Annotated in this window: 111 protein-coding genes, 4 tRNA genes and 1 pseudogene (1 of these 116 cut by a window edge); 83 read left to right on the top strand and 33 right to left on the bottom strand. The window is 61.5% G+C overall.

Annotated elements, in window-relative coordinates; all coding sequences use genetic code 11:
* From nuoG to K6M89_RS03200, 15 genes are all read left to right on the top strand, one after another.
* A protein-coding gene (gene nuoG, locus K6M89_RS03270) for an NADH-quinone oxidoreductase subunit NuoG (RefSeq protein WP_222138416.1) crosses the window boundary here: on the top strand, window positions 1-70 show its 3' portion. Its footprint begins 2,012 nt before the window's first position; 70 of the gene's 2,082 nt are visible here — the last part of the coding sequence; its start codon lies beyond the left edge, outside the window; the stop codon is at window positions 68-70.
* A gap of 12 nt (window positions 71-82) precedes the next feature.
* On the top strand, window positions 83-1,126 hold the full coding sequence (gene nuoH / locus K6M89_RS03265; RefSeq protein WP_222138415.1) for an NADH-quinone oxidoreductase subunit NuoH: 1,044 nt from the start codon (window positions 83-85) through the stop codon (window positions 1,124-1,126).
* Between the two features lie 40 nt (window positions 1,127-1,166).
* Complete coding sequence (nuoI, locus tag K6M89_RS03260) at window positions 1,167-1,658, top strand: NADH-quinone oxidoreductase subunit NuoI (RefSeq protein ID WP_003573902.1); 492 nt, start codon at window positions 1,167-1,169, stop codon at window positions 1,656-1,658.
* A 140-nt stretch (window positions 1,659-1,798) separates the two neighbouring features.
* Window positions 1,799-2,413, top strand: a complete 615-nt coding sequence (locus tag K6M89_RS03255; protein WP_222138414.1) for an NADH-quinone oxidoreductase subunit J — start codon at window positions 1,799-1,801, stop codon at window positions 2,411-2,413.
* A 23-nt stretch (window positions 2,414-2,436) separates the two neighbouring features.
* Window positions 2,437-2,745, top strand: a complete 309-nt coding sequence (gene nuoK, locus K6M89_RS03250) for an NADH-quinone oxidoreductase subunit NuoK (RefSeq protein WP_012483438.1) — start codon at window positions 2,437-2,439, stop codon at window positions 2,743-2,745.
* Window positions 2,746-2,752: 7 nt separating this feature from the next.
* The gene (nuoL, locus tag K6M89_RS03245; protein WP_097581593.1) at window positions 2,753-4,753 is read left to right on the top strand and encodes an NADH-quinone oxidoreductase subunit L; all 2,001 of its coding nucleotides are present in this window, start codon (window positions 2,753-2,755) and stop codon (window positions 4,751-4,753) included.
* On the top strand, window positions 4,753-6,264 hold the full coding sequence (locus K6M89_RS03240; protein WP_097581592.1) for an NADH-quinone oxidoreductase subunit M: 1,512 nt from the start codon (window positions 4,753-4,755) through the stop codon (window positions 6,262-6,264). The genes nuoL and K6M89_RS03240 overlap by 1 nt, the downstream gene beginning before the upstream one ends.
* Before the next feature lie 18 nt (window positions 6,265-6,282).
* The gene (gene nuoN / locus K6M89_RS03235) at window positions 6,283-7,728 is read left to right on the top strand and encodes an NADH-quinone oxidoreductase subunit NuoN (protein ID WP_097606482.1); all 1,446 of its coding nucleotides are present in this window, start codon (window positions 6,283-6,285) and stop codon (window positions 7,726-7,728) included.
* Entirely contained in the window at window positions 7,728-8,492 is a 765-nt protein-coding gene (locus K6M89_RS03230) for a biotin--[acetyl-CoA-carboxylase] ligase (RefSeq protein WP_222138413.1), read from the top strand. The genes nuoN and K6M89_RS03230 overlap by 1 nt, the downstream gene beginning before the upstream one ends.
* A 17-nt stretch (window positions 8,493-8,509) precedes the next feature.
* Window positions 8,510-10,180 carry a ribonuclease J gene (locus tag K6M89_RS03225; RefSeq protein WP_097581587.1) on the top strand — a complete coding sequence of 557 codons (1,671 nt, stop codon included), beginning with the start codon at window positions 8,510-8,512 and terminating at the stop codon, window positions 10,178-10,180.
* A 2-nt stretch (window positions 10,181-10,182) separates the two neighbouring features.
* Window positions 10,183-10,587 carry a methylmalonyl-CoA epimerase gene (gene mce, locus K6M89_RS03220; RefSeq protein WP_097581586.1) on the top strand — a complete coding sequence of 135 codons (405 nt, stop codon included), beginning with the start codon at window positions 10,183-10,185 and terminating at the stop codon, window positions 10,585-10,587.
* Between the two features lie 162 nt (window positions 10,588-10,749).
* Window positions 10,750-11,025 carry a DUF1467 family protein gene (locus K6M89_RS03215; RefSeq protein ID WP_004668399.1) on the top strand — a complete coding sequence of 92 codons (276 nt, stop codon included), beginning with the start codon at window positions 10,750-10,752 and terminating at the stop codon, window positions 11,023-11,025.
* A 589-nt stretch (window positions 11,026-11,614) separates the two neighbouring features.
* Window positions 11,615-12,937, top strand: coding sequence for a proline--tRNA ligase (gene proS, locus K6M89_RS03210; protein ID WP_222138412.1), 1,323 nt, complete (start codon window positions 11,615-11,617; stop codon window positions 12,935-12,937).
* A 15-nt stretch (window positions 12,938-12,952) separates the two neighbouring features.
* Window positions 12,953-14,257 carry a lipoprotein-releasing ABC transporter permease subunit gene (locus K6M89_RS03205; RefSeq protein WP_222138411.1) on the top strand — a complete coding sequence of 435 codons (1,305 nt, stop codon included), beginning with the start codon at window positions 12,953-12,955 and terminating at the stop codon, window positions 14,255-14,257.
* Window positions 14,258-14,271: 14 nt separating this feature from the next.
* Entirely contained in the window at window positions 14,272-14,955 is a 684-nt protein-coding gene (locus tag K6M89_RS03200; RefSeq protein WP_097581582.1) for an ABC transporter ATP-binding protein, read from the top strand.
* 93 nt (window positions 14,956-15,048) lie between these two features.
* Here the strand turns inward: K6M89_RS03200 and K6M89_RS03195 are convergent, their stop codons facing one another.
* A complete protein-coding gene (locus K6M89_RS03195; protein ID WP_222138410.1) occupies window positions 15,049-15,513 on the bottom strand; it encodes a DUF5680 domain-containing protein in 465 nt (154 codons plus the stop codon).
* A gap of 473 nt (window positions 15,514-15,986) precedes the next feature.
* Here K6M89_RS03195 and dnaE point away from each other — a divergent pair, with 473 nt between their 5' ends.
* On the top strand, window positions 15,987-19,484 hold the full coding sequence (gene dnaE, locus K6M89_RS03190; protein WP_222138409.1) for a DNA polymerase III subunit alpha: 3,498 nt from the start codon (window positions 15,987-15,989) through the stop codon (window positions 19,482-19,484).
* A gap of 128 nt (window positions 19,485-19,612) precedes the next feature.
* On the opposite strand, the gene K6M89_RS03185 is transcribed toward dnaE, so the two are convergent.
* A complete protein-coding gene (locus K6M89_RS03185; protein WP_222138408.1) occupies window positions 19,613-20,869 on the bottom strand; it encodes a L,D-transpeptidase family protein in 1,257 nt (418 codons plus the stop codon).
* 92 nt (window positions 20,870-20,961) lie between these two features.
* On the bottom strand, window positions 20,962-22,248 hold the full coding sequence (locus K6M89_RS03180; protein WP_097581721.1) for a DNA polymerase IV: 1,287 nt from the start codon (window positions 22,246-22,248) through the stop codon (window positions 20,962-20,964).
* Window positions 22,249-22,323: 75 nt separating this feature from the next.
* Between K6M89_RS03180 and K6M89_RS03175 the strand changes: the two genes are divergently transcribed.
* Window positions 22,324-22,911: a GNAT family N-acetyltransferase gene (locus K6M89_RS03175; protein WP_222138407.1), complete on the top strand. Its 588-nt coding sequence runs from the start codon at window positions 22,324-22,326 to the stop codon at window positions 22,909-22,911.
* Here K6M89_RS03175 and K6M89_RS03170 read toward each other — a convergent pair.
* The gene (locus K6M89_RS03170; RefSeq protein WP_438826578.1) at window positions 22,886-23,554 is read right to left on the bottom strand and encodes a hypothetical protein; all 669 of its coding nucleotides are present in this window, start codon (window positions 23,552-23,554) and stop codon (window positions 22,886-22,888) included. The genes K6M89_RS03175 and K6M89_RS03170 overlap by 26 nt on opposite strands.
* Before the next feature lie 2 nt (window positions 23,555-23,556).
* Window positions 23,557-23,865 (bottom strand): DUF3572 domain-containing protein, encoded by a 309-nt coding sequence (locus tag K6M89_RS03165; protein WP_097581575.1) that lies wholly within the window; start codon window positions 23,863-23,865, stop codon window positions 23,557-23,559.
* Window positions 23,866-23,998: 133 nt separating this feature from the next.
* Here K6M89_RS03165 and K6M89_RS03160 point away from each other — a divergent pair, with 133 nt between their 5' ends.
* Together K6M89_RS03160 and K6M89_RS03155 are read left to right on the top strand one after the other, a co-directional pair.
* On the top strand, window positions 23,999-24,370 hold the full coding sequence (locus K6M89_RS03160) for a response regulator (protein ID WP_003547430.1): 372 nt from the start codon (window positions 23,999-24,001) through the stop codon (window positions 24,368-24,370).
* 18 nt (window positions 24,371-24,388) lie between these two features.
* Entirely contained in the window at window positions 24,389-25,762 is a 1,374-nt protein-coding gene (locus K6M89_RS03155; RefSeq protein WP_222138406.1) for a PleD family two-component system response regulator, read from the top strand.
* Between the two features lie 750 nt (window positions 25,763-26,512).
* Here K6M89_RS03155 and rpmG read toward each other — a convergent pair.
* The 9 genes from rpmG to K6M89_RS03110 all read right to left on the bottom strand — a co-directional run bounded on the left by rpmG (window position 26,513) and on the right by K6M89_RS03110 (window position 38,060).
* On the bottom strand, window positions 26,513-26,680 hold the full coding sequence (rpmG, locus tag K6M89_RS03150) for a 50S ribosomal protein L33 (RefSeq protein ID WP_003587245.1): 168 nt from the start codon (window positions 26,678-26,680) through the stop codon (window positions 26,513-26,515).
* A 93-nt stretch (window positions 26,681-26,773) separates the two neighbouring features.
* On the bottom strand, window positions 26,774-27,958 hold the full coding sequence (locus K6M89_RS03145; protein WP_097581573.1) for an MFS transporter: 1,185 nt from the start codon (window positions 27,956-27,958) through the stop codon (window positions 26,774-26,776).
* 255 nt (window positions 27,959-28,213) lie between these two features.
* Complete coding sequence (locus tag K6M89_RS03140; protein WP_222138405.1) at window positions 28,214-28,666, bottom strand: DUF983 domain-containing protein; 453 nt, start codon at window positions 28,664-28,666, stop codon at window positions 28,214-28,216.
* Window positions 28,667-28,730: 64 nt separating this feature from the next.
* On the bottom strand, window positions 28,731-31,103 hold the full coding sequence (gene rnr / locus K6M89_RS03135; protein WP_097581572.1) for a ribonuclease R: 2,373 nt from the start codon (window positions 31,101-31,103) through the stop codon (window positions 28,731-28,733).
* Window position 31,104: 1 nt separating this feature from the next.
* Entirely contained in the window at window positions 31,105-33,759 is a 2,655-nt protein-coding gene (topA, locus tag K6M89_RS03130; protein WP_222138404.1) for a type I DNA topoisomerase, read from the bottom strand.
* Window positions 33,760-34,008: 249 nt separating this feature from the next.
* The gene (gene dprA, locus K6M89_RS03125; protein WP_222138403.1) at window positions 34,009-35,151 is read right to left on the bottom strand and encodes a DNA-processing protein DprA; all 1,143 of its coding nucleotides are present in this window, start codon (window positions 35,149-35,151) and stop codon (window positions 34,009-34,011) included.
* Window positions 35,151-35,771: a glycerol-3-phosphate 1-O-acyltransferase PlsY gene (plsY, locus tag K6M89_RS03120; RefSeq protein ID WP_009993607.1), complete on the bottom strand. Its 621-nt coding sequence runs from the start codon at window positions 35,769-35,771 to the stop codon at window positions 35,151-35,153. Before plsY ends, dprA begins: the two co-directional genes overlap by 1 nt.
* Window positions 35,772-35,817: 46 nt before the next feature.
* A complete protein-coding gene (locus tag K6M89_RS03115; protein ID WP_222138402.1) occupies window positions 35,818-37,107 on the bottom strand; it encodes a dihydroorotase in 1,290 nt (429 codons plus the stop codon).
* Entirely contained in the window at window positions 37,104-38,060 is a 957-nt protein-coding gene (locus K6M89_RS03110) for an aspartate carbamoyltransferase catalytic subunit (protein ID WP_010032928.1), read from the bottom strand. Before K6M89_RS03110 ends, K6M89_RS03115 begins: the two co-directional genes overlap by 4 nt.
* A gap of 179 nt (window positions 38,061-38,239) precedes the next feature.
* Here K6M89_RS03110 and K6M89_RS03105 point away from each other — a divergent pair, with 179 nt between their 5' ends.
* Complete coding sequence (locus K6M89_RS03105; RefSeq protein WP_222138401.1) at window positions 38,240-39,898, top strand: acyl-CoA dehydrogenase family protein; 1,659 nt, start codon at window positions 38,240-38,242, stop codon at window positions 39,896-39,898.
* A gap of 401 nt (window positions 39,899-40,299) precedes the next feature.
* Here K6M89_RS03105 and K6M89_RS03100 read toward each other — a convergent pair whose 3' ends face one another.
* Window positions 40,300-43,176 (bottom strand): Rne/Rng family ribonuclease, encoded by a 2,877-nt coding sequence (locus tag K6M89_RS03100; RefSeq protein WP_222138400.1) that lies wholly within the window; start codon window positions 43,174-43,176, stop codon window positions 40,300-40,302.
* Between the two features lie 625 nt (window positions 43,177-43,801).
* Here K6M89_RS03100 and K6M89_RS03095 point away from each other — a divergent pair.
* From K6M89_RS03095 to prfB, 3 genes are all read left to right on the top strand, one after another.
* Window positions 43,802-45,076, top strand: a complete 1,275-nt coding sequence (locus K6M89_RS03095) for an N-acetylmuramoyl-L-alanine amidase (protein ID WP_222138399.1) — start codon at window positions 43,802-43,804, stop codon at window positions 45,074-45,076.
* A 406-nt stretch (window positions 45,077-45,482) separates the two neighbouring features.
* Entirely contained in the window at window positions 45,483-47,942 is a 2,460-nt protein-coding gene (locus tag K6M89_RS03090; RefSeq protein ID WP_222138398.1) for a penicillin-binding protein 1A, read from the top strand.
* Between the two features lie 99 nt (window positions 47,943-48,041).
* Window positions 48,042-49,173 (top strand): peptide chain release factor 2 gene (prfB, locus tag K6M89_RS03085; RefSeq protein ID WP_097581562.1). Its coding sequence is split into 2 segments (ribosomal slippage): window positions 48,042-48,110 and window positions 48,112-49,173, totalling 1,131 coding nucleotides; the frame shifts between segments, so codons are not numbered across the junction.
* A 55-nt stretch (window positions 49,174-49,228) separates the two neighbouring features.
* Here the strand turns inward: prfB and K6M89_RS03080 are convergent.
* The 3 genes from K6M89_RS03080 to K6M89_RS03070 are packed head-to-tail and all read right to left on the bottom strand — an operon-like array spanning window position 49,229 to window position 51,562.
* Window positions 49,229-50,248 carry an alpha/beta hydrolase family protein gene (locus K6M89_RS03080; protein WP_222138706.1) on the bottom strand — a complete coding sequence of 340 codons (1,020 nt, stop codon included), beginning with the start codon at window positions 50,246-50,248 and terminating at the stop codon, window positions 49,229-49,231.
* Between the two features lie 32 nt (window positions 50,249-50,280).
* Window positions 50,281-50,784: a hypothetical protein gene (locus tag K6M89_RS03075; protein WP_222138397.1), complete on the bottom strand. Its 504-nt coding sequence runs from the start codon at window positions 50,782-50,784 to the stop codon at window positions 50,281-50,283.
* Between the two features lie 4 nt (window positions 50,785-50,788).
* On the bottom strand, window positions 50,789-51,562 hold the full coding sequence (locus K6M89_RS03070; protein WP_010059525.1) for an NAD kinase: 774 nt from the start codon (window positions 51,560-51,562) through the stop codon (window positions 50,789-50,791).
* Window positions 51,563-51,718: 156 nt separating this feature from the next.
* Here K6M89_RS03070 and K6M89_RS03065 point away from each other — a divergent pair.
* Together K6M89_RS03065 and K6M89_RS03060 are read left to right on the top strand one after the other, a co-directional pair.
* Window positions 51,719-51,794: transfer RNA gene (locus tag K6M89_RS03065), tRNA-Thr, on the top strand.
* 110 nt (window positions 51,795-51,904) lie between these two features.
* Window positions 51,905-52,237 carry a hypothetical protein gene (locus tag K6M89_RS03060; RefSeq protein ID WP_222138396.1) on the top strand — a complete coding sequence of 111 codons (333 nt, stop codon included), beginning with the start codon at window positions 51,905-51,907 and terminating at the stop codon, window positions 52,235-52,237.
* Window positions 52,238-52,267: 30 nt separating this feature from the next.
* Here the strand turns inward: K6M89_RS03060 and K6M89_RS03055 are convergent, their stop codons facing one another.
* From K6M89_RS03055 to rlmB, 4 genes and pseudogenes are all read right to left on the bottom strand, one after another.
* Window positions 52,268-52,405: a hypothetical protein gene (locus K6M89_RS03055; RefSeq protein ID WP_010028938.1), complete on the bottom strand. Its 138-nt coding sequence runs from the start codon at window positions 52,403-52,405 to the stop codon at window positions 52,268-52,270.
* A gap of 63 nt (window positions 52,406-52,468) precedes the next feature.
* Complete coding sequence (locus K6M89_RS03050) at window positions 52,469-52,627, bottom strand: hypothetical protein (RefSeq protein ID WP_222138395.1); 159 nt, start codon at window positions 52,625-52,627, stop codon at window positions 52,469-52,471.
* 166 nt (window positions 52,628-52,793) lie between these two features.
* Window positions 52,794-52,916, bottom strand: a pseudogene (locus K6M89_RS03045) (metalloprotease); the annotation flags it as partial.
* A gap of 22 nt (window positions 52,917-52,938) precedes the next feature.
* Window positions 52,939-53,829 (bottom strand): 23S rRNA (guanosine(2251)-2'-O)-methyltransferase RlmB, encoded by an 891-nt coding sequence (gene rlmB, locus K6M89_RS03040; RefSeq protein WP_222138394.1) that lies wholly within the window; start codon window positions 53,827-53,829, stop codon window positions 52,939-52,941.
* 201 nt (window positions 53,830-54,030) lie between these two features.
* Here rlmB and K6M89_RS03035 point away from each other — a divergent pair.
* The 14 genes from K6M89_RS03035 to rpoC all read left to right on the top strand — a co-directional run bounded on the left by K6M89_RS03035 (window position 54,031) and on the right by rpoC (window position 69,707).
* A tRNA-Tyr gene (locus tag K6M89_RS03035) sits at window positions 54,031-54,115 on the top strand.
* Between the two features lie 24 nt (window positions 54,116-54,139).
* Window positions 54,140-54,213, top strand: a tRNA-Gly gene (locus K6M89_RS03030).
* A gap of 335 nt (window positions 54,214-54,548) precedes the next feature.
* On the top strand, window positions 54,549-55,724 hold the full coding sequence (tuf, locus tag K6M89_RS03025; RefSeq protein ID WP_092844923.1) for an elongation factor Tu: 1,176 nt from the start codon (window positions 54,549-54,551) through the stop codon (window positions 55,722-55,724).
* A 205-nt stretch (window positions 55,725-55,929) separates the two neighbouring features.
* On the top strand, window positions 55,930-56,064 hold the full coding sequence (locus K6M89_RS31450) for a hypothetical protein (protein WP_009996098.1): 135 nt from the start codon (window positions 55,930-55,932) through the stop codon (window positions 56,062-56,064).
* A gap of 167 nt (window positions 56,065-56,231) precedes the next feature.
* Window positions 56,232-57,125 carry an NAD-dependent epimerase/dehydratase family protein gene (locus tag K6M89_RS03020; RefSeq protein WP_222138393.1) on the top strand — a complete coding sequence of 298 codons (894 nt, stop codon included), beginning with the start codon at window positions 56,232-56,234 and terminating at the stop codon, window positions 57,123-57,125.
* Window positions 57,126-57,292: 167 nt separating this feature from the next.
* Window positions 57,293-57,368, top strand: a tRNA-Trp gene (locus K6M89_RS03015).
* A gap of 194 nt (window positions 57,369-57,562) precedes the next feature.
* A complete protein-coding gene (gene secE / locus K6M89_RS03010; RefSeq protein WP_003573826.1) occupies window positions 57,563-57,763 on the top strand; it encodes a preprotein translocase subunit SecE in 201 nt (66 codons plus the stop codon).
* Window positions 57,764-57,780: 17 nt separating this feature from the next.
* Entirely contained in the window at window positions 57,781-58,311 is a 531-nt protein-coding gene (nusG, locus tag K6M89_RS03005; RefSeq protein WP_004669067.1) for a transcription termination/antitermination protein NusG, read from the top strand.
* A gap of 177 nt (window positions 58,312-58,488) precedes the next feature.
* Entirely contained in the window at window positions 58,489-58,920 is a 432-nt protein-coding gene (gene rplK, locus K6M89_RS03000; RefSeq protein WP_003547518.1) for a 50S ribosomal protein L11, read from the top strand.
* 4 nt (window positions 58,921-58,924) lie between these two features.
* A complete protein-coding gene (rplA, locus tag K6M89_RS02995) occupies window positions 58,925-59,623 on the top strand; it encodes a 50S ribosomal protein L1 (protein ID WP_222138392.1) in 699 nt (232 codons plus the stop codon).
* A gap of 328 nt (window positions 59,624-59,951) precedes the next feature.
* Window positions 59,952-60,470: a 50S ribosomal protein L10 gene (gene rplJ, locus K6M89_RS02990; protein WP_009994537.1), complete on the top strand. Its 519-nt coding sequence runs from the start codon at window positions 59,952-59,954 to the stop codon at window positions 60,468-60,470.
* 58 nt (window positions 60,471-60,528) lie between these two features.
* A complete protein-coding gene (gene rplL / locus K6M89_RS02985; protein WP_009994538.1) occupies window positions 60,529-60,909 on the top strand; it encodes a 50S ribosomal protein L7/L12 in 381 nt (126 codons plus the stop codon).
* 261 nt (window positions 60,910-61,170) lie between these two features.
* Window positions 61,171-65,310 (top strand): DNA-directed RNA polymerase subunit beta, encoded by a 4,140-nt coding sequence (rpoB, locus tag K6M89_RS02980; RefSeq protein WP_097584903.1) that lies wholly within the window; start codon window positions 61,171-61,173, stop codon window positions 65,308-65,310.
* Window positions 65,311-65,498: 188 nt separating this feature from the next.
* Entirely contained in the window at window positions 65,499-69,707 is a 4,209-nt protein-coding gene (rpoC, locus tag K6M89_RS02975; protein ID WP_097584905.1) for a DNA-directed RNA polymerase subunit beta', read from the top strand.
* A 178-nt stretch (window positions 69,708-69,885) separates the two neighbouring features.
* Here rpoC and K6M89_RS02970 read toward each other — a convergent pair whose 3' ends face one another.
* The gene (locus K6M89_RS02970) at window positions 69,886-70,179 is read right to left on the bottom strand and encodes a hypothetical protein (RefSeq protein WP_009992164.1); all 294 of its coding nucleotides are present in this window, start codon (window positions 70,177-70,179) and stop codon (window positions 69,886-69,888) included.
* A gap of 500 nt (window positions 70,180-70,679) precedes the next feature.
* On the opposite strand from K6M89_RS02970, the gene rpsL reads away from it, so the two are divergent.
* From rpsL to K6M89_RS02805, 33 genes are all read left to right on the top strand, one after another.
* Window positions 70,680-71,051 carry a 30S ribosomal protein S12 gene (gene rpsL, locus K6M89_RS02965; RefSeq protein ID WP_003547537.1) on the top strand — a complete coding sequence of 124 codons (372 nt, stop codon included), beginning with the start codon at window positions 70,680-70,682 and terminating at the stop codon, window positions 71,049-71,051.
* A gap of 77 nt (window positions 71,052-71,128) precedes the next feature.
* Window positions 71,129-71,599, top strand: a complete 471-nt coding sequence (rpsG, locus tag K6M89_RS02960) for a 30S ribosomal protein S7 (protein WP_004669085.1) — start codon at window positions 71,129-71,131, stop codon at window positions 71,597-71,599.
* Window positions 71,600-71,628: 29 nt separating this feature from the next.
* Window positions 71,629-73,728: an elongation factor G gene (gene fusA, locus K6M89_RS02955; protein ID WP_038688280.1), complete on the top strand. Its 2,100-nt coding sequence runs from the start codon at window positions 71,629-71,631 to the stop codon at window positions 73,726-73,728.
* Window positions 73,729-73,796: 68 nt separating this feature from the next.
* On the top strand, window positions 73,797-74,972 hold the full coding sequence (tuf, locus tag K6M89_RS02950; RefSeq protein ID WP_092844923.1) for an elongation factor Tu: 1,176 nt from the start codon (window positions 73,797-73,799) through the stop codon (window positions 74,970-74,972).
* Window positions 74,973-75,275: 303 nt separating this feature from the next.
* Entirely contained in the window at window positions 75,276-75,584 is a 309-nt protein-coding gene (rpsJ, locus tag K6M89_RS02945; RefSeq protein WP_003547547.1) for a 30S ribosomal protein S10, read from the top strand.
* A gap of 33 nt (window positions 75,585-75,617) precedes the next feature.
* Window positions 75,618-76,259: a 50S ribosomal protein L3 gene (gene rplC, locus K6M89_RS02940; RefSeq protein ID WP_016734008.1), complete on the top strand. Its 642-nt coding sequence runs from the start codon at window positions 75,618-75,620 to the stop codon at window positions 76,257-76,259.
* 13 nt (window positions 76,260-76,272) lie between these two features.
* Window positions 76,273-76,893, top strand: a complete 621-nt coding sequence (gene rplD, locus K6M89_RS02935) for a 50S ribosomal protein L4 (protein ID WP_047619855.1) — start codon at window positions 76,273-76,275, stop codon at window positions 76,891-76,893.
* On the top strand, window positions 76,890-77,183 hold the full coding sequence (locus tag K6M89_RS02930) for a 50S ribosomal protein L23 (RefSeq protein ID WP_003547550.1): 294 nt from the start codon (window positions 76,890-76,892) through the stop codon (window positions 77,181-77,183). Before rplD ends, K6M89_RS02930 begins: the two co-directional genes overlap by 4 nt.
* An 11-nt stretch (window positions 77,184-77,194) precedes the next feature.
* The gene (gene rplB / locus K6M89_RS02925; protein ID WP_097584701.1) at window positions 77,195-78,031 is read left to right on the top strand and encodes a 50S ribosomal protein L2; all 837 of its coding nucleotides are present in this window, start codon (window positions 77,195-77,197) and stop codon (window positions 78,029-78,031) included.
* A 15-nt stretch (window positions 78,032-78,046) separates the two neighbouring features.
* Window positions 78,047-78,325 carry a 30S ribosomal protein S19 gene (gene rpsS, locus K6M89_RS02920; RefSeq protein WP_003573797.1) on the top strand — a complete coding sequence of 93 codons (279 nt, stop codon included), beginning with the start codon at window positions 78,047-78,049 and terminating at the stop codon, window positions 78,323-78,325.
* A gap of 2 nt (window positions 78,326-78,327) precedes the next feature.
* The gene (rplV, locus tag K6M89_RS02915; protein ID WP_004674922.1) at window positions 78,328-78,717 is read left to right on the top strand and encodes a 50S ribosomal protein L22; all 390 of its coding nucleotides are present in this window, start codon (window positions 78,328-78,330) and stop codon (window positions 78,715-78,717) included.
* Window positions 78,717-79,451, top strand: coding sequence for a 30S ribosomal protein S3 (gene rpsC / locus K6M89_RS02910; protein ID WP_003573793.1), 735 nt, complete (start codon window positions 78,717-78,719; stop codon window positions 79,449-79,451). The genes rplV and rpsC overlap by 1 nt, the downstream gene beginning before the upstream one ends.
* Before the next feature lie 38 nt (window positions 79,452-79,489).
* Complete coding sequence (gene rplP / locus K6M89_RS02905) at window positions 79,490-79,903, top strand: 50S ribosomal protein L16 (protein WP_003573792.1); 414 nt, start codon at window positions 79,490-79,492, stop codon at window positions 79,901-79,903.
* 11 nt (window positions 79,904-79,914) lie between these two features.
* The gene (rpmC, locus tag K6M89_RS02900; protein ID WP_004674925.1) at window positions 79,915-80,115 is read left to right on the top strand and encodes a 50S ribosomal protein L29; all 201 of its coding nucleotides are present in this window, start codon (window positions 79,915-79,917) and stop codon (window positions 80,113-80,115) included.
* A 12-nt stretch (window positions 80,116-80,127) separates the two neighbouring features.
* Window positions 80,128-80,367: a 30S ribosomal protein S17 gene (rpsQ, locus tag K6M89_RS02895; protein WP_004674926.1), complete on the top strand. Its 240-nt coding sequence runs from the start codon at window positions 80,128-80,130 to the stop codon at window positions 80,365-80,367.
* 263 nt (window positions 80,368-80,630) lie between these two features.
* Window positions 80,631-80,999, top strand: a complete 369-nt coding sequence (gene rplN, locus K6M89_RS02890) for a 50S ribosomal protein L14 (RefSeq protein WP_003573790.1) — start codon at window positions 80,631-80,633, stop codon at window positions 80,997-80,999.
* Between the two features lie 12 nt (window positions 81,000-81,011).
* Entirely contained in the window at window positions 81,012-81,320 is a 309-nt protein-coding gene (gene rplX / locus K6M89_RS02885; protein ID WP_004674929.1) for a 50S ribosomal protein L24, read from the top strand.
* Window positions 81,313-81,870 carry a 50S ribosomal protein L5 gene (rplE, locus tag K6M89_RS02880; protein ID WP_003573788.1) on the top strand — a complete coding sequence of 186 codons (558 nt, stop codon included), beginning with the start codon at window positions 81,313-81,315 and terminating at the stop codon, window positions 81,868-81,870. The genes rplX and rplE overlap by 8 nt, the downstream gene beginning before the upstream one ends.
* Before the next feature lie 32 nt (window positions 81,871-81,902).
* Window positions 81,903-82,208: a 30S ribosomal protein S14 gene (gene rpsN, locus K6M89_RS02875; RefSeq protein ID WP_003573787.1), complete on the top strand. Its 306-nt coding sequence runs from the start codon at window positions 81,903-81,905 to the stop codon at window positions 82,206-82,208.
* A 12-nt stretch (window positions 82,209-82,220) separates the two neighbouring features.
* Entirely contained in the window at window positions 82,221-82,619 is a 399-nt protein-coding gene (gene rpsH / locus K6M89_RS02870; RefSeq protein ID WP_003547562.1) for a 30S ribosomal protein S8, read from the top strand.
* Between the two features lie 42 nt (window positions 82,620-82,661).
* Window positions 82,662-83,195, top strand: a complete 534-nt coding sequence (gene rplF, locus K6M89_RS02865) for a 50S ribosomal protein L6 (RefSeq protein WP_008521309.1) — start codon at window positions 82,662-82,664, stop codon at window positions 83,193-83,195.
* Between the two features lie 12 nt (window positions 83,196-83,207).
* Window positions 83,208-83,570 (top strand): 50S ribosomal protein L18, encoded by a 363-nt coding sequence (gene rplR, locus K6M89_RS02860; RefSeq protein ID WP_097584703.1) that lies wholly within the window; start codon window positions 83,208-83,210, stop codon window positions 83,568-83,570.
* 132 nt (window positions 83,571-83,702) lie between these two features.
* On the top strand, window positions 83,703-84,272 hold the full coding sequence (gene rpsE, locus K6M89_RS02855; RefSeq protein WP_003573784.1) for a 30S ribosomal protein S5: 570 nt from the start codon (window positions 83,703-83,705) through the stop codon (window positions 84,270-84,272).
* Window positions 84,273-84,285: 13 nt separating this feature from the next.
* Window positions 84,286-84,495, top strand: coding sequence for a 50S ribosomal protein L30 (gene rpmD, locus K6M89_RS02850; RefSeq protein ID WP_003573781.1), 210 nt, complete (start codon window positions 84,286-84,288; stop codon window positions 84,493-84,495).
* A 16-nt stretch (window positions 84,496-84,511) separates the two neighbouring features.
* Complete coding sequence (gene rplO / locus K6M89_RS02845) at window positions 84,512-84,988, top strand: 50S ribosomal protein L15 (protein WP_038688291.1); 477 nt, start codon at window positions 84,512-84,514, stop codon at window positions 84,986-84,988.
* A gap of 237 nt (window positions 84,989-85,225) precedes the next feature.
* Window positions 85,226-86,566: a preprotein translocase subunit SecY gene (gene secY / locus K6M89_RS02840; protein WP_222138391.1), complete on the top strand. Its 1,341-nt coding sequence runs from the start codon at window positions 85,226-85,228 to the stop codon at window positions 86,564-86,566.
* On the top strand, window positions 86,563-87,213 hold the full coding sequence (locus tag K6M89_RS02835) for an adenylate kinase (RefSeq protein WP_010031330.1): 651 nt from the start codon (window positions 86,563-86,565) through the stop codon (window positions 87,211-87,213). Before secY ends, K6M89_RS02835 begins: the two co-directional genes overlap by 4 nt.
* A 221-nt stretch (window positions 87,214-87,434) precedes the next feature.
* Window positions 87,435-87,803, top strand: coding sequence for a 30S ribosomal protein S13 (gene rpsM / locus K6M89_RS02830; RefSeq protein WP_003573772.1), 369 nt, complete (start codon window positions 87,435-87,437; stop codon window positions 87,801-87,803).
* A 133-nt stretch (window positions 87,804-87,936) separates the two neighbouring features.
* The gene (rpsK, locus tag K6M89_RS02825) at window positions 87,937-88,326 is read left to right on the top strand and encodes a 30S ribosomal protein S11 (protein ID WP_003547577.1); all 390 of its coding nucleotides are present in this window, start codon (window positions 87,937-87,939) and stop codon (window positions 88,324-88,326) included.
* A gap of 97 nt (window positions 88,327-88,423) precedes the next feature.
* Complete coding sequence (locus K6M89_RS02820; protein WP_003547579.1) at window positions 88,424-89,434, top strand: DNA-directed RNA polymerase subunit alpha; 1,011 nt, start codon at window positions 88,424-88,426, stop codon at window positions 89,432-89,434.
* A 123-nt stretch (window positions 89,435-89,557) separates the two neighbouring features.
* Window positions 89,558-89,980: a 50S ribosomal protein L17 gene (gene rplQ, locus K6M89_RS02815; RefSeq protein ID WP_003573769.1), complete on the top strand. Its 423-nt coding sequence runs from the start codon at window positions 89,558-89,560 to the stop codon at window positions 89,978-89,980.
* A gap of 87 nt (window positions 89,981-90,067) precedes the next feature.
* The gene (locus tag K6M89_RS02810; protein WP_222138390.1) at window positions 90,068-90,451 is read left to right on the top strand and encodes a VOC family protein; all 384 of its coding nucleotides are present in this window, start codon (window positions 90,068-90,070) and stop codon (window positions 90,449-90,451) included.
* 29 nt (window positions 90,452-90,480) lie between these two features.
* Window positions 90,481-90,885 carry a ribosomal maturation YjgA family protein gene (locus K6M89_RS02805; RefSeq protein WP_222138389.1) on the top strand — a complete coding sequence of 135 codons (405 nt, stop codon included), beginning with the start codon at window positions 90,481-90,483 and terminating at the stop codon, window positions 90,883-90,885.
* On the opposite strand, the gene msrQ is transcribed toward K6M89_RS02805, so the two are convergent.
* Together msrQ and msrP are read right to left on the bottom strand one after the other, a co-directional pair.
* Window positions 90,882-91,553 (bottom strand): protein-methionine-sulfoxide reductase heme-binding subunit MsrQ, encoded by a 672-nt coding sequence (gene msrQ, locus K6M89_RS02800; protein ID WP_222138388.1) that lies wholly within the window; start codon window positions 91,551-91,553, stop codon window positions 90,882-90,884. The genes K6M89_RS02805 and msrQ overlap by 4 nt on opposite strands.
* On the bottom strand, window positions 91,553-92,500 hold the full coding sequence (gene msrP, locus K6M89_RS02795; protein ID WP_097584710.1) for a protein-methionine-sulfoxide reductase catalytic subunit MsrP: 948 nt from the start codon (window positions 92,498-92,500) through the stop codon (window positions 91,553-91,555). The genes msrQ and msrP overlap by 1 nt, the downstream gene beginning before the upstream one ends.
* 333 nt (window positions 92,501-92,833) lie before the next feature.
* Between msrP and ilvD the strand changes: the two genes are divergently transcribed.
* Window positions 92,834-94,672 carry a dihydroxy-acid dehydratase gene (gene ilvD / locus K6M89_RS02790; RefSeq protein ID WP_222138387.1) on the top strand — a complete coding sequence of 613 codons (1,839 nt, stop codon included), beginning with the start codon at window positions 92,834-92,836 and terminating at the stop codon, window positions 94,670-94,672.
* A gap of 39 nt (window positions 94,673-94,711) precedes the next feature.
* Here the strand turns inward: ilvD and K6M89_RS02785 are convergent, their stop codons facing one another.
* Together K6M89_RS02785 and K6M89_RS02780 are read right to left on the bottom strand one after the other, a co-directional pair.
* Window positions 94,712-95,065: a lysozyme inhibitor LprI family protein gene (locus tag K6M89_RS02785; RefSeq protein ID WP_222138386.1), complete on the bottom strand. Its 354-nt coding sequence runs from the start codon at window positions 95,063-95,065 to the stop codon at window positions 94,712-94,714.
* Between the two features lie 21 nt (window positions 95,066-95,086).
* Window positions 95,087-95,467 (bottom strand): YkvA family protein, encoded by a 381-nt coding sequence (locus K6M89_RS02780; RefSeq protein WP_222138385.1) that lies wholly within the window; start codon window positions 95,465-95,467, stop codon window positions 95,087-95,089.
* A 258-nt stretch (window positions 95,468-95,725) separates the two neighbouring features.
* On the opposite strand from K6M89_RS02780, the gene K6M89_RS02775 reads away from it, so the two are divergent.
* Together K6M89_RS02775 and K6M89_RS02770 are read left to right on the top strand one after the other, a co-directional pair.
* On the top strand, window positions 95,726-97,129 hold the full coding sequence (locus K6M89_RS02775) for a DegQ family serine endoprotease (protein WP_222138384.1): 1,404 nt from the start codon (window positions 95,726-95,728) through the stop codon (window positions 97,127-97,129).
* On the top strand, window positions 97,126-98,442 hold the full coding sequence (locus K6M89_RS02770) for a replication-associated recombination protein A (protein WP_222138383.1): 1,317 nt from the start codon (window positions 97,126-97,128) through the stop codon (window positions 98,440-98,442). The genes K6M89_RS02775 and K6M89_RS02770 overlap by 4 nt, the downstream gene beginning before the upstream one ends.
* Before the next feature lie 12 nt (window positions 98,443-98,454).
* Here the strand turns inward: K6M89_RS02770 and K6M89_RS02765 are convergent, their stop codons facing one another.
* Window positions 98,455-98,766 carry a DUF1883 domain-containing protein gene (locus K6M89_RS02765; protein ID WP_222138382.1) on the bottom strand — a complete coding sequence of 104 codons (312 nt, stop codon included), beginning with the start codon at window positions 98,764-98,766 and terminating at the stop codon, window positions 98,455-98,457.
* A gap of 458 nt (window positions 98,767-99,224) precedes the next feature.
* Between K6M89_RS02765 and K6M89_RS02760 the strand changes: the two genes are divergently transcribed.
* Window positions 99,225-100,163, top strand: coding sequence for an alpha/beta fold hydrolase (locus K6M89_RS02760; protein WP_222138381.1), 939 nt, complete (start codon window positions 99,225-99,227; stop codon window positions 100,161-100,163).
* Window positions 100,164-100,261: 98 nt separating this feature from the next.
* Here K6M89_RS02760 and K6M89_RS02755 read toward each other — a convergent pair whose 3' ends face one another.
* Entirely contained in the window at window positions 100,262-101,113 is an 852-nt protein-coding gene (locus K6M89_RS02755; protein WP_222138380.1) for an oxidoreductase, read from the bottom strand.
* 130 nt (window positions 101,114-101,243) lie between these two features.
* Here K6M89_RS02755 and K6M89_RS02750 point away from each other — a divergent pair, with 130 nt between their 5' ends.
* Entirely contained in the window at window positions 101,244-102,131 is an 888-nt protein-coding gene (locus tag K6M89_RS02750; protein ID WP_222138379.1) for a LysR family transcriptional regulator, read from the top strand.
* A gap of 13 nt (window positions 102,132-102,144) precedes the next feature.
* On the opposite strand, the gene K6M89_RS02745 is transcribed toward K6M89_RS02750, so the two are convergent.
* Window positions 102,145-102,708 (bottom strand): nucleoside 2-deoxyribosyltransferase, encoded by a 564-nt coding sequence (locus K6M89_RS02745; RefSeq protein WP_097584729.1) that lies wholly within the window; start codon window positions 102,706-102,708, stop codon window positions 102,145-102,147.
* A 295-nt stretch (window positions 102,709-103,003) separates the two neighbouring features.
* Here K6M89_RS02745 and K6M89_RS02740 point away from each other — a divergent pair, with 295 nt between their 5' ends.
* A complete protein-coding gene (locus K6M89_RS02740; RefSeq protein WP_222138705.1) occupies window positions 103,004-103,978 on the top strand; it encodes an alpha/beta hydrolase in 975 nt (324 codons plus the stop codon).
* Window positions 103,979-103,990: 12 nt separating this feature from the next.
* On the opposite strand, the gene K6M89_RS02735 is transcribed toward K6M89_RS02740, so the two are convergent.
* From K6M89_RS02735 to K6M89_RS02725, 3 genes are all read right to left on the bottom strand, one after another.
* Window positions 103,991-104,614 (bottom strand): carboxymuconolactone decarboxylase family protein, encoded by a 624-nt coding sequence (locus tag K6M89_RS02735; RefSeq protein WP_222138378.1) that lies wholly within the window; start codon window positions 104,612-104,614, stop codon window positions 103,991-103,993.
* A 92-nt stretch (window positions 104,615-104,706) separates the two neighbouring features.
* A complete protein-coding gene (locus K6M89_RS02730; RefSeq protein WP_222138377.1) occupies window positions 104,707-106,257 on the bottom strand; it encodes a sensor histidine kinase in 1,551 nt (516 codons plus the stop codon).
* A 102-nt stretch (window positions 106,258-106,359) separates the two neighbouring features.
* Complete coding sequence (locus K6M89_RS02725) at window positions 106,360-106,764, bottom strand: Imm6 family immunity protein (RefSeq protein WP_222138704.1); 405 nt, start codon at window positions 106,762-106,764, stop codon at window positions 106,360-106,362.
* 288 nt (window positions 106,765-107,052) lie between these two features.
* Between K6M89_RS02725 and K6M89_RS02720 the strand changes: the two genes are divergently transcribed.
* The 5 genes from K6M89_RS02720 to K6M89_RS02700 form a co-directional block, all read left to right on the top strand.
* On the top strand, window positions 107,053-108,123 hold the full coding sequence (locus K6M89_RS02720; protein ID WP_222138376.1) for a LacI family DNA-binding transcriptional regulator: 1,071 nt from the start codon (window positions 107,053-107,055) through the stop codon (window positions 108,121-108,123).
* 9 nt (window positions 108,124-108,132) lie between these two features.
* Complete coding sequence (locus tag K6M89_RS02715) at window positions 108,133-109,746, top strand: acyl CoA:acetate/3-ketoacid CoA transferase (RefSeq protein ID WP_222138703.1); 1,614 nt, start codon at window positions 108,133-108,135, stop codon at window positions 109,744-109,746.
* Window positions 109,739-110,518, top strand: a complete 780-nt coding sequence (locus K6M89_RS02710) for an enoyl-CoA hydratase/isomerase family protein (protein WP_222138375.1) — start codon at window positions 109,739-109,741, stop codon at window positions 110,516-110,518. Before K6M89_RS02715 ends, K6M89_RS02710 begins: the two co-directional genes overlap by 8 nt.
* Window positions 110,518-112,038, top strand: coding sequence for an aldehyde dehydrogenase family protein (locus tag K6M89_RS02705; protein ID WP_222138374.1), 1,521 nt, complete (start codon window positions 110,518-110,520; stop codon window positions 112,036-112,038). The genes K6M89_RS02710 and K6M89_RS02705 overlap by 1 nt, the downstream gene beginning before the upstream one ends.
* A gap of 189 nt (window positions 112,039-112,227) precedes the next feature.
* Window positions 112,228-112,996, top strand: a 769-nt coding sequence (locus K6M89_RS02700; RefSeq protein ID WP_222138373.1) for an ABC transporter substrate-binding protein, incomplete at its 3' end; no start/stop codon positions are given.

Here is a 112,996-nt window from a genome sequence, read left to right as displayed (position 1 = left end):
GCGTGCCTCGGCTGTCATGGCCGAGTGCTCGGCATTGGCCCGCAACAATTTCAAAGTCGCGGCAGAGTAAGGGCAGGGGACCATGGATTCTTTCTTTTCGACCTATGTCTTGCCGGCGATCATCATGATCGGGCAGTCGCTGCTGCTTCTGGTCTGCCTGCTCGTCTTCATTGCTTACGTACTGCTTGCCGACCGAAAGATCTGGGCGGCCGTGCAGCTGCGTCGCGGCCCGAACGTCGTCGGTCCCTTCGGCCTGTTCCAGTCCTTCGCCGACCTTCTGAAATTCGTCTTCAAGGAGCCGATCATTCCGGCCGGCGCCAACAAGGCGGTGTTTCTGCTTGCTCCGCTGGTGACCGTGCTTCTGGCGCTGTCCACCTGGGCGGTGGTGCCGCTCGCAGACGGATGGGTGATCGCCAACATCAATGTCGGCATTCTCTACATCTTCGCGATCTCGTCGCTCGAGGTCTACGGCATCATCATGGGCGGCTGGGCTTCGAACTCGAAGTATCCGTTCCTCGGCGCGCTGCGCTCGGCGGCGCAGATGGTGTCCTACGAAGTCTCGATCGGCTTCGTCATCGTCACCGTGCTTCTCTGCGTCGGTTCGCTGAACCTGACCGATATCGTCAATGCGCAGCATACCGGCCTCGGCACCATGCTCGGCCTGCCCGCGTCGTTCCTCGACTGGCACTGGCTGTCGCTGTTCCCGATGTTCATCATCTTCTTCATTTCGGCGCTGGCCGAGACGAACCGTCCGCCCTTTGACCTTCCGGAAGCTGAATCGGAACTGGTCGCCGGCTTCATGGTCGAATACGGCTCTTCGCCATACATGATGTTCATGCTCGGCGAATATGCGGCCGTCTGCCTGATGTGCGCGCTGACGACGATCCTCTTCCTCGGCGGCTGGCTGCCTCCGGTTGATATCTGGATCCTCAACTGGGTTCCCGGCATCATCTGGTTCACCCTGAAGGCTTGCCTGGTGTTCTTCATGTTCGCGATGGTCAAGGCCTTCGTTCCGCGCTACCGCTACGACCAGCTCATGCGCCTCGGCTGGAAGGTTTTCCTGCCGCTGTCGCTCGCCATGGTCATCATCGTTGCATTCGTGCTGAAACTGACGGGATGGGCTTGATGACGCCCGCTCTCGTTTCCGGCAAAATTGGAGGTTGAAGATGGGAAGCTTGTCCAGCTCCATCAACTCGCTGTTCCTCAAGGAATTCTTCGGCGCGTTCTTTCTGTCGATGCGCTATTTCTTCCGCCAGAAGGCGACGATCAACTATCCCTTCGAAAAGGGTCCGGTGTCCCCGCGTTTCCGCGGCGAACATGCGCTGCGCCGTTATCCGAACGGCGAAGAGCGCTGCATCGCCTGCAAGCTCTGCGAGGCGATCTGTCCTGCCCAGGCCATCACCATCGAGGCGGGTCCGCGCCGCAACGACGGCACGCGCCGCACCGTGCGCTACGACATCGACATGGTGAAGTGCATCTATTGCGGCTTCTGCCAGGAAGCCTGCCCGGTTGACGCGATCGTCGAGGGTCCGAATTTCGAATTTGCGACGGAAACCCGCGAAGAGCTCTATTTCGACAAGGCGCGCCTTCTCGATAACGGCGACCGGTGGGAGCGCGAAATCGCCCGCAATATCGCGATCGATTCGCCGTACCGCTGATTGGGTTTGAAATGCCGCGATGGAGCTCTGCTGCTCCTCTAGCGGTCAATATGCACAGGAGCTTTGCCGGTCAGCCGCGCAAAGCTCTATCGGGCAGAAAAACTCCCGGCTGCCCGGGGGAAGATGAAAAAGGCACCAACATGGGTCTGCAGGCTCTATTTTTCTATCTTTTCGCCTTTGTCGCGGTGGCGTCGGCGTTCATGGTCATCTGGGCGAAGAACCCGGTTCACTCGGTTCTGTTCCTGATCCTGGTGTTCTTCAACGCGGCCGGCCTCTTCCTGCTGCTCGGTGCCGAATTCCTGGCGATGATCCTGCTGGTCGTCTATGTCGGCGCCGTCGCCGTGCTCTTCCTCTTCGTGGTGATGATGCTCGACATCGACTTCACCGAATTGAGGGCAGGGGTTCTCGAATATGCGCCGATCGGCGGGCTGATCGGGATCATTCTCGCAGCCGAGCTGATCGTCGTCATCGGCGGCAGCGTCATCTCGCCCGAGATCGCCAAATCAGTCGCCATGCCGATCCCGGCGCTGACGGAGCGCACCAATACGGCCGCCCTCGGCGACGTGCTCTATACCAATTACGTCTACTTCTTCCAGATCGCCGGTCTGGTGCTGCTGGTCGCCATGATCGGCGCCATCGTCCTGACGCTCCGGCACCGCACCAACATCAAGCGGCAGAATATCCCCAGGCAGGTTGCCCGCACGCCCGCCACCGCCATCGAGGTGGTTTCGGTCAAGCCCGGGCAAGGCGTCTAAAGGCAGGTCAAGGAACAAAGAACATGGTCATCGGTCTTTCCCACTACCTGACGGTCAGCGCCATCCTCTTCACGCTCGGCGTCTTCGGCATCTTCCTGAACCGGAAGAACGTCATCGTCATCCTGATGTCGGTCGAACTGATCCTGCTTTCCGTCAACATCAACATGGTCGCCTTCTCCCACTTCCTGAACGACATCGTCGGACAGGTCTTTGCGCTGTTCATCCTGACGGTGGCGGCTGCCGAGGCGGCGATCGGTCTTGCAATTCTCGTTGTCTTCTACCGCAACCGCGGCTCGATCGCGGTCGAAGACGTCAATATGATGAAGGGCTGAGTGGCTCATGTTCCTCTATAAGGCTATCGTCTTTCTTCCCTTGATCGGTGCGATCGTCGCCGGCCTGTTCGGCCGCGCCATCGGCGCCAAGGCTTCGGAATATGTCACCAGCGGCCTGATGATCATCGCCGCCATCCTCTCCTGGGTCGTCTTCTTCAGCGTCGGCATGGGCCACGCCGAAGGCGGTCCGATCAAGGTCGAGGTGCTGCGCTGGATTCAGTCCGGCGGCATCGATGCCTCCTGGTCGCTGCGCGTGGATACGCTGACCTCCGTCATGCTGATCGTCGTCAACACGGTCTCGACGCTGGTTCACGTCTATTCGATCGGCTACATGCATACCGATCCGCATCGCCCGCGCTTCTTCGCCTATCTCTCGCTCTTCACCTTCGCCATGCTGATGCTGGTGACGGCCGACAACCTGGCGCAGATGTTCTTCGGCTGGGAAGGCGTCGGTCTCGCCTCCTATCTGCTGATCGGCTTCTGGTTCAAGAAGCCGTCGGCGACGGCCGCGGCGATGAAGGCCTTCATCGTCAACCGCGTCGGCGACTTCGGTTTCGTGCTCGGTATTGCCGGTGTCTTCGTGCTGTTCGGCTCGATCAACTTCGATACGATCTTCGCCAATGCCTCGAACTTTGCACCGCATGAAGGCGGCGGCGAGGCGAGCGAAGTGATCCTCAACCTTTTCGGCATGCAGCTCGACAAGGCGCATGCACTGACCGGCATCTGCCTGCTGCTCTTCATGGGCGCCATGGGCAAGTCGGCGCAGTTCCTGCTCCACACCTGGCTGCCGGATGCCATGGAAGGCCCGACCCCGGTCTCGGCCCTCATCCATGCCGCCACCATGGTCACCGCCGGCGTCTTCCTTGTCGCCCGCATGTCGCCGCTCTTCGAACTGTCGCACGATGCGCTCGTCGTCGTCACCGTGATTGGTGCGATCACCGCCTTCTTCGCGGCCACCGTCGGCCTCGTGCAGAACGACATCAAGCGTGTCATCGCCTATTCCACCTGCTCGCAGCTTGGCTACATGTTCGTGGCGCTCGGGGTAGGGGCCTATGGCGCGGCGATCTTCCATCTGTTCACGCATGCCTTCTTCAAGGCACTGCTCTTCCTCTGCGCCGGCTCGGTCATCCACGCCGTCGATGGCGAGCAGGACATGCGCTACATGGGTGGCCTGCGGCCGCACATCAAGGTGACCTTCTGGCTGATGATCATCGGCACACTGGCGATTACCGGCGTCGGCATTCCCTTCACGCCGATCGGCTTTGCCGGCTTTTTCTCCAAGGATGTGATCATCGAGGCGACCTATGCTTCGCACTCGCCGGTCGCAGGCTTTGCCTTCTCGATGCTGGTCATCGCCGCACTCTTCACGAGCTTCTATTCCTGGCGGCTGATCTTCATGACCTTCTTCGGCAAGCCGCGCGCTTCGCACGAGGTCATGCACCACGTTCACGAATCGCCGCAGGTCATGCTGGTGCCGCTCTATCTGCTGGCGATCGGCGCGGTGCTGGCGGGTGTGCTCTTCGAAGGCCGGTTCTACGGTGAGGAGTATGCCGAGTTCTGGAAGGGTGCGCTTTTCACCGGCGCCGAGAACGAACTCGTCGAAGAGTTCCACCACGTGCCGGCGCTCGTGGCTCTGAGCCCCTTCATCGCCATGGTGCTCGGCTTCGTCACCGCCTGGTACATGTATATCCGCTCGCCGCAGACGCCGCGCGTCCTCGCCAAGCAGCACCGGGTGCTCTACCAGTTCCTCTTGAACAAGTGGTATTTCGACGAACTCTACGACTTCCTCTTCGTCCGCACCGCCAGAGCGCTTGGCCGCTTCCTGTGGAAGAAGGGTGACGTCGGCGTCATTGACACCTACGGCCCGAACGGCGTGGCCGCCCGCGTCGTCGCCGTCACCGACCGCGTCGTCCGCCTGCAGACCGGTTACCTCTATCACTACGCCTTCGCCATGCTGATCGGCATTGCGGCGCTCGTTACCTGGATGATGCTCGGGAGTTCCTTCTGATGACCGATTGGCCTATTCTTTCAACGGTCACCTTCCTGCCGCTCGTCGGCGTGGTGCTCCTGTTGCTGATGAACGGCGAGAGCCAAGCCGGCCGCAAGAACGTGCTGTGGATCTCGCTGATCACCACCGTCTTCACCTTCGTCGTTTCCCTCGTCATCTGGGTCGGCTTCGACAACGCCAATCCGGGCTTCCAGATGCTCGAAAAGCATGACTGGCTCGGCACCGGCATCGGTTACCATGTCGGCGTCGACGGCATCTCGATGCTGTTCGTCATCCTGTCGACCTTCCTCATGCCCTTCTGCGTGCTGGCGAGCTGGCTCTCGATCGAGAAGCGCCTGAAAGAATACATGATCGCCTTCCTCATCTTGGAAACGATGATGGTCGGCGTCTTCGTCTCGCTCGATATCGTGCTCTTCTACGTCTTCTTCGAGGCGGGCCTCATTCCGATGTTCCTGATCATCGGCGTCTGGGGCGGCAAGGACCGCGTCTATGCGAGCTATAAGTTCTTCCTCTATACGCTGCTCGGCTCGGTACTGATGCTGCTCGCCATCATGGCGATGTACTGGCAGGCCGGAACGACCGATATCACCGCGCTGCTCGCCTACAAGTTCCCGCCGGCGCTGCAGACCTGGCTATGGCTTGCCTTCTTCGCCTCCTTCGCGGTGAAAATGCCGATGTGGCCGGTCCATACCTGGCTTCCGGATGCTCACGTTCAGGCGCCGACGGCAGGCTCGGTGATCCTGGCCGGCGTCCTGCTGAAGCTCGGCGGCTACGGTCTCATCCGCTTCTCCCTCGGCATGTTCCCGGTGGCGTCCGATTACTTCGCGCCGCTCGTCTTCGCCCTGTCCGTCATCGCCATCATCTACACCTCGCTGGTGGCGATGATGCAGGACGACATCAAGAAGCTGATCGCCTATTCCTCGGTAGCGCACATGGGCTACGTGACCATGGGCATCTTCGCCGCCAACATGCAGGGCGTTCAGGGTTCGATCTTCCAGATGCTGTCGCACGGTATCGTCTCGGGCGCGCTCTTCCTCTGCGTCGGCGTCGTCTACGACCGCACCCATACCCGCGAGATCAACGCCTATGGGGGTCTCGTCAACAACATGCCGAAATATGCCGTCGCAATGATGGTCTTCACCATGGCCAATGTCGGGCTTCCCGGCACCTCCGGCTTCGTCGGCGAGTTCCTGACGCTGATCGGCGTCTTCCGGGTCAACACCTGGGTCGCGCTCTTTGCCGCCACCGGCGTCATTCTCTCGGCCGCCTATGCGCTCTGGCTCTATCGCCGGGTGATCTTCGGTGCGCTGGAGAAGGAAAAGCTGAAGGCGCTGCTCGACCTTTCGCCCCGCGAACAGCTGATCCTCTACCCGCTGGTCGCACTGACCATCCTCTTCGGCGTTTACCCGGCTCCGGTCTTCGATGCCACGGCCGCCTCGGTGGATCTGCTGGTCAACAACTACACGGCCGCCGTGCACGCAGCGCAGAATGTTGCGCTGTCTATGAATTGATGACGGGACTTATCGGACATGACCGCTGAAACAATCCTCCTCAGTCTGCATCTTTCCGCGCCGGAGCTGATCCTCGCGGTCGGCGCCCTGGTCCTGTTGATGGTCGGCGTCTTCTCGGGCGAGCGGTCGGGCCTCGTCGTCACCGGCCTCGCCATCGTGCTGCTGCTGGCCTCCGGCCTGTGGCTGCTCTTCGTGCCGGCCGAAGGCCTTGCCTATGGCGGCGTCTACATGGCCGACGGTTTCTCCCGCTTCATGAAGCTGGTGGCGCTCATCGGCTCGCTGGTCGCCCTGTTCATGACGATGGGCCACGCCCGCGAAAACCAGCTCGACAAGTTCGAGTTCCCGGTTCTCCTGGTGCTGGCGACCCTCGGCATCCTGCTGATGATCTCGGCCAACGACCTGATTTCGCTCTATCTGGCGCTGGAGCTGCAGTCGCTGGCGCTCTATGTCGTCGCCGCGATCAACCGCGACAGCCTGAAGTCGACCGAAGCCGGCCTGAAATATTTCGTCCTCGGCGCGCTTTCCTCCGGCATGCTGCTCTACGGCATGTCGCTGGTCTATGGTTTTACCGGCCACACCCACTTTTCCGAGATCGCCCAGGCGCTGTCCGTCGAGGGCGCGCGTTCGCTCGGCCTCGTCTTCGGCCTGGTCTTCATCCTCGCCGGCATTGCCTTCAAGATTTCGGCCGTTCCCTTTCACATGTGGACGCCAGACGTCTACGAAGGCGCGCCGACGCCGGTCACCGCCTTCCTGGCCGCAGCCCCCAAGGTTGCCGCCATGGCGATGATGACCCGCATCGTCATCACCGCCTTCCAGCCGGTTCTGGCGGACTGGCAGCAGGTCGTCGTCTTCATCTCGATCGCCTCGATGCTGCTCGGCTCGTTTGCCGCGATCGGCCAGAAGAACATCAAGCGGCTGATGGCCTATTCCTCGATCGGCCACATGGGCTATGCGCTGGTCGGGCTTGCCGCCGGCAACCAGACCGGTGTTTCCGGCGTCATGCTCTACATGGTCATCTATATGGTCATGACGCTCGGCAGCTTTGCGATCATCATGTCGATGCGCCGCAAGGACGGCACCGTCGTCGAAGACGTCAATGATCTCGCCGGCCTTTCCGCGACCAACCCGTTCATGGCCGTGGTGCTGACAGCGCTGATGTTCTCGCTCGCCGGCATTCCGCCGCTCGCCGGCTTCTTCGCCAAGTATTTCGTCTTCGTTGCGGCGATCGAAGCCAAGCTTTATGCGCTTGCCATCATCGGTGTTCTCGCCTCGGTCGTCGGCGCCTATTATTATCTGCGCGTCATCAAGCTGATGTGGTTCGATGAGGCGACCGGCGAATTCGCCCGGGTCTCCGGCGCCCTGCGGCTGGTCTTCGGTCTTTCCGGTCTCTTCGTCACCGCCTATGTGCTCATCGGCGGGCCGATCGGCGGTGCGGCAGAGCTTGCCGCCGCGACGCTCTTCTAATGGTTTCCGACAGGCGGCGCCGGATATCGCTCGGCGATTTCAGGCACGAGGCGCTGTCGGAAACATCGTCCACCAACAGCGAATGCCTCGCCCGGGCGCGGGCGGGCGATCCCGGAAATCTCTGGGTGACGGCCGAGCGTCAGACCGGCGGCCGCGGCCGCCGCGGCCGCCTCTGGGTGTCCGAACGCGGTAATCTCTACGCTTCCCTTCTATTGATCGACCCGGCGCCGATGGAGCGCCTCGGCTCGCTGCCGCTGGCGGTTGCCGTCGCCGTCCACCAGGCGATCCGCCAGGTGCTGCCGCCAGGTGCCGAACCGCTCGAGGTCAAATGGCCGAACGATATTCTCATCGGCCGGAAAAAGACCTGCGGCATCCTCGTCGAGGGTGAGCAGTTGCCGGACTGCCGCTACGCGCTGATCGTCGGCATTGGCATCAATGTCTCGGTCATGCCTGATAACCCGCTCTATCCCGTCACCTGTCTGCGTCAGCATGCAAGCGCGGCTTCGCCGGAAGAGCTCTTCGCGCATCTCTTCGCGGCGATGGCGGATGTGCTCGATATATGGGACCAGGGCCGCGGCATTGCCGAGATCACTGCGCGCTGGCGCACTATTGCCTGTGGCATTGGTGAAAAGATCACGGTCAATTTACCGGACCGGTCGATTTCCGGACAATTCGCCGGGATTGATGATAATGGCTTGTTGATGCTCGATACCGGCGCTGGCAGGATCATACCCATTGCCGCCGGTGATGTGTTTTTTAGATAGCGGAAAAAACGAAAATTATGGCGAAACAGGACGAGTTGGTATTCCTGCCTCTGGGCGGCGTTGGCGAGATCGGCATGAATCTCGCTCTCTATGGCTACGGCCCGCCCGAGCATCGCCAGTGGATCATGGTCGATTGCGGCGTCACCTTTCCCGGCCCGGATCTGCCGGGCGTCGACCTCGTCCTGCCCGACATCCGCTTCCTCGCCAGCGAACGCAAAAACCTCAAGGCGATCATCATCACCCATGCCCATGAAGATCATTATGGCGCACTCGCCGATCTCTGGCCCGGGCTCAACGTGCCGGTCTATGCCTCGGGCTTTACCGCGGGTCTGCTCGAAGCCAAGCGCAATTTCGAGAAGGCGAGGATCGGCGAGGTGCCGGTGACGCCGTTCAAGGCCGGCGACACGATCAATGTCGGCCCGTTCAGCATCGAAGGTGTGGCCGTCAATCACTCGATCCCCGAGCCGATGTCGCTGATGATCCGCACGCCTGCCGGCAATGTCATCCACACCGGCGACTGGAAGATCGACCACGAGCCCTCGCTCGGGCCGCTGACCGATGAGACGCGTTTCCGCCAGCTCGGCGACGAAGGCGTGTTGGCGCTGATGTGCGATTCCACCAATGCCTTGCGTGACGGTGTTTCGCCCTCCGAGAAGGATGTGTCAGAAAGCCTGCGCAAGATCATCGAGGATGCCGAAGGCCGGGTGGCGATCACCACCTTCTCATCGAATGTCGGGCGCATTCGCACCGTTGCCGAAGCTGCCGAGGCGGCGGGCCGTGAAGTGCTGCTGCTCGGCAGCTCGCTGAAGCGGGTCGTCGACGTCGCCCAGGATATCGGCCTGATGGAAGGCGTGAAGCCCTTCATCTCCGAGGAAGAATACGGCTACATCCCCCGCGACAAGGTCGTCGTCATCCTGACCGGCAGCCAGGGCGAGGCGCGGGCAGCGCTTGCCAAGCTTTCCCGCGACGAAATGCGCAATGTGGCCTTTGCGGCAGGCGATATCGTCGTCTTTTCCTCTCGCGCCATTCCCGGTAACGAGAAGGCGATCCAGGACATCAAGAACGGCCTCGTCGAGCAGGGCGTGCACATCATCACCGATACTGAAGCCCTGGTCCACGTTTCCGGCCATCCGCGCCGCAACGAGCTGCAGCGGATGTACGAGTGGACTCGGCCGAAGGTCGTTGTGCCGGTGCATGGCGAGGCGACGCATCTGACGGCGCACAAGGAGCTTGCCGAGCAATCCGGCATCGCGATCGTCCCGCGGGTGCGCAACGGCGATATCCTGCGGCTGGCGCCAGGTCCGGTCGAGGTGATCGGCGAAGCGCCGCACGGCCGCATCTACAAGGACGGCATGCTGATCGGCGATTTCGACGAGATGGGGATCGGCGAGCGCAAGAAGCTCTCCTATGTCGGCCATGTCGCGGTCAGCGTCGTGCTCGACGCCCGTTATGATATTGTCGGCGATCCCGATCTCGTCTCGATCGGCCTGCCTGTTTATGATGACGAGGGCGACGAGATGGAGGATACGCTCTTCGACGCGGCGATCAGCGCCATCGAAAGCATTCCGCGCGCCCGCCGCAAGGATATCGACATGCTGCAGGAGGCCGTGCGCCGCGCCATCCGCGCCGCTGCGAACCAGAGCTGGGGCAAGAAGCCCGTCGTTACCGCCTTCGTCACCAAGGTCTGATCATGCTCGGCCGGGTGAACCATATTGCCATCGCCGTCCCCGACCTGACGGCGGCGGCCGCCGCCTATCGCGACACCCTGGGCGCTGCCGTGTCGCAGCCACAGGCGCTACCGGAACATGGCGTCACCGTCGTCTTCGTCGAATTGCCGAACACCAAGGTTGAACTGCTTGAGCCGCTTGGGGAGGCCTCGCCGATCGCGGCCTTCCTCGACAAGAATCCGTCCGGCGGCATGCACCACATCTGCTACGAGGTGGACGATATTATCCTCGCCCGCGACCGGCTGATCGAGGCGGGGGCGCGGGTACTGGGCGACGGCCAGCCGAAGACCGGCGCGCATGGCAAGCCGGTGCTCTTTCTGCACCCCAAGGATTTCTTCGGCACGCTGATCGAGCTTGAACAGGCCTGAACCAATTTTATGTGAAGCGCTTGCGCTGCGGCAGAGTGACCCGAAGGCGGCAAAATGCTTCGTTCGCTTTGAATTGGCCGCCATTTCGCCGTATAAAGACGCCCAATTGAAAGTGAGAGGACGCCTTCGCCACATGGCGGCGCGACATCACCGGGAACCATAATGCTTCAGATCTTCCTTCAGGGATTTGCCGTCTACTTCATCATTTGGTGGATGACGCTTTTTGCCGTCCTGCCGATCGGCCTGCGCACCCAGGCGGAAGACGATGATATCGTGCTCGGCACCGTTCCCAGCGCGCCCACCCGCTTTCGCGCCGGCTTCGTCTTTTCGCTGACGACGCTGATTTCGGCTCTGATCTATGGCCTCTGGTATGTCTGCGACACTTATTTCGGCTGGGGCTTCGACGCCCTTCCACAACTAGGGCCTAGCTTCTATTGAAGTAGCTTTTGCTCAAAGTTTGGGCAGATGTAAAATTCACAAACAAACGGTTCGTCATATCGGCGTCATGCTGTTGCGGCAAAGAGCTCGCCTAACGGAATGAGGCGCATTTCCTTACGGAAGGCGATCTCGTTTCTGGTCGGGATGGGAAGGCGAAAAGCCAAAAAAAAACAAGGCTAAAAGCCTTGTTTTAAGTATCGCGTGATCTGTAACCGTTGCCGGGGCTGCGACGAGCGCGCCTAAGATCTGATCCTCCCAAGACTTGACCGCGAATTCGGCAAGAATTTAGCTTCCTGCCTGTTTTGTGAGCTAAAGCTAGCTCAAACATTGGGCTTTGTCATTAGGTTTTTTTGCATTTTTGCTACACTCTAGCAAAATATTTCTGTTGACAAGATTTTCGTTCAAGTCCTTATAAACACGCGCTTTTTCACGCCCTTTCATTTTGCGGGCGTGAACATGCGTATCCGGGAGGCGGCCGACGGCAGTTGCGGGTTTCCTTCCCGCCGCGAAGCGGCTATGAACGCTCCCACATTACCAATGTACCGTCGATTCCGTTCTCTGCGGGATCTCAACTGCTCCGGAATCCGCCATGCGTCTGTCCCGCTATTTCATGCCCATCCTCAAGGAAAACCCCAAGGAGGCGGAAATCGTCTCCCACCGGTTGATGCTGCGCGCCGGCATGATCCGCCAGCAGTCGCAGGGCATCTATTCCTGGCTGCCGCTCGGCAAACGCGTTCTCGACAAGGTCAACGCCATTATCCGCGAGGAGCAGAACCGTGCCGGCGCCATCGAGCTTTCGATGCCGACCCTCCAGTCGGCCGAACTCTGGCAGGAAAGCGGCCGCTACGACGCCTACGGCAAGGAGATGCTGCGCATCAAGGACCGTCAGGAGCGGCCGATGCTCTACGGTCCGACCAACGAGGAGATGGTGACGGATATCTTCCGTTCCTCCGTCAAATCCTACAAGGACCTACCGCTCAATCTCTATCACATCCAGCTGAAGTTCCGCGACGAGATCCGTCCGCGCTTCGGCACCATGCGCTCGCGCGAATTCATGATGAAGGATGCCTATTCCTTCGATCTGACGCGCGAAGGGGCGGAGCATTCCTATAACAAGATGTTTGCTGCCTATCTGAGAACCTTCGATCGGCTCGGCCTGCGCGCCATTCCGATGCGTGCCGACACCGGCCCGATCGGCGGCAATCTCAGCCATGAATTCATCATCCTCGCCGATACCGGCGAATCCGAGGTCTTCTGCCACAAGGACTTCGTCGGCTTCGATATTCCTGGTGAGAGCACCGATTTCGACAGCGTCGAGGGTTTGAAGGCGATCTTCGACAAGTGGACCTCGCTCTATGCGGCGACCTCGGAAATGCACGACGAGGCGGCTTTCAACGCCGTCCCGGAAGGCGAGCGTCTTTCGGCGCGCGGCATCGAGGTCGGTCACATCTTCTATTTCGGCACGAAATATTCCGAGCCGATGGGCGCGAAGGTGCAGGGGCCTGATGGCAAGGAACACTTTGTTCACATGGGTTCCTACGGTATCGGCCCGACGCGCCTTGTTCCCGCCATCATCGAAGCATCGCATGACGACAACGGAATCATCTGGCCGGCTTCGGTCGCGCCCTTCGATATCGTGGTGATTAACATGAAGGCGGGCGATCAGGCCTGCGACGATACTTGCGAGCTGATCTACGCCGCGCTCACCAAGGCCGGCAAGGATGTGCTCTACGACGATACCGACGACCGGGCCGGCACGAAATTCGCAACCGCCGACCTGATCGGCGTACCCGTCCAGATCATCGCCGGCCCGCGCGCGGTCGCCAACGGCGAGGTCGAAGTGAAGGACCGCAAGACCGGCGCTCGCGAAACGAGGACGATCGAAGCGGCGATCAACAGGTTCGTGGCTTAAAGAAACGGAGGCGAAATGGCAGAGGCAGCAGTGGACCGGAGTTCAACATCCGGCTTGGGTCCGGCTGGCAAGCCATTTTCCACCTTCGAACGCCTCGTGGCCTGGCGCTATCTGCGCGCCCGGCGCAAGGAAGCGTTTATCTCGGTCATCGCCGGCTTCTCCTTCGTCGGCATCATGCTCGGCGTCGCGACGCTGATCATCGTCATGGCCGTCATGAACGGCTTCCGCACCGAGCTCGTCTCGCGCATCCTCGGCATCAACGGCCACATGATCGTCCAGCCGGTCGATGGTCCCTTCACCGATTATCCCGACCTTGCCAGCAGGCTTGCCGCCGTGCCCGGTGTCAAGATGGCGCTGCCTCTGGTGGAAGGTCAGGTGCTGGCTTCCGCCCAGGCCGGCGGCAGCACCGGCGCCCTGGTGCGCGGCGCCCGCGCCGAAGACCTGACCAAGCTCAAGACGATTTCCGACAACATCAAATCCGGCGACATGGTGGGCTATGCCTCCGGCGAGGGCGTGCTGATCGGCACCCGCATGGCCGACCAGCTGGGTCTGCGCGTCGGCGACCTCATCACGCTGACCTCGCCGGAAGGTGACGTCACGCCGATGGGCGTCAACCCGCGCGTCAAATCCTACAAGATCTCCGGGCTGTTCGAGATCGGCATGTCGGAATATGATTCCTCGATCATCTTCATGCCGCTCGAGGAAGCGCAGCTCTATTTCAATGCGGCGGGGCTGGTGCAGTCGATCGAGCTCTTCGTCGATCATCCCGATGATATCGATGCTCTGCGGTCGAAGGTGGAGGAAGCGGCCGGCCGCCAGATCAACCTTACCGACTGGCGCCAACGCAATCAGACCTTCTTCTCGGCGCTGCAGGTCGAGCGCAACGTCATGTTCATGATCCTGACGCTGATCGTGCTTGTCGCGGCGCTGAACATCATCTCCGGCCTCATCATGCTGGTGAAGGATAAGGGCAGCGATATCGCCATTCTGCGGACGATGGGTGCCAGCGCCGGCGCCATCATGCGCATCTTCTTCATGACCGGGGCGGCGATCGGCATCGTCGGCACCATCGCCGGCGTGCTGCTCGGCGTCCTCGTCTGCGTCAACATCGAATCCATCCGCCAGTTCTTCTCCTGGATCTCAGGCACCGTGATCTTCAATCCGCAGGTCTATTTCCTCAGCCAGCTGCCGGCCGAGATGGATCTCAGCGAAACGATTTCGGTGGTGGTCATGGCGCTCAGCCTCTCCTTCATCGCCACCATCTTCCCGGCATGGCGCGCCTCCAGGCTCGATCCGGTGCAGGCCCTGCGCTACGAATAAGGAATGCCGCATTCATGAATCGCAATGTCGTCCTCAAGCTTACCGGCGTCGAGCGCCATTACGGGCAGGGCGATACGCTGCTCTCGATCCTGAAGGGTGCGGATTTCTCGCTGTCGAAAGGCGAGATCGTCGCCCTTGTCGCCCCCTCCGGCACAGGCAAGTCGACGCTGCTGCATGTCGCCGGTCTGCTAGAGCATCCCGACGGCGGCGAAGTCACCATCAACGGCCATGCCTGCGACGGGCTGAGCGACGAGAAGCGCACGGCGATCCGTCGCCGCGAGATCGGCTTCGTCTATCAGTTCCATCACCTCCTGCCGGAATTTTCCGCGCTCGAAAACATCATGATGCCGCAGCTGATCGCGGGCCTCTCCTGGAAGGAGGCCGGAGAGCGGGCCGGCCAGCTTCTCGACTATATGCGCATCGGCCATCGCGGCTCGCACCGCCCGGCCGAACTATCAGGTGGCGAGCAGCAGCGCGTTGCGATCGCCCGCGCCGTTGCCAATGCGCCGACCCTGCTTCTGGCCGACGAGCCGACCGGTAATCTCGACCCGGAAACAGCAAGCTACGTCTTCGACGCGCTCGAGGCCCTGGTGCGCCAGTCCGGCCTCGCCGCCCTTATCGCCACGCACAACCACGAACTCGCCCGCCGCATGGATCGGCGCGTGACGATCTCCGACGGCAAGGTCGTCGATTTCTGATCGATGTCGCCCGGACGTGGCAGCGGTTCCCGGATAAAGACGAAGAGCTGACGCGTCTGGCGGCAGGTGCGAATCGACCCGCCTCCGGCTCCGTCAGGGGATGATGAGTCCGCCGCGATAGTCGAGCGCGTAAGCCTTACGCCCTTCGACCATGATGCTTTCATGACCGCTGAACCGCTCACAGCCACCCTCGCTGCGATCGACATAGCGGCCGAGGGGATGGTCGAATTCCATTCCGCCGAGAAAGCGGCCCTGCCGGTACAGGGCAGAAAGCGCCGCCTTGATCACTGTTCCCGCTGCGCTGGGATCGATGAGATCGGGCGCAATGACCCAGCCGAAATAATTCATCGCCCAGATCGGCTCGTCGGCAAACCACACCACCTCCTGTCCGGCGAAGTCGGTGCCGCCGAAATAGCTGTCGAGATAGCGCCAGTCGCCGCGCTCGTAGCCGATATCGTGAGACCCCTGCCGGCAGGGCGGGCGCGGCACGCCGCCGCCGACATAGCTGGCAGCTTTGGCTTCGACGACGAATTCGTTCAGCATCGCTGTCTCCGGCATAGGGTCCTCCTCCTGACTCGTCAGTTGGGATATAGCAGGATGCGCAGAACATAAATAGAACAAATGCGGGGAGCCTTTGTCGTCGGCGGGATGTGTCCACGTTCTTTGCGGCACCGGGGCTGGCGAGGCCGCGGCTCGGCATTTCGAGTTCGTCGCCGAATCGTTGCATCGCGGGGTGTTTTCGAAACGCAAGCAGGAAGGAAAAGATTCCTGTTGACATCAGAACATAGATCGAACAAATTGAAAACATAACGAGTAAAGGAGAGCCAGATGACTGACATGATCCGTGATATCGCAGCATTCACCTCCATCGCAATGTTCGTTGCCAGCTTCTCGCTCATCGTCATCGCGATCTAAAGTTTTCAGGGGACTGCATGGTCATCATGCGGTTCGAACGCGGGACTTCTTCTGGACATCATTGCCCTCCATGCCGACAATGCGTCTGATTCATTCGGTGATTGGGAAGGCATGTCATGGCGGATATAGTAAGGGCTTCGACGGGTGAGGCGATCGGCGACACGCCGGGCTTCATTCACCTGAGAGTCCATTCCGCCTATTCGCTTCTCGAGGGCGCGCTGCCGCTGAAGAAGATTCTCTACACGGCGGCCGGAGACAATCAGCCGGCCATCGCCATTACCGACACCAACAATCTGTTCGTCGCCCTCGAATTCTCGCAGAAGGCAATGGACGACGGGCTGCAGCCGATCATCGGCTGCCAGGTCTCGATCGACATGGAAGACGGGCTGGAGACCGAAAAACGCGGCGGCCAGCAGGCATTGGTCAAGCTGCCGTCGATCGCTCTTCTCGCAGCGACGGAGGCCGGTTACGAAAGGCTGGTCGACCTCATCAGCCGCGCCTATCTCGGCGGTGAATCCAATCAGGCCGTCCATGTCCGATCCTCCTGGCTGGAGGAGGCGGGCACGGAAGGGCTGATCGCCTTGACCGGCGCCCTGACGGGGCCGGTCGATGGGGCGATCAGGGAGGGCCATCCCGCCCAGGCCGAAGCGCGGCTGCTCGTGCTGAAGCGTCTCTTCGGCGACAGGCTCTATGTCGAGCTGCACCGGCATGGCACCTACGACAAGCGGCACGAGCAGAAGATCGTCGGGCTCGCCTATGCCCACGATCTGCCGCTGGTCGCGACCAACGAGGCCTTCTTTCCGACACGCGATGATTACGACGCCCATGATGCGCTGATGGCGGTTGCCCATAATGCCATCGTTTCCGACGACAGCCGCTTTCGCCTGACGCCGGATCACTACCTGAAGAGCCGCGCCGAAATGGCCAAGCTCTTTGCCGATTTGCCGGAAGCGCTGGAGAACACGATCGAAATCGCCAAGCGCTGCTCCTTCGTATTGAAGACGCGCAAACCGATCCTGCCGCGTTTCACGGGTGCGACCGACGACGCCGAGGAGGCCGAACGCGCCGAGGCGGGCGAATTGCGCCGCCAGGCGGTCGAAGGGCTGGACATGCGGCTTTCGACCCTCGGCATGTCGCCGGGTTATGAGGAAAAGGATTATCGCGAGCGGCTGGAATTCGAGCTCAGCGTCATCGAGCGCATGCGCTTTCCCGGCTACTTCCTGATCGTTGCCGACTTCATCAAATGGGCCAAGCAGCATGACATTCCGGTTGGGCCTGGCCGCGGTTCGGGCGCCGGTTCGCTGGTCGCCTACGCGCTGACGATCACCGACGTCGATCCCTTGCGGTTTTCGCTGCTGTTCGAACGCTTCCTCAATCCGGAACGCGTGTCGATGCCGGACTTCGACATCGACTTCTGCCAGGACCGCCGCGAAGAGGTGATCCGATACGTCCAGGCCAAGTACGGCCGCGAACAGGTGGCCCAGATCATCACCTTCGGTTCGCTGCAGGCGCGCGCAGCACTCCGCGACGTCGGCCGCGTGCTGGAAATGCCCTACGGCCAGGTCGATAAGATCTGCAAACTTGTGCCGAACAATCCGGCCAACCCGACGCCGCTCTCCAAGGCGATCGAGGAGGAGCCGAAGCTGCAGGAGGAGGCGGCGAAGGAGCCGGTGGTCGCGCGCCTGCTCGATATCGCTCAGAAGATCGAGGGGCTTTACCGCCATGCCTCGACCCATGCCGCCGGTATCGTCATCGGCGACCGGCCGCTGTCCAAGCTGGTGCCGATGTATCGCGATCCGCGCTCCGACATGCCGGTCACCCAGTTCAACATGAAATGGGTTGAGCAGGCGGGTCTGGTCAAATTCGACTTCCTCGGCCTGAAGACACTGACCGTCCTGAAGGTCGCCGTCGATTTCGTCGCCAAGCGCGGCATCAGTGTCGACCTTGCGGCCATTCCCTTGGACGACAAGAAGACCTACGAGATGCTGTCACGCGGCGAGACGGTCGGCGTGTTCCAGGTGGAAAGTGCCGGCATGCGCAAGGCGCTGATCGGCATGAGGCCGGACTGCATCGAGGACATCATCGCGCTGGTGGCGCTTTATCGTCCGGGCCCGATGGAGAACATCCCGACCTACAACGCCCGCAAGCACGGCGACGAAGAGCTGGAATCGATCCATCCGATGATCGACCACCTGCTCAAGGAAACCCAAGGGGTCATCGTCTATCAGGAACAGGTGATGCAGATCGCCCAGGTTCTGTCCGGTTATTCGCTCGGAGAAGCCGATCTTTTGCGCCGCGCCATGGGTAAGAAGATCAAGGCCGAGATGGACCAGCAGCGCGAACGCTTCGTCGATGGCGCCGTCAAGAACGGCGTCTCGAAGCCGCAAGCCGACAATATCTTCGAACTGCTGGCGAAGTTCGCCAATTACGGCTTCAACAAGTCGCATGCCGCCGCCTATGCCATCGTCTCCTACCAGACGGCCTATATGAAGGCGCATTATCCGGTCGAATTCCTCGCCGCCTCGATGACGCTCGACATGTCCAACACCGAAAAGATCAACGACTTCCGCCAGGACGCCAAGCGCCTTGGCATCGAGGTGATCGCCCCGTCGGTGCAGACTTCCTTCCGCCATTTCGAAACCGGCGACAACCGCATCTATTATGCGCTGGCCGCCCTCAAGGGCGTCGGCGAATCCGCCGTCGACCATATCGTCGAGATGCGTGGCGACAAGCCCTTTGCCGGCATCGAGGATTTCTGCCTGCGCATCGATCCGCGCCAGGTCAACCGCCGTGTGCTCGAAAGCCTGATCTTTGCCGGTGCCTTCGATTGTTTCGGTATGGATCGCGCCCAGCTTTCGGCCGGCCTCGACCGTATCCTTGGTTACGCCCAGCGTGCCCAGGAGAATAGGCTGAGCGGCCAGTCGGATATTTTCGGCAGCACGCTGACCTCGGGGCCTGAGAAGATTGCCCTGCCGCCGTTTTCGCCCTGGCTTGCTTCGGAGCGGCTGCTCAAGGAATTCCAGGTACTGGGCTTCTATCTGACCGCCCACCCGCTCGATTCCTACAGCAATATCCTGCAGAAGATGCGGGTACAGACCTTTGCCGAATTTTCCGCAGCGATCAAACAGGGCGCGTCCAATGCGCGCCTTGCCGGCACCGTCATCTCCAAGCAGGAGCGCAAGACCCGCACCGGCAACAAGATGGGCATCATCGTCTTCTCCGATTCTTCGGGTCAGTTCGAAGCGGTGCTGTTTTCGGAAATGCTGAACCAGTATCGCGACATGCTAGAGTCGGGAAAATCCTTCGTGCTGACCGCGACGGGCGAGGAGCGGCCGGAGGGCATCGGCCTGCGCATCCAGACGATCCAGTCGCTGGAGGAGAAGTCGCTGCAGATGCAGAAGGCGCTGCGCGTCTATGTCCGCGATTCCGGACCGCTGAAAATGGTTGCCGGCCATTTGAATGCCAAGGGCGACGGCCTGGTTTCCTTCATCGTCATCAAGGAAGAGGGCAAGCGCGAGGTCGAAGTGGCGCTGCCGGAGAAATACCGCATCACCCCCGAGATCGCCGCGGCTCTTCGCGCTGCCCCCGGCGTCGTCGACGTCGAGCTTGTGTGATCGCGAAGCGGATCGCCCGGGGGCGAAGTGGGTCGCCAGCGGCGAAGTGGATCGCCAGCGGCGAAGTGGATCGCCTAGGGTAATGCACCTTACCCAGGGTGATGCACCTCGCCCCGGGGTGAGGGACGTCAGCCGCGGGTGATGGTAATGAAATTCGTGCCTTCGCCGGTCTCCCGGCCGAGGCCGGTATCGGAGATCGTCAGCGTCGAGCCGGGCGCGATCAGCGCGTCGATCTTGTGGCGGGTCTCGTCGGGGATGGAAACCCGGCTCAGCGAACGGGCGATCGGCTTGCCGGTGACGATCGAGCTTTCCTGATTGCTGATCCCGAGCCGCTTCATCGTTTCGCGGGAGAGTTTGTTTTCGAGCGTGATGCCGAGCCAGTCCGCCGTGCCGGCCTTTTCATCCACTGCCTGCAGGGTGAAGAAATGCGTGCCGAGCGCCAGCCCCGGATCGGCGATCGTCACCGGCGCCTCGAAGACCGGCTTGAACGCCCTTCGCACCATGATGACGCCGTTCGCTGGCTCGCCCTTGCCGGCCGCGGCATAGACGGCTTTTAGCAGCCTGTCGGAGATCAGGCTCCTGTCGCCGGCAAATTCCGCCGGACGCAGCGTCTTGAAGGCCGCGATCGCCTCAACGGTCGCCGGGCCGAGCAAGCCGTCCCGATCGCCGGCCGAAAAACCGAGCTGATTGAGAAGGGTCTGAATGTCGATCACCGTCTCGCGCAGCGTCCGGCGCGTGATGAGCATGCTGATCGGCTCGGTTGGCGGCTCGGCTTCATGCGTTGCAAGCGGCTGCACCATCGGCATCGGCATAGCGGCGGTATCGTTCATCGCCACCTGCACCGGCTTTTGCGGGCTGTCGGGCATGGAGGGCCGCAATTCGACATCCGAAAGCAGCGGCATCGCCGTCGGCGCATCGGGATGGAAAAGCGTCGGATGGTCGATCGGCTGCGGCGCCAGTTCGCCGTCGCTGATGATGACGGGAATGCCGGCCTCGGTCATCCCATAGAGCATTTTCGCAAAGGCCCCGGGCATGCGCACGCAGCCGTGCGAGGCCGGATAGCGCGGCACGGAATTGGATTCATGCAGCGCGATGCCAGACCAGGTCAGCCTTTGCATGAAGGGCATCGGGGCGGCCGAATAGAGATTGGATTCGTGGTATTTCCGCTTTTCGAGCACCGAGAAGATGCCGCTCGGCGTCGTGTGGCCGTCCTTGCCGGTCGAGACCTTCGAGGTCGCGACGACCTCGGTGCCGTCATAGACCGCAAGCGACTGCTTGTCCTTCGAAACGAAGATCTGCAGCGTGTGCACATCCGCGGCAAAAGCAGGGTGCACGAGTGCGGTGGCCGACAGCAAGCCGAGGCCGAAGACGAAACGCGAGACCATGATACCCAACCATACGCAATACTGGTCCGGCACATTATGGGACGAAGTTTAAAGAAGATTTTATAGGCTGAGCCAGTTGGCCGGCTCGCGCATTAGTGATCGCGCTTCCCGAAGGTGTAGCCGGTCTCGACCGTGTTCTTGCCGAACTTGTCGCGCAGCTTGTCCATCGCCGCTTCGGCGGCCGCCCGCCGGCCCGATTGCCGGTCGATGAGATCGGGCGGATCGGCGCGGGCAGCATCGCCGAGGTCGGTGACGCCGATGCCGATCAGGCGGAATTTCGTGCCGTCCGTCTCCTTTTCGAGCAGCTCGAGCCCGGTCCGGAAGATCCTGTCGGCCAGCTGTGTCGGGTCCTCGAGCTTACGGTTGCGGGTGCGCGTCTTGAAGTCGGCGCTCTTCATCTTCAGCACGACGGTGTGGCCGGCGATGTCGCCTTTCTTCAGACGCCAGGAGACCTTTTCGGAAAGATTGCGCAGGATCGGCACCAGGTCGTCGTAGCGCGAGATGTCGTCGAAGAAGGTCGTCTCGGCCGAGACGCTCTTGGCGGCATCGTTGAGATGCACCTCGCGGTCGTCGATGCCGCGCGACAGGCGGGCGAGCCGCTGGCCGATGCTGCCGTAGCGGCGCATCAGGTCGTTCTCCTCCATCTGCTGCAACTGGCTGATGGTGCGGATGCCATCCGCTTCCAGCGTCGCGGCAAGGGCCTTGCCGACACCCCAGATCGTGGTGACGGGCCGCGGTGCCAGGAATTCGACCGCGTCCTCGCGGCCGATGACGGAAAAGCCGCGTGGCTTCTGCAGGTCGGAGGCGACCTTGGCGAGGAATTTGCAATAGGAAAGCCCGACCGAGACGGTAATGCCAATCTCCCTTTCGATGCGCCGGGCGAATTTGGCGAGCGTGCGCGCCGGCGGGTCGTGATGCAATCGTTCGGTGCCGCCAAGCTCCAGAAAGGCCTCGTCGATCGACAGCGGCTGCACCAGCGGCGTCAGATCCTGCATCAGCGCCCGCACCTGGCGCCCGACCCGAACATATTTCTCCATGTCAGGACGAATGACGACGGCCTGAGGGCACGCCTCCAGCGCCTTGAACATCGGCATCGCCGAGCGCACGCCGTGGATACGGGCGATATAGCAGGCGGTGGAGACGACGCCGCGTTTGCCGCCGCCGATGATGACGGGCTTGTCGGCAAGCTCAGGATTGTCGCGCTTCTCGACAGCCGCGTAGAAGGCATCGCAATCGATATGTGCCAGCGTCAGTGCATAGAGCTCGCGATGGCGCACCAGACGCGGACTGCCGCAGGATGTGCAACGGCGCGCCTCACGCTTCTGCTCGGCAAGGCAGTCGCGACAGAAGCCGGGTGTCTTGTCAGGCGCGGGCGTCATGGTGAGAACAAAGGTTGAACGTTGCGACACTACGCCTTAAGCTGACGAGTCTCAAGAGCAGGGGGAGCTTTGCCTTTGGATAACGATCTTCGTTTCGAGCCGGTGACGGCGGAACGCTGGGGCGACTTCGAAACTCTGTTCGGGCCGCAGGGCGCTTTCTACAATTGCTGGTGCGTGGCGCTGCGTCTGCCGCATGCGGTGAGGACGAAAATGGCGGCCGACGAGCGCAAGGCGCATATGCAGGAGCGGATCGAGGCAGGGCCGCCGCCGGGTATCCTCTGTTATGACGGTGGCGAGCCGGTCGCCTGGGTGCAGGTCGGGCCACGCCACGACGTGCCTCAGTTCAACTCGCCGCGCACCGTTTCGCGGCCGCTGGAAGAGGGCGATGCGCATGACCCGTCGATCTGGGCCGTCAGCTGCTTCTTCCTGCTGTCCAGGCTGCGCGGCAAGGGAATGAGCCATCGGCTACTCGCCGGCGCGATCGATCACGCCAGACGCCAGGGCGCGCGGCGGCTCGAAGCCTGTCCGATCGACCACGTGAAGCAGTCGAAATCCGTGACGCTCTGCATCGGTTCGACGGCGATCTTTGATGCGGCCGGCTTCGAGACTGTGGCAAGGCGCAAGGACGGACGGCCGCTCATGCGGCTGGAATTGCGCGACTGAACGTGGCGGAAAGGAAATGCGCCTCGATCAGCTCAGCGGCATGCGCCCAGTCGATGGCGCGGGTAATGTCGTCGGCCGCAGGCGGCGCGAAACGATGGACCGGTGAATCCGGCATCAGATGAATGAGCAGGCAATCGGCCACGTGTTCCCTGACGGAATGCAGATTGTGCGCCATATCATCGATGAAAACGATGGGAAAGGAGCGGCTGGCATGCAGCGCGTGGACGATCGGCCCCTTGGGCTGCTCGCTGGCAAGCAGCGGAAAGACCAGCCCGGCGCTGTCCAGCAGGCGGCGGCGCTGATCCTGGAACCGTGGCGGCATCGCCGTCAGGAAAAGGATATCGGCCGCCTGGGAAAGCCGGCCGAGCGTGTCGACGACGTGGTCGACCGGCGTCTGCCACAGTTCCTGCGCTTCGAAAAACTCTTCGATCAGCCGGCTGACCTGGTTGCCCTCAACCTCCGCACCATCCGCGGTCGAGACGATGTTGCCGTGCAGCCGGAACGATCGCGGCAGGAACGCATGACCCAGGCTTTGAAGAAAAAGCTGGAACGGATCGATGAACTGCAGCACCACATCATCGACGTCACAGACGATCAGCGGCCGCTCGCCGAGGCGGATATGCGAAATATCGAGATCGGTCACGCTCAGTATTCCCCGGAATCGAGACCCGGCGAGGAGAAATGCCGCCAGGCGGCGGTCACCGTCTCCGGGCTGAGGCCGCTCGCCGCACAGAAGGCCATCGCCGTCGGTTCGTGGTTCATCAGGAAATCCATCATGCCGGCGAGGAAGCCGGGATCGTTGACGGCGCCGCGCACCTGGCTGGGTGCCACGCCGGTGAGCGCGAGAAAGCGGCCGAACATGTCGGGATCGGCGGCAAGCCAGCCGAGCACGGCGATCGCCGTCTCGTGCGGATCGGCCGCCAGTTGTTTCGAAGTCTTGAAGTTGCTTTGCATTTCGAGGGGTAAGTTACCTTTTCTTCAACCAAATACCGCTAGCGTGCGCTATCGGTTTCACGGAGCTCTTCATCCGCATGTGCCTTTCTCATGGGACGAACCGCTGCGCGAACGGACGTAGGGACAGCTTGTCATGCCCAAACAGGTGATGATTGTAGAAGATAACGAGCTCAACATGAAGCTCTTTCGCGACCTCATCGAGGCGTCCGGCTATACCACGATCCAGACGCGCAACGGCATGGAGGCGCTCGATCTGGCGCGCAAGCATCGCCCCGACCTCATCCTCATGGATATCCAGCTTCCCGAGGTCTCCGGCCTGGAAGTCACCAAATGGCTGAAGGAGGATGACGAGCTGCACGTGATTCCCGTCATCGCCGTCACGGCTTTCGCGATGAAGGGCGACGAGGAGCGGATCCGCCAGGGCGGCTGCGAGGCCTATGTTTCCAAGCCGATCTCGGTTCCGAAATTCATCGAGACGATCAAGACCTATCTGGGCGATGCCTGACGCATCGGAAAGACGCTTATGACTGCGCGAATACTGGTGGTTGACGATATTCCGGCCAACGTGAAGCTGCTTGAAGCGCGGCTGCTCGCGGAGTATTTCGACGTGATGACCGCCGCCGACGGCCACGAGGCGCTGGCAATCTGCGAGCGCAATCAGGTCGATCTGATCCTGCTGGACATCATGATGCCCGGCATCGATGGTTTCGAGGTCTGCGAGCGGCTGAAGGCCAGCCAGAAGACCGCCCATATCCCCGTCGTCATGGTCACCGCACTCGACCAGCCGGCCGATCGCGTGCGCGGCCTGAAGGCCGGCGCCGACGATTTCCTCACCAAACCGGTCAATGATTTGCAGCTGATCTCGCGGGTAAAGAGCCTGCTGCGGCTGAAAACGCTGAGCGATGAGCTGCGCATCCGCGCCGACACCGCCCATACGATGGGCATGGGTGATCTCATGCGGGCAGGCGAGGGCCGCGCCGACGAGGCCGGCCAGGTGCTGTTGGTCGATGGCCGCGCCAATTCGCAGGAACGCATCGTCAGGGCGCTGAAGCCCGTCGCCGATGTGCTCGCCCTCTCCGATCCGCAGGCAGCTCTTTTCGAAGCAGCCGAGAACGTCTTCGACCTCGTCATCGTCAACGCCAATTTCGACGATTACGATCCGCTTCGCCTCTGCTCGCAATTGCGATCGCTGGAGCGCACACGCTTCCTGCCGATCCTGATCATCACCGAGCAGGGGGCTGACGAGATGGTCGTGCGCGCCCTCGATCTCGGCGTCAACGATTACATCGTCCGTCCCGTCGATCCGAACGAGCTGGTCGCCCGCAGCCTGACGCAGATTCGTCGCAAGCGCTACAACGACCGTCTGCGCGCCAGCGTCAAGCAGACGATCGAGCTTGCCGTGACCGACCCCCTGACCGGACTTTACAACAGGCGCTATCTCGACAATCACCTGAGTGTGCTCTTCAACCGCTCGATGGCGCGGGGCCGTTCGATTTCGGTGCTGATCACCGATATCGACCGTTTCAAGCAGGTGAACGACACTTACGGCCATGACGGCGGCGACGAAGTCCTGCGCGAATTCGCAAATCGCGTCCGTTCGACCATCCGCGGCGCCGATCTTGCCTGCCGCTACGGCGGGGAAGAGTTCGTCGTTGCCATGCCGGACACATCCCCGGAAGTGGCCGCCGCTGTCGCCGAGCGCTTGCGCGCTGCGGTCGAGAGCGCCCCTTTCATGCTGAAGCACTCCGGAGAAGCGCTGAACGTCACCGCTTCTTTCGGCATCGCCTCGCGGATTGGCTCGGTGCTGACCCCGGACCAGCTGATGAAGCAGGCCGATCTTGCTCTTTACGAGGCCAAGAATACCGGCCGCAATCGTGTGGTTGCCGCGGCTGCCTGACGAATCACCCGCACGCTTTACGGCCATTTGCGGGTTTTCCACTGCCGTAAGCGAATTATTACCGATTTTTAAGCTTCGCCCACGCGGCGCAGGCCGAAAATTTTGCGACTTCATAGCCCAAAAATGGACTCCAGGCGTTGCTGTGGATAACGGCGGCGTGCGACAGTTTCTGGAATGCCGGGCGGCGCTCGGAATGAAATGGGGACTATAAAAGAATGTCTGCTGACAAGAGGGTCAAATAGAGTGCGGCTGCGTCACCTCACGTAAGGGGAGGGGCGGCTTAAGTTATTAAGTTATATTGTCGAATTTCTTCTAGGCGTTCGGCACTAGGCTTCGGAGGCAAGCAGAGGCGTCAAATCTTTGTGTGTGCCAAAACTGGACTTTTAACCATAGAATCAAGCTGAGAAAATTCATCATTAAGAATTTGTTGATTTTCTTTCATTTCTGCGCAAATTATCGGCTTCATAAGAGAAGCGCTCCCATGGTGGAGCTGTCCGATACCCCATGATGCTCAGGTCCGCCGCATCTCCTGGGTCGTGGGGTCGGTCGGCTAGTAGGCAAGTCATAACGGTTCCTCGTGCCGTTTTGCATGCTGGCCGACCCCCTTTCAGGAAAACGCCGTCACTTCCCGAAGATGGAAGGGCGGCGTTTCTTGTTTGCGCTATCATCTCTCAAACGCGATCGTTCTGGACAATAAAAAACGCGCAACCCGAAGGCGCGCGCTTTTTTGAAATCCGCCAGGCCAAGTGATTACTTGATCTTGGTTTCCTTGAACTCGACATGCTTCTTAGCAATCGGGTCATACTTCGTCTTCGTCATCTTGTCCGTCATCGTACGGCTGTTCTTCGTCGTGACGTAGAAGAAACCGGTGTCGGCTGTCGACAGCAGCTTGATCTTGATTGTTGTAGCCTTGGCCATGGTCGTCCTGCCTTTAAGAAAATGAAAGCCGTGGAAGCCGGATGGGGCTCCACGGCAAATTCTGGCGCGAAACTACGAATCCCGCCCGAAAAGTCAAGTCCGTTTTCGAATGAACATCAATCTGATGCCGGAAAGCATGGCGTAAAAGCCGAAGAAGGCGGCAATCGCCCAGGCAAAACCGTTATTTCCGGCGACATCGATCGCTGCGCCGATCGCCTGCGGCCCGGCCACGGTCCCCATCGCATAACAGAAGACGAAGGCGGCATTGGCCGCCGCAAGGTCGGAACCGGTCAGACGCGAGCCGAGATGGCTGAGGCCGACCGTATAGAGGCCGGAGACGCAGCCGCCCCAGAAAAGCAGGAGCCCGGCCATCAGCAGCCAGTTGTCGACCAGCAACGGCAGCATCATCGAGCCGATGAAGCCCATCAGCGCCATGCCGGCGAGAAGCGGCCGCTTGTCGGGGATGCGGTCCGAGAGCAGGCCGAGCGGGATCTGAAAGATGACGTTGCCGACGCCCATCATGGTCAGCAGAAGTGCTGCCTGCGATTCGGTAAAATGGGCGCGCACGGCAAAGATCGGGAAAAGCGACAGCCCGCCGGCTTCGACGGCGCCGAAAATGAAAACGGCCGCCGTCGCCGTCGGAACCAGGAACACGTAGCGCATGAAATGCAGCTCCGGCTTTTCCTCGAGCACCGGGCTTTCGTAGCGGGCGATGAAGATCGGAATGGCGGCAAGCAGGATGGCGCCGGCGCCGACCAGGAAGGGGAAGATGCCGTCGCTGCCGAGCAACGAAAACAGCAGCGGTCCGGCGGCAAAGCCCAGCGAAAGCACGGTCGCATAAATGCCGAGAACGAATCCGCGCTTGGACGGCGGCGAGGCGGCGTTGATCCAGAATTCGGAGAGGATGAACAGCGTCGTCGTTGCGCCGTGGAAGGCGAAACGCAGCGGAAACCACATCCAGAAATCCTGGGCATAGTAGAAACCGAGCGCGCTCAGCGCTGAAATCACTACAGCCCAGAGCATTGTCGGCGCAACACCGTATATATGAGCGAGCTTGGTGGTAACGGGCGCGGCGGCCATCGCCGCAATGCCGGCCATCGCGGTATTGAGCCCGATCAGGGTCGATGAGATCCCTCGTTTTTCGAGGATGATGCTGAGCAGCGGAAGTCCGAGACCGATTGCGATGCCGACGGCTGATATCGACGAGATGGCTGCCACCAGAGAAGGCCAATGGATTTCTTCGAGATCGCCCGGTGTGCCGTTTCTCGGCTGAGACATTTATCCATCCTTAGAAAGCTTCGCGAGCGAATCGGCCGGTCGCTTCGCATAGAAAGACACGGACGTGCCAAATCCCGGTGACGATCAGCGTTTCGCAGTATTTCCGATGTGAGTGACCGCCTGCGGAATGTAAAGCCTGTTCAGACAAGAAAAGCTTACCATGTCAAGTCGTTGAGGACCGACGACGCCCGCGTTCGGTAGTGGTCGGTGGAGGGCAGCCACTACACGTTAAATATGTCTGGAAGGTGAAGGCATTCAATCCGGCCGCCGGGGAAGGTCGTTATCATCGTGGTCATCGCTCTCCCCACCGAAACCGTGCATGCGCAGCGCCCACTGCAGGCCAATGACGCCGCCTTTGATCGGCTGGATCGAGGCAAGCGCGGTGACGACGGTGATCGGCGCCCAGATGGCGAGATGAACCCATACCGGCAGAACGAAAGTCATGTCGGTCAACATGTAACCACCGACGAGGACATGGCCGAGGACGAGGATGACGATATAGGGCGGCAGGTCGTCCGCGCGGTGATGATGCATCGCCTCGCCGCAGGCAGCGCAGTGATCGACCGGTTTCAGGAAAGCGCGAAAGAGCTTGCCGTCGCCGCAGGCCGGACAGCGGTTCATCAGCCCGCGCAGGATCGAGCGCCGGAGCGGCCGTTCGATCTCGGGCGTGCCCCCGTAGCGGACCGTCGGATCGGTCTGTGTGCCCATCGCATGTTCCTTTTCAGCCCGAAAGCGTAGGGCTCCTGAATCAGGCTCGATGCCGTGAGATGCATTAACGCCGTCCGCGCGGCGGCCTCGTGCCGGGTTTCTTGCGGACCTCGCCTCTGTCGCGGCGGCCGGCCTTATGGAAGGAGCGCACCGCCGTCGGCATCTCGCGCCCCTCGCTCAGCATTTCGAAACGCAACGCGCCCGCAAGCGGGATCGCCTCGGCAAGCTTGACGGTAACGCTGTCGCCGAGCCGATAGCCGAGCCCCGTGCGTTCACCCGAGAGCGCCTGATGCGCCTCGTCATAGATGAAATAGTCGCTGCCGAGCGTCGATATAGGGACGAAACCATCGGCGCCATAGTCCGGCAGAGCGATGAAAAGCCCGGATTTCGTTACCCCCGAGACACGGCCGGCAAATTCCTCGCCGACCCGGGTGCTCAAGTGATGGGCAATCAGCCGGTCGATGGTCTCGCGCTCGGCCGCCATCGCCCGGCGCTCGAAGGTCGAAATCTCCGCGGCGATATCGTCGAGAGCGGCTTCTTCGTCCGGCGTGATGCCGCCCTCGCCGAAGCCGAGCGAGCCGACGAGCGCGCGATGCACGATGAGATCGGCGTAACGGCGAATCGGTGAGGTAAAGTGGGCGTACTTCATCAGGTTAAGGCCGAAATGGCCGATATTCTCGGGGCTGTAGATCGCCTGGCTCTGCGAGCGCAGCACCATCTCGTTGACCATGGTCTGGTGCGCCGTGCCCTCCGCCTTCGCCAGAATGCCGTTGAAGCTGTTGGCGCGCACATTGCCGCCTTTGGCGAGCGAGATGCCGAGGGTCGCCAGGAACTCGCGCAGGACTTCCTGCTTGGCCAGCGTCGGGCCGTCATGGATACGGTAGACCAGGGCCTGGCGCTTCTTTTCCAGCGTCTCGGCGGCGGCGACGTTCGCCTGGATCATCATCTCTTCGATCAGCTTGTGTGCGTCGAGCCGCGGCGGCACGAAGACACGATCGACCGTGCCGTCGGGCTTCAGCAGGATCTTGCGTTCCGGCATGTCGAGTTCCAGCGGCTGACGCCGGTCGCGTCCGCGTTTCATCACTTCATAGGCGTGCCAGAGCGGCTTCAGGATTGGCTCGAGCATCGGTCCGGTCTTGTCGTCGGGATTGCCGTCGATCGCCGCCTGCGCCTGCTGGTAGGAAAGCTTGGCGGCGCTCTTCATCATGATGCGATGAAACGTATGGCCGATTTTGCGGCCTTCGCCGGAGAAGCTCATGCGCACGGCAAGCGCGGGACGATCGACGCCTTCCTTCAGCGAGCAGAGATCGTTCGAGATGCGCTCCGGCAGCATCGGCACGACCCGATCCGGGAAATAGACCGAGTTGCCGCGCTTCAGCGCCTCGCGGTCGAGCGGCGAATTGGGCCGGACATACCAGGAGACGTCGGCGATCGCGACGGTGACGATGACGCCGCCGGGATTGTCGGGGGAGGGGTCGAGCTCGGCATAGACGGCGTCGTCATGATCCTTGGCGTCGGCCGGATCGATGGTGATCAGCGGCACGTCGCGCCAGTCCTCACGATGCGACATCGTCGCAGGTTTTGCCGCTTCCGCCTCGGCCATGACGGCGGGGGGAAAGACATGCGGGATGCCATGGGCATGGATGGCGATCATCGAGATCGCCTTTTCCGAGCCGACGGAGCCGACGACGGAGAGAACCTTGGCGCGCGGCAGGCCGAAGCGGCCGAGCCGGGCGATTTCGATCTCGACCAGGTCGCCGTCCGCCGCACCGCCGGTGAAATCGGGATCGATCACCATCTCCTCGCCGCGCCGCTCGATCGGCAGCAGCCGGCCGCCGCCGCCGGGCGCGGTGCGGAAGACCCCCATCGAGGCGCCGCGGCGCCTGTCGATCACCTTGATGATCCGCGCCGTATAGGCCGGCCCGCCGCGATCGACGGCCGGGAAGATCTTTGCCAGGATACGGTCGCCGAGGCCGGCGACGGGCGCCTTGCCCTTGCCCTGGCGGCCTGCCGGCGATTGCTGGCGAATGGCGACGGCAGGCGCGACACCCTGCTCCTCCGGCCATTCCGCCGGCCGGCCGATGAGGTCGCCGTCCTTGTCGCGCGTGGTGATATCGAGAACGGTGACGGGCGGAAGGGCGCCGGGACGGATGAGCGACTTGCGGCTCTTCTGCAGCATGCCTTCCTGTTCGAGCTCCTGCAGCAGCTGCTTGAGCTCGACGCGGCTGTCGCCCTTCAGCCCGAAAGCCTTGGCGAGTTCACGCTTCGAGGCCTTCTGCGGATGATCGGCGATGAAGCGCAGGATCACCTCGCGCGAGGGCAGCGCGCCGTGGACAATGTTCAGCGGCTCGACGGCGGGAGCATCCTTGCCCGTGCGGCCGATCTTGCCCGGGCGCTTGCCCGCAGGGTTCGTTCTGTCGCGCGGTATCCTGCTCACCTCAGCCCTTTTTCGATTTCGCCGGCGCTTTCGCCTTCGTTGCCTTCGGCTTGGCGGCCGTCTTGCTGGTCTTGGCCTCGGCTGCAGCCGCCTTCGGCTTGGCTTTCGCCCTTGCCGGCTTTCCGGCGGGTGCCTTGCCGGCCTTTTCAGTGATCAGCGCCAGCGCTTCCTCGACGGTGATTGCCTGCGGATCCTTGCCCTTCGGCAGGGTCGCGTTGACCTTGCCCCAGTTGACATAGGGGCCGTATTTGCCGTCGCGAACGGTGATGGCGCCGCCGTCGGGATGATCGCCGAGCGTCTTCAGCGCCGCCGGCGTGCCGCGGGCACCGCGGCCCGGCGCCTTGTTCGCCTTTTCAGCGATGACGGTCACGGCGCGGTTGAGGCCGACCGAGAACACGTCCTCGACGGTTTCCAGATTGGCGTAGGACCCGTCATGCAGAAGGAACGGCCCGTAGCGGCCGATTCCCGATGAAATCATCTTGCCGGTTTCGGGATGTTTGCCGATATCGCGCGGCAGCGAAATCAGCGCCATCGCCTTTTCATAATCGATATCCTCCGGCTTCCAGCCTTTCGGCAGCGACGCGCGCTTGGCCTCCTTGCCGTCGCCGCGCTGGATATAGGGGCCGAAGCGGCCCGAGCGTAGCGTCAGTTCTTCGCCGGTCGTCGGATCGGTGCCGAGGTTCTTCGGTTCGTTGAGGGCGACCCCTTCCGCTTCTCCGCCGTTTTCGGAGGAGAGCTGACGGGTGTAGTTGCATTCCGGATAGTTCGAGCAGCCGACGAAGGCGCCGTATTTGCCGAGCTTCAGCGACAGGTTGCCTGTGCCGCAGACTTGGCAGATCCTGGGGTCGCTGCCATCTTCGCGCTTCGGGAAGACCAGCGGCGCCAGCGCCTCGTTCAGCGAATCGAGCACGTTGGTGACGCGCAATTCCTTGGTGTCCTCGATCTGCGCGAAGAAATCCTTCCAGAAATCGCGCAGCACCTGCTTCCAGTTCAACTCGCCGGCCGAAATCCGGTCGAGCTTTTCCTCGAGGTCGGCCGTGAAGTCATATTCGACATATTTGGTGAAGAAGCTCTCGAGGAAGGCGGTCACCAGCCGGCCCTTGGCCTGCGGGATCAGCTTGCGCTTGTCGATCGTCACATAGTCGCGGTCGCGCAGCGTCGCCAGCGTCGCCGCATAGGTGGAGGGCCGACCGATGCCGAGCTCTTCCATCTTCTTGATCAGCGAGGCTTCCGAATAACGCGGCGGCGGTTCGGTGAAATGCTGCGTCGAATTGATCTTCTGCTTGGCGAGCGTCTCGCGCGCATTGATCTCCGGCAGGCGGCCATCCTCGTCGCCATCGTCGCTCTGCTCGCCGTCCTCCTTCTGGTCGGTATAGGCGGCGATGAAGCCGTCGAAGCGGATGACCGAGCCGACGGCGCGCAGGCCGGCCTTCTCGCCCTTGTTGTCGGCGGTGATTTCAGCCGTCGTGCGCTCGATCTCGGCCGACGCCATCTGGCTGGCGATGCCGCGCTTCCAGATCAGCTCGTAGAGCCTGATCTGGTCGGCGTCGAGAAATTTGCGCAGACGATCGGGCGAGCGGTAGAAATCGGTCGGACGGATCGCCTCGTGCGCCTCCTGGGCGTTTTTCGCCTTGGTCGAATAGAAGCGCGCTTTCTCAGGCAGGTAGCGTTCGCCGAACTGGTCGAGGATGGCGCTCCGGGCGGCATCGATCGCCTCGGGCGCCATCTGCACGCCGTCGGTTCGCATATAGGTGATGAGACCGACCGTCTCGCCGCCGATATCGACGCCTTCATAGAGCTTCTGGGCGATCTGCATGGTGCGCGAGGCGGAGAAGCCGAGATTGGAGGAGGCGGCCTGTTGCAGTGTCGAGGTCGTAAACGGAGGTCCCGGGTTGCGCCTGACCGGCTTCGCCTCGACCGTGTCGACGATATAGCTCGCGCCTTCGAGCAATGCCTTCAGGCGGCCGGCATCCTCGCCGTTGCCGATGGCGCGCGGCGGCAGCCGTTTGCCGTTCGCCGAAACCAGTCTTGCCTCGAACTCGTCGCCGCGCGGCGTCTTCAGAAGCGCGGAGAGATTCCAATATTCTTCCGAAATGAAGCGCTCGATCTCGGATTCACGGTCACAGACCAGACGAAGCGCCACCGACTGGACGCGTCCGGCCGAACGCGCGCCGGGCAGCTTGCGCCATAGCACCGGCGAAAGATTGAAGCCGACGAGATAGTCGAGCGCACGGCGCGCCAGATAAGCATCGACCAGCGGCACGTCGATGTCGCGCGGGTCGGCCATCGCGTCGAGCACCGCCTTCTTGGTGATCGCGTTGAAGACGACGCGCTTGACCGACTTGCCGTTCAGCACCCGCTTCTTGTTCAGCATGTCGAGGACGTGCCAGGAAATCGCTTCGCCTTCGCGATCCGGGTCGGTCGCCAGAAACAGCCCGTCGGAGGATTTCACCGCGTCGGCAATATCCTTCATCCGCTTGGCCGAGGCCCCATCGACCTCCCAGAGCATTTCGAAATCCTGATCGGGGAGGACCGAGCCATCCTTGGCAGGCAGATCGCGCACATGGCCGAAGGAGGCGAGCACTTTGTATCCCGAACCCAGATACTTATTGATCGTCTTGGCCTTGGCAGGCGATTCCACCACTACAACATTCATGATGATTCTCTAAAAAAGACTCCGCGCCGGCGTGGAAGCCAGCGCAACACGCAGCGCAACTTGGATACTGGCCCTCCGACATGGACAGGGAAATCGCTGCGGTCAAGGGGTTTGCTACAATTTTACTTCTTGCGTACGGTGCAATCGAGGGAAGATCGTGTGTTGAATACAATTTCAGATGGCGCGCCTGTTGAATTCGACACGCGGCTCCTGCAACTCCCGAGGCGGCTCTCTTATATCGCGCAATGCTCAGTCGGAAAGCGAAACGAGGCCGCCCTGATGCCGATGCAACCGGCCTGATATGTCGAGTTCCAGAAGAATGAGATAGACGGCGGATGCCGGAAGGCCGGTGTGGCGGATGACGTCGTCGATCTCGACCGGCGTCGGCCCGAGCGCATCGATGATGCGCATCCGGTCTGAATCGCCTGGCGGCATCGTTATTGGCTTGCTCTCGCCTGCCGGCTCCTCCGCCCTCGACGAGGGGAACAGCTCGAGCTGCGCCAGCGGCGCCAGGGCCTCGATAACATCGGCAGGTTCGGTAACGATCGAAGCGCCGTCCTTCAGCAGGCCGTTGGTGCCATGACAGCGCGGATCGAGCGGCGAGCCGGGCACGGCAAACACCAGGCGGCCGAACTCGCCGGCAAGGCGTGCGGTGATCAGTGAGCCCGAGCGCGTCGCCGCTTCGACGACCACGAGACCGAGCGCGATGCCGGCTATCAGCCGGTTCCGGCGCGGAAAATCGCGGGCGCGGGGCTCCCAGCCGAAGGGCATTTCGCTGACCGCCAAGCCGTTGCCGACGGCTATTTCCTCGATGAGGCCGTGATTCTCCGGCGGGTAGGGCTTGTCGAGGCCGCCGGCAAGCGCTGCGATCGTGCCCGTCTCGAGGCTTGCCCGGTGCGCTGCCGTGTCGATGCCGCGCGCCAGGCCGGAAACCACGGTGTAACCCGCCCGGCCGCAGTCGCGCGCCACCATTGCCGCGAATTTGGCGCCGGCGATCGAGGCGTTGCGCGAGCCGACAATGCCGACGGCCGGCCGCTTGGCGGCGGCAAGCGCGCCCTTGACGGCAAGAAGCGGCGGCGCGCCGTCGATCTGTTTCAGCGCCTGCGGATAGTCCGGCTCGCCGATGCCGACGAAGCGGGCGCCGAAACGATGCGCCGCCTCCAGTTCCCGATGCGCCTCGGCTTCGCTGGCGATGCGGATTGCCCGCGTCGCGCCGCCGCGCGCCGAAAGCTCCGGCAGCGCCGCGAGTGCCGCTTCGGCCGAACCGAAATGATTGATCAAGTCGCGAAAGGTCGCAGGCCCAACATTGTCCGAACGGATGAGGCGCAGCCAGGCAATTCTCTGCCGTTCGCTCAGCACCGTACCTTTTGATCCCGCGCTCGGCGCGTCCATTATCCCTTCGCCCCGATCTTGTTTTCCGTCCCGCCCATCAGCCGGGAGATATTGGCCCTATGCTTCCAGTAGGAGATGACAGTCATGATCGCCATGACCGCCGCAACCTTTTCATTGCCAAGGATCAACAGGGCGACCGGAATGACGAGCATGGCGACGAGCGCCGACAGCGAGGAATAGCGGGTGGTGACGGCGACCGCCAGCCAGACGGCGGCGAATAGCACGACCATGATCGGTGCGACGCCGAGAAGGGTGCCGATATAGGTGGCGACGCCCTTGCCGCCCTTGAAGCCGATCCAGACGGGGAAGAGATGGCCGATGAAGGCGAAGAAGCCGGCGATGATCGCGGCCTCTTCACCGAGGAAATAGCCGACGATCCAGGCTGCCGCCGATGCCTTCAGCGCGTCGAGCAAGAGCGTCGCCGCGGCAAGCTTCCGGTTTCCGGTTCTCAGCACATTGGTCGCGCCGATATTGCCGGAGCCGATGCTGCGCACATCGCCGAGGCCGGCCGCACGCGTGAGGATCAGACCGAAAGGAATGGAGCCGAGGAGATAGCCGATGACGGCGGCGGCAAGCGCGATCGGCAGCGTGATCTGCCATGACATGAGATTGGATAACATATGCCCCCTCGGCCCTCCGATGGCCTGTCCTCAGTCCAGCCGGTCCCTAAAGCGCGTGGACAAGCTTTCCCGAGACGTATGTCGCGACCGCCCGCCCGCTGAAGCGCGCATCCTCGAACGGCGTGTTCTTCGAGCGGGAGAGAAGCATGTCTTTGGCGACAAGCCAAGGCTCATCGAGATCGATCAGCGTGATATCGGCGGCAGCACCCGGCTTCAGCGTGCCGGCATCCAGGCCGAAAATCTCAGCTGGGCGAGTGGACATGGCGTCGATCAGGCGCATCAGGCTGACCTGGCCGCCGTGGTGAAGCCTGAGGGCCGCCGCCAGCATGGTTTCAAGGCCGACCGCGCCGTCCGCCGCCTCGCCGAAGGGCAGGCGCTTCGTATCGACGTCCTGCGGGTCATGCGAGGAGACGATGATGTCGATGGCGCCGCGCGCCAGCGCGTCGACCATGGCGACCCGGTCGTCCTCCGGGCGCAGCGGCGGATAGAGCTTGAAGAAGGTGCGGTATTCGCCGATATCGTTCTCGTTGAGTGCCAGATTGTTGATCGAGATGCCCGAGGTCACCTTGGCGCCGCGGCTGCGGGCAAGCTCGATCGCCTCAACCGATTGCGGCACCGAAATCATCGCGGCGTGATAACGTCCCCGCGTCAGCTCAGCGATCCTGAGATCGCGTTCGAGCGGAATGAGCTCGGCTTCTCTCGGAATGCCGGAGAGCCCGAGCCAGCTGGCGAAAAGCCCCTCATGCATGACGCCGTTGGCGCCGAGATATTTGTCGCGCGTTTCACAGCTGACGACGGCGCCGAATTCACGTGCATAGGTCATGATCCGGCGCAGCACCTGCGTATCGTGAACGCTGGAATGGGCATCGGTAAAGGCGACGGCGCCCGCCTGCATCAACAGGCCGATCTCGGTCATCTCCTCGCCGGCAAGATGCTTGGTGATGGCGGCGGCCGGATAGACCTTGACGGCGGCCGTATCGCGGGCCGTCTTCTTGACGAATTCGACGAGCGCGATGTCGTCGATGACGGGATCGGTGTCCGGCATCATGATGATCGAGGTGACGCCGCCGGCCGCCGCCGCCCGGCTTGCCGAGGCGATCGTCTCGCGGTGTTCGCCGCCGGGTTCGCCGATATGGACGCGCGCATCGACGAGGCCCGGCGTCGCGACGAGGCCGGTGCAGTCGCGCACGACGGCGCCGTCCGGCGTGCCCTGGTTCCGCGCTGCGCTGCCGGAGGCAATGATGACGCCGTTTTTTGCGATGATCGTGCCCACTTCGTCGAGATTGCGCGAGGGATCGACGATGCGGACGTTCTTGAGGACGATCGGGTTGCTCATGCCTTCATTCCGTCGGTTCGGGGACCCTGGTTCTGCGAGACGAGCAGCGTCTCCATGACGGCCATGCGCACCGCGACCCCCATTTCCACCTGTTCGGCGATCACGCTCTGCGGACCGTCTGCGACCTCGGAGGCGATCTCGACGCCGCGGTTCATCGGGCCCGGATGCATGACCAGCGCATCCTCTTTCGCCGCCTTCAGCGTTTCGGCGTCGAGTCCGTAGAAGTGATAATATTCACGCACCGACGGCACGAAGGCGCCCGACATGCGCTCGCGCTGCAGCCGCAGCATCATCACCACGTCGGCGTCCTTCAGCCCTTCCTGCATCGAGTGGAAGACCTCGACGCCCATCTCGGCGATGCCGGAGGGGAGGAGCGTGGCCGGCGCGACGACGCGGACGCGCGCGCCCATCGCATTGAGCAGCAGGATATTGGAACGCGCCACCCGCGAATGCAGCACGTCGCCGCAGATCGCCACGATGATGCGCGAAAGCTTGCCTTTGGCGCGGCGGATCGTCAGCGCGTCGAGCAGCGCCTGGGTCGGATGTTCGTGCTGGCCGTCGCCGGCATTGACGACCGAGCAGGAGACCTTCTGCGCGAGCAGGGCGGCCGCACCGGCGCTCGAATGGCGGATCACAAGAACGTCGGGGCGCATCGCATTCAGCGTCATCGCCGTATCGATTAGCGTTTCGCCCTTCTTCACCGAGGAATTGCCGACCGACATGTTCATGACGTCGGCGCCGAGCCGTTTGCCGGCAAGTTCGAAAGAGGCCTGCGTGCGCGTCGACGCCTCGAAGAAGAGGTTGATCTGCGTCAGCCCGCGCAGCGTCGACGTCTTCTTCTCTCTTTGGCGGCTGATCTTGACGGCTTCGTCGGCCTTGTCGAGAAGATAGGTGATATCCTGCTCGGTGAGGCCCTTGATGCCGATGAGGTGGCGGTGGGGGAAAAAGACCATGACCCTGCCTCTTGCTGTCTCTGGCGGGTCTATAAAGAGTGCGGCCCGCCGGGGCAAGCATGCGCTGTGGGCAAAGGCTTATGTCCCCATGCATTTTCGCCGAAATTCCGATAGAGCAGAATGAACCGAATCATAACTTCCGGTTTCCCTTTGCCGGGTTCTTACACTAGAAGCGAATTATGACCTCCGCCAACCGGACTGACGACAAACTCGCAGAACTCAACCAGCCGAGCCTGTGGTCCGGCATCAACGCCTACCGGTCCGATCCGCTGATCGTAGACCTGACGGCGGCCCTGCCGCGCGGCATCCGCGAGGATCTGGAAAACATGGGCCGCTACGTCACCTCGCCGGAGGCGCAGGAACTGGCGCGCATGGCCAATCAGGGCGCGCCGCAGCTGCGCACCCACGGCCCGCGCGGCGAGCGCCTCGACGTCGTCGAGTTCCATCCGGCCTGGCACGCGCTGATGCGCCGCTCCATGTCGGTTGGACTGCATTCCTCCGTCTGGGATCCGCAGGCCGATACCGACGCCAAGGACGAGGCCCACAAGGTTCGCGCCGCGCGCTTCTATCTGACGGCGCAGCTGGAATCCGGCCATCTCTGCCCGCTGACGATGACGAGCGCCTCCGTCGCCGCCCTCTCTGCTTCGCCCGCGGTGCAGAAGGACTGGGCGCCGAAGATCCTCTCGCGCAAATATGATTCGTCCAACCGCCCCGCCATGCAGAAGTCCGCGGTGACCATCGGCATGGGCATGACGGAAAAGCAGGGCGGCACCGATGTCAGGGCCAATCGAAGCGCCGCCGAAAAGGTCAGCGAAGGCATCTACCGGCTCTCCGGCCACAAATGGTTCATGTCCGCGCCGATGAGCGATGCCTTCATCATGCTGGCGCAGACCAAGGAAGGCATGGGCTGCTTCCTCGTGCCGCGCCTTCTGGAGGACGGTTCGGCCAACGGCCTGCAGTTCCAGCGGCTGAAGGACAAGGTCGGCAATCGCTCCAATGCCTCCTGCGAGGTCGAATTCACCGACACGTTCGGATTCCTGCTCGGCGGCTCCGATGCCGGCATCCGCACCATCCTCGACATGGTGACGCTGACCCGTCTCGATTGCGCGCTGGCCTCGTCGGGCATCATGCGCGCCTCGCTCGCCGAGGCCGTGCACCACACGCGCGGCCGCAGCGTTTTCGGCAAGATGCTCGTCAATCAGCCGATCATGACGCGCGTGCTTGCCGACATGGCGCTCGACGTTGCCGCCGCCACCGCGCTGTCCTTCCGTCTTGCCGATGCCTTCGACAAGGCGCGCGGCAATGCCGAGGAAGCGGCCTATGCCCGCGTCATGACGCCGGTCGCCAAATACTGGTGCTGCAAGATCGCGCCCGCCTTGATCTATGAAGCGATGGAATGCATCGGCGGCAATGGCTACATCGAGGAACGTCCGATCGCCCGGCACTATCGCGAGGCTCCCGTCAATGCGATCTGGGAAGGCTCCGGCAACGTCATGGCGCTCGACGTTCTGCGTGTGCTCAACCGCGGCAAGGACCTGTTCGAGACGGTCTTTGCCGGCCTGGCACGTGATCTCGGTCCGGCTGGCAAGAAGACGATCGACGTGCTGCGCGCCGCCATCGCGCTCTGCGAACAGGATGAGGGTGCGGCGCGCCTGCTCGTCGAGCAGCTGGCGCTCGCCGCCGGTGCTGCCGAACTTTATCGGATTGGGGCAGGGCGCATTGCCGATGCCTTCATCGAGACGCGGCTTGCCGGCGGCTGGCGCTCCACTTACGGCATGCTCGATTCCCGCTTCGACGCCAGCTACATCGTCGATCTTCTCTATCCGCCGGCGGCGTGATCGCAGTCGGGGACAGCTCGATCTGGAGCACCGCCCCTCATCCGCCTGCCGGCACCTTCTCCCCGTAAAACGGGGCGAAGGGGACATGCCGCAAGCTCTCGGTCTCTCGCCAACGTCTCGCAGGACACGTCCCCTCTCCCCGCGAGCGGGGAGAGGGTTAGGGTGAGGGGCAGCCGTCGGCGCACCGCTTCGCTATCGCCGGCTCGATTCAACCACCTGGGACGATCGCTACCTGTCGTCCGGCTGGCCGCAACCTATCTCGTCGAGCTCGCCGTCCCAGCCCAGTCCAGCGAGATCTGCGAGCCCTCAGGGTTCAACTTTGCTGATGAAGTACAGCCATAAACAAAAATCCGGCCGCGTCGCCGCGGCCGGATCTGTCATTTACGTCCGAAAATCAGCGTTCAGAAGAAGCCACGGCGCTGCCACCAGCCGGCCTTCTTCGGCTTGCCATCGTCGCTTTCGCCATTTTCGCTGCGGGTGGATTTCACCGTCGGCTCGGAGGAGGCGATGTTGGATTCGCGGTTGGCGCGAACCGGCTTTGCCTCTTCCTCGGCGGGCGTTTGAAGGTCGGCGGAGGCTTCGGCCACCTCTGGCTCGGCTTCGGCGGCGGGCGCTGCTTCTGCTTCCACTACCGGTTCCTCGACCGGCGATGCGGCAGGCTTGCGACGGCCGCGGCCACGGGCGGGCTTTACTTCCTCGGTGACGACGGCCGCACCCTCGACGGCGGCCGCTGCGGCCTGGTCTTCGCGCTGTTCGCCAACCGTTTCGACGATTGCAGCTTCGGCAGGAGCGACGTCACTCGAGGCGTCGTCGCCTTCGTCCTCATCGCTGCCGTTGTCTTCGCCGGCTTCACCGGCCGCCAGTTCGGAGCCGTCCTCGGCGCGGTTACGTCGACCGCCACGCTTGCCGCGACGACGGCGCTTGCGGCGCTGCGAGTCTTCGTTTTCGGCACGGGCCTCCGGCGCACCGCCGGTGGTTTCATCGCCTTCGGCGCCTTCGTCGTCGCCGTCCTCGTCCTCATCGCCGGCTTCGCCCGCAGCCGATACAGGCTGTTCGGCATTGCCGTTGCGGCCGCGGCGGCGCCTGCGGCGCTTGCGCTTGCGGTTGCCGTCACCTTCACCTTCCGAGCGCGCCGCGGCGGCGCGTTCGGCAGCAGCCGGCTTTTCCTCGAGTTCCTCGTCTTCGTCCTCATCCGCCTCGATGATGATGTCGTCGTCGTCATCCTCGGGAATGGCTGCGAAGTTGAACAGCGTTTCGATCTTGACCGGATTTTCCACGGCCTCGCCGCGATCGATGGCGAAATGCTGCGCGCCGACCGAGCCGTCCGCATCGATGACGATCGCCACGCCGAAGCGGCTCTCGTAATCGACGATCGTCTGGCGCTTGTGGTTGAGCAGGTAGAGCGCGATGTCGGGGGTCGTCCGCACGGTGATATTATGCGTCGTATTCTTGAGCAGATACTCTTCGATGCCGCGCAGAACATGGAGCGCGACGGATGACTGCGAACGGACGTGGCCGGTGCCGGCGCAATGCGAGCAAACCTGCGTGGTCGATTCGAGAACCGAAGCGCGGATGCGCTGGCGCGACATTTCGAGCAGGCCGAAATGCGAGATCCGGCCGACCTGAATGCGGGCGCGGTCGTTCTTCAGGCATTCCTTCAGCTTCTTCTCGACGGCGCGATTGTTGCGCTTTTCTTCCATGTCGATGAAGTCGATGACGATCAGGCCGGCGAGGTCGCGCAGGCGAAGCTGACGGGCGATTTCTTCCGCCGCTTCGAGGTTGGTCTGCAGCGCCGTGTCCTCGATCGAGTGTTCGCGCGTCGAGCGGCCGGAGTTGACGTCGATCGAAACCAGCGCTTCCGTCTGGTTCATGATCAGATAGCCGCCTGAGCGCAGCGTCACCTGCGGCTGCAGCATGCGGTCGAGCTGGGCTTCGATGCCCGAACGCGAGAAGATCGGGTGGATGTCGCGATAGGGCTGAACCACCTTGGCATGGCTCGGCATCAGCATCTTCATGAAGTCTTTCGCTTCACGATAGCCGTCTTCGCCGGCAACGATGATCTCGCCGATATCCTTGTTGTAGAGATCGCGGATCGAGCGCTTGATCAGCGAGCCTTCCTCATAGACGAGGCAGGGAGCGGTGGAGGCCAGCGTCAGCGTGCGCACGTTCTCCCACAGGCGCATCAGATATTCGAAGTCGCGCTTGACCTCGACCTTGGTGCGGTTGGCGCCGGCGGTGCGCAGGATGACGCCCATGCCCTGCGGCACTTCGAGCATGCGCGCGATTTCCTTCAGGCGCTTGCGGTCGGCAGGGTTGGTGATCTTGCGGGAAATGCCGCCGCCGCGCGCCGTATTCGGCATCAGCACGGAATAGCGGCCGGCGAGAGAGAGATAGGTGGTCAGCGCCGCGCCCTTGTTGCCGCGCTCTTCCTTGGCGACCTGCACCAGGAGGATCTGCCGGCGCTTGATGACTTCCTGGATGCGGTACTGCTTGCGCGGCTTGCGCTGCACGCGGTCCGGCACTTCTTCCATCGCGTCTTCGGCGCCGACGGATTCGATGACTTCCTCTTCGCCGTGATCATCATCGTCATCGTCGTCATCGTGACGACGCTTGCTGGTGTCGACGTCCTCGGAGATCGAGTCGGTTTCCACCATCGCGGCCATTGCGCCGCCGGTCGAGCCGTCATCCTCGTTGTCGACGCTCGCAGCACCTTCGGCTTCGACGTCTGTGGGAACGGCGTCCTCGGTCGCGGTGGTTTCGGCAGCCGCTTCGGTGACTTTCTTGCGGCTGCGGCGCGGCCGTGCCTTCTTGGCCGGCGCTTCCTCGGCGGCTTCGGGCGATGCCGCTACGTCTGCCGCCACGGCAACGTCTTCCGCCGTTGCCTCTTCCGGCGCCTCTGCCGGCACAATGCCGACATCCGGCTGGTCCTGGGTCGAAAGGTCGACCATCGGCGCGGTTTCGACATGCTCGACGTCTTCGTCGCGGCGATGCTCTTCGGCCTCGGCCCGAAGCAGCGCCTGACGGTCGGCGAGCGGTATCTGGTAATAATCGGGGTGGATTTCGGCGAAGGCCAGGAAGCCGTGCCGGTTGCCGCCGTAATCGACGAAGGCGGCCTGCAGCGAGGGCTCGACCCTCGTTACCTTTGCGAGATAGATATTGCCGCGGATCTGCTTCTTGTGCTGCGACTCGAAGTCAAATTCTTCTATGCGGTTTCCGCGAACGACAACGACGCGCGTCTCTTCCTCGTGAGACGCATCGATAAGCATTTTGTCTGCCATGTAAGCTGTGCTCCTCGGCGTGGCCGCGAGAGCGCATTCCCGACTGCTGTAGAAACAGAAAGAATGCGGTCCACCGTGGCCGCGCCGGATAATGAAAGTCGCGCCTGGCGCGAAGAGGAGAGCAGCAGCCAGACCGCAGCCGGAACCATTTCGGTCCGGGGCCTGTACACTTCAGATAAAACCTGCTGCGAAACCATCAACAACCAAGCGTGATCGACAAATACGAAGACCCTTTTCGGGTCCGATGAGGGTTGCTCCCTGAGAGCGTGGTGGCTGATCCACCAATGAAGTTCCGACCAGAAGCCGGAAAATCAGGATCCAGTTCTCGGGTTGAAGCGCATGAGACGGCGGACGATGACCGATGTGGCGCCAGGTCCAGATCTGGCTGGCAGCCCTTGCGGCGACTCTATCCCGTCAACTCTTCTACCCTAAAATGCGTTGTATGTTTTCTCTGTCACAATAGCAAGGGAAAAGCCAAATGTGCCATAATATTGATGGATTTCGGAACACATAGAAGCTGGGGGCCAGCGATTGCGATTCGGCAGGCGGCAAAGGCGTTTCGCTCTCGGGCGTCCGCTCCGGCCATGTCGGGTCCATCGCGCTATAAATAGGATGTGGCGGTTTATTGTTTAAGAGGGCTCGGATCGCGGCGCAGTCCGCAACGCGGCGATCGACATTCGCAAGGCGGCTCATGACGGCGGTGCTTGTCGCCGGCTGTGTTCTGCCTGGTGTCGCTGGTTCGGCCGAGACGAGAGATCCGCTGCTTGCCTACGGCGCGCGCATCATCGGCGACGACGCCAGAACACGTATTGTCATCGATTTCGACCGAGAACCGCGGTTCTCCGTTCACTATATCGCCAATCCTGAGCGCATCGTCGTCGACCTGCCGGCGACCGCCTTCGGCTTTCCGGGCAAGGATCTGACCGCCCACGGCCTCTTCAGGGACATCCGCTACGGCAAGATGGACGAGGAGAGCGCCCGCATCGTGCTGACAGCGGCACGGCCGGTGAAGCTTTCCCTCGCCAAGGTGCAGGCCGACGAGGCCGGCAAGGGGCATCGGCTGGTGCTTGAGGCCGAGATGATCGACAAGCAGGCCTTTGCCGAACTGGTCAAGACGCAATCATGGAGCGACCGGGCCTGGAACGATCGGGACGCCGCGGCCCAGACGACGAGCGCCATTCCCGCACCTGCGAAAACCGCCCCCGGGGATTTCGTCATCGCCGTGGACGCCGGCCATGGCGGCATTGATACCGGCGCGATCGGCGTCGATACCAAGACCGAGGAAAAGCAGGTGACGCTCGCCTTCGCCAAGGCTCTGGCCGACCGGCTGAACAAGGAGCCGGGCATCAAAGCCTTCCTGACGCGCAATGACGATGAGTTCCTGTCGCTTTCCCAGCGCGTGCTGATTGCCCGCCAGAACCATGCCGGCCTGTTTATTTCGCTGCATGCCGACACGCTGAAGCAGAAGGATATCCGCGGCGCGACGGTCTATACGATCTCGGACAAGGCCTCCGACAAGCTCGCCGCCGACCTTGCCGAACGCGAGAACCTTTCCGACCAGATCGCCGGCAAGGAGACGGTCGCCGAGCCTCCCGAGGTCGCCGACATCCTGCTCGACCTGACGCGGCGCGAGACGCAGGCCTTCTCGATCTCGCTGGCCGAGAGCGTGCTGAATTCATTCAAGGATCAGGTCGGTACCATCAACAATCCGCACCGCCATGCCGGGTTCCGCGTGCTGCAGGCCCCCGACGTGCCGTCGATCCTGCTCGAGCTGGGATTCCTCTCGAATGCCGAGGATGAGAAACGGCTGCTCGATGAGAGCTGGCGCGGCAAGATAGCCGATCTGCTGACCGACGCCGTGAAGCGGTATCGCAGCGGTGTCGTTGCAAATGGCGGGTGATGCGTGCATCAGTTGAAAGTGTTACAGTGTCGCTTGCGTCTATGAAAGACGCGCGGTCAGGGCGCCGGCCGGTAGATTGAGGTCGATACCCGTAAAAACAAAGAGTTGAGTGCGCCGCTTGAATCAATTTCGAGCCGCGCGCTCCGGATTGGCGGCGGGCAGGGGCGTTGCTTGGATGTGACAGTTCCGATGAAACGCGGCCGCAGCGATGAATGCGGCGGGCAGGGCCCTATTTTGCTCACATTCACGCCGTTACTCCGGCCTATGTTTCACAGCCTGAAGCGCGGAATCGGCTTGTAGCGGTAGCGCTCATGGAGTAAGCCGCGCGCAACGTGCAAATTGCCTTGATCTGTGCAATCGTTGCGTCTGTGCCGATTGAAGATCGAAGAGACCGGTAGCTGAAAATATGGTTAGACTTCTTGGATATTTCTTCGGAATGGCCTGCGTCCTGTTTCTGGTCGCGGCGGCGGGTATTGCCATCTATCTCGCCAATGTCGCGAAGGATCTCCCGGACTATGCCGTTCTGAACAGCTACGCGCCGCCGGTGACGACGCGCGTGCATGCCGGCAACGGCGCTTTGATGGCTGAATATGCCAAGGAAAAGCGTCTCTTCCTACCAATCCAGGCCGTCCCCGACCGCGTCAAGGCTGCTTTTCTGTCGGCCGAAGACAAGAATTTCTACAACCATCCGGGCGTCGACCTGACCGGCCTCGGCCGGGCAATCCTCGTCAATCTGCAGAATTTCGGTTCCGGCCGCCGCCCGGTCGGCGCATCCACGATCACCCAGCAGGTGGCCAAGAATTTCCTTTTGAGCTCGGATCAGACGATCGACCGCAAGATCAAGGAAGCAATTCTCTCCTTCCGCATCGAGCAGGCCTACAGCAAGGACAAGATTCTCGAGCTCTACCTGAACGAGATATTTTTCGGCCTGAATTCCTACGGCATCGCTGGCGCCGCGCTCACCTATTTCAACAAATCCGTTACCGAACTGACCGTTGCCGAAGCCGCCTATCTGGCATCGCTGCCGAAAGGTCCGGCCAATTATCATCCTTTCCGCCATCCCGAAGCTGCGCTCGAGCGCCGCAACTGGGTGATCGACCGCATGGTCGAGAACGGCTATGTCAGCCAGAGCGACGGCGCGGACGCCAAGAAGCAGCCGCTCGGCGTGACCGCCCGCAGCACTGGCCCCTCGCTCTTCGCGTCCGACTTTTTCGCGGAAGCCGTGCGCCGTCAGTTGATCGATCAGTATGGCGAGAAGGTCCTCTACGAGGGCGGCCTTTCGGTGCGCACCTCGCTCGATCCGCAGATGCAGCTTGCCGCCCGCAAGGCGCTGCAGGATGGACTCGTGACCTATGACGAGCGCCGCGGGTTCCATGGGCCCATCAAGCAGATCGATGCAAGCGGTGACTGGGGCAAGGCGCTCGCCGATGTCCCCGCGCTGTCCGACGTGCCGGAATGGCGCCTCGCCGTCGTGCTCGCCGCATCGGATAGCAATGTCGACATCGGCCTGCAGCCGGCCAAGGACGGCAGCGGCAAGGTCGCGGCCGACCGGCAGCGCGGCACGATAGACGCCAAGAACATGCAATGGGCCTACCGTTCGGCGGACGGCTCGCGCAAGACCGCAAAAACGCCGGCCGGCGTCTTGAACCCGGGCGACGTCGTCTATGTCGAGAAGCTCGGCGACGAGGCGTCGACCTCCTATCGCCTGCGCCAGCCGCCGAAGGTGCAGGGTGGCCTGGTCGCCATGGATCCGAAGACCGGCCGCGTGCTCGCCATGGTCGGCGGCTTCTCCTATGCCCAGTCCGAATTCAACCGCGCCACCCAGGCGATGCGCCAGCCTGGCTCGTCGTTCAAGCCTTTCGTCTATGCGGCGGCGATGGACAATGGTTATACGCCGGCGTCCGTCATCATGGACGCGCCGATCGAAATCGTCTCGGGCGGCCAGGTCTGGAGGCCGGAAAACTACGGCGGCGAATCCGGCGGCCCGTCGACACTGCGTTCGGGCATCGAGCATTCGCGCAACCTGATGACGGTGCGCCTCGCCAACGATCTCGGCATGAACATCGTTGCCGAATATGCCGAACGCTTCGGCATCTACGATCACATGCTGCCGGTTCTCTCCATGTCGCTCGGCGCCGGCGATACGACGGTGCTGCGTATGGTCTCGGCCTATTCGGTCATCGCCAATGGCGGCAAGCAGATCAAGCCGACCCTGATCGACCGAATCCAGGACCGCTACGGCAAGACGATCTTCAAGCATGAGGAGCGTCTGTGCGAGGGCTGCAATGCCAGCGACTGGCAGAACCAGGAAGAGCCGAATGTCGTCGACAACCGCGAAACTGTTCTCGACCCGATGACCGCCTATCAGATCACCTCGATGATGCAGGGCGTCATTCAGCGCGGCACCGCGGCCGGCAAGATCGATCTCGGCGGCCGCGACGTCGCCGGCAAGACCGGCACCACCAACGACGAGAAGGATGCCTGGTTCGTCGGCTTCACGCCGGATCTGGTCGCCGGCCTTTATATGGGCTTCGATACGCCGGGCCCGCTCGGCCGCGGCGGCACCGGCGGCGGTCTCTCCGCCCCGATCTTCAACGAATTCATGCAGGCCGCCGTCAAGGACACGCCGGAATCGAAGTTCGTCATTCCGCCGGGCATGAACTTGATCCCGATCGACCGCAAGACCGGCATGGCCGCCGTCGACGGCGATCCGAACACCATCATCGAGGCCTTCAAGCCCGGCACCGGCCCGGCCGACAGCTTCAACGTCATCGGCATGGACAGCACCATGGCTCCGGAAGAGATCCTGAAGACCTCGCCGCAGGCAAACCAGGCCGTCCAGACCGGCACGCCCGGCCTGTTCTGACCATCGCCGGATTTTGAACGCCCGCCGCGGCTCTTTACATCCGCGGCGGGCGTCTCTATTCACCAGCATCTGAAAAGACAGTTACGGAAAAGCAGGAAAATGCGAGCCGAAATCGAAAACGTGGTCGATGAAACCAAGCAGGCTATCACCCTGCTGAGGAGGCATCTTTGACTGGGACCAGGCGATAAGACGACTGGACTGGTTGAACAACAAGGCAGAGGATCCGAACCTCTGGAACGACGCCACCGAAGCGCAGAAGCTGATGCGCGAGCGCCAGCAGCTGGATGACGGCATCAACGGCGTCAAGCAGCTCGAACAGCAGCTCAACGACAATATCGAGTTGATCGAGCTCGGCGAGGAAGAGGGCGACCAGAGTGTCGTCAAGGAAGCCGAAGACACGCTGAAGGCCCTGAAGGCCGAGGCTGCGCGCCGCCAGGTGGAGGCGATGCTCTCCGGCGAAGCCGACGGCAACGACACCTATCTTGAAGTCCATTCCGGCGCCGGCGGCACCGAAAGCCAGGACTGGGCGAACATGCTGCTGCGCATGTACACCCGCTGGGCCGAACGCCAGCGCTTCAAGGTCGAGCTTCTCGAAGTTCACGACGGCGAAGAGGCGGGCATCAAGTCCGCCACCTTGCTCGTCAAGGGGCACAATGCCTATGGCTGGCTGAAGACGGAATCGGGCGTGCACCGTCTGGTGCGCATCTCGCCTTACGACAGCAATGCGCGTCGCCACACCTCCTTCTCGTCGATCTGGGTCTATCCCGTGGTCGACGACTCGATCCAGATCGAGATCAACGAAGGCGATTGCCGCATCGACACCTATCGCTCTTCGGGCGCCGGCGGCCAGCACGTCAACACCACCGACTCGGCCGTGCGCATTACCCATATCCCGACCGGCATCGTCGTGCAGTGCCAGCAGGAACGGTCGCAGCACAAGAACCGCGCCAAGGCCTGGGACATGCTGCGCGCCCGCATGTATGAAGCGGAACTGAAGAAGCGCGAGGACGCCGCCAACGCCGAAGCCGCCTCCAAGACGGATATCGGCTGGGGCCACCAAATCCGCTCCTACGTGCTGCAGCCCTACCAGCTGGTCAAGGACCTGCGCACCGGCGTCGCCAGCAGCGCACCGGACGATGTGCTGGACGGCGATCTGAACGAATTCATGGAAGCGGCCCTTGCTCACCGCATCAGCGGCGCCGCCGACGCGGTCGTCGAGGATGTCGACTGACAGGCAGCAGCGAGATCGAATGATAAGAAGGCCCCGGAGACGGGGCCTTCTTCGTTCAGGCGATTGCGCGCATGTCACCGCCCTGAAACAGCGCTGCCGACAGATCGGCAGTTTCGTCATGAATGGCTGCGCGCTCGATATCAGGGGGATCGGTAAAGAGGTCGGCCGCAAAGGCAAAGCCTAATCCCGTGCCCTCCGGTACGAAGACATAATGCCCGAGGCCGCCGCTGAAGATCTTCAACGCGCTGCGCGCCAGCCGCGCATGCAGCCATGCAGAACATTCCTCGGCCGGTGCGGCCCTGTCGGCATCGCCGACCAGGATAAAAACGGGTGTCTCGACCGTTTTCAGACTATCCTCGCTGAAACCGAGAACGGAGCGACCCGGCGCGCAGAGGAGCGCGGCCTTGATCCTGTCGTCACGATAGGATTGCGACATGCGGGACCAGGACTGGCGAAACACATCGCTCTCACGCAGCAACGAGGGGATATGATCGGCAAGGTCGGGAAATTCCCTTGGGCCGCGCGGCCCACCCGGTTTCAGCCTCGACGGTTCGAACTGCGAGAACCGGGCGACGGCGCCGAGAAGTAGCATGACACTATAGGCTCCGGCCGAAAATCCGGCCGCAAAAGCACGGGTTGTATCGATCCGGCCGGCGAGATCGCCGAGCCAGTCGCGACTGCGGTCCAGCATCAGGCTTAGGTCCGGCGCCCGTTCCCAGAGACAGGCAAACCCTTCGGCGCGGTAGGGTTCGACGCCGGTATTGCCGTGATGGTTGACGCCGAGCGCAACAAATCCGCGCTCGACCAGGCGCCGCGCCAGCCATTCCAGCCCCGCCGCCGATCCGCCGGTGCCGTGCGACAGCAGGACTAGGGGATAAGGTCTGCTTGCCGGCCGAATCGGCGCGTCGCGGGCGACCGCCGCCTTGCGAAACCAGCTTCGTTCCCGAATGTCGCTTTCCCGCGCGTCATCGGCAGCCGGATACCACAGAGACCAGCTGACAGGCCTCGGGCTGGCTGCGTCCCAGTCCGGTCTTTGGTCGTCGTAAAGTACCCCGTCACGAAAGCCGAGTTTCATCGTCCAAGCCTGTGCAAACAGCGTGCCGCTGTTCAATTGGTCGCTTTCTCGATGGTGATGTCACCGAGTTCGTCGATCAGCACCGTCCAGCCATCCGGCTCGGCCGCCGGGTCGGTCTTCAGATAGATGGTGGCGAAGAGGCCGGGTTGCTTGCTGATGCCGCTCGAATTCTCCGGGCGTATATCGGTCACGTAGGGCTTCAGGTCGCTGATCTCCTGAAGCTCGATGTTCGAGGCGATCGCCGGGCCGGTCTCCGTTTGGGCAATCTGCTGCAGATAGACCTTCGAGGTCCGATCCGGCTGGCGCACGGCAAAGAGCTTGTAGTAGCCGTGGCGCTTTCCCTGAGGGGCGGAAACATTCTCGGCGGCGGAAGGCGCCCGCTCGATATCAGGTGCGTTGCCGTCGTCCTCCCAGTAGCCGGTGCTGGTGGCAAAGATCACCGAAGCCGGCAGGATGGCGTCCTGAGCGGGAGCGGCGATGGCGGCCGAGCATCCGACGAGGAAAATCGTGGTCATCAATATCCGTCGCATTGCCATCGTCTCAATCCTTGAACTGCTCGGCGAGAATACGGTCGGACCAGGAGCGGTCGGGATCGGAGAGGATGCGCGCCGTCATATGCTCCGACTGGGCGATGCGGACATGCAGCACCGACTTGACCTCGGTATTGTCGGCGACCGCATTCACCGGCCGCTTCACCGGCTCGAGCACGTCGATATCGACGGTCACCTTGTTGGGAAGCAGAGCCCCCCGCCAGCGCCGCGGCCTGAAAGCGCTGACCGGTGTCATGGCGAGCAGCGGCGCCTCGAGCGGCAGGATCGGGCCATGGGCGGAAAGATTGTAGGCCGTCGATCCGGCTGGAGTGGCCACCATCAGCCCGTCGCAGATCAGCTCCTCCAGGCGCACGTGCCCGTCGACCACGACCCTGAGATTGGCGGCCTGATAAGACTGGCGGAACAGATAGACCTCATTAATGGCAAGGGCCGTCGAATTGGTGCCGTCGGCATTGGCCGTCGTCATCTTCAGCGGCCGGAAGGCGTTTTCGACGGCGACGCAGATGCGCTCCTGAAGCCGTTCCGTGCTGTAGTCGTTCATCAGGAAACCGACCGAGCCGCGATTCATCCCGTAGACCAGCTTGCCGGAGTTCATGGTGCTGTGCAGCGTCTGCAGCATGAACCCATCGCCGCCGAGCGCGACGATAACGTCCGCCTTGTCCTGCGGCACGTCGCCATAGATGCGAATCAGCTCTTCGCGCGCGGCGAGCGCCTCCATCGTCGGCGAGGCGATAAACGAAAGCGTCTGAAATGAACGGCCCATGTAATGCCCTTTGTGAAGCTGCTCTAGCTAAAGGATAAAAGGCCGTTGCGACAAGGCCGATTTGCACGGCCCGGCGTTTTGGCGCCAAGCCGGACCGTCCGCAGGGATCGGATTTTCCTTTACAGGATCGCAGAATCTGTTAGTTGGGCAGCTATTGCCCTTGTAGCTCAGTTGGTAGAGCACCTGATTTGTAATCAGGGGGTCGCGGGTTCGAACCCTGCCGGGGGCACCAGCCTATTTTTCGATACGCTGTCCCTCGATGAACCCTGGCTGAAGGACTGCTTCAGCGGCAGTTCAGCCGCTCCGGGACATTGTCTCCTCATCATCAATGAGGAAGCAGCCATGAAGCTCGCACACATTATTCTCACCGCCACCATTGCCGCCGGTGCGGCTTTTGCCTCCGTCGCACCTGCTTCCGCCATGCCGGCCGAACGGCCCGGGATGACGGCGCAGGGAGATGTCGTCCAAATTCGCGACAGCTGGCGAGGCGATCGTTGGCGTGATGACGGTGACTGGCGTGGCGACCGTGGCTGGCGCGATCGGCGCGATTGGCGCCGCTCCGACTGGCGCGATGATGACCGCCGCTGGCGGCGGTGGCGTGCCGAGCGGTGGCAGGAACGCCGCGAGTGGCGCTATCGCGATCGCGATGTCCCCTTCTGGCTCTATCGCGGCTGAGCGCCGTTGCGAATCGCCCAGGCCGTCAGCTCAATGGGGGCCTGGCTCGTTGACGCTTGCCTCGATCCTGTCGCTCTTGCCGGTTTGGCCGGCGCCGGAAGGCGACAGGATTGCGATGCTGAGAACGGAGGCGACCATGAAGGCGACGACGGCGATCATTATGCGCATGAGCGTTCAATCCTCGTTCGGTTGGGGATGAACGCGCAATCGCCGTCCGGCGTTCCTCTCGGCCTATTGCACCGGTCCCGGCGTCGCGGGGCCGGGTGTCATCGGCGACAAAGGATCGGGCTGGTGGACCGGATGCGAGGTGTCCACCCAGATGATGCTGAGGATGATTCCCACAAAGACCGCGATGAACAGGATACCGAAAATCAGCGGTCGAATGGCCATGATGGGGATCACTCCTTCTTGCTTGTGACCGGTCGCTACGATCGATCGCCGCCCGATCATAGTGCTCCAGAAGGTCATTCCAAGGCAAAAGTGGATTTCTCCTGTCTAATGCATGTCGCCTGGAAGTGTACACCGGTTCCGGGACAACGACATGCATAAAGAAGGGCTAGACCGCGTCGCGGCGCACGACTGAAAGCGGCTTGCCGCCTTCTTCCCTGGACTTGTCGAAATTGCCGTCGGCGCGCATGTGGAAGCCAAGCGACGCACCGTCATAGCTCATCAGCGTCAGCCTGCCGCGGCCCATGGCCAGCCTATGCCTTTAAGTAAAGCCGCGCCGCGTAAAGCGCGATCGCCGCCGCATTCGACACGTTCAGCGATTTGATCGCGCCCGGCATGTCGAGGCGGGCGAGCGCGGTCACGGTCTCACGTGTTTTCTGCCTGAGCCCCTTGCCCTCCGAGCCGAGCACCAGTGCCACCTTGTCGCCCGAAAACGTGCCTTCGAGCGGCGCCGGCCCTTCCGAATCGAGGCCGATGGTGGAGAAACCGAGCTTGTGCAATTCGCCAAGCGCATCGGCGAGATTGGTGATCTGTATATAGGGGATCAGTTCGAGCGCGCCGGAGGCGGACTTGGCGAGCACGCCCGACTCGGTCGGGCTATGTCTCTGGGTGGTGATCACCGCCCCGGCATTGAAGGCGACCGCCGAGCGCATGATCGCGCCGACATTATGCGGATCGGTCACCTGGTCGAGGACGAGCAGGAGCGGGCTGTCCTTCAGCGCTTCGAGCCGGCGCACCGGCAGCGGCCGTGTCTCCAGTATGACCCCCTGATGGATCGCCTCGGGGCCGAGCACCTTGTCGATTTCGTGCGGCGAGACGATCTCGAAGGCAATGCCGAGTGTCTCGACGTCGATTTCAAGCCGCGCGAGCGCGTTCTGCGTCACGGAGAGTTTGATCTTCTTGCGCTCGGGATTGTCGAGCGCTGCGCGTACCGTATGCAGGCCGTAAAGATAGACCTGGTCGGGCGCCAACGCCGGCGGCTTCCAATCCTCGGGCCCACGCTTGCGCTTCTGCGGCTGGGGTGTCGGGATCTCGCCGCGTTCGCGCTTGGCGTCGCGGTGCGCACGCCTGAGATTGGCGTAATGCGTATCCTTGGCGGATGGGTCTGCTGCGGCCTTGCCGCCGGATTTCTTGTCTTTGCTCATGCGGCTTTATAGCTATGGCGTTGGCTGCCGCATAGGCTTTCTTTCATATGCCGACTTTCGGCGGCGAATGAAATTTTTCGTGTTTTTTCCGTTGTCATCGTGTTGACAGACGGAAATGCTCCGGTCATATACGCGGCGCAGACGACGGGCGGCAACGCTTCGAAGTCTGACGAACTTGGTCTAACGATCCGGACGAAAACTGGAGAGATGCCCGAGTGGTTAAAGGGGACGGACTGTAAATCCGTTGGCTCAGCCTACGTTGGTTCAAATCCAACTCTCTCCACCATTCGTCATCGGATCGGACCATCCCGCGGGTATAGCTCAATGGTAGAGCAGCAGCCTTCCAAGCTGAATACGCGGGTTCGATTCCCGCTACCCGCTCCAGTTTTCCGGAAGTCCGTTGATACGACCGCTGCCGCGGCGATGCCGATTATGTTTCGGACGCCGACAATGGCGGCGATCGTCTGGCAGGTGAGGGCGCTCGACGCCCAGCGTCCAGTGCTCTTCTCTTGTTGTGCAGGCAATTTTCTCTGGGATTTCAGCGATTTTTGAGGGGGCTGCGGCGAATCGCCTTGCAGGCGGCGAATTGTCTCCCATATGCGCCTTCACGCCAAGAATGGCGTCTGCAATTAAGTCTTGCGCAATTTCGCCGAAAGCCTTAAACGGCGGCACTAAACCGGTTCGCCGGGGCCACCATTTCGTTCACAGGAAGCATTCAAATGGCAAAGAGTAAGTTTGAGCGCAACAAGCCGCACGTCAACATTGGCACGATCGGCCACGTTGACCACGGCAAGACGTCTCTGACGGCAGCGATCACGAAGTACTTCGGTGAGTTCAAGGCGTACGACCAGATCGACGCGGCTCCGGAAGAGAAGGCGCGCGGCATCACCATCTCGACGGCGCATGTCGAATATGAGACGCCGGCCCGCCACTACGCGCACGTCGACTGCCCCGGCCATGCCGACTACGTGAAGAACATGATCACCGGTGCTGCCCAGATGGACGGCGCGATCCTGGTGTGCTCGGCCGCTGACGGCCCGATGCCGCAGACGCGCGAACACATTCTGCTGGCCCGCCAGGTTGGCGTTCCGGCGATCGTGGTGTTCCTGAACAAGGTCGACCAGGTTGACGACGCCGAACTGCTCGAACTGGTCGAGCTCGAAGTTCGCGAACTGCTGTCGTCCTACGACTTCCCGGGCGACGACATCCCGGTCGTCAAGGGTTCGGCGCTTGCCGCTCTTGAAGATAGCGACAAGAAGATCGGTGAAGACGCGATCCGCGAGCTGATGGCAGCGGTCGACGCCTACATCCCGACGCCTGAGCGTCCGATCGACCAGCCGTTCCTGATGCCGATCGAAGACGTGTTCTCGATCTCGGGCCGCGGCACGGTTGTGACCGGCCGCGTCGAGCGTGGCATTGTCAAGGTTGGCGAAGAAGTCGAGATCGTCGGCATCCGTCCGACCTCGAAGACGACGGTGACCGGCGTTGAAATGTTCCGCAAGCTGCTCGACCAGGGCCAGGCTGGCGACAACATCGGCGCGCTGGTTCGCGGTGTTAACCGTGACGGCGTCGAGCGTGGCCAGATCCTGTGCAAGCCGGGTTCGGTCAAGCCGCACAAGAAGTTCATGGCTGAAGCCTACATCCTGACGAAGGAAGAGGGCGGCCGCCATACGCCGTTCTTCACCAACTACCGTCCGCAGTTCTACTTCCGCACGACCGACGTGACCGGCATCGTCACGCTGCCGGAAGGCACGGAAATGGTCATGCCGGGCGACAACGTCACGGTTGCCGTCGAGCTGATCGTTCCGATCGCGATGGAAGAAAAGCTGCGCTTCGCGATCCGCGAAGGCGGCCGCACCGTCGGCGCCGGTATCGTTGCCTCGATCGTCGAGTAATCCTGGGATTACCTGCAATTCATGAAAAACCCCGCTGGCGACAGCGGGGTTTTTTCGTTTTGATGCCTGATCGACGGATTAACACGTGTTGTAAAAATATCGTTAAATAGGCCCGTCACAGTATTTTGTTCATCTCACGTTCAGAAACCGGTTTGTGATTGGCGCATTTTAGTTCAGACTCCTTCTTGTAGAGAGGAGAATTCGCATGATTCCAAAGGCCACATTTGTTGCGACGATATTCGCAATGTATGTTTTCACGATGTTTTTCATCGCTGCGATCCCGCAAGAGGTTGTTCAATCGGCCGGAGTACAGGTCGATGAGGTCAGTATCGTCAAGTGACCGCCCCGTAAATCATCGCCGGATTCGGCGGTGATTGGAAATGAATGATCAGGCGTCGGACGCAGGCGGCCTGATGAGGCGGGGGTGAACTCTCGCAGGACGCTCGCTTGCTCTTCGCGCGGAAGCGTCTAACTATGCCTCCGATCTCATGACGCGGAGGATATTCCATGAAAAAGCGGATCCTGTTCACGGGTGGTTCGGGCAAGGCGGGTCGTCATGCCGTGCCATGGCTCGTTAATGCCGGTTACGAGGTGCACAACCTCGATCTCGTGCCGCTGGACAGCCCCGGCGTCACCAATCTCATCGCCGACATCACCGATAGCGGTCAGGTCTTCAACGCGCTCTCCATGCATCGCGATTTTCCCGATCTCGACGCGGGCAGGGGCGTCCAGCCCTTCGATGCCGTCGTGCATTTCGCCGCCATCCCCCGCATCCTGATCAAGCCGGACAACGAGACCTTCCGCATCAACACGATGGGCACCTACAATGTCATCGAGGCGGCGGTGAAGCTCGGCATCCGGAAGATCATCGTCGCGTCGAGCGAGACGACCTACGGGGTTTGCTTCGCCGAGGGGCATCGCGATTTCCACCAGTTCCCGCTGGAGGAGGATTACGACGTCAATCCGATGGATTCCTATGGCCTTTCGAAAGTGGTCAACGAAAAGACGGCGCGCGCCTTCGCCGAGCGTTCGGGCTTCGACATTTATGCGCTGCGCATCGGCAACGTCATCGAGCCGCACGAATATGAGAGGTTTCCCACCTATTTCGCCCATCCCGAGATGCGCAAGCGCATCGCCTGGAGTTATATCGACGCCCGCGACCTCGGTCAGATCTGCCATCTCTGCATCGAGAAGGACGGCCTCGGCTACCAGGTGTTCAACGCCGCCAATGACACGGTCTCGGCCAACACGCCGTCGAGGGAGCTTGCGAAGCGATTCTTCCCGAATGTGCCCTTCACCCGCGAGATCGGCGAATATGAGGGCCTGCTTTCCAACCGCAGGATTCGCGAAGTGCTGGGCTTCAGGGAAGAGCACGACTGGCGGAAATATGTGAAGATCTGAGCGCTTGCCGACCATGCAATTGAAAGGCCGGTCGCTCGCAAATGAGCAGAACGGCTTTGAAAATCGAAAAACGTGCTTGCCAATCCGCCGCCGCCGTCTTAAAGGGAGCGCCATGCATTTCGGCAGTGATTTGCGGGTCTTGGCCCGGCGCTGAAGGAGAGGCATGAAGGGGTATAGCTCAGTTGGTAGAGCGGCGGTCTCCAAAACCGCAGGTCGGGGGTTCGAGCCCCTCTGCCCCTGCCATTTTCCTTGATAGGGACAGCGCGACTGTGCTTGCAGCCGTTCCGGCCGGGGATTGATCGGTGGCAACTAATTTCGTTAAACTTCGGTTTCCCTCTTGTGCATTCGGAAATCGGTGTTTATTTAGGGTTCAACAGACACGCGGTGCGTGGGGCTGATAGTTTCAGCTTTACGCGCCGTAATTGCGTGGGCAGTCGATGGCATCCAAATCCAATCCGTTTGCGTTTCTGCAGCAGGTTCGCTCCGAGACGTCCAAAGTTACATGGCCGTCGCGCCGCGAGACGATGATCTCGACGGTCATGGTGCTTGTGATGGTGGTGTTCGCCGCGTTGTTTTTCTTTGCTGCTGACCAGCTGATCGGCTGGGTTCTGAGCTTCGTGCTCAATACCGGCAACTGATACGGGTGGAGATGAAAATGGCGGCACGTTGGTACATCGTCCACGCGTATTCCAATTTTGAAAAGAAGGTGGCTGAGGACATCGAGAACAAGGCTCGCCAGAAGGGGCTTGAGCATCTGTTCGAGAAGATCCTCGTGCCGACCGAAAAGGTGGTGGAAGTGCGTCGCGGCCGCAAGGTCGACAGCGAGCGCAAGTTCTTCCCGGGTTATGTCCTCGTCCGCGCCAATCTGACGGATGAAGCCTACCACCTGATCAAGAATACGCCGAAGGTTACCGGCTTCCTCGGCTCCGATAATAAGCCCGTTCCGATTCCGGATTATGAAGCCGAGCGCATTCTCGGTCAGGTTCAGGAAGGTGTCGAGCGGCCGAAGGCCTCCATTACCTTCGAGATTGGCGAGCAGGTTCGCGTTTCCGACGGCCCGTTCGCTTCGTTCAACGGCACGGTTCAGGATGTGGACGAGGAACGTTCGCGCCTGAAGGTTGAGGTGTCGATCTTCGGCCGCGCGACGCCGGTCGAGCTGGAATACGCTCAGGTCGAGAAGGTCTGATTGCAAGAGATTGGAAGCTGGCCCTTGCGGCCTGTTTCCCGCGGACCTTGTCCGCATCCGCGTGGAAGGTGAGGGGTCTTAGCCGGACCCTAATGATCCGCACCACGCAACCGCAGCCGCCGGAGAGATCCGGCATCACGGGCCGGGCGACCGGTCGCTCATGAAAGGCAGAGAGATATGGCTAAGAAAGTTGCAGGCCAGCTCAAGCTTCAGGTCAAGGCAGGATCGGCAAACCCGTCCCCGCCGATTGGTCCGGCGCTTGGTCAGCGTGGCATTAACATCATGGAATTCTGCAAGGCGTTCAATGCCGCCACGCAGGAAATGGAAAAGGGCATGCCGATTCCGGTCGTCATCACCTATTACCAGGACAAGTCCTTCACCTTCGCGATGAAGCAGCCTCCGGTCAGCTACTGGCTGAAGAAGGAAGCGAAGATCACGTCCGGTTCCAAGACGCCCGGCAAGGGCGCCAAGGCGGGCTCCCTCACCAAGGCTCAGATCAAGTCGATCGCAGAAGCCAAGATGAAGGATCTGAATGCAGCGGATATCGAAGGTGCAATGGCGATGATCGAGGGCTCTGCCCGCGCCATGGGCCTGGAAGTGGTGGGTTAAGATCATGGCTGGCAAGCGCACGCAGAAGATCAACGAAGGTGTTGATCCCACCAAGCTTTACGCTCTGACCCAGGCCATCGGCATGGTCAAGGAACGGGCTGTCGCCAAGTTCGACGAAACCATTGAAGTTTCGATGAACCTCGGCGTCGACCCCCGCCATGCGGACCAGATGGTTCGCGGCGTCGTCAACCTGCCGAACGGCACCGGCCGTACGGTTCGTGTCGCCGTCTTCGCACGTGGCGTCAAGGCTGACGAAGCCAAGGCTGCCGGTGCCGATATCGTCGGCGCCGAAGAGCTCGTCGAAATCGTCCAGGGCGGCAAGATCGAATTCGATCGCTGCATCGCCACCCCCGACATGATGCCGCTCGTCGGTCGTCTTGGTAAGGTTCTCGGCCCGCGCGGCATGATGCCGAACCCGAAGGTCGGCACCGTTACCATGGATGTCGCCGGAGCCGTCAAGGCTTCCAAGGGCGGCGCTGTCGAGTTCCGCGTCGAGAAGGCTGGTATCGTCCATGCCGGTATCGGCAAGGCCTCTTTTGACGCCAAGGCTCTGGAAGAAAACATCCGCGCCTTCGCCGACGCCGTCATCAAGGCGAAGCCGGCTGGCGCCAAGGGCAACTACGTCAAGCGCGTGGCGATTTCCTCGACCATGGGCCCGGGCGTCAAGATCGAAGTCGGCTCGGTCACCGCACCGACCGCATAAGTTGATTGCCGGACCGCGGTTCGGTCACTGAATTTCCGGCCTCGCAAGGGGCCGGAATATTCCGGAGAAATCCGGAATCCTGTCCGAGATTGCAGGTGGTTTTCCCTTAATCACGTTGCCTGCATGAGACGGGTAAGACCCGAATTCATGAAGTTCGCTTCTAGAAACTCGGTTCGAGCCTTGGATGCCTTGTGCCTTCTTAGCCTTGATTGGCGCGGAAGCGCGGGGGGACAGGATCCTCAAGCGTCGCTTGGGATCTCGCATGATCCCGGGAGGCAAAAGGCAACCCGGCGGGCCCGTTTTCGGTCCCGCCAACTGGAGATAGGCAGTGGAAAGAGCGGAAAAACGCGAATTCGTCACGGAACTGAACGAAGTCTTCAAGGCTTCGGGCTCAGTTGTCGTGGCCCACTATGCTGGTGCCACAGTCGCGCAGATGAACGATTTTCGTTCGAAGATGCGCGCAGCTGGCGGTACCGTCAAAGTCGCGAAGAACCGCCTGGCCAAAATTGCCCTTCAGGGTACGGAAGCGGAAGGGATGTCGAATCTCTTCAAGGGTCAGACGCTGATTGCATACAGCACCGATCCGATCACCGCTCCGAAGGTCGTCATGGATTTCGCCAAGACCAACGACAAGATCGTTGTTCTGGGAGGCGCCATGGGAACAACCACGCTCAACGCCGATGCAGTCAAGTCGCTTGCGACCCTGCCTTCGCTCGATGAGCTGCGTGCGAAGCTGCTGGGCATGATCCAGACACCGGCTACCCGCATCGCTGGGGTTGTTGCAGCACCGGCAAGCCAGCTTGCCCGCGTGTTTGCGGCCTACGCCAAGAAGGACGAAGCCGCTTAAGGCGGTTTTTCGCTGTTTATAATCAACCGGTTCGAACCGAACAAAAGGAACTAGTAAAATGGCTGATCTCGCAAAGATCGTTGACGACCTCTCCTCGCTGACCGTTCTGGAAGCCGCAGAACTGTCGAAGCTTCTCGAAGAAAAGTGGGGCGTTTCCGCTGCTGCTCCGGTAGCTGTTGCTGCCGCTGCTGGCGGTGCTGGCGCTGCTGCTCCGGTCGAAGAAGAAAAGACCGAGTTCGACGTCATCCTCACGGATGCCGGCGCCAACAAGATCAATGTCATCAAGGAAGTCCGCGCCATCACCGGTCTCGGCCTCAAGGAAGCCAAGGACCTCGTCGAAGGCGCTCCGAAGGCTGTCAAGGAAGGCGTTTCCAAGGCTGAAGCCGCTGACATCAAGAAGAAGCTCGAAGACGCCGGCGCCAAGGCCGACGTTAAGTAAGCTTGAACTGCTTTTGGGAGGTGGCCTTTGCCGCCTCCCATTTGCCGTTTTTCTGAACGAATTACCCAAAAGCCGCGTCAAAACGGCTTTTGGGTAATGGGTTCTTCAAAAGGATAGTCTCGCACCGAGGGCAGCACAGCAATCCGAGCTGGGCGTTTTCGGGAGTCGGACGAGATTGAACTACCCATTGATTGACGGGGTCGACTGGCCATCGGTTCCCGTCCGTTGCAGGCCCGGGTGCAAGATTTTGAAGGAGCGACGATGGCTCAGACCCTTTCGTTCAACGGTCGCAGGCGCGTACGCAAGTTTTTTGGTAAGATCCCCGAAGTCGCAGAAATGCCGAACCTCATCGAGGTCCAGAAGGCGTCCTACGACCAGTTTCTGATGGTGGAAGAGCCGAAGGGCGGCCGGCCCGACGAGGGTCTTCAGGCCGTCTTCAAATCGGTTTTCCCGATCACCGATTTCTCCGGCGCCTCGATGCTGGAATTCGTATCCTACGAGTTCGAGCCGCCGAAGTTCGACGTCGACGAATGCCGCCAGCGCGACCTGACCTATGCCGCGCCGCTGAAGGTGACGCTGCGCCTCATCGTGTTCGATATCGACGAGGATACCGGCGCGAAGTCGATCAAGGACATCAAGGAACAGTCCGTCTACATGGGCGACATGCCGCTCATGACCAACAACGGCACGTTCATCGTCAACGGCACCGAGCGGGTCATCGTCTCGCAGATGCACCGTTCGCCGGGCGTCTTCTTCGACCATGACAAGGGCAAGAGCCATTCTTCCGGCAAGCTGCTCTTTGCTGCCCGCGTCATTCCCTATCGCGGCTCCTGGCTCGATATCGAATTTGACGCCAAGGACATCGTCTACGCCCGTATCGACCGCCGCCGCAAGATTCCGGTGACCTCGCTGCTGATGGCGCTCGGCATGGACGGCGAGGAAATCCTCGACACCTTCTACACGAAGTCGCTCTACAAGCGCGACGGCGAAGGCTGGCGCATTCCCTTCAAGCCGGAAACGCTGAAGGGTGCCAAGGCGATCACCGAGATGGTCGACGCCGATACCGGCGAAGTCGTCGTCGAAGCCGGCAAGAAGCTGACCCCGCGTCTGCTGCGCCAGCTGTCCGACAAGGGCCTGAAGGCGCTGAAGGCCGGCGACGACGATCTCTACGGCAATTACCTCGCCGAAGACATCGTCAACTACTCGACCGGTGAAATCTATCTCGAAGCTGGCGACGAGATCGACGAGAAGACGCTTGGCATTATCCTGTCGAACGGTTTCGACGAGATCCCGGTTCTCGGCATCGACCACATCAATGTCGGCGCCTATATCCGCAACACGCTTTCGGCCGACAAGAACGAGAACCGTCAGGACGCTCTGTTCGACATCTACCGCGTCATGCGTCCGGGTGAACCGCCGACCATGGAATCGGCCGAAGCCATGTTCAACTCGCTGTTCTTCGATGCGGAGCGTTACGACCTCTCCGCCGTCGGCCGCGTCAAGATGAACATGCGTCTCGACCTGACCGTCGAAGACACCGTCCGCATCCTGCGCAAGGACGACATCCTGGCCGTGGTCAAGATGCTGGTCGAACTGCGCGACGGCAAGGGCGAGATCGACGACATCGACAACCTCGGCAACCGCCGCGTCCGCTCGGTCGGCGAGCTGATGGAGAACCAGTACCGTCTCGGCCTGCTGCGCATGGAGCGAGCGATCAAGGAACGCATGTCCTCGATCGAGATTGATACGGTCATGCCGCAGGATCTGATCAACGCCAAGCCGGCTGCCGCAGCCGTACGCGAATTCTTCGGTTCCTCGCAGCTCTCGCAGTTCATGGACCAGGTCAACCCGCTCTCGGAAATCACCCACAAGCGCCGCCTTTCGGCTCTTGGCCCGGGCGGTCTGACCCGCGAGCGCGCCGGCTTCGAAGTCCGCGACGTGCATCCGACCCACTACGGCCGCATCTGCCCGATCGAAACGCCGGAAGGCCCGAACATCGGTCTGATCAACTCGCTTGCGACCTTTGCCCGCGTCAACAAGTACGGCTTCATCGAAAGCCCGTACCGCCGCATCGTCGACGGCAGGGTGACGAATGACGTGCTCTACCTCTCCGCCATGGAAGAGGCCAAGTACTACGTCGCCCAGGCCAACGCCGAGATGAACCCCGACGGCTCCTTCGTCGACGAATTCGTCGTCTGCCGTCACGCCGGCGAAGTCATGCTTGCGCCGCGCGACAGCATGAACTTGATGGACGTTTCGCCGAAGCAGGTCGTTTCGGTTGCTGCGGCACTCATCCCGTTCCTGGAAAACGACGACGCCAACCGCGCCCTCATGGGCTCGAACATGCAGCGTCAGGCCGTGCCGCTGCTGCGTGCCGAAGCCCCGTTCGTCGGGACCGGCATGGAGCCGGTCGTCGCCCGTGACTCCGGCGCCGCCATCGGCGCCCGCCGCGGCGGCGTGGTCGACCAGGTCGACGCGACGCGTATCGTTATCCGCGCCACCGAAGACCTCGAAGCCGGCAAGTCCGGCGTCGATATCTACCGCCTGCAGAAGTTCCAGCGTTCGAACCAGAACACCTGCGTCAACCAGCGTCCGCTGGTCACCGTCGGTGACGTCGTCAACCGCGGCGACATTCTCGCCGACGGTCCGTCGACCGATCTCGGCGACCTGGCGCTCGGCCGCAACGCGCTCGTCGCGTTCATGCCCTGGAACGGCTATAACTACGAAGACTCGATCCTGCTCTCCGAGCGTATCGTTGCCGACGACGTGTTCACCTCCATCCACATCGAAGAATTCGAAGTGATGGCGCGCGACACCAAGCTTGGTCCTGAGGAAATCACCCGCGACATTCCGAACGTTTCGGAAGAAGCGCTGAAGAACCTCGACGAAGCCGGCATCGTCTATATCGGCGCCGAAGTTCAGCCGGGCGATATCCTCGTCGGCAAGATCACGCCGAAGGGCGAAAGCCCGATGACGCCGGAAGAAAAGCTTCTGCGCGCCATCTTCGGCGAAAAGGCCTCCGACGTGCGCGACACCTCCATGCGCATGCCGCCCGGCACCTACGGCACGATCGTCGAAGTTCGCGTCTTCAACCGCCATGGCGTCGAGAAGGACGAGCGCGCGATGGCGATCGAGCGCGAAGAGATCGAGCGTCTTGCCAAGGACCGCGACGACGAGCAGGCGATTCTCGACCGTAACGTCTACGGCCGTCTGATCGACATGCTGCGCGGCCAGGTCTCGATTGCCGGCCCGAAGGGCTTCAAGAAGGGCACCGAGCTTTCGAACGCCGTCGTCTCCGAATATCCCCGCTCGCAGTGGTGGATGTTCGCGGTCGAGGACGAGAAGGTCCAGAGCGAGCTCGAAGCACTCCGCGGCCAGTACGACGAATCCAAGTCGCGCCTTGAACAGCGCTTCATGGACAAGGTCGAGAAGGTCCAGCGCGGCGATGAAATGCCTCCTGGTGTCATGAAGATGGTCAAAGTCTTCGTCGCCGTGAAGCGCAAGATCCAGCCGGGCGACAAGATGGCCGGCCGTCACGGGAACAAGGGCGTGGTCTCGCGCATTGTGCCTGTCGAGGATATGCCGTTCCTTGAAGACGGCACGCATGTCGACGTCGTCCTGAACCCGCTCGGCGTGCCTTCGCGCATGAACGTCGGACAGATCCTGGAAACGCACTTGGGCTGGGCTTGCGCCGGCATGGGTCGCCAGATCGGCGAATTGATCGAAGCCTACAAGGCGAACGGCAACATCGAGCCGCTGCGCAAGACCATCGGCGATGTCGTCGGTGCCGGTCCGAAGGCCGAGCAGGTGCACGAATTCGACGATGATTCGGTTCTGCGTCTCGCCGACCAGTGGAAGCGCGGCGTTTCGATTGCAACGCCTGTCTTCGACGGTGCCAACGAAGGCGACGTCAACGACATGCTGCGTCTGGCGGGTCTCAAGGATACCGGCCAGTCGACGCTCTATGACGGTCGTACCGGCGAGCAGTTCGACCGCCAGGTCACGGTGGGCTACATCTACATGCTGAAGCTCAACCACCTGGTTGACGACAAGATCCATGCCCGCTCGATCGGTCCTTACTCGCTCGTCACCCAGCAGCCGCTGGGCGGCAAGGCGCAGTTCGGCGGTCAGCGCTTCGGCGAAATGGAAGTCTGGGCGCTCGAAGCTTACGGCGCGGCCTACACGCTGCAGGAAATGCTGACGGTGAAGTCGGACGACGTCGCCGGCCGCACCAAGGTCTACGAAGCCATCGTCCGTGGAGACGACACGTTCGAAGCCGGTATTCCGGAAAGCTTCAACGTTCTCGTCAAGGAAATGCGCTCGCTGGGCCTCAGCGTCGAGCTTGAGAACACCAAGCTTGACGAAGCGCAGGCAAACCAGCTGCCCGACGCGGCCGAGTAAGCATTGATAGGGCGTGCGCTGCCATGCGGCGCACGCCGGTCCCGCCGGACGCCGCATCCATGTCGGCCCGGAAGGGAAGTTTCGCCGCATCTTGCGGTTATTCTCGTTTAAGCGAGGGAGGCGGCTCTCGGGAAATTGCCGCTGACCATCGCATTTTGAGGGCGCTTTAGCCCATGAAGGAGACAGGCATGAACCAAGAGGTCATGAATCTTTTCAATCCGCAGGTGCCTGCACAGAATTTCGATTCCATTCGGATTTCGATCGCGTCTCCGGAGAAGATCCTCTCCTGGTCCTACGGTGAGATCAAGAAGCCGGAAACCATCAACTACCGCACGTTCAAGCCGGAACGCGACGGTCTGTTCTGCGCGCGCATCTTCGGGCCGATCAAGGACTACGAATGCCTATGCGGCAAGTACAAGCGCATGAAGTACAAGGGCATCATCTGCGAAAAGTGCGGCGTCGAAGTCACGCTGTCGCGCGTTCGCCGTGAGCGCATGGGCCATATCGAGCTCGCCGCTCCCGTTGCCCACATCTGGTTCCTGAAGTCGCTGCCGTCACGCATTTCGACGCTGCTCGACATGACGCTGAAGGATGTCGAGCGCGTCCTCTACTTCGAAAACTACATTGTCACCGAGCCGGGCCTGACCGCTCTGAAGGAGCACCAGCTTCTCTCGGAAGAAGAATACATGCTCGCCGTCGACGAATACGGCGAAGACCAGTTCACCGCGATGATCGGCGCCGAGGCGATCTACGAGATGCTGGCCTCGATGAACCTCGAGAAGATCGCCGGCGACCTGCGCTCCGAGCTTGCCGACACCACGTCGGATCTCAAGCAGAAGAAGCTGATGAAGCGCTTGAAGATTGTCGAGAACTTCATGGAATCGGGCAACCGTCCGGAATGGATGATCATGAAGGTCGTTCCGGTCATTCCGCCGGATCTGCGTCCGCTGGTTCCGCTCGACGGCGGCCGTTTCGCGACGTCGGATCTGAACGATCTTTACCGCCGCGTCATCAACCGCAACAACCGTCTGAAGCGCCTGATCGAGCTTCGTGCGCCTGGCATCATCATCCGCAACGAAAAGCGTATGCTGCAGGAATCCGTTGACGCGCTGTTCGACAACGGCCGTCGCGGCCGCGTCATCACCGGCGCCAACAAGCGTCCGCTGAAGTCGCTCTCCGACATGCTGAAGGGCAAGCAGGGCCGCTTCCGCCAGAACCTGCTCGGCAAGCGCGTCGACTATTCCGGCCGTTCGGTCATCGTCACCGGTCCGGAACTGAAGCTGCACCAGTGCGGCCTGCCGAAGAAGATGGCGCTCGAGCTCTTCAAGCCGTTCATCTATGCCCGCCTCGACGCCAAGGGTTACTCCTCGACCGTCAAGCAGGCCAAGAAGCTGGTCGAAAAGGAAAAGCCGGAAGTCTGGGATATCCTCGACGAGGTCATCCGCGAGCATCCGGTTCTCTTGAACCGCGCACCGACGCTGCACCGCCTGGGCATCCAGGCCTTCGAACCTACCCTGGTCGAGGGCAAGGCGATCCAGCTGCATCCGCTCGTCTGCACGGCGTTCAACGCCGACTTCGATGGTGACCAGATGGCCGTTCACGTGCCGCTGTCGCTCGAAGCCCAGCTCGAAGCCCGCGTGCTGATGATGTCGACCAACAACATCCTGCATCCGGCCAACGGCGCGCCGATCATCGTTCCCTCGCAGGACATGGTTCTCGGCCTCTACTATCTGTCGATCCTCAATCAGAACGAGCCGGGCGAAGGCATGGCCTTCTCCGATCTCGGCGAGCTGCATCACGCCCTCGAAAGCAAGGTCGTGACGCTGCACACCAAGATCCGCGGCCGCTTCAAGTCGGTCGACGAGGATGGCAAGCCCTACTCGAAGATCTATGAGACGACGCCTGGCCGTCTGCTCATCGGCGAACTGCTGCCGAAGAACGGCAAGGTGCCCTTCGATATCTGCAACCAGGAAATGACCAAGAAGAACATCTCCAAGATGATCGACACGGTCTACCGCCATTGCGGCCAGAAGGACACGGTCATCTTCTGCGACCGCATCATGCAGCTCGGCTTCTCCCATGCCTGCCGCGCCGGCATTTCGTTCGGCAAGGACGACATGGTCATTCCGGATGCCAAGGCAAAGATCGTTGCCGACACCGAAAGCTTGGTGAAGGAATACGAGCAGCAGTACAATGACGGCCTGATCACCCAGGGCGAGAAGTACAACAAGGTTGTCGATGCCTGGGGCAAGGCCACCGAAAAGGTCGCCGAAGAGATGATGGCCCGCATTAAGGCGGTCGAATTCGATGAGAACACCGGCCGTCAGAAGCCGATGAACTCGATCTACATGATGAGCCACTCCGGTGCCCGCGGTTCTCCGAACCAGATGCGCCAGCTGGGCGGCATGCGTGGCCTCATGGCCAAGCCGTCGGGCGAAATCATCGAGACCCCGATCATCTCGAACTTCAAGGAAGGCCTGACCGTCAACGAGTACTTCAACTCGACCCACGGCGCCCGCAAGGGTCTGGCAGACACCGCCTTGAAGACCGCAAACTCCGGTTACCTGACCCGCCGTCTCGTTGACGTCGCGCAGGATTGCATCGTCACACATGTCGATTGCGGCACCGAAACCGGCCTCACCATGACCGCCATCGTCGATGCCGGTCAGGTCGTCGCCTCGCTCGGCGCCCGCATCCTCGGCCGTACGGCGCTCGACGACATCGATCATCCGATCACGGGCGAGCGTATTGTCGATGCCGGCAAGATGATCCTTGAGCCTGATGTCATCGAGATCGAGAAGGCCGGCATCCAGTCGATCCGGATCCGCTCGGCGCTGACCTGCGAAATCCAGACGGGCGTCTGCTCGGTCTGCTACGGCCGCGACCTGGCCCGTGGTACGCCGGTCAACATGGGCGAAGCCGTCGGCGTTATCGCCGCTCAGTCGATCGGTGAGCCGGGCACCCAGCTCACCATGCGTACCTTCCACCTTGGCGGTACGGCGACCGTGGTCGACCAGTCGTTCCTGGAAGCTTCGTACGAAGGTACGGTGCAGATCAAGAACCGCAACCTGCTGCGCAACTCCGAAGGCAGCCTCGTTGCCATGGGCCGCAACATGACCGTTCAGATTCTGGACGAGCGTGGTGTCGAGCGCTCCTCGCAGCGCGTCGCCTACGGTTCGAAGCTGCACGTCGATGAAGGCGATAAGGTCAAGCGCGGTCAGCGTCTGGCCGAGTGGGATCCGTATACCCGCCCGATGATGACGGAAGTGGCTGGTACGGTTCAGTTCGAGGATCTCGTCGATGGTCTCTCCGTTCTCGAAGCGACCGACGAATCCACCGGCATCACCAAGCGTCAGGTCATCGACTGGCGTTCGACCCCGCGCGGTTCGGACCTCAAGCCGGCGATCGTCATCAAGGACGCCAGCGGCAACGTCGCCAAGCTGTCGCGCGGCGGTGATGCACGCTTCCTGCTCTCGGTCGACGCCATCCTGTCGGTCGAGCCGGGCACGAAGGTCTCCCAGGGTGACGTTCTCGCCCGTTCGCCGCTCGAAAGCGCCAAGACCAAGGACATCACCGGTGGTCTGCCGCGTGTTGCCGAACTCTTCGAAGCGCGCCGTCCGAAAGATCACGCCATCATCGCTGAGATCGATGGTACGATCCGCCTCGGCCGCGACTACAAGAACAAGCGTCGCGTCATCATCGAGCCGGCGGAAGACGGTGTCGAGCCTGTCGAATACCTGATCCCGAAGGGCAAGCCCTTCCACCTTCAGGACGGCGACTATATCGAAAAGGGTGACTACATCCTCGACGGTAACCCGGCTCCGCACGACATCCTGGCGATCAAGGGCGTGGAGGCACTGGCTTCCTACCTCGTCAATGAAATCCAGGAAGTCTATCGTCTGCAGGGCGTTGTCATTAACGACAAGCACATCGAGGTGATCGTCCGTCAGATGCTGCAGAAGGTGGAAATCACCGACGCCGGCGACTCGACCTATATCGTCGGCGATAACGTCGACCGGATCGAGCTCGAGGACGTCAACGACCACCTGATCGAGCAGGGCAAGAAGCCTGCCCATGGCGATCCGGTTCTGCTCGGCATCACCAAGGCGTCGCTGCAGACCCCGTCCTTCATCTCGGCCGCATCCTTCCAGGAAACGACCAAGGTGCTGACGGAAGCGGCAATCGCCGGCAAGACCGACGGCCTGCAGGGTCTGAAGGAAAACGTCATCGTCGGCCGCCTCATCCCGGCCGGTACCGGCGGCACCATGACCCAGATCCGCCGTATCGCCACCTCGCGCGACGAGCTGATCCTCGAAGAGCGTCGCAAGGGCACCGGCGCAGCCGTTGCCACGCCGATGCTGCAGGACATGGCTGAAAAGGCTCCGGCCGCGGAATAACCGCGGCTGAAGTCCCGGGACTTAAGATACAAATTGAAAAACCGCCCGGAGCGATCCGGGCGGTTTTTTCATTTTGCTGTGCTCTGGTCGATCCGACGGGGAGGGGTGAACTGCATGTCTGGCCGGTACTGAAGGCGAGCGCTGCGCTCGCCCCTGGTTTCGCCGCCGGCCGCTCCGGTCAGTTGAACCGGATGATCGCGACCTCGCCGTCGACCGCGCCCTGATAGGCCGAGGCATGCGGCTCTTCGGCCGGAACTTCGGTCAGCATGCCGATCTGGTCGAGATCGGCCTCGATGAAACCTTCCTCGGCAAGGGCGTTCAAGGCTTCGCGCACGGCCGTATCGTCGTCGGGCGCCTTCAGCATGATGTGCAGGTCGATGCCTTCGCTGGAGTCGGACTCATAGCCTTTGCCGATGATGATGAAGATCATCGGCCCGTCGAAATTGTTGTCGTTATCCGGTGTCGTGATCATCGCCTGTCCTTCGGCTTTCGTGACGATTCGATCGCTCGAATCCTGCTATGAGGGCTTAACGCCGCAATTGCTGATTCCTTAACTGCTTTTGCTGCGATGCCCAAGTTTTTATCTTGGATCACACCCGTGGATTCGTCTAGAAGGGTGAAAACAGGGCATCCGGCCCGCATATCAAGGCGATACGGCGAGTTTATTTCTTAACCGGCCTTGACGAGAGGGGTGGAAACCAGTAGTACCCCGCCCATCAGATCCCATGTGAGGCTTGGCTGTTCGGGGCGACGCGCCCTGAAGTTCACCTCAAACAAGGTTCTAAACGCACGTTGAAGTCATGATGCTGCACGCATGACGCATAATTTCATGCGTCCTCTGCTCCTTGTGGTCCATCTGCGGAAGCGGATCGGGCCATATTTTGCGCATTGAACCGAAAGCATGCGTCATTGCCGGAGACGGCGCGAGTTCAAGCCCGCAAGGGTACTGAGATAAACGTAAGGGATGGTTGAATGCCTACCGTAAACCAGCTGATCCGCAAGCCTCGCCAGGCGAACGTAAAGCGTAATAAGGTTCCCGCTCTCCAGGAGAACCCGCAGAAGCGCGGCGTTTGCACGCGCGTCTACACGACGACGCCGAAGAAGCCGAACTCGGCTCTGCGTAAGGTCGCCAAGATCCGCCTGACCAACGGCTTCGAAGTCATTGGTTACATCCCCGGTGAAGGTCACAACCTTCAGGAGCACTCCGTCGTGATGATCCGCGGCGGCCGCGTCAAGGACCTTCCGGGTGTCCGTTATCACATCATCCGCGGCGTTCTCGATACCCAGGGTGTCAAGAACCGCAAGCAGCGCCGCTCCAAGTACGGCGCGAAGCGTCCGAAGTAATTCGGTTTTGAATAATCCGGCGCTGCGCGAGGTCCTCCGCGTGATGAAGCGCCTTAACGGTTGAAGAGACGAAAAGTATGTCCAGACGTCATAAAGCAGAAAAGCGCGAGATCAATCCGGATCCGAAGTTCGGCGATCTCGTTGTCACCAAGTTCATGAATGCCATCATGCTCGATGGCAAGAAGTCCGTTGCTGAAAACATCGTCTATGGTGCGTTCGACGCCGTTCAGGGCAAGTCCAAGCAGGAGCCGCTTTCGGTTTTCCATTCTGCGCTCGACAACATTGCCCCGCACGTTGAAGTCCGTTCGCGCCGCGTCGGTGGTGCGACCTATCAGGTTCCGGTCGACGTTCGTCCGGAGCGCCGCCAGGCCCTCGCCATTCGCTGGCTGATCGCCGCTGCCCGCAAGCGCAACGAAACGACCATGATCGATCGTCTTTCCGGCGAACTGCTCGATGCGTCCAACAACCGCGGCTCCGCCGTCAAGAAGCGCGAAGATACGCACAAGATGGCTGACGCCAACCGCGCGTTCTCGCACTATCGCTGGTAATTCCGAACGGTATCGAAAGGCAGTCCACAATGGCTCGCGAATATAAGATCGAAGACTACCGTAATTTCGGTATCATGGCGCATATCGACGCCGGCAAGACCACGACCACCGAGCGTATCCTTTACTACACCGGCAAGTCGCACAAGATCGGCGAAGTCCACGACGGTGCAGCCACCATGGACTGGATGGAGCAGGAGCAGGAGCGTGGCATCACGATCACGTCTGCTGCCACCACGACCTTCTGGAAGGGCCGTGACGGCAAGATGCGCCGCTTCAACATCATCGACACCCCCGGCCACGTCGACTTCACCATCGAAGTCGAGCGTTCGCTGCGCGTTCTCGACGGCGCCATCGCGCTGCTCGACGCCAACGCCGGTGTTGAACCGCAGACGGAAACTGTCTGGCGTCAGGCTGAGAAGTACAACGTTCCGCGTATGATCTTCTGCAACAAGATGGACAAGACCGGTGCGGACTTCTACCGTTCGGTCGAGATGATCAAGACCCGTCTGGGCGCGATCGCTGTCGTCATGCAGCTGCCGATCGGCGCTGAAAGCGACTTCAAGGGCGTTATCGACCTGGTCGAGATGAATGCTCTCATCTGGCGCGACGAATCTCTCGGCGCCCAGTGGGACGTCGTTGAGATCCCGGAAGACATGAAGGCCAAGGCTGAAGAATATCGCGAAAAGCTGATCGAGACGGTTGTCGAGATCGACGAAGCGGCGATGGAAGCCTATCTCGAAGGCAACATGCCCGACAACGACAAGATCCGCGAACTCGTTCGTCGCGGCACGATCGACGTCAAGTTCCATCCGATGTTCTGCGGCACCGCTTTCAAGAACAAGGGCGTTCAGCCGTTGCTCGACGCCGTTGTCGATTACCTGCCGTCGCCGCTCGACATTCCGGCGATCAAGGGCATCGACTTCAAGACGGAAGCTGAAATCGAGCGTCATGCAGACGACGCCGAGCCGCTTTCCATGCTCGCATTCAAGATCATGAACGACCCCTTCGTCGGTTCGCTGACCTTCGCCCGTATCTACTCCGGCAAGCTCGAAAAGGGTTCTTCGGTGATGAACACGGTCAAGGACAAGCGCGAGCGCGTCGGCCGCATGCTGCAGATGCACTCCAACTCGCGTGAAGACATCGAAGAAGCCTTTGCCGGCGACATCGTTGCTCTCGCAGGTCTCAAGGAAACCACCACGGGTGACACGCTCTGCGACCCGCTGAAGCCGGTTATCCTCGAGCGCATGGAATTCCCCGAGCCGGTCATTCAGATCGCTATCGAGCCGAAGTCCAAGGGCGACCAGGAAAAGATGGGCCTCGCGCTCAACCGCCTGGCTGCCGAAGATCCGTCCTTCCGCGTGAAGACGGATCAGGAATCCGGTCAGACGATCATTGCCGGCATGGGCGAACTGCACCTCGACATCATCGTCGACCGCATGCGCCGCGAGTTCAAGGTTGAAGCAAACGTCGGCGCGCCGCAGGTTGCTTACCGCGAAACCATCACGCGCCAGCACGAAGAAGACTACACGCACAAGAAGCAGTCCGGTGGTACCGGCCAGTTCGCCCGCGTCAAGATTGTCTTCGAACCGAACCCTGAAGGCGATGACTTCAAGTTCGAATCTAAGATCGTCGGTGGTGCTGTTCCGAAGGAATACATCCCGGGCGTTCAGAAGGGTATCGAGAGCGTTCTGTCTTCGGGTCCGCTCGCTGGCTTCCCGATGCTCGGCGTCAAGGCGACCCTCATCGACGGCGCCTTCCACGACGTTGACTCCTCGGTTCTGGCGTTCGAAATCGCTTCCCGCGCTTGCTTCCGTGAAGCTGCGAAGAAGGCCGGTGCTCAGCTCCTCGAGCCGATGATGAAGGTCGAAGTCGTTACCCCGGAAGATTACGTCGGTGACGTTATCGGCGACCTCAACTCCCGCCGTGGCCAGATCCAGGGTCAGGAGAGCCGCGGTGTGGCCGTTGTCATCAATGCCAACGTCCCGCTGGCGAACATGTTCAAGTACGTCGATAACCTGCGCTCCATGTCGCAGGGCCGTGCTCAGTACACGATGACCTTCGATCATTACTCGCCGGTCCCGTCGAACGTCGCAACCGAAATCCAGGCAAAGTATTCCGGTCAGAAGTGACCGGAATACCAATTGACCGATAACAAGAATTAGCTCCCCTCGGGGACTAGCAAAACGGAGAGCCGAAAATGGCAAAGAGTAAGTTTGAGCGCAACAAGCCGCACGTCAACATTGGCACGATCGGCCACGTTGACCACGGCAAGACGTCTCTGACGGCAGCGATCACGAAGTACTTCGGTGAGTTCAAGGCGTACGACCAGATCGACGCGGCTCCGGAAGAGAAGGCGCGCGGCATCACCATCTCGACTGCGCACGTCGAATATGAGACGCCGGCCCGCCACTACGCGCACGTCGACTGCCCCGGCCATGCCGACTACGTGAAGAACATGATCACCGGTGCTGCCCAGATGGACGGCGCGATCCTGGTGTGCTCGGCCGCTGACGGCCCGATGCCGCAGACGCGCGAACACATTCTGCTGGCCCGCCAGGTCGGCGTTCCGGCGATCGTGGTGTTCCTGAACAAGGTCGACCAGGTTGACGACGCCGAACTGCTCGAACTGGTCGAGCTCGAAGTTCGCGAACTGCTGTCGTCCTACGACTTCCCGGGCGACGACATCCCGGTCGTCAAGGGTTCGGCGCTTGCCGCTCTTGAAGATAGCGACAAGAAGATCGGTGAAGACGCGATCCGCGAGCTGATGGCAGCGGTCGACGCCTACATCCCGACGCCTGAGCGTCCGATCGACCAGCCGTTCCTGATGCCGATCGAAGACGTGTTCTCGATCTCGGGCCGCGGCACGGTTGTGACCGGCCGCGTCGAGCGTGGCATTGTCAAGGTTGGCGAAGAAGTCGAGATCGTCGGCATCCGTCCGACCTCGAAGACGACGGTGACCGGCGTTGAAATGTTCCGCAAGCTACTCGACCAGGGCCAGGCTGGCGACAACATCGGCGCGCTGGTTCGCGGTGTTAACCGTGACGGCGTCGAGCGTGGCCAGATCCTGTGCAAGCCGGGTTCGGTCAAGCCGCACAAGAAGTTCATGGCTGAAGCCTACATCCTGACGAAGGAAGAGGGCGGCCGCCATACGCCGTTCTTCACCAACTACCGTCCGCAGTTCTACTTCCGCACGACCGACGTGACCGGCATCGTCACGCTGCCGGAAGGCACGGAAATGGTCATGCCGGGCGACAACGTCACGGTTGCCGTCGAGCTGATCGTTCCGATCGCGATGGAAGAAAAGCTGCGCTTCGCGATCCGCGAAGGCGGCCGCACCGTCGGCGCCGGTATCGTCGCCTCGATCGTCGAGTAATTCCTCGGCCGCTCCGGTGGAGTGGCCGATTCGATGACATTATTATGAAGCAGGCGGCGTAAGCCGCTTGCTTATTACACAGAAATATAGCAAATGGCGCGCGAGCGCGATTTGCGCACTGCTTTGGATAACGAAGCAGTGACTAAATAACCAATTAAGGTGGGCTAGAAGGCCCTGAAGACTGGATAGGGTTCCGTTTCGGTGCCCTCTCGATCTTTGAAACCGGTGGTCCGCCTTAGGAAGAAAGAACAACCTGTGTCTTGTCCAGAGACATGTGGGAAACAAACACAAGGATAACGTCGAATGAACGGCCAAAATATCCGCATTCGCCTGAAGGCGTTCGATCACCGGATTCTCGATGCTTCTACGCGCGAGATCGTGTCGACGGCGAAGCGCACCGGTGCAAGCGTCCGGGGCCCCGTTCCGCTTCCGACCCGCATCGAGAAGTTTACGGTCAACCGGTCCCCGCACATCGACAAGAAGAGCCGCGAACAGTTCGAGATGCGCACGCATAAGCGCCTTCTCGACATCGTAGACCCGACCCCGCAGACGGTTGACGCGCTGATGAAGCTCGATCTCGCCGCCGGTGTCGATGTTGAGATCAAGCTCTGAGCTTGCTCGAGCTGAGTTGGAAGGATTGAACCGATGCGTTCAGGTGTGATTGCACAGAAGGTGGGAATGACCCGCGTCTACAACGACGCCGGCGAGCATGTCCCGGTAACGGTACTGCGTATGGACGGCTGCCAGGTCGTTGCCACGCGCACTGTCGAAAAGAATGGCTATACCGCAGTTCAGCTCGGTGCAGGCCAAGCGAAGGTGAAGAACACGTCGAAGGCGATGCGCGGCAACTTTGCTGTCGCCAACGTTGAGCCGAAGGCAAAGCTCGCAGAATTCCGCGTCTCGGAAGACAATCTGCTCGAGATCGGCACCGAGATCAAGGCAGGTCACTTTGCCGCCGGTCAGCTCGTCGATGTGACGGGCACGACGATCGGTAAGGGTTTTGCCGGCGCCATGAAGCGCCACGGTTTCGGCGGTCTGCGCGCCACGCACGGTGTGTCGGTTTCGCACCGCTCGCACGGTTCGACCGGCTCGCGCCAGGATCCGGGCAAGGTTTTCAAGAACAAGAAGATGGCTGGTCACATGGGCCAGACGCGCGTCACGACGCAGAACCTGGAAGTGGTTTCGACCGACGAAGATCGTGGTCTGATCCTGATCAAGGGTGCTGTTCCCGGTTCCAAGGGTGCCTGGATCATCGTGCGCGACGCCGTCAAGTCGGCCGCGAAGTAAGGGAGCCAGATCAATGGAATTGAACGTCAAGACCCTCGAGGGAAAAGACGCCGGGAAGGTTTCCCTTTCGGACGCGATTTTCGGCCTCGAGCCCCGCGAAGACATTCTCGCCCGCGTCATCCGCTGGCAGCTTGCCAAAAAGCAGCAGGGCACGCACAAGGCAAAGGGCCGCGCTGAAGTTTCGCGCACCGGCGCCAAGATGTACAAGCAGAAGGGTACGGGCCGCGCCCGTCACCATTCGGCTCGCGCTCCGCAGTTCCGCGGCGGCGGCAAGGCCCATGGCCCTGTTGTCCGCAGCCACGAGCACGACCTTCCGAAGAAGGTTCGCGCGCTTGGCCTTCGCCACGCCCTTTCGGCCAAGATCAAGGCCGATGACGTCATCGTCATCGACAACCTGGTCGCCGCCGAAGCCAAGACCAAGGCTCTCGCGTCCGTTTTCGAGACGCTCGGCCTGACCAACGCCCTCTTCATCGGCGGCGCAGAGCTTGACGGCAACTTCAAGCTCGCAGCTCAGAACATCCCGAACATCGATGTTCTGCCGATCCAGGGCATCAATGTTTACGACATCGTGCGCCGCGGCAAGCTCGTGCTTTCCAAGGCTGCGGTTGAAGCGCTAGAGGAGCGATTCAAGTGACCGATCTCCGCCACTACGATGTGATCGTCTCCCCGGCGATCACCGAAAAGTCCACGCTGGTCTCCGAGAACAACCAGGTTGTTTTCAATGTCGCCAAGCAGGCGACGAAGCCGGAAATCAAGGCTGCGGTCGAGGCGCTGTTCGGCGTCAAGGTCACGGCCGTCAACACTCTGCTGCGCAAGGGCAAGACCAAGCGGTTCCGCGGTTTTGTCGGCAAGCAGAAGGACGTGAAGAAGGCTGTCGTGACGCTGGCTGAAGGCCAGACGATCGACGTCTCCACCGGTCTCTGAGGATTAAAAAAATGGCATTGAAAACATTCAATCCGACGACCCCGAGCCAGCGTCAGCTGGTCATCGTGGACCGCTCCTCGCTCTACAAGGGCAAGCCGGTCAAGGCGCTGACGGAAGGTCTGAGCAAGAGCGGCGGTCGTAACAACCTCGGCCGCATCACCGCCCGCTTCATCGGCGGCGGTCACAAGCGTACCTACCGTCTGGTCGACTTCAAGCGTCGCAAGTTCGATGTCGAAGGCACGGTCGAGCGTATCGAATACGACCCGAACCGCACGGCTTTCATCGCGCTGGTGAGCTATGCCGACGGCGAACAGGCCTACATCATCGCCCCGCAGCGTCTTGCTGCCGGCGACAAGGTCATCGCTTCGGAAAAGGCTGTCGACGTCAAGCCCGGCAACACCATGCCGCTGCAGTACATCCCGGTCGGCTCCATCATCCACAACGTGGAAATGAAGCCGGGCAAGGGCGGTCAGATCGCCCGTTCCGCCGGTTCCTACGCGCAGCTCGTCGGTCGTGACCAGGGCATGGCGATCCTTCGCCTGAACTCCGGTGAACAGCGTCTGGTCAGCGGCATCTGCCTCGCATCGATCGGCGCCGTCTCGAACCCGGACCACGCCAACATCAACGACGGCAAGGCCGGTCGTACCGTCTGGCGCGGCAAGCGTCCGCATAACCGCGGTGTCGTCATGAACCCGGTCGACCATCCGCACGGCGGTGGTGAAGGCCGCACCTCCGGTGGTCGCCATCCGGTGACACCATGGGGCAAGCCGACCAAGGGCAAGCGCACCCGGTCGAACAAGTCGACCGACAAGATGATCATGCGCTCGCGTCATCAGCGTAAGAAGTAAGAGAGGAAGTCTCCAATGGCTCGTTCAGTATGGAAAGGTCCGTTCGTTGACGGCTATCTTCTCAAGAAGGCTGAGAAGGTTCGTGAAGGCGGACGTGCAGAAGTGATCAAGATCTGGAGCCGTCGCTCCACGATCCTGCCGCAGTTTGTCGGTCTTACCTTCGGCGTCTACAACGGCAGCAAGCATATCCCGGTCAGCGTCAATGAAGACATGGTCGGCCACAAATTCGGTGAATTCTCTCCGACCCGCACCTACTACGGTCACGGCGCGGACAAGAAGGCGAAGAGGAAGTAACAATGGGCAAGGCAAAAGCCGAACGCCGGCTGAAGGACAACGAGGCGCAAGCAGTCGCCCGCACGCTCCGCGTCAGCCCCCAGAAGCTCAACCTGGTTGCTGCGGCCATCCGCGGCAAGAAGGTCGAGCGTGCACTCGCTGAGCTGGAGTTCTCCCGCAAGCGCATCGCGGGCGCCGTCAAGAAGACGCTCGAATCCGCGATCGCCAACGCCGAGAACAACCACGATCTCGACGTCGACGCACTCGTCGTCGCCGAGGCCTATGTCGGCAAGTCGATCGTCATGAAGCGCTTCCACGCTCGTGGCCGCGGTCGCGCGTCGCGTATCGAAAAGCCCTTCGCGCACTTGACGATCGTCGTTCGTGAAGTGCAGGCAGCAGAGGAGGCCGCATAATGGGTCAGAAAATCAATCCGATCGGTTTCCGTCTCGGCATCAACCGTACCTGGGATAGCCGCTGGTTCGCGGACAATGCCGAGTACGGCCAGCTGCTGCACGAAGACCTGAAAATGCGCAAGTTCGTCATGAGCGAACTGAAGCAGGCCGGGATCTCCAAGGTGGTCATCGAGCGTCCGCACAAGAAGTGCCGCGTCACGATCCACTCGGCCCGTCCGGGCCTGATCATCGGCCGCAAGGGCGCCGACATCGACAAGCTCCGCAAGAAGCTGTCGGACATGACAAACTCGGAAACGCACCTCAACATCGTCGAAGTGCGCAAGCCCGAAGTTGACGCGACGCTGGTCGCTCAGTCGATCGCCCAGCAGCTCGAGCGCCGCGTGGCTTTCCGCCGTGCCATGAAGCGCGCCGTTCAGTCCGCGATGCGTCTTGGCGCCGAAGGCATCAAGATCACCTGCGCCGGCCGTCTCGGCGGTGCGGAAATCGCTCGTACGGAATGGTACCGTGAAGGTCGCGTTCCGCTGCACACGCTGCGCGCCGACATCGACTACGGCACGGCAGAAGCAGAAACCGCATTCGGTATCTGCGGCATCAAGGTCTGGATCTTCAAGGGCGAAATCCTTGAGCACGATCCGATGGCTTCCGAACGTCGCGCGCTGGAAGGCGACGCACAGGGTCCGGCAAGCCGCGAACGCGACCGTGGCGATCGTCGCCGCGAACGCGACAACGCGTAATTAGCGCTGGCGAAAGATAAGCTCGGAGAAGTAAGAAAATGTTGCAGCCAAAGCGTACTAAGTACCGCAAGCAGTTCAAGGGCCGCATCAAGGGCGTCGCCAAGGGCGGTTCTGACCTGGCATTCGGCGAATTCGGCCTGAAGGCTCAGGAGCCCAACCGCGTCAACGCACGCGAGATCGAAGCGGCCCGCCGCGCGATCACGCGTTACATGAAGCGCGCCGGCCGTGTATGGATCCGCGTGTTCCCGGACGTTCCGGTAACCGCAAAGCCGACCGAAGTCCGCATGGGTAAGGGTAAGGGCTCCGTTGAGTACTGGGCATGCAAGGTCAAGCCCGGTCGTATGATGTTCGAGATCGACGGTGTCAGCGAAGAGATCGCCCGTGAGGCGCTTCGTCTCGGCTCTGCCAAGCTCTCGGTCAAGACGCGCTTCGTACAGCGCATTGCAGAGTAAGGATTGAGCTCATGAAAGCCTCAGATGTTCGCGCGTTGACCGCCGACCAACTCAAGGACGAGCTTGCCAAGCTGAAGAAGGAGCAGTTCAACCTGCGCTTCCAGAAGGCGACCGGCCAGCTCGAAAAGTCCTCGCGCATCAACGAAGTCCGCAAGGACATCGCCCGCGTCAAAACCATTGCCCGCCAGAAGGCGGCAGAAGTTAAGGCCTAAAGGAAGAAAAATATGCCGAAGCGCATCCTGCAGGGCGTCGTCGTTGGCGACAAGAACGAGAAGACGGTAGTGGTTCGCGTCGAGCGTCGTTTCGCTCACCCGCTGCTCCAGAAGACCGTTCGTCGTTCCAAGAAGTACAAGGCCCACGACGAAAACAACCAGTACAAGATCGGCGATACCGTATCCATCGAGGAATGCGCGCCGATCTCCAAGGACAAGCGCTGGACGGTGATCGCCGCCCAGGGCAAGTAAACAGAATTTTGCGCGAGGCCTTGCGTCTCGCCGAAATATCTGTATGAAGCAGCGTCAGAACGCTCGAATGCCGGGCGTTCTTTTGCTTTGAGCGCACGGAAGGTCCCGTTCGGGAAACCACCCTGGCACGATCGACCCCGCGCTATTCAGCTATTGCCGCGTTCCTACTTGCCTTAACGGCAGGTTGGCCGGCGAACATTTTCATAAGCCGGAGTAGGGGGCCCAGGCCCAACCATTCCGGTAAACCAAGAAGGCGACCTGATATGATTCAGATGCAAACAAACCTCGACGTCGCGGATAATTCCGGCGCACGTCGTGTCATGTGCATCAAGGTGCTGGGCGGCTCGAAGCGCAAGTATGCCTCGATCGGCGACGTCATCGTCGTTTCGATCAAGGAAGCGATCCCGCGCGGCCGCGTGAAGAAGGGTGACGTGATGAAGGCGGTTGTCGTTCGCACCGCCAAGGACATCCGTCGTCCGGATGGCTCGGTCATCCGCTTCGACACCAACGCAGCAGTCCTCATCGACAACAAGAAAGAGCCGATCGGCACCCGTATCTTCGGACCGGTTCCGCGCGAACTTCGCGCCAAGAACCACATGAAGATCATCTCGCTGGCTCCCGAAGTACTGTAAGGAGCGGAAGCGATGCAGAAGATTCGTAAAGGCGACAAGGTCGTCATGCTCGCTGGCAAGGACAAGGGCCGCACGGGCGAAGTCGTTCAGGTCATGCCGAAGGAAGATCGTGCGGTCGTTCGTGGCGTCAACGTCGTAAAGCGCCACCAGCGCCAGACGCAGACCCAGGAAGCCGGCATCATCAACAAGGAAGCCCCGGTTCACCTGTCCAACATTGCAATCGTCGACAAGGACGGCAAGCCGACCCGCGTCGGTTTCAAGGTCGTTGACGGCAAAAAGGTCCGCGTGGCCAAGCGTTCTGGAGAAGTGATCGATGGCTGAGGCAAAGTACGAGCCGCGGCTCAAGAAGGAATATGTCGAGCGCATCCGCAAGGCGATGCAGGAGCAGTTCTCCTACGCCAACGAGATGATGATCCCGAAGCTCGACAAGATCGTGATCAACATGGGTGTCGGCGAAGCGACCGCTGACTCGAAGAAGCCGACGGTAGCTGCCGCCGACCTCGCAGCGATCGCCGGCCAGAAGCCGGTCATCACCCGTGCACGCAACTCTATCGCAGGCTTCAAGGTCCGCGAACAGATGCCGATCGGCGCCAAGGTCACCCTGCGCGGCGCCCGCATGTACGAGTTCCTGGACCGTCTCGTGAACATCGCGCTCCCGCGCGTTCGCGACTTCCGCGGCCTGAACCCGAAGAGCTTTGACGGCCGTGGCAACTTCGCCATGGGCATCAAGGAGCACATTGTGTTCCCTGAGATCAACTACGACAAGGTTGATCAGATGTGGGGCATGGACATCATCGTTTGCACGACGGCGACGACCGACGACGAAGCACGGGCTCTTCTGAAAGAGTTCAGCTTCCCGTTCCGTCAATAACCGTAACGACGAGCGTAGAAAAGGAACCTGACATGGCGAAGACAAGCGCAGTTGAAAAGAACAAGCGCCGCCGTACTACGGTCGCCAACCAGGCCGCTAAGCGGGCTGCGTTGAAGGCGATCATCATGAACCAGGCTCTTCCGATCGAAGAGCGGTTCAAGGCCTCGATCAAGCTGGCATCCCTGCCGCGTGATGGATCGAAGACCCGTATTCGCAACCGTTGCGAAGTTTCGGGGCGTCCGCGCGCATACTACCGCAAACTGCGCATGTCGCGTATTGCGCTGCGTGAACTGGGCAATCTCGGCAAGGTGCCGGGCATCGTCAAGTCGAGCTGGTAAGGAGCAGGTTAGATGACAATGACTGATCCGTTGGGCGATATGCTCACCCGTATCCGTAACGGCGCTTCCCGCCGCAAGTCGTCGGTCTCGACGCCTGCGTCCAAGCTCCGTGCGCGTGTTCTCGATGTCCTGCAGTCCGAAGGCTACATCCGTGGCTATTCCGTTGTCGATTTCGGCAATGGCAAGTCGGAACTCAGCATCGAGCTGAAATATTATGAAGGCGCATCGGTGATCCGCGAGATCGGCCGTGTGTCCAAGCCGGGCCGCCGGGTTTATGTCTCGGTCAAGTCCATTCCGCAGGTCGCGAACGGTCTCGGCATCACCATCCTTTCGACTCCGAAGGGCGTGATGGCCGATCACCAGGCTCGTGAACAGAACGTTGGTGGCGAGGTTCTTTGCTCGGTCTTCTAAGACAGGGCAGGGATCTCCATAGCGAACAGACAGGATTGAAACATGTCTCGTATCGGTAAAAAGCCCGTTCAGGTGCCTGCTGGGATCACGGCTACGGTCGATGGCCAGAAGGTCACTGCAAAGGGCCCGAAGGGCGAGCTGTTTTTCGTTGCTAACGACGAAATCAGCCTCAAGCTCGAAAACAACGCGGTCGTCGTGACGCCCGTGAACCAGACCAAAGATGCACGTTCGAAGTGGGGCATGTCCCGCACGATGATCGAAGGCATCTTCAAGGGCGTCAAGGACGGCTTCGAGCGCAAGCTTGAAATCAACGGCGTCGGTTACCGCGCCGCCCTGCAGGGCAAGAACCTGCAGCTGGCCCTCGGCTTCAGCCACGACGTGATCTATGAGCCGCCGGTCGGCATCACGATCGCTGTGCCGAAGCCGACTGAAATTGTTGTCTCCGGCATCAATAAGCAGCAGGTCGGTCAGGTCGCCGCCGAAATCCGCGAATATCGCGGTCCTGAGCCTTACAAGGGCAAGGGCGTCAAGTACGCTGACGAGCGGATCGTCCGCAAAGAAGGCAAGAAGAAGTAAGGATCACGCGAAATGGCTAGCAGGAAAGAAGCACTTGCACGTCGTGCCAACCGCGTGCGCCGTCATATCAAGTCGGTGGCCAATGGCCGTCCGCGCCTGTCGGTTCATCGCTCCTCGAAGAACATCTATGCCCAGATCATCGATGATGTGGCCGGCAAGACGCTTGCCGCTGCATCGACCCTCGACAAGGATCTGCGTGGTTCTCTGAAGACCGGTGCTGACACCGCAGCAGCTGCCCTCGTCGGCAAGCTCGTTGCAGAGCGCGCTTCGAAGGCGGGCGTCACCGAGGTCGTGTTCGACCGTGGCGCCTTCATCTATCACGGCCGCATCAAGGCGCTTGCCGATGCAGCCCGCGAAGGCGGTCTCACCTTCTGATCAGTTTCCGGCCGGACGCTTTTGCGCCGGCCGGATTTTCGCCGGATCGCAAGGCACTCCCCAAGAAGGGGAGGCTGATGCGGTCCACATTTGTTTGCCGATTGCACCCGGAAAAGAAAAAGGAAGAGGACAATGGCACAGGAAAGAAGGCCGCAGCGGGAAGACCGCCAGAGCCGTGAAGAGCGCGATAGCGAATTCGTCGACAAGCTTGTCGCGATCAACCGCGTCGCCAAGGTCGTCAAGGGCGGCCGTCGTTTTGGTTTCGCAGCTCTCGTCGTCGTCGGCGACCAGAAGGGCCGCGTCGGCTTCGGCCATGGCAAGGCACGTGAAGTGCCGGAAGCCATCCGCAAGGCAACCGAAGCCGCCAAGCGCGAACTGATCTTCGTACCGCTGCGTGACGGCCGTACGCTGCATCACGACGTTCATGGCCGCCACGGCGCCGGCAAGGTTCTGCTGCGCTCGGCCAAGGTTGGTACCGGCATCATCGCCGGCGGTCCGATGCGCGCCGTTTTCGAAACGCTCGGCATGCACGACGTCGTCGCCAAGTCGACCGGTTCGTCGAACCCTTACAACATGGTTCGCGCCACCTTCGACGCTCTGAAGCACCAGGTTCACCCGAAGGACATCGCGGCTCAGCGCGGCATCAAGTATGCAACGCTGCAGGCTCGTCGTAGCGCCTCCGGCAACGCCTCTGAAGAATAAGAGGAGCTGACCAATGGCCAAGGCTACCAAGAAGGCTGAAGCGAAGACTGTCACGATCGAACAGGTCGGCAGCCCGATTCGCCGTCCGGACGTCCAGCAGCGCACGCTGATCGGTCTCGGACTGAACAAGATGCACCGTCGCCGCACGCTGGAGGATACTCCTTCGGTTCGTGGCATGATCCGTGCTGTCCAGCATCTCGTTCGCGTCGTCGACGAGAAGTGAGACGGAGGAAACGCTCATGAAACTCAATGAAATCAAGGACAACGAAGGTTCGACCCACAGCCGCAAGCGCCTCGGCCGCGGTATCGGCTCGGGCTCGGGCAAGACCGGTGGTCGCGGTGTGAAGGGTCAGAAGTCCCGTTCCGGCGTCGCCATCAACGGCTTCGAAGGCGGCCAGATGCCGATCTATCGTCGCCTGCCGAAGCGCGGCTTCAACAACATCTTCGCTTCCGACTTCGTCGTCGTGTCGCTCGCCCGTATCCAGGCTGCGATCGACGCCGGCAAGCTCGATGCGAAGGCCACCGTTGACGCAGCCTCCCTCAAGGCTGCCGGCGTCATCCGCCGCGCCAAGGACGGCGTTCGCGTTCTCGCCGACGGCGAGCTCAAGGCCAAGATCACCATCGTCGTCGCAGGCGCTTCCAAGCCTGCCGTCGAGAAGATCGAAAAGGCCGGCGGCAGCGTGACCCTGCTTTCGGCTCCTGCTGCAGCCGAATAATAATCTGATGATATGTCGCCCGGGGTGCTTCACACCGGGCGATTTTGCTCCCATATGTGGGCCTCACAAAATATTGGCTGGCGCGCCCGCGTCATGCCGATAAGACTGGAAAACAAGGGTGAGGCATGGGGTTGCGCTGCAATCCGTTCCAAGCCCGGTTTTGAATAATTTTCATACTGATTCCGGGACCGGTCTGTCCCCCAGAGACGGACCGGAATTGGTAGCGCGGAGAATCGCATGGCTTCTGCAGCGGAACAATTGGCATCCAACCTCAATTTTTCGACCTTTGCCAAAGCCGAGGATTTGAAGAAGCGCCTGTGGTTCACACTGGCAGCTCTCCTCGTCTACAGGCTCGGTACCCATATTCCGCTTCCGGGTCTCAACCCCGAAGCCTATGCCCAGGCTTTCCGCGGCCAGGCAGGCGGCATCCTCGGCCTTTTCAACATGTTCTCCGGCGGCGCCGTCGAGCGCATGGCGATCTTCGCGCTCGGCATCATGCCTTATATCTCCGCCTCGATCATCGTGCAGCTGATGACCTCGGTCGTGCCAGCGCTCGAAAATCTGAAGAAGGAAGGCGAACAGGGTCGTAAGATCATCAACCAGTACACCCGTTACGGCACGGTGATTCTCGGCGCACTGCAGGCTTACGGCATTGCTGCCGGTCTTGAGAGCGGCCAGGGCCTCGTCGTCGAGCCGGGCTGGTTCTTCCGCGTTTCCACCGTCCTGACGCTGCTCGGCGGCACGATGTTCCTGATGTGGCTCGGCGAGCAGATCACTTCGCGCGGCATCGGCAACGGCATTTCGCTGATCATCTTCGCCGGCATCGCCGCCGGTCTTCCCACGGCCCTGGCAGGCACGCTCGAACTCGGCCGCACCGGCGCGCTGTCGACGCCGCTCATCCTGCTCGTCATTCTCGTCGCGATCGGCGTCATCGGCGTCATCGTCTTCGTCGAACGTGCGCAGCGCCGGCTGCTGATTCAGTATCCGAAGCGCCAGGTCGGCAACCGTATGTTCCAGGGCGATACCTCGCATCTGCCGCTGAAGCTCAACACCTCGGGCGTCATCCCGGCGATTTTCGCGTCGTCGCTGCTGCTGCTGCCGGCAACGATCGCTGGCTTTGCCAGCACCACCGCAATGCCGACCTGGGCGACGTCGATCGTTGCGGCGCTCGGCCATGGTCAGCCGCTCTACATGGTGCTCTATGCGGCACTGATCGCCTTCTTCGCCTTCTTCTACACCGCCATCGTCTTCAATCCGAAGGACACGGCCGACAATCTGAAGAAGCACGGCGGCTTCATTCCCGGCATCCGTCCGGGTGAGCGCACCGCCGAATACATCGACTACGTGCTGACCCGCATCACGGTGATCGGCGCGATCTATCTCGTCTTCGTCTGCATCCTTCCGGAGATCTTGGTGTCGCAAACCGGCATTCCATTATCCCTTGGTGGGACTTCGCTTTTGATCGTGGTTAGCGTAACTCTTGATACGGTTGCACAGATCCAGGGTCACCTGATCGCGCAGCAATACGAAGGCCTGATCAAGAAATCGAAGTTGCGTGGAGGAAAGAGGGGGCGATGAGACTTATCCTTTTGGGGCCGCCGGGCGCGGGTAAGGGAACCCAAGCCCAGCGGATCGTGGAGAAGCACGGCATTCCGCAGCTTTCCACGGGCGATATGCTGCGTGCGGCGGTCAATGCCGGTACGGAAGTGGGCAAGCGGGCGAAGGCCGTCATGGACGCCGGCAAGCTTGTCTCGGATGAGATCGTCATCGCCATCGTTTCCGAGCGAATCGATCAGCCCGATTGCGCCGACGGTTTCATTCTCGATGGCTTTCCGAGGACGTTGGTCCAGGCGGACGCCACCGAGGCGATGCTCAAAGCCAAGGGACTCGACCTTTCGGTGGTTATCGAGTTTCGCGTCGACGACCAGGAACTCGTCCGCCGCGTGGATGGCCGTTACACCTGCGCTCAGTGCGGCACTGTCTATCATGACACGGACAAGGTTCCGGTCGAGGAAGGCGTGTGCGACAAGTGCGGTTCGACTCACTTCAAGCGTCGTCCTGACGACAACGCCGAGACGATGATCAAGCGTCTCGAGGTCTACTACAAGGAAACCTCGCCGCTGATCGGCTACTACTATGCCAAGGGCAAACTCAAGTCCGTCGACGGCATGGCGGAGATCGACCAGGTGACAGCCGAGGTCGAAACCATTCTTTCCAAGCTTTAAGGCTTTGAAAATAAACTTGGCGGAGCGGTTGCTTTTCAGCACTGATTCCGCTAAACACCGCGCCAACTCGCGACATTCCATGCGATCGGCGCGGATTTCCCAGGGAAGTCCGGGTGCGGTCGTTTTGACATGTTGCGGACGTAAATCTGAACGAGCGGTTCCAAAGACCGCATAACGAAGCCCACTTGCCGGATGGCAACTGGAATGCAAGGAGAACAGGCGTGGCACGTATCGCTGGCGTCAACATCCCGACTGCAAAGCGCGTTGTCATCGCGCTGACCTACATTCACGGGATCGGTCCGAAATTCGCACAGGAAATCGTCGAGAAGGTCGGTATCCCGGCTGAACGCCGTGTGCATCAGCTGACGGACGCCGAAGTCCTTCAGATCCGCGAAGCCATCGACCGCGACTATCAGGTCGAGGGTGATCTTCGTCGCGATACCGCGATGAACATCAAGCGCCTGATGGACCTCGGCTGCTACCGCGGCCTGCGTCATCGCCGCGGCCTTCCGGTCCGCGGTCAGCGCACCCACACCAATGCCCGCACCCGCAAGGGTCCGGCAAAGGCAATCGCTGGCAAGAAGAAGTAATTTCCGGGAAACCGGGATGAGGGGGCTGGCGGTCTGCGCCGGCCTCTTTTGAGTTTGGAGCGGGACCATATAGGCGCCGTTCCGGTGTAGCCGCTGGCATTACGGCGGTGAAGAGATCAACGAAAGGAATAGCATGGCTAAGGAAGCCGTCCGCGTTCGCCGTCGCGAGCGCAAGAATATCTCGTCGGGTGTCGCTCACGTCAACTCGACCTTCAACAACACGATGATCACCATCACCGATGCGCAGGGCAATGCGATCGCCTGGTCGTCGGCCGGCGCCAAGGGCTTCAAGGGCTCGCGCAAGTCGACCCCGTTCGCCGCCCAGATCGCTGCCGAAGACTGCGCCAAGAAGGCTCAGGAGCACGGCATGAAGTCGCTGGAAGTCGAAGTCTGCGGTCCGGGTTCGGGTCGTGAATCGGCTCTGCGCGCGCTCCAGGCTGCGGGTTTCATGATCACGTCCATCCGCGACGTGACCCCGATCCCGCACAATGGCTGCCGTCCGCGCAAGAAGCGCCGCGTCTGATCATCGCTATCGTCACCGGTGAGCGCCTCCGCGCTCCCGGTGGTTTTCAAGCTCGGTTGCCACGATTGGATGGTGGCAACGAACGGAAGGCAAACTCATGATTCAGAAGAACTGGCAGGAACTGATCAAGCCGAACAAGGTGGAGTTCTCCTCGAGCTCACGCACCAGGGCGACGCTCGTTGCCGAACCGCTGGAGCGCGGCTTCGGCCTCACCCTCGGCAACGCGCTGCGTCGCGTTCTGCTCTCCTCGCTGCGCGGTGCCGCCGTCACGGCGGTGCAGATCGACGGCGTGCTGCATGAATTCTCCTCGATTCCGGGCGTCCGCGAAGACGTCACGGACATCGTGCTCAACATCAAGGAAATCGCCATCAAGATGGATGGCGACGACGCAAAGCGCATGGTCGTGCGCAAGCAGGGCCCGGGCGTTGTTACGGCTGGCGACATCCAGACGGTCGGCGATATCGAAATCCTCAACCCCGAGCATGTGATCTGCACGCTCGACGAGGGCGCCGAAATCCGCATGGAATTCACCGTCAACAACGGTAAGGGCTACGTTCCGGCCGAACGCAATCGTGCGGAAGATGCTCCGATCGGTCTCATCCCGGTCGACAGCCTTTATTCGCCGGTCAAGAAGGTGTCCTACAAGGTTGAAAACACCCGCGAAGGACAGGTTCTCGACTACGACAAGCTGAACATGACCATCGAAACCGATGGCTCGATCACCGGCGAAGACGCCGTCGCTTTCGCGGCGCGCATTCTCCAGGATCAGCTTGGCGTCTTCGTCAACTTCGACGAGCCGCAGAAGGAAACCGAAGAGGAAGCAGTCACCGAACTCGCTTTCAACCCGGCTCTCCTGAAGAAGGTGGACGAACTCGAACTGTCGGTCCGTTCGGCAAACTGCCTGAAGAACGACAACATCGTCTACATCGGCGACCTCATTCAGAAGACCGAAGCAGAAATGCTCCGCACACCGAATTTTGGTCGCAAGTCGCTGAACGAAATCAAGGAAGTTCTCGCTTCCATGGGCCTGCACCTCGGCATGGAAGTGCCGGCATGGCCGCCCGAGAACATCGAAGATCTCGCCAAGCGTTACGAAGACCAGTATTGAGAAAACAAAAGGCAGGCTCTTTCGACTGCCTTTCCCCGTCAAACAGCAGGCCGATCGCCTGCATGTGCCAGGAAACGGCAGGCCCACTTAGTGTAAGGGCACCTGCATTAAAGGAGAATAGCAATGCGCCATGGTAAAGCCGGCCGCAAGCTGAATAGAACTGCAAGCCACCGCAAGGCGATGTTCGCCAACATGGCGGCTTCGCTGATTACCCACGAGCAGATCGTCACGACCCTGCCGAAGGCAAAGGAAATCCGTCCGATCGTCGAGAAGCTCGTCACGCTCGGCAAGCGCGGCGACCTGCACGCTCGCCGTCAGGCGATCTCGCAGATCCGCGACGCTGCCGTCGTTTCGAAGCTGTTCGACACGATCGCAACGCGTTACGCCACCCGCAACGGCGGCTACCTGCGCATCATGAAGGCCGGCTTCCGCCAGGGCGACAATGCCGCCATGGCCGTTGTCGAATTCGTTGATCGCGACACCTTTGCCAAGGGCGCAGCCGACAAGGCCCGCGTCGCTGCCGAAGAGCAGGCCGTCGCTGCCTAAGATTTTCCGATTTCGGAAAGCTGGAAAGCCGGGCCTTGCGCCCGGCTTTTTCGTTTGTGCTGGCATTTTTGATGAGTGAGCAGCGCCATGATCGACCACATAACCGTCGCGGTGGGTGATTTGTCGAAGAGCAAGCTCTTCTACGAAAAAGCGTTCTTACCCCTGGGTTACCGGCTTACTTTCGGTAAGGAGAACGTCTTCTGGGCCTTCGATATCGGCAATGGCTGTCTGTTCGAGATCCAGCAGGCGGATAGCCCGCCGCCGCTGACCCGGATTCACGTCGCTTTCAGGGCGCGCAGCAAGGCCGAGGTCGATGCCTTCCATCAAGCCGCACTCGAAGCCGGCGCCGAGGATAACGGCGCTCCCGGCCCACGCCCGGAATACGCGCCCGATTATTACGCCTGCTTCGTACTGGATCCCGACGGTTACAATATCGAGGCGATGATCAATCAGCCGACAGTCGCAGCGTGAAAAGTGTCTTTGGACATATGCTCGGGCGCATGCAAGCCCGACGCTTAGCAGCGCTGCTGCTCATCATTGTTTTTGGTGTGACGATCAGACGCTTCGGCTATGCAGCCGGTCTACCCTTCTTCCTCGTCAAATATGCTGGATCGCTGCTTTGGGGATCCATGGTTTATGTCCTGCTGGCGCTTGCCGTTACAGCTCTCACAGCAAGAATGCCGCCCGCAGGAATTGCAGCGTTGGCGTTGGCGGTTGCCATCTGCGTTGAATTCTTCCGGCTCTACCACACACCCGGGCTCGATGCATTTCGACTGACGACCGCCGGAGCCTTACTGCTTGGGCGGGTCTTCTCGCCTTGGAATATTTTGGCTTACGCGATCGGGATAGCTGCGGCCTATGCTTTTGATCCCGCACATAGGCCATCTTCGCCCGAGCGGCGTTAAACCGACTGTCGCGAAGCTGATGAGCCCACGGGCCGGCCCCGCGACCCTCCTTGTGCCTTCTTCCGGCTGCGGGCGATCGGCCGCCAGGAGCGGTAGAGGATGAGGGTGATGATCAGCCCGACATAGATATACTGCTCGAGATCGAGGATCTTGGTCGAAAGCGCGAAGTGCAGCGCCCCGCAGACGGCGATGACGTAGGCCATGCGATGCAGCCGGTTCCAGTTCGCGCCGAGACGGCGGATCGAGAAGTTATTGGATGTCACCGCCAGGGGAATAAGCATCGCCAGGGCCGCCATGCCGAACATGATGAAAGGGCGCTTCAGCACGTCGTTGATGACCGCTTGGATATCCATCGCCTGGTCGAGCACCATGTAGACGGTGAAGTGCATCAGCGCGTAGTAGAAGGTCAAAAGGCCGAGTGCGCGGCGGTAGCGCAGATAGTTCCAGCCGAACAGCTCGCGGGCCGGCGAGACGGCAAGGGTCGCGATCAGGAAGCGGATCGTCCAGATGCCGAGAAAGAGCTCGAAGGTCTTGATCGGATCGGCGCCGAGCTGATCGGTCGCGCCGAGATAGAAGGTCCAGGCGGCCGGCAGCAGGCCCGCGACATAAAGCAGCCAGACGGAGGCGGGTTGCCAACGTTTCGGGATGGCGAGCGACAATTCTGTCATCAGAAATTCGCCTTCAGGTCCATGCCGGCATAAAGGCTCGCCACCTCGTCGGCATAGCCGTTGAAGGGCAGGGTGGGGCGGCGGCTCGCGCCGAAGAAGCCGCTTTCGCCGATGCGCCGCTCGCTCGCCTGGCTCCAGCGCGGATGGTCGACGGCAGGGTTGACGTTGGCGTAGAAGCCGTATTCCTGCGGATTGGTCACCTGCCAGGTATTCTTCGGCTGCTGGTCGGTGAGGGTGATCCTGACGATCGACTTGATGCCCTTGAAGCCGTATTTCCATGGCACGACCAGGCGGATCGGCGCGCCGTTTTGGTTCGGCAGCGTTTCGCCATAGAGGCCGACGGCAAGCAGCGTCAGCGGGTGACGCGCTTCGTCGAGCCGCAGGCCTTCGACATAGGGCCAGTCGAGTGACTGGAAGAAACCCTTCTGTCCCGGCATCTCCTCCGGCCGCACGACGGTTTCGAAGGCGACGTATTTGGCGCTGCCGAGCGGCTCCACCTTGTCGAGCAGCGATGCCAGCGGAAAGCCGTCCCAAGGAATGACCATCGACCAGGCCTCGACGCAGCGCATCCGATAGGTGCGTTCCTCGATCGGGAATTCCTTCATCAGCGCCTCGAGGTCGAAGGTGCCTGGTTTGTTGACCATGCCGTCGACCTTGACCGTCCAGGGCAGCGGCTTGAAATCGCCGGAATTCGCGGCGGGATCGCCCTTGTCGAGGCCGAACTCATAAAAATTGTTGTAGGTGGTGACGTCCTTGAGCGGCGTCGGCTTCTCGTCGACCTTATACTTGCTCTCGACGGCCGAAAGGGCGGCCGCACTCGCCTTACCGGCGCCATACAGCGCCATGGCGCCGAGCGTTGCAGCACCGAGGAATTCCCGGCGGCGCATATAGATCTGGCGCGGCGTGATCTCCGATGACGCGATCTTCGGGGGGCGATAGCTTGGCATGTCGAAACCTCCAGGGCGGATTTCTAAAATATAGTACTTAAACGAACCGCCCGCATGTTCGGATTAGCTATGCCTCGAATCTCGACGACGGGAAGCCAATTTTTTGTGTTCGGCTGTGATGGAATAGGCTGTAACCAAACCTCGCGCCGAACCGTATATCATCGATGGCGCTCAAGGTGCTCCCTCCGCAGCGTACCGGATTTGACCTTGCCGGTAGTGACAGCCCCGGTCGATTGGATTAGGACAATTGCAAAAGGCAGCGTGCGCCCGGCCCGCAGGCTTCATGCCGCTTCGCTTCGCCTGATGATTTCCGACACGTCGAGGAAGACACCGATGCCAGCTTACCGTTCCAGAACCACGACCCACGGCCGCAACATGGCAGGCGCGCGCGGCCTTTGGCGCGCCACGGGTATGAAGGATTCGGATTTCGGCAAGCCGATCATCGCGGTGGTGAATTCCTTCACGCAGTTTGTGCCCGGCCACGTGCACCTCAAGGATCTCGGCCAGCTCGTCGCCCGCGAAATCGAGGCGGCCGGCGGTGTCGCCAAGGAATTCAACACGATCGCCGTCGATGACGGCATCGCCATGGGCCATGACGGCATGCTCTATTCGCTGCCGTCCCGCGAGCTGATCGCCGACAGCGTCGAATACATGGTCAATGCCCATTGCGCCGACGCCATGGTCTGCATTTCCAACTGCGACAAGATCACCCCCGGCATGCTGATGGCGTCGTTGCGCCTCAATATCCCCACCGTCTTCGTCTCCGGCGGTCCGATGGAAGCGGGCAAGGTCGTGCTGCACGGCAAGACCCACGCGCTCGATCTGGTCGATGCCATGGTCGCCGCCGCCGACGACAAGATCAGCGACGAGGACGTCCAGACCATCGAGCGCTCGGCCTGTCCGACCTGCGGTTCCTGCTCCGGCATGTTCACCGCCAATTCGATGAACTGCCTGACGGAAGCGCTCGGCCTGTCGCTGCCCGGCAACGGCTCGACGCTCGCCACCCATGCCGACCGCAAGCGGCTCTTCGTCGAGGCCGGCCATCTGATCGTCGATCTCGCCCGCCGTTATTACGAGCAGGACGACGTTACGGCGCTGCCGCGCACCATCGCCTCCAAGCAGGCCTTCGAGAATGCCATGGCGCTCGATATCGCCATGGGCGGTTCGACCAATACGGTCCTGCACATCCTGGCCGCCGCCCATGAAGGCGAGATCGATTTCACCATGACCGATATCGATGCGCTATCGCGCCGCGTGCCCTGCCTGTCGAAGGTCGCGCCGGCCAAGAGCGACGTGCATATGGAAGACGTCCACCGCGCCGGCGGCATCATGTCGATCCTCGGAGAGCTCGACAAGGGCGGGCTGCTGAACCGCGATTGCCCGACCGTCCACGCCGAGACGCTGGGCGACGCCATCGACCGCTGGGACATCACCCGCACCAATAGCGACACCGTCCGTAATTTCTATCGCGCCGCTCCCGGCGGCATCCCCACCCAGGTCGCCTTCAGCCAGGAGGCACGCTGGGACGATCTCGACACGGATCGCCAGAACGGCGTCATCCGCTCGGTCGAACATCCCTTCTCGAAAGATGGCGGCCTTGCCGTGCTCAAGGGCAACCTCGCGGTCGACGGCTGCATCGTCAAGACCGCCGGTGTCGATGAATCGATCCTGAAATTCTCCGGTCCGGCACGGGTCTTCGAAAGTCAGGATGCATCGGTCAAGGCGATCCTCGCCAATGAGATCAAGGCCGGCGACATCGTCGTCATCCGCTATGAAGGCCCGAAGGGCGGCCCCGGCATGCAGGAAATGCTCTACCCGACGAGCTATCTGAAGTCGAAGGGCCTCGGCAAGGCCTGTGCGCTGATCACCGATGGCCGCTTCTCCGGCGGCACATCGGGCCTCTCGATCGGCCATGTCTCGCCGGAAGCGGCCAATGGCGGCACGATCGGCCTGGTGCGCGAAGGCGACATGATCGACATCGACATCCCGAACCGCACCATCAGTCTGCGCGTCAGCGAAACTGAACTCGCCGCCCGCCGCGCCGAGCAGGATGGCAAGGGCTGGCATCCCACAGAAGTCCGCAAGCGCAACGTCACCACGGCGCTGAAGGCCTACGCCGCTTTCGCAACGAGCGCCGATCGCGGTGCTGTGCGCGATCTGAACGCCCGCTAATTGCTCGAATCTATCAACTGCTCTGTCGACCGGTCGCTTTCAAAGCGGCCGGTTGATGTTTTTATAGGTCTCGCCGAGCTGCTTCAGCCGCTCCTCATAGGCGGCCTTGAGGCAGGCGGCATCGGCCCCGCATTCCTGCCGTTTTTTCAGCCAGGCCGTCTGTTCGTCCTGCAATGTCCCACGTGAGCCCATGGCCAGCAGGCCGGAGAGCAGCTCGAAGGTCGTCGCCATCTTCACGTCGGCATCGTTGAGGGCGCGGCTGTCGCAGATTGTCTTTTCATCCGGCTTCAATTCTTTCGCATCGCAGTCGAAGCTTGCCGCCTGCGCCATTTCCGACGCGAAGATTGCAGCTGCAAAACCAAGGGCTGCCGTCATCGCTCTCGTTGTCATCATTCAAAGTCTCCTTGCCGCCGATCAGACCAGCTTGCGCACTGCCAGAGCCAGGAAGATGATGCAGGCAAGCCAGACGACAAGGATGAAGATCACGCCGCTCCGGCCGGAAGGGCGTTCGATGCGTCTTGCGGCTTCTTCGCGAAGCTCGCTCATCAAGTCGGGCGGAACAAGCCACGTCGCCAGCAGGATGCCGAGCGGTACGATGACGAGATCGTCGAGATAGCCGAGCACGGGAACGAAATCCGGGATGAGATCGATCGGCGACAGGGCATAGGCCGCGACGGCGCCCGCCACTGCTTTTGCGTACCAGGGCACCCTGGCATCGCGCGCAGCAAGCCACAGGGCGACGATGTCACGCTTCAGTGACTTCGCCCAGATTTTGGCTTTTGATATCAGTTGCATGGCCGGTCTTCCTGAATCGAATTCGCAAAGGCCTCAAGCAAAATCTCCTGAAGCCCCGACTGCCTCATTCTTCCATGCTTCCGCCCTCTTTCCTTTCTAGCGTCGGGCCGCAGAACAGGATGATTTTAGGCCAGTTCGACCTGAAATCTGAATGCTGTTCGCATTAAATAGTTAGAGCACGATGTCGTCCGAAAACCGCTCACACTTTTCGGCATCATGCTCTAAAACGATCCACAAGAGGATTTAAAAGGGATACCCATGCAAGGCCTGTTCAAGCGCGCCTCCGTCTCGCTACTCGCTCTTATGCTCGCTCTGCCGGCTGCGGCCAATGCGCAGACCGCAAAGACCGTGCCCGAGAGCCAGATGCAGATGCAGCTCTCTTTCGCGCCGCTCGTCAAACAGACGTCGGGCGCCGTCGTCAATGTCTATGCGGAAAAGACCGTCCGGCGGCAGTCGCCTTTTGCCGGCGACCCCTTCTTCGAGCAGTTCTTCGGCCAGCAGATGCCGAATCGCTCGGAGAAGCAGTCCTCGCTCGGTTCCGGCGTCATCGTCGAGGCAAACGGCACTGTTGTGACCAACAATCACGTTGTCGAAGGCGCCGACGACATCAAGGTTGCGCTGCCTGATGGACGCGAATTCCCCTGCAAGGTGGTGCTGCGGGACGATCGTGTCGATCTTGCCGTGCTGAAGATCGACACCAAGGAAAGTTTCCCGACATTGCCGATCGGCAATTCCGATGCGGTCGAGGTCGGCGATCTCGTGCTGGCGATCGGCAATCCCTTCGGCGTCGGCCAGACGGTGACGAGCGGCATCGTCTCCGCACTTGCCCGCAACCAGGTGGTCAGGAACGAGTTCGGCTTCTTCATCCAGACCGATGCCTCGATCAATCCCGGCAATTCCGGCGGCGCCTTGATGAATATGAAAGGCGAACTGATCGGCATCAACACGGCGATCTTCTCGCGCGGCGGCGGCTCGAACGGCATCGGCTTCGCCATCCCCGCCAATCTGGTCAAGGTCTTCCTCGCTTCGGCCGATGCCGGCGTCAAATCCTTCGAGCGGCCCTATGTCGGCGCGAGCTTCGATGCCGTGACTTCCGAGGTCGCTGAGGCGCTGGGGCTGAACAAGGTTCGCGGCGCGCTCGTGGTCAAGGTTTCGGAAGGCGGCCCGGCCGCCAAGGCCGGGCTGAAGGCCGGCGAAATCGTCACCGCGGTCGACGGTATTGCTGTCGAACATCCGGATGCGCTGCTTTACCGGCTGACGACGGCCGGTCTTGGCAAGTCGGTCAAACTCACTGTCGTCGAGAACGGCCGCGAGGCGCAACTGCCGCTGACGCTCGATCGCGCCCCGGAAACCTCGCCGCGAGATCAGCGCACGATCGGCGGGCGCACCCCCTTTAGCGGCGCCGTCGTTGAGAACCTGTCGCCGCGTGTCGCCGACGAACTGCGCATGCCGCCGGAATCGGCAGGCGTCGTCGTATCCGACGTGAAGGAGGATTCGCCCGCCGCCCGTCTCGGTTTCGAGCCGAAGGATATCATCATTTCGATCAACGGGACCGATGTGAAGACCACCAGCGAGCTTTCCGAAATCGCCGAGAGCGACCCCGGACTCTGGCGGGTGGAGATCGAGCGCGACGGTCAGCGCATCCGGCAATTCTTCCGATGAGCAACGATCTCTTCGCGCCGCGCGTTCCGGAAGAGGTGGCCGCCAAGCGACCGCTTGCCGACCGGTTGCGGCCGAAGACGCTTGCCGACGTCACCGGTCAGGAACATCTGACCGGTGAAGATGGTGTGCTGAAGCGAATGATCGAGAGCGGTTCGCTCGGCTCGATGATCTTCTGGGGTCCGCCCGGCACAGGCAAGACGACGGTGGCGCGGCTGTTGTCCGGCGAGGCGGGGCTGGCCTTCGAGCAGATCTCGGCGATCTTTTCCGGCGTCGCCGATCTGAAGAAGGTGTTCGAGACCGCCCGCCTGCGCCGAATGGACGGTCGCCAGACGCTGCTCTTCGTCGACGAGATCCATCGTTTCAACCGCGCCCAGCAGGACAGCTTCCTGCCTGTCATGGAGGATGGTACCGTCATCCTCGTCGGCGCCACCACCGAAAACCCGTCCTTCGAGCTCAATGCCGCTCTTTTGTCGCGCGCCCGCGTGCTGACCTTCAAGTCGCATGACGAGGAAAGTCTGGAGGAATTGCTGAAGCGCGCCGAGGCGATCGAGCAGAAGCCGCTGCCGCTGAAGGAGGAAGCGCGCGCCAGCCTGATCCGCATGGCCGACGGCGACGGCCGCGCGGTGCTGACCCTCGCCGAGGAAGTCTGGCGCGCGGCGCGCGAAGGCGAGACCTTCGATACCGAAGGCCTGACGCGCATCGTTCAGCGCCGCGCTCCGGTCTATGACAAGGCGCAGGACGGCCACTACAATCTGATCTCGGCACTGCATAAATCCGTGCGCGGCTCGGACCCCGACGCCGCCCTCTATTATCTCGCCCGCATGTTCGATGCCGGCGAGGATCCGCTCTATCTCGGCCGGCGGCTGGTGCGCATGGCGGTGGAGGATATCGGTCTTGCCGATCCGCAGGCGCTGGTGATCTGCAATGCCGCCAAGGATGCCTATGAGTATCTCGGTTCGCCGGAAGGGGAGCTGGCGCTGGCCCAGGCTTGCGTCTATCTCGCCACCGCGCCGAAATCCAATGCCGTCTACACGGCTTTCAAGGCCGCAAGCCAGGCCGCCAAGCAGAACGGCTCGCTGCTGCCGCCGAAGCACATCCTCAATGCGCCGACCAAGCTGATGAAGGGCGAGGGTTATGGCGAGGGCTACCGATACGACCATGACGAGCCGGACGCCTTTTCCGGCCAGGACTATTTTCCGGAGAAAATGGGCCGGCAGACCTTCTACGACCCGCCGGAGCGCGGTTTCGAACGCGACATCCGCAAGCGGCTGGAATGGTGGGCGAAGCTTCGCAAGGAGCGTAATCCGCGCTGAGCCGCCTCAATCTCACGAAGGGCGCGGCATCTTCTGATTGGCTGGCGCGGCGATCACCTTGACGGCGGATTCCGCCAGCCCGTGATGACCTTCCATGTCGACGACGACATGCCAGTGGCCGCTTTCCGGAACGGCGAGCTTGACCGGCGATTTGCGCGCCACGCCGCCGACATATTTGAAATCGAGAACCTCGGTGAAGCGCTGGAAATTCGGCGCCGTCATCAGCCGCACATTGTTCACCGCATTCAACGACACCTCGACGATCGTTCCGGCGCGTTGTTCCCTGAGATCGTAATGGGTGAAGCGGAAATTCGGTTTCGGCATCGGTCTCGTGCTGTCTGAAGTCTCTGCGCCGAGATTTTACCAGCAAGCCGGTTAAAGAAAAGTTGGGATCGACCGTTCGGCCAGTCTGCGTTTTGCCGGCGGAACCGCGCGTGGAAAGGCTCAGAGCGCGGCGTAGACGATGTAAACTTCGACACAGGCGAGCAGAACGCTGAAGACGATCAGCACCCAGGCGGTGCGCTTTTCACGCATCTGCCGGCCGCCGCGCCTTGTCCTGCGTGGGCGGAGAGGGTGGAAGGCGGAGATATTTCGCATGGCATTTGACCTTTGCAGTGATGGCGAGAGTCTACTGCCGGCCGCGATAGGAAATCCATTCGGGGCGAGGGGCGAAAATATAGAAATGGCATAAAGGCGGTTGGGCAGAAATTTCGAAACAGAGTGTCGGAAAATGATCGCCACTGCCGTCCTTGCGGTATCGATGCAAACATGGAGCAAGGAACATGTCGAAGACGAGGCTGATATCGATGATCGCAACCGCGGCCGCCTTCCTGGCCGCGCCCTATATGGCGGGCGCCGGCGCGCCTTCTATCGAGGACAAGGCAGCAGCACCGATCATCAGGAAGGGAAGCGTGCCGGTTAACGGCATCGATTATTATTATGAGATCCGCGGCGAGGGCGAACCGCTGCTGCTGCTGCACGGCGGCCTCGGGCAGATCGAGATGTTTACGCCTGTCATGCCTGTTTTCACCGATCACCGGCAGGTGATCGCCGTCGATCTCCAGGGCCATGGTCGCACGCCGCTCGGCAATCGCCCGATCGAGCTTCCGGATATTGGCGCCGATCTCGCGATCCTGGTGAAGCAGCTCGGCTACGACAAGGTCGACGTCTTCGGCTATTCCTTCGGAGGCGGGGTGGCGCTGAATATGGCAGCGAATGCGCCCGACCGCGTCCGCCGGCTGGTGATCCTCTCGGCGCCCTATGCTCAGAACGGCTTCTTCCCGGAGATGTTGCCGCAGCAGGCGGCCGTCGGCGCCGGTATGGCCGAGATGATGAAGGACACGCCGATGTTCCTCTCCTACAAGGCGGTGGCGCCCGACGTTTCCGAATTTCCGAAGCTGCTCGACGCCATGGGGGCGTTGATGCGCAAACCCATCGATTATAGCGATGCTGTCGCCAAGCTCACCATGCCTGTCATGCTGATCTACGGCGATGCTGACATGATACGCCCAGGGCACATGATCGACTTCTATCACAAGCTTGGCGGCGGTCTGCGCGACGCGGGCTGGACGCGGGAGAACATGTCGAAGAACCGGCTGGCGATCCTGCCCGATCTAACCCACTACGAGACCTTCGCCTCGCCCCTCGTGGCGACCGTGGCGATGACCTTCCTCGACGGCGGCGGCAAGGCGCCGAACTGGGCCGAGCAGGTCGGAAAGTAAAGGAGGGCGGCCGCCCCCGCCGTCTTTCCCGCCGTCATAACAGCACCGCCGCCACACTTCCGAGACCGGAAATATGGCGGCGGCCCCCATGTCTCTCTTCAGGCTGCGCTTATTGCGTCGCTGGGAAAATCCGTAGAAAGGGCGAGCTCCCGCCAGGCGGCCAGTTCCTTTTCGACGCTCGCATGCTGCGCCTCGATCATAGCCACCGTATCGCTGCCGAACGGCATGCGCAGCGGCGGGTTGGCCGAGTTGACCATCGTCATGATGCCGGCAGCGAGCTTCGCAGGATTGCCGGGCTGCGCATGGTTGGCGTCGGCGGCGAAATTGCGCATGTTGCCCGCCGGCGTGCCTTCGTAGTCGGCAATGGAGGCCGGACTGACCGCCAGCGACCTGTCGGAAAGGAAGTCCGTCCGGAAGAAGCCGGGTTCGATGATCGTCACCTTGATGCCGAAGGGTTCGAGTTCGGCCGCCATCGATTCCGACAGCCCCTCGACGGCGAATTTCGTCGAGCCGTAGACACCCCAGCCGGGATAGCCGAAATAACCGCCGACCGAGGAGAAGTTCAGGACATGGCCGGAGCGCTGGCGGCGCATATAGGGCAGTACGGCGCGTGTCACCTTCAGGAGACCAAAGACGTTCGTGGCATAGAGCCTTTCGATCTCTTCGGCCGTGGCTTCCTCGACGGCGCCGAGCAGCCCGTAGCCGGCATTGTTGGCGAGAACATCGATGCGGCCGAAGCGGGCGATGCCGGCAGCCGCAGCCTCTTTCGCCTGCGCCTCATTGGTAACGTCGAGGGCGACGGCAATGAGGTTCGGATGATCACCGAACTGCTCGGTCACCGTCTTTGGATCGCGGGCGGTGGCGATGACGCCATCGCCGGCTGCCAGCGCTTCCTTGGTCATCAGCGCGCCGAAGCCACGGGATGCACCAGTGATGAACCAGATTTTCATGACGGATTCCTCTTGGATTGTTCGACTGTATGGGGCGTCGCATCTCTGTGCTGACGGGATGAATTTGACCGAAAATTTGCTGATGTATAAGATTTGCTATTCTTGAAACTATGATGAGTGAAATTCAGCAATGCGCGCGACCGAACTCTCCGAACTTGCGGCCTTCGCGGCGGTGGCGCGGCACAAGAGCTTCCGCAAGGCGGGTGAGGAGCGGGGCGTCACTGCCTCTGCCGTCAGCCATGCCGTGCTCAATCTCGAGGACCGGATCGGCATCCGTCTCCTCAACCGCACGACACGCAGCGTTTCGTTGACCGAAGCCGGCGAACTCCTGATCTCCCATCTCGATCCGGCCTTCGGGGAAATGGCGGCGGCGCTCGATGCGTTGAACCGTTATCGCGACACGCCCTTCGGCAAGGTGAGGATCAACGTGCCGAATTCGATCGGTCCCTTCGTCATCGGCCGCATCATTGCCCCGTTGCTCCAGCGCAATCCGAATTTGCAGCTGGAGATCAACGCGACCGACAGGCTGGTCGATATCGTCGAGGAGGGTTTCGATGCCGGCATCCGTTTCGGCGAGCGCGTCACCGAGGGCATGATCGCGCTACGCATCAAGCCCCGGATCCGCCTGGTCGTGGTCGGTTCGCCCGCCTATTTCGAGACCCGGCCGAAGCCGGCGACGCCCCACGAGCTCAAGCGCCATCTCTGCATCCAGAACATGTTTCCATCAGGTGCGCGTTATGCCTGGGAATTCGAGAAGGACGGCCAGACGATGAGCTTTCAGCCGACCGGATCGTTGTCGCTCGACGATCACGAACTGATGATGCAGGCAGCGCTCGGCGGCGTCGGTCTTGCCTATATCTGGGAGCCCCGTGTCGAAAAAGCTGTTGCCGGCGGCGAGCTGATCCAGGTGCTCGACGACTGGTGCCAGCCGGAGGAATCGCTCTATCTCTACTATCCGAGCCGCCGCCACATGTCAGCGGGCTTCAGGGCGGTCATCGACGCGATCAGGGCGGAGTAGGGACGCTCAATTCCTATCCGCGCATGCTGGCGATCGTCTGAAGCGCCTCAAAATAAATCGTCAGGTCGCGGGCGGGATCCTCCGGCAGCTCTGCCGCTCGGAATACCTTGCCTCCCGTTGCCTCGATGCCCCCGTCGATCATCAGGTTATCGGCCATGCCGTGATTTTCGATCGCGATGCCATCAGGTCCGCGCGGGCGTCCGCTCGCGACATCGATCTCCAGCCCCGCATACCAGATCGAACGAACACGCAGGCCATAGTCGTCGGGGTGGTTGGTATAGGCGAAGACCGATTTTCCGAGCGCGATCATGAAACCGATTTCGTAGACCGTGCCCGGGTCGGCGCTGACGCCTCGAAACGGCGTGATGTTGGCAAGGCAGATATCGGCCCGGCGCATGGCGTCGTCGTTGCGTGCGTAGATCTCTGCGGCCGTTCGCTTCACCGGCGTCTGGTTTTCGTCGCTGCCGGGACCGGTCGGTTCGAAACCGAACTGGCGCGCCAATCGGCGTTTTTCGGCCATGATGGGCATGGCATCGGGAAGAAAGACTTCCGGGCCGGCAAGATAAATCGTGGTCATCGGTATCCTTCATGCCAGCGCGAGCCGAAGCGCCGGGGTTGGGGCAGGGCAGCCTATTTCCGACGGAAGCGCGGCAATTGGCAAGCTGCGCCGGCACGGATTATCGTTTTTTCTTTTCGGCCATCGGTTAAAGCGGGCGCATGACAAAGCGGCGAGGTTCATGCCCACACCCTTTTGACTCCGGTGGGCGAAGCGGCCAAAGATACCGCATCGCCAGCATCGGGAGAGGTTGATGAAGGGTGGGACTTTGCCAAATCGAAGAGCGTCCAAGCGGCTCGGATATCTGTTTCCGGCCATCGCGGCGCTGCTGCTATCGGTGTCGGCAGCGCCGGGACAGGAGATCGGGCCGCAAAGCGAGGGCTCGCGCGTGCAAGTCGAAAAACTCCTCGATCTCTGGAAGGAGCATTTTGCCGGCGCCGACAGCCTGCAGCAGCGGCGGACAGCGTTCGAGCGGCTGATGCAGACGATGCCGGGACCGACGCGCATCCAGGTCCGGCAGGTCGATGCTGATGGCGTCGATGCCGAGTTGATGTGGCCGGCCCGGCTTCATCACCCGATCGGTGAGAGGGTGATCCTCTATATTCATGGCGGCGGCTTTTCCGGCGGCTCCATCCGCACGCACAGCCTGCTTGCCGGCTCGCTCGCCAAGGCCGCGTCCAGCGATGTTCTTCTAATCGATTATCGGCTGACGCCCGAATATACCTATCCCGCGCAGATCAACGATGCGCTGACGGCCTACCGCTGGCTTCTCGACAACGGCTATCGCAACGATAATGTCGTGGTGGCAGGCGACAGTGCCGGCGGCAATATCGCGCTCGAGACGGTGCTGCGGCAAATACAGGCCGGAAAGGCGCTGCCGGCGGCCGTCATTGCGCTCAGCCCCATCACCGATCTTGCCGCGACGGGCGGATCGATGACATCGAATGCCGAAAGCGATCCGCTGGTCGGCAAAGACTGGATCGAGACTTTGCGCAAGGCCTATCTCGGCCGAAAGTCTCCGACCGATCCCCAGGCATCGCCGCTTTATGCCGACCTGACGGGCTTTCCGCCGCTGCTGCTGCAGGTCGGTTCCGGTGAAGTCCTGCTTGATGATACGCTGCGGCTCGCCGACAAGGCGCGCCAGGCGGGCGTCGACGTCACCACCGAGGTCTGGCCGGGGATGCCGCATCAGTGGCAGTTGTTTCCTTCGCTGCTCGACGATGCCGATCGGTCGAGCCAGAATATCGCCGAGTTTGCGATCCGGCATTTTGCCGACAAACCGCAGGAGTAGGGGGCTACGCCCTCATTGCGATGTGCCGCGCGATGGGGAAGGCGCAAGAGGCCTCTCGACCTCCCGGCCGACGCTGAGCGCCTTGCGCACATTCGGCTCCAGCCGTTCCATATAGGCGTGGTCGGGTGCGGCACCCAGCGCATCCAGCATTTTCGAGAAGAAGCACCGGGCCGCGGCCGCGGCCGTGACGTCGAAGACCTCGGCATCGCTCAGCCCGTGTTTCTTCAGCCCGTCTATGTCCTGCTGCGTCACCGACGTCGCGTCGCGCGCCACCTTGGCGGCGAAGGCCATGATCGCCCGTTCGCCGGCATCGATCGGCGCCTTTTCGGTCTCGTTGACGACAGCCGTCAGCCCGTCGCTGGTAAACCCCTCGCGCAGCAGCACGGAGCCGTGCGCCAGCATGCAATAAGAGGATTTCAGCTCCTTGGCCGCCGCCAGCGTCACTAGTTCATAGCGCCTGAGGCTCATATGACCGCGAATGCTCGAAAGCAGCGCCGCCCAGCACTCCATCACCTCCGGCCTGTGGCCGAAGGCACGATACATGTTCGGCAGATAACCATAATTCGCCTCGGCCGACGCATACATCGACGTCGTCTTCTCGCTGGCGGATGCATTGGGGGTGTGAATGAAAGCCATGGCATGGTCCTCCTCTATTGCGAGAAGGATAGGGTAGATATGCCGGACAGCAATCCTGCGCCGTCAGTTCGAGCGCGAGCCGTCAGCCCTGCTTAAGAGGCCTGAGTGATCGCGCAATCATTGTTCGCCGGAATGTCGCCATGTCTCTTGATCGGAAGAGTGACGGTGAACGTCGATCCACACCCTCTTGCGCTTTGCACCTCTATCGAGCCCTGGTGCAGCTCGACGATCTGCTTCACCAGGTTGAGGCCGATACCGGTTCCGGCAATCCCGGTCGAAGTGCGGGCGCGGAAATAGCGCTGAAACAGCCGGGGCACGTCTTCGGCATCGATCCCCACCCCGTCGTCGCTGACCGAAACCTTGACGTTGCCGGTCTCCTCCCATGCCGCAATGCGAATTTCGGAAGTTCCAGGCGCGTATTTAACGGCATTGGAGAGCAGATTGGTGAAGACCTGGGTCAAGCTGCGGGGATCGGCATCGATGAACTCAGGCAGCCCGTCTACGTCAAGCACGAAGCTGTGCGTCTTCGAGATCGACGACTGCCGCTCGCAGCAGCTTCGGATCAATGATCTGAGCGCGCAGGCGCCGTAACTGATATCGATCGTGCCGGTATCGAGGCGTCCTGCCGACAGGATACTCTCCATGAGATCGACGATCCGGTGTACCGATGCGCGGATCTGATCGACCTTCTCGCTGAGGAAACCGGGCTCGACCGCGCCTCCCTTTCGCAGCAGCCGCTGGGCGGCAGCGTCGATGATTGCGAGTGGGGTGCGGAACTCATGCGATGCCATCGCCACGAACTGCCGCTGCAATTCGTTGATGTTTCGTTCCTGCGCAAGCATTCGCTCCAGCTCACGCGCCTGCCGCTCGACCTCAGCCGTGCGATTGCGCACCGTAACTTCGAGCTGATCATGGTGGCGGCGCAGCTCTTCGGCGAGCCGCATGGTCTTGGTGACGTCCTCATGGGTCGCCACATATCCACCGTTCTGCATCGGATTGTGGGTGATCTTCACGATGCGGCCGTCGGTGAGCGCGATGTTCTGGCTGGCCGGCGTACCGAGTGCCGTCGCTTCGAAGACGACGTCGAAATAGGTGGCGGTGTCGGCCGGCCCATTTCCCTCCTGGGCCCGATAGGCCAGGATATCTGCGAGCGGCGTTCCCGGTTGTGTCAGTCGATCCGGCAGATTGTACATCCGCGCGTAGGATGCGTTGCACAATATCAGCTTCTTCGTCGAATCGAACATGCACAGCCCATGCGGCATGTTGCTCAGGGCTGCGTCGAACCGGTGATGTTGCTCGGCCAGGCTGTCTTCGACGCGAACGAGCGTCGAGATGTCTTCGTAGCTCAGGATCCAGCTTCCCTCTCTCGAGGGCGCGCAAGTCAGCGAGATCATCCGCCCGTCGGGCAATGCAAACTGCGAGGCGTGCGGCTTGCCGGTCGGCGAACGCGAACACGCCGCTGCACGACAGTCCAAGGTACCCGGCAATCCGTCGATATCCATTCCCTTCCGGAGGGCGCCCTCCGGAAGGCCGAGAATTTCCAGCGCGCGGGAATTGAAGGCCGTGACCCTATTGGCAGAATCAAGCAGAACGATGCCCTGCGGCAGGTTTTCCAGAATGGATTCGAACGAATGCGGCATCATTCGGCCCTGCTTCAGATCTGGCGCGTTGCGCGCATCCGTAGCATTCGTCAGAAACAATAAAGTTTCGCTAATGTCCGTCGATGGGAGCTCCTCGACGGAAACTCAGCCGAGTTTGGCCAGTTGTTCCTCAAGAAGATCGAGGCTGTCCTCTCCCACCTCATTGACGTCGCTCGGCATCGGCGCGCCGGTCTCTTGATAAGCAAGCCAGGCGACGTACATGACTGCCGTCGTGATCGCATTCCAGCCGCCTTCGCTGGGCTTTCCGGCCGCCTCGGAGAGCCGGCGGAGCGTCCCGCGCTCATCGTCGCTGTAGACAAGATCGGAGACGGATCGGCCGGTCAGGCCTTCGCCATCGCCCCAGGCGCGGATTGCCGCCAACGCGGCCTCGGCTTCCGGCGCGTGGGGTTCGGTGCGCCTGATTTGCGCCACCAGGGAAGCGGCGACGGCTGTCAGGCGCCGGGCTTGTTCGCGTGGCGGCAGAGCGGTTAGTTCGGCGCGCAATGTCATGTCTTGGTGCTCTCCTCCGCTGATCACGGTCACATTGATTGTCTCGACAGCATAGGGGAGGAGCCCCGAATCTTCCACCACCTTACCGGCCGGAGATGTCCATAGGTGCCTGCCAATCGCGACTGGAATTTAGAACGTTCCAATTTGTGAGCCGAGATGTCTGTGGCGAATAAAGCTGAATTTCCGATAGAAATAAATAATTTTATAGCGAACCTCTAATTTTTCTTGACATAATTGGAACGTTCCAAATATTTATCCTATCGGTCGAGGTCGTGGTCGGAGAGGGAAATGACAAAGGCGCGGGTAACCGTCATTGACATCGCGAAGGCCGCCGGCGTCTCCAAGTCGACGGTGTCGCTGGTGCTGCAGGGTTCATCCCTGGTCAACGAGGCGACGCGCGCCAAGGTCAATGCCGTGATGCGCGATCTCGGCTACGTCTATAATCGCGGCGCAGCCAATCTTCGCCAGGCCGGTGCCAAATCGCGGATCATCGGAGTGGTTGTGAACGACCTGACGAACAGCTTCTTTGCGGAGCTGGCGGTTGGCGTCGATATGGTCGTCCAGTCGGCCGGCTTCGTGCAGTTCTTGTCGAACACCGGCGAGAGCATCGACAGGCAGCGTGAGGTTGTCGCATCGATGCGTGAGCACGGTATTTCCGGCCTCATCGTCTCGCCGGCCCGCGCCACCGATGCCGCCGACTTCAAGCCGCTCGTTGCGGCCGGAATTCCTGTCGTGGTCGTCGTTCGAAACCTGCCCGGCGCCAAAGTCTCGTCCATCGTCTCCGACAACCGGGCCGGCATGGTCTCCGCTGTCAAGCATCTGGCCGGGCTCGGTCACAAGCGCATCGCCTTTCTCGGCGGCTTTCCCGACACCGCCGTCTTCGACGATAGGCTTGCCGGTTACCGAAATGGCTTGGAGGCGGCCGGGCTCGATTATCACGAAGAACTCGTCATCTCGTCGGCGCCGTCGCGGGCCGGCGGGGTGGAGGCGATCGGAAAGGCGATCGCGCTCGGCCGTCGGCCGACCGCAGCCGTCTGCTTCAACGATGCCGTGGCCTTCGGTGTTTGCGACGGATTGCGCGCGCGCCGTCTGGAGCCCGGCGCCGACTTCGCCGTGGTGGGATTCGACGACGTCATCGAGGCTCAGGCGGCGGTTCCGGCGCTGACGACGGTCTCGGTCGACCCGCAGGGCATCGGGCGCCGCGGCGCGCAAATGCTGCTCAAGCAGATCAATGCCGGCAAGGCCGAGGCCGAGACGGTGACGACAGCCGTTCGGCTGGTCGTTCGCGAGAGCTGCGGCGCCGGCAAGACCGCGCCGGCAATGGGCCGGCAAGAGCGTAAAATCGAAACAGGACGCTGAGTAATGCCCATGAAGAAGCATCTCACCCCAGCCGAAGCGGCCGCGCTCATCCCGGATGGCGCCGTCGTCACGGTATCGTCTTCGAGCGGTCTCGGTTGCCCGGACCTCATGCTGAAGGCGATTGGCGAGCGTTTCGAGACGACCGGCCATCCCCTGGGAATCACGACCCTTCATCCGATCGCCGCCGGCGATATGAGCGGCATCAAGGGCGTCGATTACATCGCCAGGAAGGGCCTTCTCAAGTGCATCATCGGCGGCTCCTATCCATCCGGGCCGTCATCGTCCGAGCCGCCGCTGATCTGGCAGATGATCACCAACAACGAGATCCCGGCCTATAACATTCCCTCCGGCATCCTGTTCGACATCCATCGCGAAGCCGCCGCCAAGCGGCCGGGCGTTCTGACCAAGGTCGGCGTCGACACCTTCGTCGATCCTCGGCGTCAGGGCTGTGCGATGAACGAGCTGGCTTCGGAACAACGGGTGGTCAAGCGCGTCAGCTTCGAGGGCGACGACTGGCTGTTCTTCCCCTCGATCGTCCCTCAGGTCGCCATCATCCGTGCCACCACCGCCGATGAGCGCGGCAACCTGACATACGAACATGAAGGCGCCTATCTCGGCGGCCTCGATCAGGCGCTTGCCGCCCGCAACAATGGCGGCATCGTCATCGCCCAGGTCAAGCGGATCACCAAGGAAGGCTCGCTGAAGCCGCATGACGTCCGGGTGCCGGGAATGCTGGTCGACTATATCGTCGTCGATCCGGATCAGAAGCAGACGACACAGACGTTGTACGATCCGGCGATATCAGGTGAGATCTTCCGCCCGCTCGATAGCTTCAGCGTTCCGGAATTCAATGTTCAGAAGGTCATCGCGCGCCGCGTCGCCCAGGAACTGCAGGCGGGAAGCTGCGTCAATCTCGGCTTCGGCATCTCGGCCAACGTGCCGCGCATTTTGCTGGAAGAAGGGCTCCACGGCGCCGTCACCTGGGTCATCGAGCAAGGCGCGGTCGGTGGGGTGCCGCTGCTCGACTTCGCCTTCGGCTGCGCCTCCAATGCCGACGCCTACATGCCGTCTCCCTATCAGTTCACCTATTTCCAGGGCGCGGGCTTCGACGCGTCGCTGCTGTCCTTCCTCGAGATCGGCAAGGACGGGTCGGTCAACGTCTCCAAGCTTTCCTTCCGGCCGCATGTGACGGCCGGCGCCGGCGGCTTCGTCGACATCACGGCGCGGGCGAAGAAGATCGTCTTCTCCGGCATGTTCAACGCCGGGGCGAAGCTGTCGATCGCCGATGGGGCTCTGGTCATCGAGAGGGAGGGCAAGCTGAAGAAGCTGGTCAACGAGGTCGAACACGTCACCTTCAGCGGCAGGCGGGCGATCGAGCAGGGGCAGGATATCATCTATGTCACCGAGCGGTGCGTGATGAAGCTGACGCCTGAAGGCATCGTCCTCACCGAGATCGCGCCCGGCGTCGATCTTCAGTCTCAGATCCTCGATCAGTCCGAATTTCCGCTGATGGTCGCGCCCGACCTGAAGGTCATGGATGCGGCACTCTTCCGCGAAGCAGGCATCGGCTTGTCGCTTCCTGCCAAACGGGCACGGACACTGGAGGGCGCCATCCATGGCTAGCGGAACAGTCAGGATCGATATCGACGGACATGTCGCGACCTTGACGATTTCACGTCCGGAGAAGTTGAACGCGCTCGATCTCGATATGCTGAAAGCCTTGGCCGAGGCGGCCGATGCGGTGGAGGCGAACCCGGATGTGCGCGCTGCCGTTCTGACGGGTGAAGGAAAGGGTTTTTCCGCCGGAGGCGATATCAAAGCCTGGGGCGGAATGCTGCCGCAGGAGTTCGGCCATGCCTGGGTTCGGCACGGTCACCGTATCTTCGAAAGATTGGCGACGCTCCGGGTGCCGCTGGTCGCGGCGCTGAACGGCCACGCCCTTGGGGGCGGGCTCGAACTGGCGGGCGTTGCCGATATTCGCATCGCCGAGGAACACATCAAGATCGGCCTGCCGGAGACCGGCCTCGGAATGGTGCCGGGCTGGTCCGGCACCCAGCGTCTCGTGCGCAGGTTCGGTGCGCAGGCCGTCCGTCGCATGGCGCTGGGCGGCGAGATCTTCACCGCCGAGGAAGCCCGCCTGCTCGGTATCGTCGACGCGGTGGTTCCGAAAGGAAACTCGGTCGCCGCTGCCAGGCAATATGCCGGGCGGATTGCGGCGCGGGGACCGGCGGCCCTCGAGATCGCCAAGTTGATGATCGCATCGGCGAACGGCGAAGACAACGGAACCGCGGTCGAAGCTCTGGGCTCGATCCTCGCGGCGAAAACCGGCGATCTGAAAGAGGGCGTCGCATCATTCAGCGAGAAGCGCCCGGCAACGTTCAAGGGAGAATGGTAATGACGGTCCTCGTCAACCCGACTGCGCTCAGCGACCACAAGGCACGCGATTTCAAGATGCTGATCGACGGCAAATGGGAAGCCGGCGCCTTCGATCCAATCGAGCGCGTCGCGCCAAGCCATGGTGTCGTGGTCAGTCGCTTTCCAGCCGGCAGCAGGACCGACGCCGAGCGCGCCATCGCTGCCGCGCGCAAGGCCTTCGACGAGGGGCCGTGGCCGCGCATGACCGCGTCCGAACGGTCCGCCATCCTGCTTAAGGCGGCCGATCTGATCGCCGCGCGGGCGGAAGAACTGGCGTTTCTCGACGCCATCGAGGCGGGTAAGCCGATCACCCAGGTGCGGGGAGAAATTGCCGGCTCGGTCGACATCTGGCGTTATGCGGCGGCTCTCGCACGCGATCTCCATGGTGAAAGCTACAACACACTCGGCGACGGCACGCTCGGCGTCGTTCTGCGCGAGGCGATCGGCGTTGTCTCGATCATCACGCCGTGGAACTTTCCGTTCCTGATCGTCGGCCAGAAGCTGCCCTTCGCGCTCGCCGCAGGCTGCACCACCGTCGTCAAGCCCTCGGAGCTGACATCCGGATCGACGCTCGTCTTGGGCGAAATCCTGCAGGAGGCGGGCGTTCCGGATGGCGTCGTCAACATTGTCACCGGCACGGGACCTGAGGTCGGTGCGGTCATGACCTCCCACCCTGATGTCGACATGGTTTCTTTCACCGGCTCGACCGGTGTCGGAAAACTGACGATGTCGAATGCGGCGCAGACGCTGAAGAAGGTCTCGCTGGAACTCGGCGGCAAGAACCCGCAAATCGTTTTCCCCGATGCCGACCTCGACGCCTTCGTCGATGCCGCGGTCTTCGGCGCCTATTTCAATGCCGGCGAGTGCTGCAATGCCGGCTCGCGGCTGATCCTGCATAAGTCGATCGCCTCCGACGTCGTCAGACGCGTCGTCGAACTGGCAAAGGGCGTGAAGGTCGGCGATCCCCTTGATCCCTCGACGCAGGTCGGCGCGATCATCACGCCGCAGCATCTGGAGAAGATCTCAGGCTATGTCAGCGGTGCCAGGAGCAGCGGCGCCCGCGTCGCCCATGGCGGCGAGACGCTCGACCTCGGCATGGGGCAGTTCATGTCGCCGACGATCCTCGAAGCGGTCACGCCCGATATGGCGGTGGCCCGTGAGGAAGTCTTCGGTCCTGTTCTGTCGGTTCTGACTTTCGAAACAACAGCCGAAGCGATCAGGATCGCGAATTCGATCGACTACGGCCTGTCGGCCGGTGTGTGGAGCCGCGATTTCGACACCTGCCTGACGATCGGCCGGTCGGTGAGGGCGGGCACGGTGTGGATGAACACCTTCATGGACGGCGCCTCGGAACTGCCCTTCGGCGGCTACAAGCAGAGCGGTCTCGGCCGTGAGCTCGGCCGCCATGCGGTCGAAGACTATACCGAGACCAAGACGCTCAACATGCATATCGGCAAGCGCACCGGCTGGTGGATGCCGCAGACGGAAAAGCTGGTCTGACGCATCGGCCCGAAAATCGGAACCGATTTTCGGAAAGCACGATGCGTCGATTCAAAGTGTTACAGCGTCCTTTGCGCGCCTGAAAGGCGGGCGGCGCTGTAAACGGCAAAGGCACTACGCCCGGGGAGGGCGGGTAATTGATGCGGGAATGGTCCCGCATCTTTCAAGAAGGAACTGGGAGGTTCTTCGATGAATAGGTTTTTGACCACGACGGCCGTGATCGCATTGGCTCTGGCCGGCGCGCATGTCGCGGCCCGCGCCGCCGACGTCAAGGAAGTGCAGATGCTGCACTGGTGGACATCCGGCGGCGAGGCAGCGGCCTTGAACGTGTTGAAGGAGGATCTGTCGAAGGAAGGATTTGCCTGGAAGGACGTGCCGGTTGCCGGTGGCGGCGGTGATGCGGCGATGACGGCGCTGAAGGCAATGGTGGCGGCCGGCACTTATCCGACCGCCTCGCAGATGCTGGGTTACACCGTGCTCGATTATGCCGAGGCCGGCGTCATGGGCGACCTGACGGAGACGGCCAAGAAGGAAGGCTGGGACAAGTCGGTGCCGGCGGCGCTGCAGAAGTTCTCCGTCTATGACGGCAAATGGGTCGCAGCCCCCGTCAACGTCCACTCGGTCAACTGGCTGTGGATCAACAAGGCGGTGATGGACAAGATCGGCGGCACTGAGCCGAAGAGCTTCGACGACCTGATCGCGCTGCTCGACAAGGCGAAGGCTGCCGGTGTCATCCCCTTGGCGCTCGGCGGTCAGAACTGGCAGGAAGCGACGATGTTCGATTCCATCGTGCTGTCGACCGGCGGCCCGGAATTCTACAAGAAAGCCTTCAACGATCTCGACGAGGAGTCGCTGAAGTCCGAGACGATGAAGAAGTCCTTCGACAACCTGGCGAAGATCATCCAATACGTCGATCCGAACTTCTCCGGCCGCGACTGGAATCTGGCGACCGCCATGG

Origin of the sequence: Rhizobium croatiense, from assembly GCF_019793465.1 — a bacterium.
Taxonomy (GTDB): domain Bacteria; phylum Pseudomonadota; class Alphaproteobacteria; order Rhizobiales; family Rhizobiaceae; genus Rhizobium; species Rhizobium croatiense.
This window is presented reverse-complemented; position numbering and strand designations above follow the sequence as displayed.

Bases quoted from the DNA above. Each gene is read 5' to 3' on its own strand.
- nuoH (WP_222138415.1), top strand. From the start codon at position 83: ATGGATTCTTTCTTTTCGACCTATGTCTTGCCGGCGATCATCATGATC.
- nuoI (WP_003573902.1), top strand. From the start codon at position 1,167: ATGGGAAGCTTGTCCAGCTCCATCAACTCGCTGTTCCTCAAGGAATTC.
- K6M89_RS03255 (WP_222138414.1), top strand. From the start codon at position 1,799: ATGGGTCTGCAGGCTCTATTTTTCTATCTTTTCGCCTTTGTCGCGGTG.
- nuoK (WP_012483438.1), top strand. From the start codon at position 2,437: ATGGTCATCGGTCTTTCCCACTACCTGACGGTCAGCGCCATCCTCTTC.
- nuoL (WP_097581593.1), top strand. From the start codon at position 2,753: ATGTTCCTCTATAAGGCTATCGTCTTTCTTCCCTTGATCGGTGCGATC.
- K6M89_RS03240 (WP_097581592.1), top strand. From the start codon at position 4,753: ATGACCGATTGGCCTATTCTTTCAACGGTCACCTTCCTGCCGCTCGTC.
- nuoN (WP_097606482.1), top strand. From the start codon at position 6,283: ATGACCGCTGAAACAATCCTCCTCAGTCTGCATCTTTCCGCGCCGGAG.
- K6M89_RS03230 (WP_222138413.1), top strand. From the start codon at position 7,728: ATGGTTTCCGACAGGCGGCGCCGGATATCGCTCGGCGATTTCAGGCAC.
- K6M89_RS03225 (WP_097581587.1), top strand. From the start codon at position 8,510: ATGGCGAAACAGGACGAGTTGGTATTCCTGCCTCTGGGCGGCGTTGGC.
- mce (WP_097581586.1), top strand. From the start codon at position 10,183: ATGCTCGGCCGGGTGAACCATATTGCCATCGCCGTCCCCGACCTGACG.
- K6M89_RS03215 (WP_004668399.1), top strand. From the start codon at position 10,750: ATGCTTCAGATCTTCCTTCAGGGATTTGCCGTCTACTTCATCATTTGG.
- proS (WP_222138412.1), top strand. From the start codon at position 11,615: ATGCGTCTGTCCCGCTATTTCATGCCCATCCTCAAGGAAAACCCCAAG.
- K6M89_RS03205 (WP_222138411.1), top strand. From the start codon at position 12,953: ATGGCAGAGGCAGCAGTGGACCGGAGTTCAACATCCGGCTTGGGTCCG.
- K6M89_RS03200 (WP_097581582.1), top strand. From the start codon at position 14,272: ATGAATCGCAATGTCGTCCTCAAGCTTACCGGCGTCGAGCGCCATTAC.
- K6M89_RS03195 (WP_222138410.1), bottom strand. From the start codon at position 15,513: ATGCCGGAGACAGCGATGCTGAACGAATTCGTCGTCGAAGCCAAAGCT.
- dnaE (WP_222138409.1), top strand. From the start codon at position 15,987: ATGGCGGATATAGTAAGGGCTTCGACGGGTGAGGCGATCGGCGACACG.
- K6M89_RS03185 (WP_222138408.1), bottom strand. From the start codon at position 20,869: ATGGTCTCGCGTTTCGTCTTCGGCCTCGGCTTGCTGTCGGCCACCGCA.
- K6M89_RS03180 (WP_097581721.1), bottom strand. From the start codon at position 22,248: ATGACGCCCGCGCCTGACAAGACACCCGGCTTCTGTCGCGACTGCCTT.
- K6M89_RS03165 (WP_097581575.1), bottom strand. From the start codon at position 23,865: ATGCAAAGCAACTTCAAGACTTCGAAACAACTGGCGGCCGATCCGCAC.
- K6M89_RS03160 (WP_003547430.1), top strand. From the start codon at position 23,999: ATGCCCAAACAGGTGATGATTGTAGAAGATAACGAGCTCAACATGAAG.
- K6M89_RS03155 (WP_222138406.1), top strand. From the start codon at position 24,389: ATGACTGCGCGAATACTGGTGGTTGACGATATTCCGGCCAACGTGAAG.
- rpmG (WP_003587245.1), bottom strand. From the start codon at position 26,680: ATGGCCAAGGCTACAACAATCAAGATCAAGCTGCTGTCGACAGCCGAC.
- K6M89_RS03145 (WP_097581573.1), bottom strand. From the start codon at position 27,958: ATGTCTCAGCCGAGAAACGGCACACCGGGCGATCTCGAAGAAATCCAT.
- K6M89_RS03140 (WP_222138405.1), bottom strand. From the start codon at position 28,666: ATGGGCACACAGACCGATCCGACGGTCCGCTACGGGGGCACGCCCGAG.
- topA (WP_222138404.1), bottom strand. From the start codon at position 33,759: ATGAATGTTGTAGTGGTGGAATCGCCTGCCAAGGCCAAGACGATCAAT.
- dprA (WP_222138403.1), bottom strand. From the start codon at position 35,151: ATGGACGCGCCGAGCGCGGGATCAAAAGGTACGGTGCTGAGCGAACGG.
- plsY (WP_009993607.1), bottom strand. From the start codon at position 35,771: ATGTTATCCAATCTCATGTCATGGCAGATCACGCTGCCGATCGCGCTT.
- K6M89_RS03115 (WP_222138402.1), bottom strand. From the start codon at position 37,107: ATGAGCAACCCGATCGTCCTCAAGAACGTCCGCATCGTCGATCCCTCG.
- K6M89_RS03110 (WP_010032928.1), bottom strand. From the start codon at position 38,060: ATGGTCTTTTTCCCCCACCGCCACCTCATCGGCATCAAGGGCCTCACC.
- K6M89_RS03105 (WP_222138401.1), top strand. From the start codon at position 38,240: ATGACCTCCGCCAACCGGACTGACGACAAACTCGCAGAACTCAACCAG.
- K6M89_RS03100 (WP_222138400.1), bottom strand. From the start codon at position 43,176: ATGGCAGACAAAATGCTTATCGATGCGTCTCACGAGGAAGAGACGCGC.
- K6M89_RS03090 (WP_222138398.1), top strand. From the start codon at position 45,483: ATGGTTAGACTTCTTGGATATTTCTTCGGAATGGCCTGCGTCCTGTTT.
- K6M89_RS03080 (WP_222138706.1), bottom strand. From the start codon at position 50,248: ATGAAACTCGGCTTTCGTGACGGGGTACTTTACGACGACCAAAGACCG.
- K6M89_RS03075 (WP_222138397.1), bottom strand. From the start codon at position 50,784: ATGGCAATGCGACGGATATTGATGACCACGATTTTCCTCGTCGGATGC.
- K6M89_RS03070 (WP_010059525.1), bottom strand. From the start codon at position 51,562: ATGGGCCGTTCATTTCAGACGCTTTCGTTTATCGCCTCGCCGACGATG.
- K6M89_RS03060 (WP_222138396.1), top strand. From the start codon at position 51,905: ATGAAGCTCGCACACATTATTCTCACCGCCACCATTGCCGCCGGTGCG.
- K6M89_RS03055 (WP_010028938.1), bottom strand. From the start codon at position 52,405: ATGCGCATAATGATCGCCGTCGTCGCCTTCATGGTCGCCTCCGTTCTC.
- K6M89_RS03050 (WP_222138395.1), bottom strand. From the start codon at position 52,627: ATGGCCATTCGACCGCTGATTTTCGGTATCCTGTTCATCGCGGTCTTT.
- rlmB (WP_222138394.1), bottom strand. From the start codon at position 53,829: ATGAGCAAAGACAAGAAATCCGGCGGCAAGGCCGCAGCAGACCCATCC.
- tuf (WP_092844923.1), top strand. From the start codon at position 54,549: ATGGCAAAGAGTAAGTTTGAGCGCAACAAGCCGCACGTCAACATTGGC.
- K6M89_RS31450 (WP_009996098.1), top strand. From the start codon at position 55,930: ATGATTCCAAAGGCCACATTTGTTGCGACGATATTCGCAATGTATGTT.
- K6M89_RS03020 (WP_222138393.1), top strand. From the start codon at position 56,232: ATGAAAAAGCGGATCCTGTTCACGGGTGGTTCGGGCAAGGCGGGTCGT.
- secE (WP_003573826.1), top strand. From the start codon at position 57,563: ATGGCATCCAAATCCAATCCGTTTGCGTTTCTGCAGCAGGTTCGCTCC.
- nusG (WP_004669067.1), top strand. From the start codon at position 57,781: ATGGCGGCACGTTGGTACATCGTCCACGCGTATTCCAATTTTGAAAAG.
- rplK (WP_003547518.1), top strand. From the start codon at position 58,489: ATGGCTAAGAAAGTTGCAGGCCAGCTCAAGCTTCAGGTCAAGGCAGGA.
- rplA (WP_222138392.1), top strand. From the start codon at position 58,925: ATGGCTGGCAAGCGCACGCAGAAGATCAACGAAGGTGTTGATCCCACC.
- rplL (WP_009994538.1), top strand. From the start codon at position 60,529: ATGGCTGATCTCGCAAAGATCGTTGACGACCTCTCCTCGCTGACCGTT.
- rpoB (WP_097584903.1), top strand. From the start codon at position 61,171: ATGGCTCAGACCCTTTCGTTCAACGGTCGCAGGCGCGTACGCAAGTTT.
- rpoC (WP_097584905.1), top strand. From the start codon at position 65,499: ATGAACCAAGAGGTCATGAATCTTTTCAATCCGCAGGTGCCTGCACAG.
- K6M89_RS02970 (WP_009992164.1), bottom strand. From the start codon at position 70,179: ATGATCACGACACCGGATAACGACAACAATTTCGACGGGCCGATGATC.
- rpsL (WP_003547537.1), top strand. From the start codon at position 70,680: ATGCCTACCGTAAACCAGCTGATCCGCAAGCCTCGCCAGGCGAACGTA.
- rpsG (WP_004669085.1), top strand. From the start codon at position 71,129: ATGTCCAGACGTCATAAAGCAGAAAAGCGCGAGATCAATCCGGATCCG.
- fusA (WP_038688280.1), top strand. From the start codon at position 71,629: ATGGCTCGCGAATATAAGATCGAAGACTACCGTAATTTCGGTATCATG.
- tuf (WP_092844923.1), top strand. From the start codon at position 73,797: ATGGCAAAGAGTAAGTTTGAGCGCAACAAGCCGCACGTCAACATTGGC.
- rpsJ (WP_003547547.1), top strand. From the start codon at position 75,276: ATGAACGGCCAAAATATCCGCATTCGCCTGAAGGCGTTCGATCACCGG.
- rplC (WP_016734008.1), top strand. From the start codon at position 75,618: ATGCGTTCAGGTGTGATTGCACAGAAGGTGGGAATGACCCGCGTCTAC.
- rplD (WP_047619855.1), top strand. From the start codon at position 76,273: ATGGAATTGAACGTCAAGACCCTCGAGGGAAAAGACGCCGGGAAGGTT.
- rplB (WP_097584701.1), top strand. From the start codon at position 77,195: ATGGCATTGAAAACATTCAATCCGACGACCCCGAGCCAGCGTCAGCTG.
- rpsS (WP_003573797.1), top strand. From the start codon at position 78,047: ATGGCTCGTTCAGTATGGAAAGGTCCGTTCGTTGACGGCTATCTTCTC.
- rplV (WP_004674922.1), top strand. From the start codon at position 78,328: ATGGGCAAGGCAAAAGCCGAACGCCGGCTGAAGGACAACGAGGCGCAA.
- rpsC (WP_003573793.1), top strand. From the start codon at position 78,717: ATGGGTCAGAAAATCAATCCGATCGGTTTCCGTCTCGGCATCAACCGT.
- rplP (WP_003573792.1), top strand. From the start codon at position 79,490: ATGTTGCAGCCAAAGCGTACTAAGTACCGCAAGCAGTTCAAGGGCCGC.
- rpmC (WP_004674925.1), top strand. From the start codon at position 79,915: ATGAAAGCCTCAGATGTTCGCGCGTTGACCGCCGACCAACTCAAGGAC.
- rpsQ (WP_004674926.1), top strand. From the start codon at position 80,128: ATGCCGAAGCGCATCCTGCAGGGCGTCGTCGTTGGCGACAAGAACGAG.
- rplN (WP_003573790.1), top strand. From the start codon at position 80,631: ATGATTCAGATGCAAACAAACCTCGACGTCGCGGATAATTCCGGCGCA.
- rplX (WP_004674929.1), top strand. From the start codon at position 81,012: ATGCAGAAGATTCGTAAAGGCGACAAGGTCGTCATGCTCGCTGGCAAG.
- rplE (WP_003573788.1), top strand. From the start codon at position 81,313: ATGGCTGAGGCAAAGTACGAGCCGCGGCTCAAGAAGGAATATGTCGAG.
- rpsN (WP_003573787.1), top strand. From the start codon at position 81,903: ATGGCGAAGACAAGCGCAGTTGAAAAGAACAAGCGCCGCCGTACTACG.
- rpsH (WP_003547562.1), top strand. From the start codon at position 82,221: ATGACAATGACTGATCCGTTGGGCGATATGCTCACCCGTATCCGTAAC.
- rplF (WP_008521309.1), top strand. From the start codon at position 82,662: ATGTCTCGTATCGGTAAAAAGCCCGTTCAGGTGCCTGCTGGGATCACG.
- rplR (WP_097584703.1), top strand. From the start codon at position 83,208: ATGGCTAGCAGGAAAGAAGCACTTGCACGTCGTGCCAACCGCGTGCGC.
- rpsE (WP_003573784.1), top strand. From the start codon at position 83,703: ATGGCACAGGAAAGAAGGCCGCAGCGGGAAGACCGCCAGAGCCGTGAA.
- rpmD (WP_003573781.1), top strand. From the start codon at position 84,286: ATGGCCAAGGCTACCAAGAAGGCTGAAGCGAAGACTGTCACGATCGAA.
- rplO (WP_038688291.1), top strand. From the start codon at position 84,512: ATGAAACTCAATGAAATCAAGGACAACGAAGGTTCGACCCACAGCCGC.
- secY (WP_222138391.1), top strand. From the start codon at position 85,226: ATGGCTTCTGCAGCGGAACAATTGGCATCCAACCTCAATTTTTCGACC.
- K6M89_RS02835 (WP_010031330.1), top strand. From the start codon at position 86,563: ATGAGACTTATCCTTTTGGGGCCGCCGGGCGCGGGTAAGGGAACCCAA.
- rpsK (WP_003547577.1), top strand. From the start codon at position 87,937: ATGGCTAAGGAAGCCGTCCGCGTTCGCCGTCGCGAGCGCAAGAATATC.
- K6M89_RS02820 (WP_003547579.1), top strand. From the start codon at position 88,424: ATGATTCAGAAGAACTGGCAGGAACTGATCAAGCCGAACAAGGTGGAG.
- rplQ (WP_003573769.1), top strand. From the start codon at position 89,558: ATGCGCCATGGTAAAGCCGGCCGCAAGCTGAATAGAACTGCAAGCCAC.
- K6M89_RS02810 (WP_222138390.1), top strand. From the start codon at position 90,068: ATGATCGACCACATAACCGTCGCGGTGGGTGATTTGTCGAAGAGCAAG.
- K6M89_RS02805 (WP_222138389.1), top strand. From the start codon at position 90,481: ATGCAAGCCCGACGCTTAGCAGCGCTGCTGCTCATCATTGTTTTTGGT.
- msrQ (WP_222138388.1), bottom strand. From the start codon at position 91,553: ATGACAGAATTGTCGCTCGCCATCCCGAAACGTTGGCAACCCGCCTCC.
- msrP (WP_097584710.1), bottom strand. From the start codon at position 92,500: ATGCCAAGCTATCGCCCCCCGAAGATCGCGTCATCGGAGATCACGCCG.
- ilvD (WP_222138387.1), top strand. From the start codon at position 92,834: ATGCCAGCTTACCGTTCCAGAACCACGACCCACGGCCGCAACATGGCA.
- K6M89_RS02785 (WP_222138386.1), bottom strand. From the start codon at position 95,065: ATGATGACAACGAGAGCGATGACGGCAGCCCTTGGTTTTGCAGCTGCA.
- K6M89_RS02780 (WP_222138385.1), bottom strand. From the start codon at position 95,467: ATGCAACTGATATCAAAAGCCAAAATCTGGGCGAAGTCACTGAAGCGT.
- K6M89_RS02775 (WP_222138384.1), top strand. From the start codon at position 95,726: ATGCAAGGCCTGTTCAAGCGCGCCTCCGTCTCGCTACTCGCTCTTATG.
- K6M89_RS02770 (WP_222138383.1), top strand. From the start codon at position 97,126: ATGAGCAACGATCTCTTCGCGCCGCGCGTTCCGGAAGAGGTGGCCGCC.
- K6M89_RS02765 (WP_222138382.1), bottom strand. From the start codon at position 98,766: ATGCCGAAACCGAATTTCCGCTTCACCCATTACGATCTCAGGGAACAA.
- K6M89_RS02760 (WP_222138381.1), top strand. From the start codon at position 99,225: ATGTCGAAGACGAGGCTGATATCGATGATCGCAACCGCGGCCGCCTTC.
- K6M89_RS02755 (WP_222138380.1), bottom strand. From the start codon at position 101,113: ATGAAAATCTGGTTCATCACTGGTGCATCCCGTGGCTTCGGCGCGCTG.
- K6M89_RS02750 (WP_222138379.1), top strand. From the start codon at position 101,244: ATGCGCGCGACCGAACTCTCCGAACTTGCGGCCTTCGCGGCGGTGGCG.
- K6M89_RS02745 (WP_097584729.1), bottom strand. From the start codon at position 102,708: ATGACCACGATTTATCTTGCCGGCCCGGAAGTCTTTCTTCCCGATGCC.
- K6M89_RS02735 (WP_222138378.1), bottom strand. From the start codon at position 104,614: ATGGCTTTCATTCACACCCCCAATGCATCCGCCAGCGAGAAGACGACG.
- K6M89_RS02730 (WP_222138377.1), bottom strand. From the start codon at position 106,257: ATGATGCCGCATTCGTTCGAATCCATTCTGGAAAACCTGCCGCAGGGC.
- K6M89_RS02725 (WP_222138704.1), bottom strand. From the start codon at position 106,764: ATGACATTGCGCGCCGAACTAACCGCTCTGCCGCCACGCGAACAAGCC.
- K6M89_RS02720 (WP_222138376.1), top strand. From the start codon at position 107,053: ATGACAAAGGCGCGGGTAACCGTCATTGACATCGCGAAGGCCGCCGGC.
- K6M89_RS02715 (WP_222138703.1), top strand. From the start codon at position 108,133: ATGAAGAAGCATCTCACCCCAGCCGAAGCGGCCGCGCTCATCCCGGAT.
- K6M89_RS02710 (WP_222138375.1), top strand. From the start codon at position 109,739: ATGGCTAGCGGAACAGTCAGGATCGATATCGACGGACATGTCGCGACC.
- K6M89_RS02705 (WP_222138374.1), top strand. From the start codon at position 110,518: ATGACGGTCCTCGTCAACCCGACTGCGCTCAGCGACCACAAGGCACGC.